Here is a 115,343-nt window from a genome sequence, read left to right on the forward strand (position 1 = left end):
AGACCGGGTTTCAGGGTCAAATGACAACAGTTCTCACCAATATGGATAGCCAAAATGCCGCCGAGCTAACTATTTGGCTGGGGCCTTTTAAGGCTAGCCAAACCGCCAGCAAGCTCCAAGCGTCAGGTCGTGCACTATTACAATAATAAGGAAACAAAAAATGAAACGTTGGTCAGTGCTTGTTGGATGCTTTCTCGGGATGACCATCGCGCCGCCCGCCATTCTCCTGATTCCGCTGGGCCTGTTCATGAAGTCGGTGGCGGGGGAGTTCGGCTGGTCCCGTACGGATTTCTCCATCATTCTTTCGACCGCTGCCATCTGCAATGCCCTGGTGATGCCGCTGGCCGGCTATCTGGTCGACCGCTTCGGCGCGGCCCGGGTCGCGCTGATTGGCACGGTGTTGGGGTGCGGCAGCTACATGTGTCTGTCGCTCACTCATTCCTTCGGCGCGTTTGTCGCAATTACGGCGCTGAGTGTTACCTTGGGCAACCTGGCGAGTTATCCAGCCTTTCTGTTCTTGACCCAGCGTTGGTTCGACAAACACCTGGGGCTTGCCTTTGCCATCACCTCGTCGGGCCTCGCGGTGGGCACCGGCGGATTTTCCTACCTTATTTCGCAGAACATCGAACTGCATGGCTGGCGTGAGGCATTTGTGATCGGAGGGGCGATTGCCCTGGTGATTGGCCTGGTCAATCTCGCCGTGTTTGTTCGTGACAACAAGGGGCCGATTCCAGAAGCGGAACGCAGCGGCGAAAAAAACCAACTCGGCCAGGACGGTCTGACCTTGCGAAGTGCTCTGGCAACGCGCGATTTCTGGTTGTATTCGCTGGCCTTTGTGCTGGTGCTGTTTGGCGCTGTGGGCGCCAGTTTTCACCTGCCTGCGATGTTGTCGGACTGGGGCGTATCTGCCGCTCAGATTGCCGGCATCGTTGCTGCTGGCTCTGTCGGGTCTTTATTCGGACGACTTTGCGGTGGCGCCTTGCTGGATCATCTGCACACACGCACCGTGGCCGGTATTTTTCTCGCGTGCCAGTTGGCCGGTTTCGTGATGCTCATGAATGGTCCAGGTTGGGCGCTGCTTGCCAGCTTTCTGATTGGAGCAACGCAAGGCGCGGAAATCGATATTTTGGGTTATCTCATTGCCCGTCGATTTGGGCGCCTGGCTTACGCGCGGATCTTCGGCAGCGCCTTTTCGGTCACGCTGCTGGGAGCCATCATCGGCCCCATCGTGCTGGGTATGGTTTTCGATAAAAGCGGCTCTTACAGCTTGGGCCTGATGCTGTTCCCGATACTGCCGGCCCTTGCGTTTGGCTTGCTGTGCCTGTCCGCCAAGTCGCCGCAACAGGCCTGGGTTTCCACCGCAGCCAAGGTGACATAACGCGTTTTCAATATCGTTAGCTTCTGAATACAACAAAAATAAAAAGGGAAAAGTATGCGGCCCAACTCAATCGGGATGAACCGAATCCGTAAGTGTGCGCCTGAGTTTATACGCCTTACGCTCGCGGCATCCCTGGCTTTATGGGTAGCTCATTCGCTGAATGCTCGCGCTGAAACAACGACCTCCAAACAGGATTTAGTCGGGCAGGTTGCCCCGGAACTGAAGCTGCCGGTTTCTTCTTTTGATCAGGCAGTAGCGAAGAAATCACTGCCTGACAGTCAACTGCTTGGCCACATTATCGAGCGAAAAAAGCAGTTCGCGAAAATCGACGCATTGGTAGAGCACGGCCAACTGACCGAGTTGCCGCCGCCGTCCGAAAGCATCCTCGGTGATGCGGGTGGACTGCGAAATGACCTTGCCGAGCATGGCATCGGCTTCAACATCCTCAACATGTCCAATTTCACCAATAACTACCTCGATCACGACCGGCATAATCCGCAAGCCTACAGCGGTGAGCGACCCACTTACTCGTCGAACCTGGTGGCAGGAATTACCTACGACCTGGGGCGAGTAGGCCTGGAAAATGGCCAGTTCATTTTGGGGATTGGCAGTTACTACTCCAGCTGGGATGAAGTAAATCCATCCTCCAAATTCAGCTACACGCGCATCGCGTACTACCAGAGCCTGTGGGATAAAACCGTTGAATTCAAAATCGGTGTGTTGCCTAACGACCTGGAGTTTATCGGGCCGTTCACTGGCGGCACGCTAGTAGGTGGCACCCAAGGCCTGCAGGCGCTTATTCCCTATCAGGTCGGCTTGAGCCACGCACCCATTTCGAGCCCTGCAGCCAATGTGACCCTGAACGTCGGGAACTTCTACAACAAGTTTGGCGTGCAACGCAGCATCAGTCCTGACGGTATGGGGGCGGAAATCGACCGCCATCTAGGTGAGCTCGACTTGCACGTTGATCATGCCGGCGCGCTGTACATCGATGAGCTCGGGTTCAAGCGCAACGCGACGCCAGGCACCCCGTATGCGTGGCTGCGTGCCGGTTATATCTACAACACGTCGGAGTACAGCCAGTTTTTAAGTAACGAGCGCAGTGACAATAACTATGCGGGCTACGTGCTGGGTGACTACCAGTTTTACCAGTTCGACAGCGCCATCGCCTCACGCGGTCTTTATGCCGGCTTTACCTGGATGTCGGCACCGGAAGATCGCAATTTGTTCGATCTGTATTACGGCTTCCGTGTGTTCGCAAAAGGGCCGATGGATTCGCGCCCGTTCGATATGGTGACGCTGGAATACGGTTTTACCAGTTACAGCGACGACGCCAACAAGAAGCTCGATAACTTCCATGTCTCGAACGCTGACGATTCGAGGTCCACCACGCTTGCCTATAACATGCGTCTGGCTGCAGGTGCGTATTTACGTACGGGGCTCAGCTATGTCGAGCATCCGTCATTCAGTCCGGATGTCAAAGATGCACTTAACCTGCAAGTCGGCCTGACGTTGTTTTTCTGATGTGTTCAACGGCTTGGCAGCCTAGTTGTTTTTCTTTCAGGAGATGAGTTCATTGATCCTCATAACATCGGCTAACGGCAACCAGGGCAAACGGCTGGTGCCCAAGCTTCTCGCGTCCGGCCACCACGTGCGGGCCTGCGTAAGAACCGCAGCGTCGGCCGAGCAACTGCGAGCGCTCGGTGCGCAGCAGGTGCTGATGGGCGACCTTGCCGATCCGGCGTTCATTGCCCAGGCCATGAAAGGCGTATCCAGCGTGTACCACATCGGGCCGACGCTCCATCAGGAAGAGCGCGCGATGGGTTTCGCCATGATCGACGCGGCCAAGGCGGAGGGCGTGGGGCATTTCGTGTTCAGTTCCGTGCTACACGCCATTGCCAGTGATCTGATCCAACATGAGATCAAGCGCGACATTGAAGAACATCTGCTGTCCTCCGGGCTCGAATACACCATTCTGCAGCCAGCCAACTACATGTTGCCTTCACGCATGAAGGCGGTTTTTGAGGAAGGCGTATTCCGTCTGGCGTGGGCCTTGGAAAAACGACAATCGATGGTGGACCTGGGCGACGTTACCGAGGTGGTTGCGCGGGTTCTTTCTGACCCCGAGCGTCACTGGGGTGCAACCTATGAGCTGGTGGGGCCCGGTCGCTTCAACGCGTACGAAATCGGTGCGGTCGCTTCAAACGTGGTTGGACGTGAAATCAAGGTCGAGCGATTCGATGTCGAAGTGTTCGTACGCGAGCGTTTCGGCAATCTTGAACCCGACGCGCTCCAGCATATGTTGCGCATGAACCTTGCCATTGCCGCGCATTACAGTAACCACGACTTTGTCGGTAACTCCAACGTGCTGTCCTTTCTCCTTGGCCGTCCCGCTACGACCTTCGACGAGTTTGTCCGAAAGGAGTACGCAAACTTCAGGAAAGCACTTTCTGATTGAGATGGATCGGTAGACGCCTACCTTTTCAGCGGGCCGCTCGTGCAATGCGGCGGCTCGGCGGGTAACTCCAGGGCTATTAGCGATTCAGCTAACCCACATCATTATTGGCCATTGGCCGAGCCGCACGCCTAGGAGATAGGCTCTAAACGCAAGCGACGCAGAACGTCGGAAATCGAAAAACAACAACAAGAAGATCTCATATGCGCAGTTCGCCTTGGTGCCATCAGCCATATCCATTTTCGCTCGGATTCGATTCGCCTTCGATGTGCAAAGGCGGATCCCGATGATCGCTCGTGTACTGGGCAACCTGTCAGTGGGCACCAAGCTGTCGCTGGGTTTTGGTTTGGTGTTGTTATCGACCTTAGGCGTTGCAGCGACCGCGTTTTATGCCTTCAACGTGCTCGAAGTCCGCGCCGAGAAGATGAACGACGTCGCATCCGTTGAGTCGTTGATGTTGCAAGCGCAGGTAGCGGTAAAGGCGTTCGGCCTGGAGTTGGCTGAGGATGAGGCCAACAAGGTTTCCACCCTGATCGGTGAGCTCGTCTCGCTACTTGAAATGTCCGAGGCGAAAGCCGGGCAGGGCGGCTCCATCGACGCCGCAAAAAGTTACCTCGCCCAGTTCGAGCGGTACGCTCAAGCCCAGCGCGATGCCCGCAAGGCTCGACTGCGCATGCAGCAACTGGCACAGGTGGTTGGCGAGCGATTTACCGTGGTAATGCTGGACCAGCTCGACGCGGTCAACCTTCTGGCTTCGAGGGCGCAGCCGGCTGATTCGGTACGCATGCTGCAACTTGAACAAGCCTCCACGTTACGTGACAAGTTGGCCAACCTGCGTGACAGCGAACTCTATTTCACGCTGCAAGGCAGTACGGAGGATCGCAACGCCTGGGAGGCGCGGGTTATTGAGCTGCGTTCGTACATGGAAAACCTGGAGCTGCGCCTCGAGGGTTCGGAGCGTGAGTCGCTGACCCAGGCGCGCACGGCACTGGATGAATACCGCACGGCGTTCAACGGTTACGCCACGAGCCGTGATCAAACCAGCGATAGCCAGGCCGCGATGAATGTCGCCGCCGAGAAGGTAAGCGCACTGCTTGGCGAAGCCCGCATCGCACAGGTGCAGGCCTCACAGTCGATGAGTCAGTGGGTATCGCGGCTGCTTCAGGGGATTGCGCTGTTGGCGCTCGGTTTCGGCGTCGGCGCGGGTCTGTTGATTCGCCACTTGATTTTGCAACCGCTGCGTCAGGCGGTTGAACTGACCCGGCGCGTGGCATCGGGCGATCTCAGCGCGCAGATCGATGCTGCGGGGCGCCGCGATGAACTGGGCCAGTTGCTCGGCAGCGTCGGGGTCATGCTGGAAAGTTTACGAGGGCTGATCGGTCGGATTGGTCAGGGTGTCGGGCAGTTGAACCAGGCCGCCGACAGTCTGGTGCAGGTCACCGAGCGTACTCGGCAGGGCGTCGACTCGCAGCGTGAGGAGACAGAACTGGCGGCCACCGCCATGCAGCAGATGGCCGCGACTGCCCAAGACGTCGCGCGCAATGCCAGTCAGACCCGCCACGCCGTCGAACAGGTCAATGGCCAGGCACGCAAAGGCGAAGCGTTAGTGCAGCAGGCGACCACCAAGATCGGTCACCTGGCACAGGAAATGAGCGGGTGTTCCGAGGCCATGGACTCGCTGCTTAACGAGAGCGCGGCGATTGGCAAGGTGCTCGACGTGATCAGTGCCTTGGCCGGGCAGACCAATCTGCTGGCCCTGAATGCTGCGATTGAAGCGGCACGTGCCGGCGAAAACGGTCGTGGTTTCGCCGTGGTGGCGGACGAGGTACGCAACCTGGCGCGACGCACCCAAACCTCTACTGATGACATCGCCGCCATCATCCAACAGCTGCGGATCGTCGCCGGGCAGGCGGCCACTCGCTTGCAGGACAGCCAGGCGCTGACCGGCGAAAGCGTTGTGCTGGCCGCGCAGGCCTCTCAGGCGCTACAGGAAATCGCCGCGGCGGTGTCGACCGTGGAGCAGATGAGTCAGCAGATCGCTGCGGCAGCCGAACAGCAAAGTGCGGTGGCTGGACAGGTTGGCGCAAGCATGGATCGAGTACAGGCAGTCGCGGAACAAAGCACCGCCGCCAGCGGATTACTAGAGGCGTCGGTGCGTGGGTTGGAGCAGGTGGGCGGCGCGCTCAACGCGGCGGTTGGAGATTTTCGCACGGCATCCTGAAGGGGTCATTCACGCCGGCATTTGATGCCGAAATTAAGCAGCTTAGTACGGCGGCACGTTCTGTCGGTTCATCTCTAAGCAAACAACAAGAAGGGGGAGGCAGACATGAGTTCGCTAAACGAAAATTCGATCACCGGGTCACTGGCATCGCTGGATATTGATCGGGATGAAACGCAGGAGTGGCTGGAGTCGCTGGAGGCTGTCGTGCGCGATGGCGGTTCCGCGCGCGGTCAGTTCCTGCTCAAACAGTTAGAGCAACACGCAAGAGCACTTGGCATCACCTCGCACGTGCACCCGTACTCGGCCTATCGCAACACAATTGCGATTGAACGGCAGGGTCCCTATCCAGGCGACCTTGCTGTCGAGGAACGGATCACTTCGATCATTCGTTGGAACGCATTGGCCATGGTGGTGCGCGCAAACCAGGCCTACGGAGACCTGGGCGGGCATATCGCAAGTTATGCCTCTGCCGCCGAGATCTTTGAAGTCGGGTTCAATCACTTTTTCCGCGCCCGTGATGAACATCACGGTGGCGACCTGGTGTTTTATCAGCCGCACTCGGCACCTGGCGTCTATGCCCGGGCTTTTCTTGAGGGAAGGCTGTCTGAAGAGCAACTGGCCAACTACCGCCAGGAAGTCGGTGGAAATGGCCTGAGTTCTTACCCGCACCCGTGGTTGATGCCCGAGTTCTGGCAGTTCCCGACCGGGTCGATGGGCATTGGCCCGATCAGTGCGGTCTACCAGGCGCGTTATATGCGCTACCTGGAGCACCGTAATCTTGCCGAAACAGCCGACCGCCATGTCTGGGGGGTATTTGGTGACGGTGAAATGGATGAGCCCGAATCGATTGCCGGGCTCACGCTCGCGGCGCGGGAAAAACTCGACAACCTCACCTTTATCGTCAATTGCAACTTGCAGCGCCTGGATGGTCCGGTGCGTGGCAACGGCCAGGTCATTCAAGAGCTCGAGGCGCTGTTTACCGGTGCCGGCTGGAATGTCATCAAGGTTATCTGGGGCTCCGACTGGGATCCGTTGTTTGCACGGGATACGAACAATGCCCTGTTGCAACGCTTCGCCCAGACCGTCGACGGCCAATACCAGACGCTGGGCTCCAAGGACGGTGCCTACAACTTGCTGCACTTCTTCCAGCAAGATCCAGAGATCAAGGATTTGGTCTCGCACATGTCCGATGCCGAGATTGATGCCCTGAAACGCGGTGGTCACGATTTCCGCAAACTGCATGCGGCGTTCGCTGCTGCCAAATCGCACTCGGGACGTCCGACGGTCATCCTGGCCAAAACCAAAAAAGGTTACGGCATGGGCGGTGCGGGTGAGTCGCGCATGACTTCGCACCAGGCCAAGAAGCTGGATATCGACGCACTCAAGGCCTTTCGTGATCGTTTTGCGTTGCCGCTGTCGGACGACGACGTAGCGCAATTGCGCTTCTATCGCCCGGCCGAGGACAGCCAGGAAATGCGTTATCTGCGAGAGCGCCGAACGGCATTGGGCGGCTATATGCCGGCAAGGCAGAAGGGTGACGAACATGTCGCTGTGCCTGCCTTGGCTGATTACGCACGCTTTGCATTCGAGGCCGACGGCAAAGAGATGTCCACTACCATGGCGGTGGTACGGATGCTCGGCGGTTTGCTCAAGGACAAGGAACTGGGGCCTCGGATCGTGCCAATCGTTGCGGACGAAGCGCGGACATTTGGCATGGCCAACCTGTTTCGCCAGATCGGTATCTACTCGCCGCTGGGTCAGCTTTATGAGCCGGAAGATGCAGGCTCCATGCTTTATTACCGTGAAGCCTGCGATGGTCAGCTGTTGGAAGAGGGCATTACGGAAGCGGGGGCACTGTCTTCTTGGGCGGCTGCCGCAACCTCCTACAGCGTTCATGGCAAACAGATGTTGCCGTTCTATATCTACTACTCAATGTTCGGTTTTCAGCGTGTCGCCGATTTGATCTGGGCAGCGGCGGACCAACGTGCTCGCGGCTTCTTGCTGGGGGCCACCGCAGGCCGAACCACATTGGGTGGGGAAGGGCTGCAGCACCAGGATGGCAGCAGCCATGTCGTAGCGGCCACTGTTCCCAACTGCCGCGCCTATGACCCGGCTTTCGCGGGCGAGCTGGCGGTGATTGTCGACCATGGCATGCGCCAGATGATGGAGCGCGATGTCGACGAGTTCTACTACATCACGGTGATGAACGAGAACTACGCTCAGCCTTCGCTGCCGTCCGGTGTCGAGGATCAAATCATTCGCGGTATGTATCGCTATGCGGTGACGGATGCCGACTCCTCACGTGGCACGGTACGGTTGTTGGGCAGCGGGACCATCCTGCGAGAAGTGATCGCGGCCTCCGAACTGCTGGCGGCTGACTGGCAGATATCGAGCGAAGTATGGAGCGTCACCAGTTTCAGCGAGCTGGCCCGTGAAGCGCGGGACGTTGAGCGCCACAACCGTCTGAACCCCTCTGAACCTGAGCAAGTCAGCCATCTGTGCGCCTCCCTCGCAGGCGATGCACCGGTGATTGTCGCCTCCGACTATGTTCGCGCCTGGCCACAACTGATCGCCAGCTACGTCGATGCTCGCTTCATTGCGTTGGGTACCGACGGTTTTGGCCGCAGTGATACCCGCACCGCCTTGCGCAGCTTTTTTGAAGTCGATCGTCATCAGGTGGTTCTGGCCGCATTGGACGGTCTGGTCCGCGACGGGCGTTTGCCACGTCAGGTGCTGGCTGAAGCCATCGAGCGCTACGACCTGAAAGGTGATCGCCCGGCGCCGTGGACGTGCTGACAGGTTTTCTTTTCGCATGCGCTCGATGAGCGCTCCCTCCGTTGCGTGAACCCGCAACGGATCCATTTCTGGGCGACGGTAAGTCATGAGTGAAATCAGAGAGATTCATGTCCCTGACATTGGGGACTTCAAAGACCTCCCGGTGATCGAGGTGTTGGTCAAGCCAGGCGATAAGGTGGCGTTCGATGATCCATTGCTGACTCTGGAATCGGATAAGGCCTCGATGGATGTTCCGAGCCCTGGCGCCGGCACCGTGGTGTCGGTGACGATCAAGGAAGGGGATCGGGTTTCCAAAGGCAGTTCGATCCTCACGTTGCAGATGGCCGTCGATGCGGCACCCGCCGATCATCGTGCAGCCACAAGCCCCGCAGCGCTTGATCTGCCAGTGAATGCGCCGTCTGCTCCTATAGCGGCGATCCCGGTTGCCTCTGTTGCAGCTACCGCACCAAAGGCAGTGAATACGTGTGGGCCGAAACCCCACGCCAGCCCTTCGGTGCGCAGCTTTGCGCGCAAATTGGGCGTTGACGTCTCTCGTGTGGTAGCCACTGGCAAAGGCGGGCGCATGCTTCGTGAAGACGTCGAGCGTTTCGTCAAGGACGCCCTGGTTCGCCTAGACAGCCCAGCGCCGCGTTCCGGACACGCAGGAGAACTCAACCTGCTGCCATGGCCGGACGTCAATTTCGCCCGGTTCGGCACGATCGAAAAGGTCGCTATGTCGCGCATCAAGAAAATCTCCGGCGCCAATCTCGCACGCAACTGGGTGATGATCCCCCACGTCACCAACAACGAAGAAGTCGATATCACCGAGCTTGAAGCGTTTCGGGTTCAGCTCAACCTGGAAGGCGGCAAGGACGCGATCAAGTACACGATGCTGGCGTTCCTGATCAAGGCAGCGGTGGCTACCTTGAAAGCCTTCCCTCAGTTCAACAGTTCGTTGGGCAACGAAGACGGCGAGCCGATCCTGATCCTCAAGCAGTACTACCACATCGGTTTTGCGGCTGACACGCCGAACGGGCTGGTGGTGCCGGTCATTCGCGATGCCGATCAAAAGGGCATTGGCCAGATCGCCAGCGAATGCGGTGAGTTGGCAAGAAAAGCACGGGACGGCAAGTTGGGCCCGGCGGACATGACTGGAGGCACCTTTACCGTTTCCAGCCTGGGTGGCATTGGCGGGACCGGTTTTTCGCCGATTATCAATGCGCCGGAAGTGGCGATCCTCGGTGTGACGCGTGCGCAAATCAGACCGGTTTGGGATGGCAACGCCTTTGCACCGCGCCTGATTCTGCCTCTGGCACTGTCATGGGATCACCGCGTCGTCGATGGCGCGGCTGCGGCACGTTTTCTTCAACATCTGGCTGATCTGTTGGCTGATTTCCGTCGAATCACACTGTGAGGGGAACGCCCATGAGTCAGATTATTGAAGTGAAGATGCCAGGTATCGGCGACGCGGGCGCCATGCCGGTGATTGAGATCCTGGTCAAACCAGGTGATGTCGTTGCGGTGGATGACGCCGTCTGCACGCTGGAATCCGATAAGGCGACGATGGATGTGCCTTCCTCTGCTGCTGGCGTGGTGAAGGAGGTGTTGGTCAAGGTCGGCGAGAAAGTCGAGGAAGGCGCGGTGCTGTTGACGCTGGAGTCGAATGACGTCGCAGCCCGGCCTTCGCCATCTGCCGCCGCTGCGGTTCCGGCGCCCATTTCGGCGCAATCCGCTGGCGCTGACCTGGAGTGCGACGTGCTCGTTCTGGGCGGTGGTCCCGGCGGTTATTCCGCGGCCTTTCGCTCGGCGGATCTGGGGCAGAAAACCATCGTGGTCGAGCGCTATGCCTCGCTGGGCGGCGTGTGCCTGAACGTCGGCTGCATCCCCTCCAAAGCGTTGCTGCATATCGCCTCGGTGATGGAGGAAGCACCGCATCTGGCTTCACTGGGGATCTATTTTGGTGCCGCCCAGGTTGATCTCGACAAGCTGCGCGCGCACAAGGAGTCGGTGGTTGGCAAGTTGACGGGCGGGCTCGCCGGGATGGCCAAGGGGCGCAACGTTGACGTCGTCCGTGGCGTCGGTCGCTTTCTCGATTCCCATCATGTCGAGGTTGCAGTGACCTCGGGAGCAGGCCAGCAACCGACCGGTAAAAAGCAGGTCATCCGCTTCAAACAGTGCGTGATTGCCGCGGGCAGCCAGGCGGTAAAACTGCCGTTCATGCCGCAGGATCCGCGCATCGTCGACTCCACGGGTGCCCTGGAACTCAGGGCTTTGCCGAAACGCATGCTGGTGGTGGGCGGCGGGATTATCGGGTTGGAGATGGCCACCGTCTACTTGGCCCTCGGCGCACGCATCGATGTCGTCGAGATGCTGGACGGCTTGATGCAGGGACCGGATCGCGATCTGGTCAAGGTCTGGGAAAAACACAACAGCCACCGTTTCGATCAGCTGATGTTGAACACTCGCACGGTGAACGCCGAGGCCAGCGAGCAGGGTATCTGGGTGACATTCGAGGGCGAAAAAGCCCCCACCGAGCCGCAATGCTATGACCTGGTGCTGGTGGCTGTCGGGCGAAAACCCAATGGCGACCAACTGGATGCCGACAAGGCCGGTATCAACGTCAGTGAGCGTGGATTCATTGCCGTGGATAAACAAATGCGTACCAACGTGCCGCATATCTTCGCGATTGGCGACATTGTCGGCCAGCCCATGCTTGCTCATAAGGCCGTCCATGAAGGGCATGTCGCCGCTGAAGTGGCGGCCGGTGAGGCCCAGGACAATCCCGAACTGGCGCGCAGCACGTTTGATGCGTTGCAAATTCCGGGCGTTGCCTACACCAATCCAGAGGTGGCCTGGGCCGGTCTGACCCAACAGGAAGCAAAGGACAAAGGCATCAATGTCGAGGCTGCGGTTTTCCCATGGGCCGCCTCGGGACGCGCGATTGCCAATGGTCGCGATGAAGGCTTCACCAAGCTGTTGTTCGATGCCGACACCCATCGTGTGGTTGGCGGCGGCATTGTGGGTACAGGTGCAGGCGATCTGATCAGTGAGGTGTGCCTGGCCATCGAAATGGGCGCCGACGCAGTGGATATCGGCAAGACCATCCACCCTCATCCGACGTTGGGTGAAACGGTAGGGATGGCGGCGGAAGTCGCCCATGGCAGTTGCACTGACCTGCCGGCTGTACGTCGGCGGAACGCGTGATGGAGGAGGTGAGCATGAACGACTGTAATACGCTAACCCCAGTTGACTTGACCCAGTGGGTGGGCCGTGAAGAACGGCGCACTGACCGCATCGATCAGCGCGTCGCCCAGGCGCTGGCTGCCACACTCGACCTTGATCCCGATGCCTTGCAGGAGGGCGCCGAGTTGCCGCTCTTGTGGCACTGGGTGTACTTCACGCCAAATGCCCGGGACAGCGAAATGGGCCACGATGGGCATCCGGAACGCGGCGGATTCCTGCCGCCAGTGGACTTGCCCAACCGCATGTGGGCAGGCGGGCGCCTGAGCTTCGAGCAGTCGCTGCGGGTTGGCGAGGCTGTTACCCGGGCTTCGCGCATCATTCGCTGCGAGCTCAAGGTCGGACGCAATGGGGATCTGGTGTTCGTGACCGTGGAACACACCATCTCGGGTGAGCGAGGAGTGTGCCTGGTTGAAGAACAGGACATCGTTTTCCGCCAGCCCACCGTAAAAGGTGCTCCGCCTGCGGGCGCTACAGTCGAAGGCCGCGCCGAATTTCGCAAACGTATCCATCCCGAGCCGGTCTTGCTGTTCCGTTACTCGGCACTGACGTTCAACGGCCATCGTATTCACTATGACCGGCCCTACGCCACCCGGGAGGAAGGCTATCCCGGTCTTGTCGTGCACGGGCCGTTGGCCGCCACGCTGCTGCTCGAAGCCTTTCGGGGCGAGCATCCGTCCAGGCGTATCCGACGCTTCGCGTTCCGCGCCGTCGGCCCGCTTTTCGACATGGCTGACTTTGACGTGTGCGGTCAGCTCACAGGCCCGGACAGTGCCGAATTGTGGATCGACTGCGACGGGCGACTGACGATGAGGGCTGAAGTCACCTTCGACTGACTCGACAGCTCAATCCAAACAGATTTTCAACACGGTGCTTCTGTAAAGAAGCATCAAGGGCACCGCTTTGCCGCGATTCCCCTAAACAGCACAGGAAACCCACATGACCATGCTCTATACCCCTGACGAACACCAGGAAATCCGCGACGCCGTGCGTGCCCTGTGCGGCGAGTTTTCGGACGACTACTTTCGCAAGATTGACGAACAGCGTGACTACCCTGAGGCGTTTGTCGACGCGTTGATCGGCGCCGGCTGGCTCTCCGCGATGATCCCCGAGGAGTACGGCGGCTCGGGCCTGGGACTTACCGAAGCGTCCGTGATCATGGAGGAGATCAACCGCTCGGGAGCCAACGCCGGCGCCGTGCATGGCCAGATGTACAACATGAGCACGCTGCTGCGTAACGGCAGCACGGCGCAGAAGGAGAAATACCTGCCGAAGATTGCGTCGGGCCAGTTGCGTATCCAGTCGATGGCGGTCACCGAACCTACGACCGGTACGGACACCACCAAGATCAAGACGAATGCGGTGAAGAAGGACGGTCGCTACGTGGTGAACGGCCAGAAAGTGTGGATCTCGCGGGTGCAGCACTCTGACCTGATGATCCTGCTCGCACGCACTACACCGCTTGCCGAAGTGAAGAAAAAGTCCGAAGGCATGTCGATCTTCATCGTCGACCTCAAGGATGCGATCGGCAGGGGCCTCACCGTGCATCCGATCCCCAACATGGTGAACCACGAGACCAACGAGCTGTTCTTCGACAGCCTCGAGATCCCCGAGGAGAACCTGATTGGCGAGGAGGGCAAGGGTTTCAAATACATCCTCGACGGTCTCAACGCCGAGCGCACCTTGATTGCCGCCGAGTGCATCGGCGACGGCTACTGGTTCATGGAACGAGCCGTCAAATACGCCAACGAGCGCGTGGTGTTCGACCGTCCGATCGGGCAAAACCAGGGCGTGCAGTTTCCGATCGCCGATGCGTTCATCGAGATCGAGGCGGCCAACCTGATGCGCTTCAAGGCCTGTCAGCTGTTCGACGCGCACCAGGCCTGTGGTGCCCAAGCCAACATGGCCAAGTACCTGGCGGCCAAAGCCTCGTGGGAGGCCGCCAATGTGTGCATGCAGACCCACGGCGGTTTCGGTTTCGCCAATGAATACGACATTGAGCGCAAGTTCCGGGAGACCCGCCTGTACCAGGTAGCGCCCATCTCCACCAACTTGATCTACGCCTACGTCGCTGAGCATCTGCTCGGGCTGCCGCGCTCTTTCTGAGGAATCCGCCATGGCTGACAACAAACCGGTCCTTGCGCTCGAAGGCATCACGGTGATCTCGCTTGAGCACGCGATCGCAGCTCCGTTGGCGACGCGTCATCTTGCCGACTTGGGTGCCCGCGTCATCAAGGTCGAGCGACCTGGCAGCGGCGACTTTGCCCGCGCCTATGACGAGCGCGTCGATGGCCTTGCTTCGCATTTCGTCTGGGTCAACCGCTCCAAGGAAAGCCTGACCCTTGACCTGAAGCAGCCCGAAGCACACGAGATCTTGATGCAGCTGCTGTCCGAGGCTGATGTACTGGTGCAGAACCTTGCCCCCGGCGCGGCGGCCCGACTGGGGCTGTCCTACGAGGCGCTCGCACCGATCAATCCGAAGCTGATCGTGTGCGACATCTCGGGCTATGGCGAAGGCGGTCCGTACACCGAGAAAAAGGCCTATGACCTGCTGATCCAAAGCGAGGCGGGCTTCCTGTCGATCACCGGCACGCCCGAAGAACAGGTCAAGGCTGGCATCTCCATCGCCGACATCGCGGCGGGCATGTACGCCTACACCAATATCCTCGCAGCGCTGATCGAGCGCGGCAAAACCGGCCGTGGTCGGCGCATCGAGATCGCGATGATCGACGCAATGGTCGAGTGGATGGGCTTCCCGATGTACTACGCCTACGAGGGGCAGGAGCCGCCACGTCGCACAGGTGCGTCCCACGCGACGATCTATCCCTACGGGCCGTTCCGCGCAGGCGATGGTCGCACCGTGATGCTCGGCCTGCAGAACGAACGTGAGTGGTCCGTGTTCTGCGAAAAACTCTTGGACGATGCCGCACTCGCGACAAATGAGCGGTTTGCCAGTAATGCGCGGCGTACCGCCAACCGCGATGCCCTGAGCGAACTGATCGAGCAGCGCTTCGCCAGTCTCACCGCCGATGAAGTCATGGCCCGTCTCGATGCTGCCGACATCGCCAACGCCAACGTCAGCACGATGAGCGACATCTGGAACCATCCGCAACTCGCGGCGCGCAAGCGCTGGACCCGCGTGGATACGCCCGCCGGGCCAGTGCCCGCGCTACAGCCGCCAGGCATGGGCGGTGCTCATCCCGCCCGAATGGGCCCCGTGCCGGCACTGGGTGAGCATACCGAGGCGATCCTTCGCGAGCTCGGCTACACAGACCGCGCCGCCGAACTGCGCGCAAGGAAGGTAGTGTGATGGCGATTCGACAATTGAACCTGGGTCGCGCGCGGACCTTTCTCTTCGTTCCCGCGAATCGTCCCGAACGCATTTCGAAAGCGCTGGCCAGCGGTACTGACGTTGTTGTCGTCGATCTTGAAGACGCGGTGGCACCTGTCGACAAGCCCGCTGCGCGACTGGCGCTGACCACTTGGCTGGATGCCAACCCTGATGAGCGGGTTGTCGTGCGGATCAATGCCGCAGACACGCTGTGGCACGAGCAGGACCTCGTGGCCTGTCGCCACATTGGCATCGCCGGCGTGATGCTGCCCAAGGCGGATAACGCTGCGCAGGTTCAGCACGCCTTTGGCGTCAGTGGCAAACCGGTGTTGTGCATTGTTGAAACCGTGCAGGGCGTTGACGGGCTGGCGCATATCGCCGCTGCGCCGGGTTGCGCGCGCTTGATGTTCGGCAAGCTGGACCTGGCCGTCGAACTCGATCTGATCCCCGACGAATCGGACCCAGAGGAATTGGTGTTCCTGCCCTGGCGCGCCCTGTTGGTACTTGCCAGTCGACGGGAAGGCCTGCCAGCCCCGGTCGACGGCGTGTTCACGGCAATAGGCGATCAGGCGGGCCTGGCCACGTACGCCGCCCGTGCGCGCCGGCACGGTTTCAGTGGCCAACTGCTGATCCATCCAAGCCAGGTGAGCGAGGCCGCTGCGGCATTCACGCCTTCGGCACAAGACATCGCATGGGCACAGTCCGTTTGCCGTTTGGCCGAGGCTGCCGGAGGCGGCGTTGTGGTGCTCGATGGTCGCATGATCGATGCGCCGGTCATGGCGCGGGCAAGGAATGTACTCGCGCTGGCTGCGGAGTTCGGCCTTTGAATCGCGTGGCCTTTTCCAATCTGGAAAAGCTCTTGGTCCAACTTACAAATTCTTAAAACCTGCCCGTCTCAATAGTATCGAGGCGTGCAAACAACAACTGAATTTCACTTGCGGCGGGCATAACCGCCTCAGGCCAAACGATTCAAATGCAGGAGCATTACCCATGGAAAACAACGCAAATAAAAAATCGCCTGCCATGAGTGGAGCCCGACCAGGAGTGCGCACCGGAGCCGACTACATCGACTCACTTCGCGATGGTCGTTCCGTGTGGATTGATGGGGAGCGCATCAAGGATGTGACGGTTGACCGCCGTTTCCGTGGCGCGATTCAATCCATCGCGGATCTGTATGACATCCAGTGCGATCCGGCCCAGCAGGACAAGATGACGTTTGTGTCGCCCACCTCCGGTGCGCGTGTCGGGCGGTCGTTCATGCTGCCTCGCTCTGCCGAGGATCTGCGACTGCGCCGGGATATGATGAAAACCTGGATGGATGCCGTGGGCGGCATGATGGGCCGCACGCCCGACTTCCTGAACGTCATGGTTAGCGCGCATGCCTCGGCCCATGAGCTGTTTGCCGCCGGTGGTGAGCAGTTTGGCCAGAACATCCTCAACTACCACGAGTTCATTCGCGAAAACGACCTCGCGCTGACCCACTCGCTGGTTTCGCCGGATATCGATAAACGCCTGCAAATGTTCGAACAGCCAGGCGACATGGTGATGCGCGTTGTTCGCGAATCCGATGCCGGCATCTACGTTTCCGGTGCGCGTTCGGTGGCCACTCTCGGTCCGTTGGCCAACGAAGTGTTGATCATGCCGGCCGCAGCGAAATTTCCTCTGGTGGCAGACGCCGAAGCCTATGCGGTGGGCTTCGCCGCGCCTATCGACACCCCCGGCATGAAGATGATCTGCCGTCCCTCATTCCCCACCAACGGCCGCTTTGCCAACGACCCGCTCACAGCGCGGATGGACGAGATGGACGCCGTGCTGTGGTTTGAAGAAGCGTTCATTCCGTGGGAACGCGTCTTCATGTATCGCAGTATCAAAGCCGTGGAGTCGGCGATGAAATCGCCTTCCGGTCCGCATGGTTCGCACCAGTCGGCCACGCGTTCCCTGGCCAAGATGGAGTTCCTGCTGGGCATTGCCTACAACCTGACGGAAGTGAACCACAGCCGTTTCCCGAACGTGATGGTGCAACTGTCCGAACTGGTGGCGTATGTCGAGACCCTACGCGCCCTGATTCGCGTGGCCGAGATTGATTGCATTCCAGGCCCTGGAGGCACCGTGGTGCCCTACGAACAACCGCTCAATGTAGTGCGTGCCCAGTACCCGGCGATGCATGCCCGAGCGCTGGAAATCCTGCAACTTCTGGGCGCCGGCAATGTGGTGGTGGCGCCGACGGTGGAGGATCTCCACAGCGAAAACGGTCCGGCCATCGAGCGTTACTGCGCCGGGGCCGACATCCCCGCTGAACGCAAGATGCAACTGCTGCGACTGGCCTGGGATGCGTCCTGCTCGTCCTTTGCCGGGCGGCAGAACTTGTACGAGAAGTTCTTCTCCGGCGATCCATGGCGCAACGCCCAGATGCGCGGCGAGCGATATCCGGGTGCCCGCGAGGCGCAAGACCGTGTGTGGGCGTTCCTGGACCGCAATGGCGAATGGGACAAGAAGATCAACGGCCAGTAAGCGAAAGCTGCCGCTGTATTAGCCACGCTGCGGCAGCCGACCAACAACAATAACGTGCGGAGTTTTGTATGCCTCGTATTCAACTGCCAACCCCCGACGAAGAGCCGCAAGCCTTTGCGCTGCTTCGGGCCAAGCGCGGTCACGCACCGAATGCACAAATCTTTCGGACCCTGGCCATCTGCCCGGAGATCCTCGAAGTCTTCATTCCCATGGCGGACGCGGTGCGCGAGGGCTACGGCATCGACCCGAAATTGCGTGAGATGGCCATCGTCATGTCATGCCAGACCATGGGCACACATTACGAACACGATCCGCATTGGAATCGGGCCATCAAGGAGGGCGTCTCCAAGGAGCAAATGCTCGCGCTCTGGGACTTTGAAAAGAGTGCTCTGTTCTCTGATCTGGAAAAGGCCGTACTTCGCCTGGCGCGGGACGCTACCCGGGCACCGGCGCAGGTCAGCGACAAAGTGTGGGAAGACGTGTACCACGGCCTCGGTCAAAAACAGAGCGTTGCGCTGCTGTTCAATATTGGTTGGTACAACATGACCGGTCGGTTGACTGGCCCCCTCGAGTTGAGCAACGAAGCCGATTTCACTCGGCTCTGACAAAGACATCAGGAGACACACCATGCCACTGCCAAAACCGGTCTACTACCCACCGTTCAATATCACCCGCTCCAGTCACGCCGTCATCACCTCGCGCGACCTGGAAGCCAGTCGCGATTTTTACGAGCAGGTAATTGGCCTGGTCCTGACCGAACGAGATGCCGACACCCTCTATTTCCGCGGCCTGGAAGAGGTATGCCACCACAGTCTGGTGATCAAGCGCCACAACGGTGAGCATTCAGCGGAAGCAATTGGCTTTCGGGTGTACACCGAAGAAGAACTGGACAAGGCGGAGCACTTCTACAAATCCAAAGGCCTGCCGGCACGCTGGATCGAAGTCCCGCATCAAGGCCGGACGCTGCTGGTCAATGACCCGGCCGGCACTCCTGTGCAACTCTGCGCCACCATGAGTACGACGCCCCGTGTGTACACGCAGTTTCAGGACTTCAAGGGTGGCGCGGCCATGCGCTTCGACCACTACCAGATCCAGGTTCCGAATGTGCAGGAGCAGACCGATTTCTACGCAGAAATGGGCTTTCGCATCTCGGAATACATGGCGCTGGACGAGAAGTTGATCGCGACATTCATGTTCCGCAAACCCGGCACCCAGGACATCGTTTTTCTGGAAAATCCGGGCCCGCGCCTGCATCACTTTGCCTACACCGTTTCCGACTCCCACAGCATCCTGCGTGCCTGCGACATCGCCGGCAACCTGGGCATGGGCGACATCGTGGAGCGGGGCCCCGGTCGGCATGGTCCGGCTGGCGTGTTGTTTGTCTATCTGCGCGATCCCGATGGCCATCGCGTGGAGTTGTTCTGTGATCACTATCTGCTGATCGATATCGAGGTCGAGCCTGTCGCCTGGGATGTGCGCAAACCCGGCCTGTCACTGCGCTGGGGCCTGCCACCTCAGGAATGCTGGTTCAACGAGACCACTGCGTTCAGTGGCATCCCGACGAAACAGTTGGACCACGAACGAGGCCCGCTGGTGACGCTTGAGACCTACCTGGCAGATAAGGCACGGGCCAGGGCCGCCAAGTAGTTTTGTCGGTGCCGCTTCGGCGGCCCTTGTGCAGCGCGGTGGTATCGATCGAGAGATTGGAGATATTCAGAATGACGACACAGACAGCAACCCAGACAGACCTTGCCGTATCAGGCCCACGTTTCGATGGCCGCGCTCTGCGAGACGCGTTCGGTTCGTTCGCCACTGGCGTGACGATTGTCACCACGGCGGGCCCGGGCGGCGTGGATATCGGTCTGACCGCGAACAGCTTTTCCTCGGTGTCGCTGGACCCGCCGATGGTGCTCTGGAGCCTGGCGCGGACATCCTTGAACATGGATGCATTCCGCAACAGCGGGCATTTCGCCGTGCATATCCTGTCTGCCGATCAGGAGGCGCTGTCGGGGCGCTTTGCGAGCAAGGGCATCGACCGGTTCGAGGGGCTTGCAGTGGATCGCGGTCCGGACGGCATCCCGATGTTGCCGAACTGCATGGCCCGTTTCGCCTGCAAGCTGGCTTATCAATACGAGGGCGGGGATCACGTGATCTTCGTCGGCGAGATTGTCGATTTCAGCCATTCGGCACAGAAACCACTCGTTTTCCACGGCGGGCGGTACGGCATGTTGCTGCCCAAGCAGTCCGTTGCGTCGGCCGATGAGTTCAGCAACCTCTCAGCCGATGATTTGCTGTACCAGGTTTCGAATGCCTACTTCCGCACCCGGAAGACCGTTATCGAGAAGCTCGAATCCCACCAATGGACGGCAGAGGAATATGCCGTGCTGAGCATCATTGGCCGTGAGGACGGGCTGTGCATGCCAGAGATCGTGGCGCGCAGCGAGAAGGTCCGCGGCCAGGGGATTTCCGCGACCATTGTTCAGAAGCTGATCGTGCAGGGGTTGCTTCACGAGGTCGATTCCGGCGATGGGCAAATTACTGTCAGGTTGACCCCTGAAGGTCGCCGCTCGGTCCTGGAACTGATCGCGATACGCAAGTCGAGCGAGGCCGATGTGCAAGGCCTTCTGGACCCGAGCGAAGTGCAATTGCTCAAACACCTGCTGGCCAGGCTTGACGCATGAAAATCGCACGCTACCAATCTGCCGCAGGGCCTGAGCGACTCGGAATCGTCACCTCCGTGTCGGGCCGTGAAATGCTCGTTGATGTTGCCAAGGCTGCTGCTGTTCGCGGCGGGTCAAGCACATCAACATCGGGTGCGCCAACGTCGGTGATGGGCCTGATCGAGGGCGGAGCACCGGCGATGGAGGCCGCGCGCGAGTTGCTCACGTGGGCAGCGGATCGCCAGGACCCCGTCTGGATGGATGACCCGAACTCCGTGGCGTGGCTGACGCCTGTGCCAGAGAAGTCCATGTTTTGTGCTGGCCGCAACTTCGGGCGGCACAAGCTGGAGTCGATGAAGGGCGATGCAGGTAACGCCAGCAAGCTGCACAGCGACTTTCCGACGGGCTTCGTCAAGCTGGGGCGCACGCTCGTTCCGCACAAGAGTCAGGTGAAGCGGCCCGACGACGTGCTTGATTTCGACTACGAAGTCGAGATCGCGCTGGTGCTGGGTAAGGCAATTGATGCGCGCAGCGACATCGACCCTGCGAGCGCCATCTTCGGCTACACCATTTTCAACGACCTGTCGGCCCGGGAATGGCAGCTTCGCGAAATGCAGAACGGCATGATCATGCTGGGCAAGAACTTCCCTGGCTTCGGCCCGCTCGGCCCCTACATCCTCACCGCAGACGACGTGCCGGATCCCACTGGCCTGGTGCTGTGGCTGAAGGTCAACGGCGAACTGCGCCAGCACTCCGATTGCCGCGACCTGATCTTTGGTTTTGCGGAAATGGTCGCGTTCTGGTCGCGTTTCGGCCTGGTTCCCGGCGACCTGATCAGCACGGGTACGCCTGAAGGTGTTGCCTTGCACCACAAGCCTGATCCGCAGCAGTGGTATCTCAAGCCTGGGGACCGGGTGGAGGCGGGCGTGGAAGGTATTGGCGTCCTGGAGACGTTCATCGTTTAACCCCCCCATTCCCTCACTTATGGAGCGTTTTATGAAGCTGTATTTTTTGCCGGGTGCCTGTCAGATCGGCATCCATGCCTTGCTTGCTGAAATTGGCCAGCCATTCGAGATCGAGAAGGCTGCTCGTCCGGGGACGCCGGAATTTGAGGCTTACACGCAGATCAATCCCAAGGGCAAAGTTCCCGCGCTGATTCGCGATGACGGATCGCTGCTCACAGAGTTCCCGGTGATCGCGCTCTATCTCGCCCGCAGCAATCCTGAAAGAGAGCTGATCCCGACCGATATCGAAGGCGAAATTCGCGTGCTGGAAATGACCGAATATTTGGTATCTACCGTTCACATGCAAGGCTACACTCGGGCTCGCCGACCCGAGAAGTTCGCGCCGAGCGAATCAGACCATGCGGCCGTAAAAGCACAGGGGCTGAAGATATTCCAGGCCGGGCTTGACCGGGCTGAACGACAGATCAATGGCAAAGACTGGCTGTTCGAGAAAATGTCCATCGCGGATTTTGCGCTCTTCTACCTTGAACACTGGTCTGTGCTCAATGGAATCGGCTCGCTGGGTCCGGGTTGTCAGGCACACCACGACCGCTTGTGGTCGAAGGTCGACATTCGCCGCGCCGTTGAGTCTGAACTCAACTCCTAATTTTGAGCGCTGCACCATGGACATGCTGTTGAAGCTGAAGGCCTTCGTCGTGACCGCCGACAGCGGTAACTTTTCGGCGGCTGCGCGCACGTTATACACGTCGCCCTCGGTGATCATGAAGCGGGTCGACGAACTCGAATGGGACTTCAAAACAACGCTGTTCGACCGCTCTACAAGGCGGTTGACGTTGACCGATACCGGGCATAGCTACGTGACCCACGCACGGCAACTGCTACGGTCTTACAACGACATGGCCAGCGGCGCGATTTTGAGCCCTGGCCGAATCGAAGGGCCGATTCGAATCAAGGCCCCAGCCGTGCTCATTCGGCAGGGCCTTGGTGATCTGTTCACCACCTACCGGGCTGAGAACCCGCTCGTTCAACTGGAAATCATTGCGTCCGACAGGGGTGGCAATCCGGCGGAGGAGGGGTTTGATATCTCGGTGGGGATGGATCAAATGACCTATTCGGACGTGGTCGAACAGGTTATCCGTCCCTTTCCGCGCCTTCTCTGTGCAGCCCCGGCCTATCTCTCCCAATATGATGCGTTGCTGCATCCACGCGACCTGGTCCATCACCCTTGTCTGACGTTTTCTATCGCCGGTTCCATCTGGGGGTTCAACTCGCCTGAGGGGCGCATAGAAGTAGACGTGCATCCTGTTCTCATCACCAACGACGAAGGCTATTTGTGCGCCGCCGCCCGCGGTGGTCACGGTATTGTTCAACTGGCATTGCCGATCGTTGCCGATGCTCTGCAAGCCGGGGAACTTGTTCCTGTGCTGGAGCAGTTTTCGCTGGTGGAACGCTGGGTGAAAATCATGGTGCCGACTGCGCGACTGGAACTGACGCGGGTAAAACTGCTGTTCGACAAGATGGCGATGCACCTGTCCTCCCACTGAATCACCAATCCCCTGTAGGAGCGAGCTTGCTCGCGATGGTCGCCAACGATAACGCGTTCTGTCTGGATACCCCTTTTGTCCGGACGATTTTCGCGAGCAAGCTTGCTTCTACAAAGACTCCACGTCCGGCCTCTTGGCCCTGAAATAGCCCTCCTGGTACGACGAATCAAATAGGTAAATGCCCGCCAATTCTGGCGCGGCAGAGGTGTGCTTTTTCTTAACCACCCCGATTACCCAAGCCCTGGCTTGACCATCAAAAATCTGACTGCGGTGTAGCGGGTTTTATCATTGTTCACGCCAAAAGGGGGCTGCATATACTCGGTCCAACACAGAAACACAGTCAGGGCTGAAGATAAGAAAACCATCTTTCAAACCACGACTCTGTGTTGCCTGCACGACGATCCGCTCGCGCATGAATAGACGCCAGATTCACAAACATCATGGGAAGTATTTCTTGTGGCGCGGGTGGCTGGCCGATGTTCACGCGACCTTGCAGATCAGCAACCGGAGTTCATAAGTCACACAATCTCTCTAGGTAGCAATGATGCAAATAATAAAAATAAAATTTGCAGTATCCCAAGATGATTTGTACCGCCAAAGCCTTAGATCCGTAGTAGTTGCCACAAGTCTGATGGCGGCTGGCTCTTCATTGGCTGCGCCAATCGATCTTGGTAATCCCGACTTCAAGCTACGCTGGGATAACACGGTCAAATACTCCTCCGCTATCCGTGTAAAAAACCCGGATGACACGCTCACCAAGTTCGCTCCCGCCACCCCAACCAGCGGAGCTGGCCCTGCGGCGCTTAACGGCGACGACGGCGACCGTAACTTCAAGAGCGGCAGGTTGATCTCCAATCGACTCGATTTGCTGTCCGAGATGGACCTGGTCTTTCGCGATGATTACGGCCTGCGCGTGAGCGGTGCGGCCTGGTATGACGACGTCTACAACCACAAGAATGACAACGACTCGCCGGCGACCAACAACTCGCTGTCGGTGCCGTACAACGAATTCACCGATGACACCCGCGATCTGCACGGCCGCAAGGCTGAGTTTCTGGACGCCTTCGTTTTTGGCGGCACGGATGTCGGCACAGCCCGTGTGAGCGGCCGCCTGGGTCAGCATACGGTGCTCTGGGGCGAGAGCCTGTTCTTTGGTTCCAATGCCATTGCCGGAACCCAGTCGCCGGTGGATGCGGTCAAGGCGTCCTCGGTGCCAGGGTCGACCACTAAAGAAATCATCAGGCCGGTCGGCCAGTTCTCGGGGCAGATCCAGTTTTCGCCGGCGCTGACCCTGATTGGTTACTACCAATACGACTGGGAAGCTACGCGCCTGCCCGCGGCCGGCAGCTACTTCTCGGTGAACGATTTCATCGGCGACGGTGGCGAGCGCATTCGATTTGCACCCGGCGTACCTGGCGTTGGCTTGTCGCGCGGTGAAGATATCAAGGCAAGCGATCACGGCCAGTACGGTCTTGGCGTTCGCTCTCAATTGGGCAACTGGGAATTTGGCGCCTATGCGATTCGCTACCACGCCAAGACGCCAGTGCTTTACTCACGAGCAGGGCGGACTCCCGTCGTAGGTGCCGGGTTCGGGATATACCAGTGGGTATATCCGGAGGACATCAAGGCGTTCGGTATCAGCGCTACCACGACCGTGGACACCGTCAACTTCGCCGGTGAACTCTCTGTGCGTCGCGACACGCCGCTGACCAGCCTGCCTGTGGAAGTTGGAAATAAAGTCGCCGACAACAACAACCACGCGTTCTACGCCATCGGCAATTCGGCCCATGCCAACGTGTCGATGATCTGGACGATGCCGCGCAACTTCATGTCCGACGAGCCTTCCTTCAGCATGGAAGTGGCCTACAACCAGCTGACCAGTTGCTCCAGCAACTGCAGCGCCATGGACCCAGGCCTGGATCGTCGCGCGGCAGCGGTGCGTGGCTTGTATGCGATACCGCAGCGCAACGTGCTGGACGGTCTGGACCTTACGCCTTCCTTCACCATTGGCTACAACCACGGCAAGTCACCCGTGGTGCTGATGGGGCCCAACGATGGCGGGGACATGACCTTCACCCTGGCGGGCAACTACCTGACCGTGTGGGACTTCTCGCTGGCGTACACGCACTACTACGGCGCGGAAAACACCGCCACGTATGCGTCTGTCGATCCCACCGTCAACGGCACGTACACCTTCGACCAGACCCTCAAAGATCGGGACTTCGTCTCCGTGTCGCTGCGTCGCACCTTCTAAGGGAAAACAATAATGACTACGTTCACTCGCATGACTTTGCTTGCCCTCGCGTGCGCCGCATTGGTGGCGCCGACTGTTCAGGCCGCTGTTTCGGCTGATGAAGCGGCCAAACTCAAGACCACACTGACCCCGCTGGGCGCAGAGCGTGCCGGCAACAAGGATGGAAGCATTCCAGCGTGGGAGGGCGGCTACCCGCTCGATGCGTCGTACAGCTCGGCGGCGATTCCGGATCTGTTTGCCAAGGACAAGCCCCTGCTCACCATCACGGGGCAGAACGCAGAGCAGTACAAAGACAAGCTGACCGAAGGCACGCTGGGCCTGTTGAAACGGTTCCCGGAGTTCAAGGTTCAGGTATTCCAGACCCGGCGCACCGCAGCGGCGCCGCAATACGTCTATGACAACACCCTGGCGAACGCCACCCGGGCGACGATGGACCCCAGTGGCGAACTCGGCCCTTTCCCCAAGGGCACGTTCGGTGGCATCCCGTTCCCGATCCCGAAGACTGGCGAAGAGGCCATCTGGAACCATCTGCTGAGATGGACGAGCCCTGGCTACCAAACGACGCCCAGCCTGGCGCGCGTTACCCCTGAAGGCAAGGTCATCCCGGTGTCGCAGAACGTGGCCAAGAGCTCGTTCCCGTACTACGACCCGAACAGCAACCTGGAAAAATGGCAAGCCGCCGGCTCCAACATTGTGGTGCGCCGTGTAGACACGTCCGGTCCACCGATCCGCGCCGGAGAGATTCTGCTGCAGCGCGTGAACATCAATGACATCGAGTCCAAAACCTGGGTGTACCTGACCGGCCAGCGACGTGTTCGCCGTCTGCCACTGACTTGCTGCGATGTGCCGAGCCCGGTGGCGGGCGGCATCCTCAACTTCGACGAAGTCGAGGTGTACTCATCGTCCATCGGTCGCTACGACTGGAAGCTGGTGGGCAAGAAAGAAATGTACGTGCCGTACAACACCAACAGTTACCACCAAGCGACATCGCTCGACCAGCTCATGACGGCAAAAACCGTCAACCCTGAGCTGGTGCGCTTCGAGCAGCATCGGGTATGGGTGGTGGAAGGAACACTCAAGCAAGGCCAGCGTCATGTGATTCCTCGCCTGCGTGTGTACCTCGATGAAGACACCTGGATCGCTGTTGCAGGCGAGCGTTGGGACGCCCAGGGGCAACTCTGGAAGGTGACCTACAACCTGCCGACCGTGTTCCCGGGGGCGCCGGGCACCATCGTCGCAGGCTACATGTCCTACGACCTGATCGGCGGTGGCTACTTCGCGTCTGCCTACTTCCCCCGTGACAAACAAGTCGACCTCAAGGCGTCGTTGCCGGACCGGATCTTCACCCCCGAATCCCTGGCCGGAGAGGGCGTGCGTTAGAACTGCATCTCGCTTTAACGATGAACCTGATGAGATAACCGGTATGAATAACAATAACAATGAAGGCTTCGACGGGTCGCGTCGGCGGCTGTTGCTGGTGGGGATGGGCCTGGGTCTGCAGGCGTTGCTGGCCCCCACCATGGCATCCACCGTAGCAGCGTTTGCCTCGGCAGCCATGCCCGGGCCGCTGCGTGAGCCTGCCACGATGACCCCTCGGGCAGCACGCGGCGTGCTGACCCGTGTGGTTCTGGCCGGTGACCGGCTGGTGGCGGTGGGAGAGCGCGGCCTGGTCGTGCTGTCTGACGACGGCGGGCGCCAATGGCGCCAGGCCCGTGTACCGGTCAGTGTGACCCTGACCTCGGTGAGCTTTGCCGACGCCCGTCAGGGTTGGATCGCTGGCCACAGTGGTGTTGTTTTGCATACCTCAGACGGCGGCGAAAGCTGGTCCATTCAGACCGATGGAGTGGCGCTCGCCAAGGCATCACTGGCCCAGGCGCTGGGCTTGCCTGACACCAACGCCGATCGTGATCGCAGCATCCAGGACGCCCAGCGCCTGGTGGATGACGGCGCTGACAAGCCCTTGTTATCAATCTGCTTTGCCGACGCTCGACGCGGAATGGTGGTGGGTGCGTTCGGCCTGGCGGCCCGCACTGACGACGGTGGCAAGACATGGACGCCTTGCCGCAACCGCCTGCCCAATCCCATGAGCCTGCATCTGTATGCGGTTGCCCACCATGACAAGACCTGGGTGGTCGCCGGAGAGCAGGGCGTGATGATGCTCAGCCGCGACGATGGCGCCAGCTTCGAATCACTGGCGGCTCCTTCGGAGCGAACCTTGTTCGCCGCTACTGCCACGCGCAAGGGTGGATTTGTGTTCGCCGGTCTTTTGGGTGCTGCTTGCCGCATTGATCCTGGCAGCACGACCGTTACTGCGATCGAGTTGTCGGCGCCCTTGACGATTCTGTCTTGTGCCGAATTGCGCGATGGCCGGGTAATGCTGCTGGCGCAGGGCGGGCGGGTCCTCGCAAGCCGTGACGACGGTGCCCACTTCGCTGAACAGCAACTCCCGCGACGCGAACCTTTGACCTCGCTGGTCGAAGCCGCAGACGGTGGTCTCGTTGCCACCAGCATGGGCGGGGTTGCCCGGCTTGGCTGATGACACCCATTCCCGCGATTGCGCGAAGCGCCAGACGATGAGTCCAACAATATGACCACTGTGACATCCACCGAGACCGCAGCTTGCCGGCTCGAAGACTTTGATCCGCGCTCGGGCTCCAGGCTCGAACGCGCCGTTTTCAACCACCGCATCCTGGTGCTGCTGCTGTGCGTGTTGGTCACGATCATGCTCGGCTACAGCGCGTTGAGCCTGAAGCTCAATGCCAGCTTCGAAAAGACGATTCCGACCGGCCATCCGTACATCACCAACTATCTGGAACACAAGAAAGAACTCACCGGCCTGGGCAACTCGGTGCGGATCGCGGTGCAAGCACGCAAGGGCGACATCTACAACGCGAGCTATCTGGAGACGCTGCGTCAGATCAACGACGCGGTGTTCATGCTGCCGGGTGTGGATCGGGCGTTCATGAAGTCGCTGTGGACGCCAAACGTGCGCTGGACTGCCGTGACCGAGGATGGCCTGGACGGTGGTCAGGTGATCCCTGCGCACTATGACGGCTCGCCCGCCAAGATCGAAGAGCTGCGCATGAACGTGCAACGCTCGGGCGAAATCGGCCAATTGGTAGCGGTCAACGGCGGCTCCACCGTCATCCAGGTGCCGTTGCTGGAGCATGATGCTTCCGGCAAGCCGCTGGACTATGCGGCCCTGTCCAAACAGTTGGAAGAGCTGCGCGCCAAGTACAGCAGTGATGACGTGGCCATTTACATCACCGGTTTTGCCAAGCTGTCCGGCGACCTCATGGATGGCATGCAAGAGGTGATCGGGTTCTTCTTCATTGCACTGATCATCTGTGCAGCGATGGTGTTCCTTTACAACCGAGACGTCATCAGCACCGCGCTGGTGGTGATAACTTCGGTGACCGGCGTGCTGTGGCAGCTAGGCCTACTGCCGCTGCTGGGGTACTCGCTCAACCCCTATTCCATGCTGGTGCCCTTCCTGATCTTCGCCATCGGTATCAGCCACGGCGCGCAGAAAATGAACGGCATCCTGCAGGACATCGGGCGCGGAACACACCGCTATGTCGCAGCCCGCTATACCTTCAGGCGCCTGTTCCTGGCCGGCCTGACCGCACTGCTGGCTGACGCCGTAGGCTTTGCGGTGCTGCTGATGATCGACATCCCGGTCATCCGCGAGCTGGCCACCGCCGCGAGCCTGGGCGTGCTGGTGCTGGTGATTTCCAACCTGATTCTGCTGCCCGTGCTCTTGAGTTATGTGGGTGTAAGCCGTAAAGCCGCCGAAAGGGCAGTGCGCCGGGAATCGTCCACCGCAGCGGGGGAGAGCGGCGCCTTCTTTATCTGGCTGGTGCGCTTCACCGAGGGGCGACGCGCACTGCTTGCAATCGTCACGGCGCTGGTTCTGGCGGTGGTGGGTGTTGCAGTAGGCACTCAACTGAAGGTCGGTGACCTCGATCCGGGGGCGCCGGAATTGCAAGCCGACTCGCGTTATAACCGCGACGTGGGCTACCTGACGAAGAACTACGGCGCCAGCAATGACCTGTTTGCAATCATGGTCAAGACGCCCGAGGGCAATTGCAGTAATTACGGTGTGCTGCGCCGCGTCGACCAACTCGAATGGGAACTGATGGATCTGCCTGGTGTTGAATCCACCCAGTCGATTGCACGGCTGCAACGGCGCCTGATGGTGGGGATGAACGAGGGCAGTCCGCTGTGGTACGACTTGTCGAGCAACCAGAACATGCTCAACACCATCACCGCCCGGGCGCCGCGTGAACTGTACAACGAAGAATGCAACTTGCTGACGGTCTACGCCTACCTGCGTGACCACCGCGCAGAAACGCTGCAGCAAGTGGTCGACCTGGTCGAGCGCTTCGCCGTTAAAAACAACGACAAGGACGCGACGTTCTTGCTCGCCGCCGGCTCGGCGGGGATCGATGCCACCACCAACATCGTGGTTCACAAGGCCTGGTACCAGATGCTGTTCATGGTCTACGGGGCGGTGGCGCTGCTGTGCTTCATCACCTTCCGTTCCTGGCGGGCAGTGCTGGTGGCCATGCTGCCGTTGATGCTCACGTCCATTTTGGCCGAGGCGCTGATGGTGATCCTGGGCATGGGCGTGAAGGTTGCGACCCTGCCGGTGATTGCGCTGGGTGTGGGCATAGGCGTGGATTACGCGCTGTACGTGTTGAGCGTGACCCTGGCGCAAATGCGTGCCGGCGCCACCTTGAAACAGGCTTACGCCACCGCGTTGCAGTTCACTGGCCGAGTGGTGCTGCTGACCGGGGTGACCCTGGCAGCAGCGGTCGCGACGTGGCATTTCTCCAGCATCAAGTTCCAGGCTGACATGGGTCTGCTTCTGGCTTTCATGTTCTTGTGGAACATGCTCGGTGCCTTGGTACTGATCCCGGCCCTGGCGCGCTTTCTGCTGCCCGGAGCGCGTGTCGGGGCAATCGTCGAAGTGATCGATGCCGCTCCCCAGCCCGCAACATCAGTGCCCATTCCCGCGGCTCAAACTGAAAAACTGACGTACGAGAGATGCCTGCCATGACTCTTTTAACCAGCGCGCCAATCACGGGCCGCACGCCAGTCAATGTCACGCAAGTTATCGAAGGTGGCAGATTCAATGCGTTCAGTCTGCAAGTTGCGGTGATCTGCTTTCTTGCGATTGTGTTCGACGGCATCGACAGCGCGCTCTTCGGTACGCTGCTACCGGCAATCATGGCCGATATGAAAATGGGCCCGGCCGAAGCGGGGATCCTGGCGAGCGTTGGGCACATCGGAGCGGTGGGCGGCGCCATTCTCTTTGGTGTGGCAGCTGATGCCCTCGGCCGCAAGCGTATGATGCTGATCGGTATGACGATCTTCATTACGTTCACGGCGGCCTGCGGATTGGCTCAGGGAGTCGTCGACTTCGCTATCTACCGCTTCATCGCCGGTTTCGGCCTGGCTGGCATCGTTCCGATTGCTGTGGCGCTGGTATTCGAATACACGCCCGGCAAGTGGAAAGCGATGGTATCCAGCGTGTCCTATACGGGCATCTCGGTGGGTGTTCTGTTATCGGCGTTGTTGTCGATGGCGGTTCTGTCCACCGTCGGATGGCGAGCGATTTTGCTTGGAACCTTCGCTTGCATCGTTCTGGTGCCCATCGCCTTGGTGTGGTTGCCTGAATCGATGTCAATTCTGGTGAAGAAGGGCAAAAGCGAAAGCATTCGCAGGATTCTGGTGAAGGCAGAACCGCAGTTTGTTCCCGCCAGCGATGACGAATACAGCCTGAATGAGCTGCCTGCTGCGAAGGTGCCTCTCAAGCGCCTGTTCCAGGGCGGCTATGGGCGCAACACGCTGTTTCTGGGGATCGGGATGCTTTGCATCATGATGACCGCCGTCACCCTGACAACCTGGATTGCACAATTAATGGTTCAGCGCGGGTATTCGCTGACAACCGGGATCTCTTTCATCCTTGTATTCACCTGCAGCAACTTCATCTCTACGCCGTTGGCGGGTTGGATGTCGGGCAGGATGGGCTACAAAAAAGTGTTCGCCATTTACATGCCCGTTCTGTTTGTTTCGATATCTCTGATTGGCGTTATTCAGGACCCGGTTGGCGCATTGATCTGCATGTTTTTCGCCGGATTCACGGCAATGGGCGCCACCTGCATTTTGTTGCCCTACGTCGGGTCGCTCTATCCATTGAGCTTTCGTTCATCGGCGATGGGCGTGATTTACGCCATTGGCCGGGTTGGGCCAATCATCGGGCCTGCAATAGCCGGTTTCATGCTGGCCGCAGGCGTCAGTGTTCCAATCATTTTGGTTTGCATGGCTGCACCAGGGCTGGTGGCTTTGGTGGCATTTCTACTGGTGAAAGAGCGTCCTGCGCAAAGTAGTTAACAGTTGGCTAAGCCCGTTTCACACAAATATCAATATAAGTTTTCACACAACCTAAAATAAGGAAAAACCATGGATCGCTATATCAATCGCTTGTTTCACGTATGCATTACCGTTGCAGATATTGACGCTGCACTTGAGTTTTATTGCGGGGTGCTTGGGCTTGAGTCGATTGGCAAACTGCGCCACGAAAGGGCGCCTGGAGAAATCCTCGGCTTCCCCAACCAGATTATCGAAATTCATGCCGATCACCTCGTCGGTAAGGACAAGGAGAACGCGACCGTTATCGACTTGATCGAGTTCGTCGAACCTAAAACAGTCGTGAATAAATCGGCTTCCGCGCCCCTGAACCATGCTGGCATCAACCGCATGGCGTTTGGTGTGGACGACACCGATGCCATTCATGAGAAGCTGAAGGCGCGTGGCGACATCGTGTTCCTATGCGAGCCGCAAGTGGTCATCGCCCCAACCGGCGGAAAATTCAAGATCCTGACGTTTAAGGACCCCTTCGACAACGTCCTGGAAGTGATTGAATACTGCAAGCAGTGAGAAGTTTGTGTAACGAATGCGGTTTTTTCGCTGACAAATCGGAGCGTTTCAAATGAGTGTGACTCAAGACAAATCTGAAATCATTGACGTCATCAACCTCTATGGTGTCGCGCTGGACGCACACGCCTGGGACTTGCTGGACGACGTGTTTACCGAGGACGCGCACGCTGACTTCGGGCCAGCAGGAGCTGTCTGGAAGTCAGTAGGTGCGCTGAAGTTCGCCTTCAAGGACTTCCACGAAACCCTGACCAATCACATGCACACCATGACCGGTTCCTGCGTTCACGTGGATGGCGACACGGCGTACGCACTGACGTATGGCGATTGGTTGCTGTCGCGTGACTCCGCAGTGGGCGGTCCTGACTGGGTTGGCCGCGGCTGGTATGACGATATCCTTGTCCGTACCGACAAGGGCTGGCGTATCAGTAATCGCGTCTGCCGACTGATTTCATGGACAGGCAACCCGAACGTTCCTGAGCCGGCTTATGAACAGCACCCGGTCATGACCACCCACACGCTGCGCAGTCATCGCGAAGAAGGCAAGGTCAGATACTTCGAAGCAATCGCCAAGAAGTAAAGAACCAAGAACAACATCTCGGCCACTTCCAGTTTTAGAACGGGAGTGGTCTGCGGATTCGCTTGCCTGAATTTCCATTGCTCTTGTTATTAATAAGAGCAACTTTCACATCGGAAACTTAACAATGAGCAATCAGACGGTTATCTGGACGGTTGGCATTAATTGCCCGGCCGAAGATGAAGACAAGTTCAATTCCTGGTACGACGACGTGCATGTACCGATGTTGTTGAAGGGTGACAATGTCAAGAAAGTGACCCGCTTCAAACTGGCAGAAGAAACCTATCACGTCGGCACGACCACTCAACCTTGCCCGACCTATCTGACTATTTATGAGTTTGAGAATCAGGCCAAATTTGAAGCCTGGATGAATGGCGCCTCGCGTGCTGAAGCCGGCGACGATAAAACCAAAACCTGGGGCGATAAGGTCTACGACGTTCAATGGGCAACGCGTTACAACCTCACCAACGCCTGGAATGTCTAATTAAAGGACGTATAGCAATGAGCGCATTAGTTAAGAAACTTCTCCATGTTTGCATCACCGTCCCTGACGTCGATCAGGCCCTAAAGTTTTATCGCGACGTGCTTGGCTTTGTTTCCACGTTTGAAACAAGGACCGACGAAGCGGACGGGCCGCTGCTGGGGTTTGCCGAAGACGAAATCAGTATTTATGCGCACCACATTTTGACCGCAGGCGCAGATCCCCAGCACGCCACTGAAATCAACCTGATTGAATACACCAAACCTTCCACCATCATCGGTGATGGCCCTTATGACTTGATGAACCAGGTGGGTATTACCCGTTTGGCACTTCTCGTCTTGAACACCCGGGAAGCCTTCGAAAAGATTCGGGCCTATGAAGGCGTTGAAGTCGTTTGCGAGCCCAAAGACATCATCATCCGCAAGCCCGGCGGCAACCTCACGATGACCTGGTTCAGCTTCAAGGACCCCTACGGCGTTTTCATCACCATTGCCGAACCGCCAAAAGCCTGAGCAAGGCTCGGTTAAAACTTGCGGTTCAGCGTCGGATCGCCCAAACCCAGTTCAATAGAATCCAGGAGATAACATGCAGATCGATGTTCTGATTGATGTAAAGACGACCATCGGTGAGGGTCCTGTATGGGACGTGCAGGAGCAGCGCTTGTACTGGATCGACGTGGTCGGCGGTCGCGTATTTCGCTGTACCGCCGACGGTCGCGAGGTTCGTACGTGGGAGATGCCGGACACCATCGGCTCCATGGCGTTGCGTCGTGATGGCGGGGCAATCGTGGCGCTCGGCTCGGGCTTTCACTTCCTCGACTTCGACACGGGTGAAACGCAGCTGATCGTCAACCCAGAGCCCGACAAACCCCACAACCGTTTGAACGACGGCAAGGTGGATGCGCGTGGGCGCTTCGTTGTTGGCAGCATGGATACCCGCGAGGGTTTCGCGGACGGCACATTGTTTCGTGTCGACCCTGATTTGTCGGTGCACACGCTCGACGCGGGGTTCGCGATCTCCAACGGGCCGTGCTGGAGCCCCGACGGGTCGACGTTCTATTTCTCGGACACCTTCTCCGGTGAAATCTGGGCGTATGACTACGACCTTGAAACCGGCGGCATCGCGAATCGGCGCACCTTTACCAAAGCAGGCTTCACCGACACTACAGCGACCGATGGCTCAACCGTCGATGCCGAAGGGTTCCTTTGGAACGCCCAGGTCTATGCCGGCAAGCTGTGCCGCTTCGCGCCTGACGGCAGCCTGGATCGCGTGATCGAAATGCCGGTCAAAAAAGTCACGAGCGTCAACTTCGGCGGCCCGGACCTGGACACGCTTTTTGTCACTTCCATGGCCAAACCTCCTTTGCCTCGCTATCCCGGTGACAACGTGATGCGCGGGAGTCTCTTTGCCATTCATGGTCTTGGTGTGAAAGGTCTGCCTGAGCCGCGATTTGGTGGCTGACCCCAGGTCATGGCCGCGCTTCCCGATGTCGGGACGCGCGGCGGGCGAGGTGCGCCATACGGTATTCGCTCGGTAAGTATCAGTGCGGGGCTGATTGCGAATGTCCGGCATCATCTGGAATCCAGGGGTAAATCTCCAGCAGAACGCTCTCTGAGAAAAATCTTCAACTCCATGGGTGAAGCATTGCAAACACATAAAAATCGCGTGGCAGTCGTTTCAGGTGCCGCCAAGGGCATTGGACAGGAACTGGCGATTCAGCTCGCCCAGCGTGGCGCGGCACTGGCGCTGCTGGACATTGCGGACCTGTCGCAAACGCGCGATCTGGTTGAGCAGGCCGGCGGCAAGGCCATCGCGATTCACTGCGACGTCAGCCGAGAAGAAGACTGGAACACTGCCGGTAAGCTTGTGAAGGAGGCATACGGTCGCTGCGATATTCTGGTCAATAACGCTGGCATCTACCCCAATGTGCATATCGACGAAATGGACTTCAAAACCTGGCGACGGACCTTTGAAATCAATCTGGATAGCCTGTTTTTGAGCTCGAAAGTGTTTGTGCCGATGATGCGTGAGCATCAGTGGGGGCGGATTGTAAACATCTCTTCCACATCGATCGTCACCAGCGCCGTCGGCGTCAGCCATTACATAGCCACGAAAATGGGCATCATTGGTTTCACGCGAGGGCTTGCCAATGACCTGGGCAAGGACTTCATCACCGTCAATGCCATCGCTCCCGCATTGACCGCAACCCCGGGAACCCGCGATCTACCCGATGCAGTGCGGGACGGGATAGTGAACCGGCAAGCGTTCAAAAGAATGGCAGTGCCGCACGATATCGTTGGACCGATCTTGTTTCTGACCAGTGATGACGCGCAGTTTGTTACCGGTCAGTTGTTGGCCGTCGACGGCGGCATGATGAAAGTCGGTTAAATAGTCGTCACTGTCCCCTTGTAGGAGCGAGCTTGCTCGCGAAAAACGTTCGGATAACGCGATCATTCAGGCAGCCCGCGTTATCGTTAACGCCCATTGCGAGCATGCTCGCTCCTACAGTGGCAAGCCATTCCCGATGTGGATAGAGTACGAGCCTCGTGCGATTTTTCTAATCCATGCAGCAAAAAGAATAAGAGACAAGCCAGCGCATGATCATCTACGAACTCTCTCGGCTGGAGCAATAATCACCCCATGCTCCCGAAGCTGATGCACATCCGCATGTTTGTCGCGGTGTACGAGGAAGGCTCCTTCACTATTGCCGCCAGCCGCGAAGGGCTGGGGCAGTCCGGCATCTCCGCGCACGTGCGACAGTTGGAAACTCAATTGGGCGTGCAGCTGTTTGCCCGTAACCGCGCAGTCATTCCTACACCGGCCGGGCATGCTTATTACCAGCAGTGCGTGCAACTGCTGCGCCTGCATGAGAGCGCATTCAACGCGGTGGGGCACAGAGCGGAACCGACCGGAGGCACGCTACGCATAGGCATGATTCCAACGATGACCCGCTCGGTATTTAGTCGAGCGCTCAGGGCCTTCGAGGCGGCGTATCCCAACGTTTCCGTGCACCTGACGGAAGGGGCCGGTAGTGTCTTGGCGACCGCGGTACGGCACGGCATGCTGGATTTCGCTGTCACGCAGCGTATGTCCTACGAAGCCGGCGGAGGCTGCGGACTGGTCACCTCTTTGTTTACAAGAACGCCGGCTTTCCTGGTGTCCTCGCCCGAATCGGACTTGCCCCATTGCGAACCGGTTCGCCTGAGCGACATCAAGGATTTGCATTTGGTACTGCCCATCGGTCGGCGGCCGCTGCTGGAGCAGTACCTGGTCGACCACAAGGTCCATGTCGAGCAACGGCTCAACTGGTTCGAATCCATGTTGGGCGCGATGGATCTGGTGCGTTCCAGCCATTGGACGGCCATCATTTCCGGGCTTTTCATCGCTGATGATTTGCGGCGTCGGCGCTTCACCCTAAACCCGTTAGCCGATCCCATTCTTTGGGACGACATGCTGTTGGTGGAGGCGGCGCGCAAGCCCTTGTCCATGGCCGCCCAAAACTTCATCGAGTTGTTGAGGGAGGCCACCGAAGAGATCAATGCGATCCCGATTCGCATCGCTCATGGCGAGCCGTTGTCGGGCCTCAGTCAGTCCTCCGCCTTTAACGAGCGCCCTACGCCATGAGTGATTCGCTGCCCGGTCTGCGGGAAATGCAAATGTTTGTGGCGGTGTATGAGACACGGTCCTTCACCGCCGCGGCGACACGTGAATTCGCCACTCAGTCGGGCATATCCCAACACGTTAAACAGATCGAAGAATTGCTGGGGGTGCAGCTGTTCGACCGGCAGAAAAGTGTCGAGCCAACAGAAGCGGGGACCTTGTTTTACCAGCATTGTCTGGAGGTGCTGGCGGCCAATTCAAAGTCTGTGACGGCACTGGATACATTCGAAAGCGGCCTCTGCGGCGAGGTCAGATTTGGGCTGACGCCGACACTGGCGACTTATCAGCTTGCACCGGCCTATTTGCGCCTGATGGCGCAGAATCCCAACGCTTCTGTCGCAGTGATCGATGCCCCCAGCAATATGCTGATCGACAGGGTGCGGGCCAATGAGCTCGATTTTGCAATCATCCCTTCGATTTCGCAGCCGCCACCGGATCTGGTGACGTCGGTGTTTGCCGCCACGCCTGCGTTCCTGGTGTCGTCAAAGAGTCATACCAGCGACTTCGCACATGGGGAGGTGATTGAGCTCGACAGACTGGCGGGGCTCAAGCTGCTGGCCCCTGACAGTCGCGAGTTTGCACAGTGGATTGGCTCGCCGCTGGGCGCGCCTTCGGGGTCGGGCCCCAGTTACCAGCTCGATGCGGTGCTGGCCACGCTCGACCTGATCCGGCAAAGCGAGTGGATGGCCATTCTTCCCGGCCTGCTGTTCGTTCACGACTTCAACGCAGATCCATCGGAACGGGATTACAAACTCAACCCGTTTGCCGGCTCCGGCCTGACGCTGGAACTGTTGCTGGTGCAGCCATCACGATCAATGCCAAGTCCGATGGCGCAGGCAACCATCCACGCCATCCAGCAGGTCACCCAGGAACACCTTCGGCTGCTGAGCACCTTTCAATCGGGGAACAGGCGGGTTGCAAGCTAGTTTGCAGGGAGGAGGGCATTGCGGCGTAAGGGCAGGTAGCAGAGCCAGAGGAGCGGTGCCCCTCTGGCGTTTGCGATCAAGCGTCCGCAAGTGATTTTTGTGCAATCGGGATGCCGGTGAAACCGGCCACTTTGCGCAACACCCGATCAGTCCCGTCGCGCGGGCTGCCCGAAGCGTCAGGATGATCGTCGAACCAGTTGCCCTGAGGGTAGCGGTACATCAAGTCGACCATCAGGCGGCGCTCGGCAATGAGCCAGACACCGTCGCGACGTTCAAACCGGTCGAAGTACCGAGCCCACAGCTTGACTGTATCGCCGTTCCAGTGATGTCGCTCCGACGCTGCATGATCAGCTTGCAGATAGGTTTCGACATACGCGATCTCCGGGCCGTCGAATTCAATCAGGCTGTTACCGAGGAAATGCTGAGTGCGATTGAATCGTGGCATTTCGGCGGTCAGGAACTGAAAGAATCCTTCGGCACCGCCGACATGAAGGCTTTCCGGAAAGTGGATATAGGCGTCTTTGTGGAAGGCACCCCGCACCAGTGACAAGTCAATGCGATCGAGACCACGGCAATAGCGCAGCAGCACGTCGTGAATTTCGGTACGCGCGACGAGTTCTTCTAGAGTCATGGCAATCTCCTGTATTCATTGTTTTTGGACAGCAGTTTTCGACTCGCGGCCTTTCGTGTGAGTGAGTCCGCGATGTGGCGATCGAATCAATATTCGGCGTTGTTCAAGTGCAGGATGTATTACGAGCCCTTCGCCGGAACAATGGGCAACTGGATAAAACCCGGTCGATCCGGACCCGTGTAGATCGTGTTGCGCGCACCGTCGTGGCAGGCCGCGTCATAGCCGTGCCGGGGGCCGTGATCGACGCCATCGAAAGGCTGAATGTCCACGCGCAGGCGGTATCCCTTGCGGATCAACGCCGTGTTGGGAATGATCTCGATCTCAACCGGCACCACTTCATCGCCCTTAAGCGGTGCATGGTCGGCTTTGAGGTGCGTGTGCTTGACCGTGTAATGGGTCGAACGCGCTGCATCGATTTTGCGATGCGACACCTTCAACCAGCCCTTGGCGAGGGGGTAGTTGGGCACGTTCATGCCCATTGTGGTCGGGCCGGCGTAGTCGACTTCGCGACCGGTCTCATCGAGTACTCGCAGGCTCAGGAAGATGTCCATGTCCTCGCTCGTGGACGACACCCATAGCCTGGCTTTGCCATAACCGGCAAACACCATGTCCTCTTTCACCGGGTCGCTGATGAACGAGATGCCCGTCCTCCAGATGTCCAGTACCGATGGCGGTTTGACGGGCAGAAAGCAGGGCGGCATGCCCGTGCGCAACGCCAACGGAATCTCTGCGGAATAATCCGCCTGGCCGTCGACGGCGGGTGGTGTCAGCGACAGACGCAGGAAGTCATCGCGAAATTCGTCGCCTGGCCAGTTCGATGGCGTGGCGTCGAAGTACCATTGGGGATAGTTCGTTCGTGCGATGGGCCATTCATGTTCCTCCTGGATATAGGAGGCGCCATTGCCGCTGCGAATCTCCAGGCGCACCGGCGGTTTGTCCATGATGCCGTTGTCGCGACCTTTCAACCAATGGTCGAAAAACGCCCGGTGCTCGGCGATGGCGGTTCGTGAGTAAGGTTTGGTGAACCAGTCCTCCCAGAAGTCGATCTTCTTCGACGCCGTGTTTGTAGCCAGGTACGCCTCACTGCTGCCGAGTTGATGAAAGTGCGCCATGTGGGTTGTGCAGGCGATGGCCCAGAGGGGTATCTTCACTTTGCTCATGTCCGGACTCATCAGAATCGTGGACCTGGGGCCGAACGCGACCGTAGTGTCGGAGTCCCTGAAAGTGGCTTCTTTGAGCATCCCAATAAAGTCGACGGCATTGGGTTCGCCGCACACGGCAGCCAGAACGCCTGCCCGATACCAATGGGTGAAGAACTCTTCGTTGAGGATGCCGCCGGTGTAAGCCACCTCGTCGTAAAGATCGACGTCGGTGCCGATGGCGATCATTGCTTTCAGATGCCGTGGTTCAAGACTGGCCGCAGCATGTTGGCTCATGGCGTAGTACGACATCCCCCACAGCCCGACATTGCCGTTGGACCAGGACTGCTCGCCCGCCCAATCAATCGCATCACGAAAGGCCTCGGCGGTCTCTATGCCAAAGGGCGCAAGTGTTCCCGGATTTTTGCCCGAGCCGGGGCCATCAACCCGCACCAGCACGTAGTCGTGCAGCACCCAATCCACGGTGTTGGCGGTTTCGTGGTTCTCGAACACCTGCCCATCAGGATTGCCATGGAAATAGCGTTCTTCCATCTCTTCATGAGCGGCAAACTGGGCATCGTCGGCGACCGAATGATGATAGAACGCCCGACCGTAGGGACCGCAGTTCATGATGACCGGGAACTTGCCTTCCCTGGCGGGACGGAAAACGTCCGCGTACACGTACAGACCGTTTAGCAGTGGAATCTTCACGTCTTTAAAACGCCGAATGCCCAGGATATTGCGGCGCACTTCGTTGCGTGCAGTCGCCGCATGGCATAGCTGACGTGGCGTGCGATCGGTGAAGGCGTCAGCCGCCGACAGTTCGGCGAGCAGGGCTTCGATCATGGGATCTTGCTCAAACTCGAGCACGGGGTTCAGCGCCAGGCCGGCAAAGGAAATGTCGTGGCGGAAATTGATGCGATGTTTGCCGATGATTTCGTGGACGGCGGGATCGATACTGAGGCCGCCGTCCAGGTTGCCATCCCGGTCGAGTGAGCACAGGAACCGTGCAATGTTCGTCAGCCCCGCATCGAGCAACTTGTTGATGTTGCCATCCACGCGGCTGACGATTTCTGCCAGGTTGATATGCGGTGCGCCGATGGCAGTTCCCACCGCAGTGTTTCCGACCAGGAACGCAATCCGTTCGCCCTCGCGGTAGTGGAATTCGCCTTTATCGTTTGTCAACCCGCTGAGGGTAGGGGTTTGATATTTGAGGCCGGCAATCGGCCCGGAAAAAACGCCAGTTTGCAGTTTGCCGAAATCCTTCCCGACGCTGTCAGCCGACAGCGGTTGGTCGGGAAGATACGCCTGTTGGGTATCGCTCATGGAGAGGTCCTCTGGTCGTGCATCTTGTTCTTGTTGTTCAGGGCAGCGAGGCGAGTGTAGGACCTTCAAATCATAAACTCAACACGTGTTGAGTTTTTTGTTATAGTCCGTAAATGGACACTCTGATCGAGTAAGCAGGCGCGATGACGACTAAAAAACAATCAACCATATCCGCAACCCGAGAAAGCAAACCTGGGCGCCGTCCGGGTTCAGGCAGCAGTCGGCAGGCAGTGCTTGATGCCGCACGAACCCGTTTCGCCAGCGATGGTTTTGCCGCGACCACGATGCGACGCGTTGCAGCCGATGCCGGTGTCGACGTATCCATGGTGATGCAGTTCTTTCGCTCCAAAGACGAACTCTTTGCGGCGGTAATCAACGTGCCTGAGTCGGCACTGGAGAAATTGAGTACGGTTTTCAGCGGCGTGGACGACCAGTTGGGAGAGCGCGTCGTTCGTGCCTTTCTTCAGGCTTGGGAGGGTGCTCCCGAGGAATCGGAGCCGCTCATGGCGATGCTCAGGAATGCGATGGTTAACGAACAGGCGCGTCATCATCTGCGCGACTACATTGAGTCCAGGTTAATGACGGGAGGCAGCGAATCGCTTGGACCGGAAGTTCGCCTGCGGGCGGGTTTGGCGTTGTCCATGCTCGTGGGGCTGGTGACCGGGCGACAAATCATCGGCGTACCGGTGCTTGCCTCGGCAAATCAGCAGACGCTGGTGGTGGTGCTCGCGCCGTGTATCCAGCACATGCTCTTGCCGGTCAGCGAAGGTACGACGGCCACTGACTGATCGACGCCGGTGGTGCCCACCTCAATTGCTGGGTGGACACCACTGTTGCCGCTTACGGGACGATCGGCAGTTGCAGGTAGCTCGGGTACTCCGGGCCGGTGTAGATACGGTTCACGGCGTCGACGTGATAGCTCTTGTCATAGGCACGAACGGGTACGCCCGCCGGCGCGTAAGGCTGAACATCAACCAGCAGGCGGCAACCCTTGCGGATCATCGCAGTGCTCGGGTTGAGCCCGACTTCGATCGGCACGATCTCCCCGCGCTGCAGTGGTGAGCAGTCTTTTTCCAGGTGGGTATGCACAGGCCAATACTCGGTCGAGCGTTCGTCATCGAGCTTGCGGCGCGAGACCTTCAACAGGCCATGCCCCACCGGATGAATGTGCACCGGGTCCACTGGAAGGACGACCGATTCGTAGCGAATCTCCCGGTCGTTTTCATCCAGAACGCGCAGAGACACAAACACGTCCATGTCTTCGCTGCTGGACTCTACCCACAGACCGACCTTCATGTACCCGGCGAGCAGCATGTCCTCGCTCATGGGCTCGCTAACAAACGAGATACCTGTCGACCAGCGTGGCGTGCCGTCACTGGAGCCTGCCGGCGCGAGCGTGGGCGTACCGAGATCAACGTGCGCGTCATACTCGGCGCTGCTATGCGCTTGGGGTACGTTTTCGCTGATGCGCAGGACGTTGACGCGTCGACCATCGTTTTGCCAGTCCGAAGGCCGGGCATCGAGGTACCAGCGGCGGTACTCGGTTCGCGCAATCGGCCAGTCGTTTTCATGCAGGACGAAGTGGGCACCATTGCCGGATCGCACCTGCACGCGCACCGGTGCTTCGTCCATCACACCGTTGTCGATGCCCTTGAGCCAGTAGTCGAAGTAGCGCATGTGTTCTGCAATCGACTTGTTGCTGTAGGAATCCGGGAACCAGGCGTCGGCGAAATCAAACTTTCGTGCCTTGGCTGCGGTGGAACGGATGTAGGTTTCGCTGCTGCCCAGTTGATGAATGATGGCGCCTACTTGAGGGCCAACGATCCAGACCGGGGCAGTGGCCTTGCTCATGTCAGGGCGCATGAAGATGCTCCCACGTGGGCCATAGGCATTGATGTCGTTGAATGGAGTGGCCAGAACGCGGGCCATCCAGTCGGTTTCCGGGCGGTCACCGCAGTGGTTGTTGCCGGACCAGATCTTCCACCACCAATTCCAGAAGCCGGAGCCAAAGATGCCGCCGCCATACAAGGCTTCGTTGTAGATGTCGGCATCGGTGCCTTGCGCAATCATGGCCTTGAGGTGCGATGGTTGCAGGCTGGCCACGCTGTGTTGGGCCATGGCCAGGTAGGACATGCCCCACAATCCGACGTTGCCATTGGACCACGGCTGAGTGCCTGCCCATTCGATGGCGTCGTAATAGTCCTCGGCCTCCTGGACACTGAAGGGCGCCTGCAGACCCGGGCTCTTGCAGACACCGCGTGCGTCCACACGGATGCAGACATAGCCCTCTGGCACCCAGACCGACGTGTCGACGGTCTCGTGGTTCTCGTACTGGGCGCCGTCCGGGTTGCCAGAGAAGTAACGATCCTCCATCTCCTCCTTGCGGATGACGTCGGCCTCGTTACAAATGCAGTCGTGATAAAAGCTCTTGCCGTAGAAGCCCTTGCTCATGACGATCGGGTGACGGCCCGGCGCTGCCGGGCGAAAAATGTCGGCACACACGTATGAGCCATCGCGTAACGGAATGCGCACATCTGTCATCTTGATGATGCCGCGAATGTTGCGTCGTAATTCGTTACGGCTAGTGGCGGCATCGCACAGTTTGCGTGGGGTTTTGGCAGTGAAAACACCGGGCGTGGCATTCAGTGTTTCAAGTATCGACTGCAAGGTAGGATCGTTGGCGAAGTCGACGACGCCACCCTGGCCCATGGGCATCACAGGCGGACTGAAATTGATCGGTGTCGCGCCAATCAGTTCATGCACCTGAGGGGCAATTTTGACACCCGACTCGATGCTGCCCTCCTGATCCAGCGTATGGACGAATCGGGCCATGTTCGTGACGGACGGGTCCAGCAGCTTGTCGATCTTGCCGTCCACACGATTGGCGAGCTGCGTCAGGTTCAAGCGAGGCGCCGCCTCTATGGCTCCTAAAACGATGCCGCCGACCAGAAAGGTAATGGCCTCGTCGGCGCGATACTGGAATTCGCCATTTTCAGTGGTGACACCGGAAAGGGTAGGCGTCTGGTACTTCAAGCCGGCAATCGGGCCAGCGAAAACGCCGGTCAAGACAGGACTCAGATCGGGTGCAGGAAACTTGTTCATGAGTATTTCCTAAATCATGGGCATGAGGGTGAAGAGGGCTCAATGGGCCAAGCCCCGTCAAACCGCCATAATTGGGAGCTGCAGATAGGAGGCATACTGTCCACCGGTATGAATCACGTGCTGTCCGCTGTTGGCGCCGATGTACTCGGCAATGCCCGGCATCAGCGTTCCTGAGAGATTTCGCGAACTGACGATGAAGCGCAGTTGTTCACCTGGGTGGAATGCCCAGCCGAGGGGGAGCAGGTCGATTTCAATCTTGACGATCTCGCCAGCCGACAGCTTCTCGATCCGGTCGAAACTGTGGGCGGGTACGTCATCGGTCGATAACGCTTCATCGAGGTGGCGGGTCGACACGCGAAGGCGACCGTCCGATCCCTTGTAGCGCAGCACGGTGGCACCGTGGTCGGTGAGATCGTGAATTCTTGCGCTCTGGTTAGGCGCGGTGAACTGCTGTAGCGGGGAGCCGTATTTATCGAGCTTCTGGATCAGTACGAACAGGTCCATGTCGTCGGCACCGCGTGCCTCGACCCAGAGATGCGCCTTGGGATAACCCACCATCACTGTTTCCTGGTCGAAGCGGGTGATAAAGGAAACGACATCCGGATTGACACCGACGTCATAAATCGCCGGAACCTCGTTGGTGGGGGCAGTGGCGCTCAGAATGCGAGCGGCGCCATCGAGGTACAGCTTGGTCGAGTTCACTTCTTTGGGCGGGAAAGCGTCTGCGGGCACATTGACCTGGTCGCCACCCTGGAAGTCATGGATCGCGTAACGCACGCGCGGGGTGGCTTCCCAATCATTGTTCTGGTCTTTCAGGTAGCGATCGAAGAAGCGGCGCAGATCTTCCACGTTCCCTTCATCGTAGTAGTCGGGCCATTCCTGACTGTTGTGGATGCGCAGCCATTTATCGTGCGATGCCAGGCGACGCCAGGCGCGGAACGTGCCCGCGGTATGCAGCGTATTGGAGTAACTGGCCACCACATAGGCTGGCACTGTAATTCGGTCGAATTCGGGGATCTTGTTGGCCCACAATTCGTTCATGAGTGGGTAGCGCTGCGCCTCGGACAGGACATCTTCTTTCTGGTTCTTGCCGAAAAAACTGCCGTTCTGGAGCAGGGCGGTGAAGCCCGTGTCAGGCATGCCACCGCGCATCACCAGGTCGCGGTAGACATCACTGACACCTTCCCACGGGTTGATCGCCGCCAGGTGCTTGGGTTGCTCGGCCGCGGTGAACCATTGCGAAACTGCAAGGTACGAGGTGCCGCTCATGCCTACCTTGCCAGTGCACCAGGACTGTTCGGCCAGCCACTCGATCAGGTCGTGGCAGTCGCGACCGTCCTGGCGATCCCACAGCACGCTGTCGCCTTCGGAATCCACCACACCACGAATGTCCGGGTTGCAGATGGCGTAGCCGTGGGCGCACCAGTACGCCGGGTCCGGTGCCTCGAATTTTGCCAGTCCCGAAACGACGGAATTGCTCAGACCCACTAACCCGAACACGCCCATCACGCTCATCGACGTACCCTGGCCTTTGCCGTAGGGGCTCCAGGCCACAATCACCGGCACTTTTTCAGTGCCTGCGGGGCGGAATACATCGACGTAAATGGTCACGCCGTCGCGCAATGTCACGGCCACGTCTTTCTCAAACACGATGTCGACAGGTAGTGGCCGGAAGGGTGGCGCTACCTGGAAGCCAGCCTTGAGCGTGCGGGTGCCCGGCTCAAATGCGGTGAAAAGCCCGGTTCTGCCTGCTGGTAGCGGGTGGGACGGCACGAAAATTTTCTGGCAGTCGCTCATGCTAACTCCTTATTGTTTTTGATTACGGGACCGATTGCAGTAAGGTACGGCGGTCGGCGAATTAATTCAACACGTGTTGATATGTGTAGTATGTCGAACTAAATAAGGAATGACGATGAGCAAAGAACCCACTTCCACGACTCGCCGTGGACGGCGACCAGGACCCAACAGCACGCGGCAGGCGGTGCTGGACGCAGCACGAGCGCGATTCGCCAGCGACGGGTTTGCCGGCACGACAATCCGGCAAGTGGCGGCTGATGCTGGGGTTGACGCGGCTCAGGTGATGCAGTTCTACCGCTCCAAGGACGAACTCTTTGCGGCGGTGATGGCTATCCCGGCGTCTGCGCTCGAACGGTTCGACGCACTCTATGAAGGTCCGGACGAGCACCTGGGTGAAAGGGTGGTTCGCGCTTTTCTCAATGCATGGGAGGGGATTGCCAAGGAGTCTGAACCCCTGATGGCGACGCTGCGCGGAGCCTTCGTCAACGAACAGGCGCGCGAACAGTTACGCGGCTTCATTCAATCCCGATTGATCACCGGCACCCACGAACATCCGGGTGCTGAAGCCACGCTGCGATCCGGCATTGCCGCCTCCTTGCTCGTCGGCATGGTCGTCGGACGGCGAATCATTGGCGTGCCCGTTCTGGTTGCCGCGGAGCCGGAAGAAATGGTCAGGATCATCGCGCCTGCCATTCAAAAGATTCTGGTGCCGTAGGGAAGACGCTGATCAAACAGTGTGGCGCGATATGGCATGACGATTTGACGACGCATCGAGAAGGGAAATGCATGGATTACTTTTCTGCCGACAGTTTCAAATCAGCCCACCTCGGGATATTGCTTGGGCGGACAGCCGCACTGAAAGACCGACTGCTGGATCGGCATCTAGCGCCGCTCGGCATCACTGCGTCACAACTCAAAGTGTTGAGGATTATTCGTCGTGGTGGCGACACGGCGGTCGCATTGTGCCGACAGTTGTCCATCCACAGCGCCTGTATGACTCGAATGCTGGATCGCCTTGAGCGCAAAGGCTTGATCGTTCGTACTCCGGACGATCAAGACCGGCGTCAGGTTCGCCTGGCGCTGACAAGCGAAGGGGAGGCCATGAGTACGGCGCTGCCGACGATGGAGGTGGCTGCCATGAACGAATTCACTGAGGTCCTCACGTCTGAGGAAGTAGCTCAGTTGGAGAGTCTTTTAGCAAAAATGCTGTCCGGTGAATCGTCGTGGATTTCCTGAATAAGTCATGGCGGCAGTCAAGGTATCGATCAATCGTGAATCAACGATCACCTCTGCGCGACTCGAAATCTGCCTCCGCTGCTCTCAGGAAGAGGTCGATCGCATCGTTGAATGCGTCGGACAATCCTGCTGCAGGAAATGGCAGGGGGCCGATACCACGACATGGCGACCACCCGTAAGCCGCGCCACCGCTCGGGCGGTAGCTTCTTGATCCGCGCTATAGCCACCACTAACGATCATGACCGGAATTCCCTTGCTTGCGACAGTATCAGCGGCTTTTCGCAGCTTCCAGAAGAGTGGCTGCTGATTAAGAATTGAGTTTCCCCTAGCTCTGTAAACGGAAATGACTGGCAGCAAAAAGCTGCAATTGGCGGCGTACTGCATTTCTTCAAACGCACCATGAGCATTTTCGCGCATGCCCATGCCACCGAATTCCGGATTGCCACTGAGCCCGACCCACCCGCCTTGTGCATAGGTGGCATAGGTCTCTTTGAATCCGCTGGGTGTTTGTGCCTGGCCTTCGCGCCATTGCGCGCCTGCTTCATCGCCACTGCGATTGAGTGAGCGTTTAGGACCGCGGTGATTTTTGCGGCTTCTTCAAGTATCGCACCGGCCAGGTTTCATCGATCTGCTGCACCAGGGCAGGCAAGCACGCCAATAGCGCGGGTGCAGCAAAATTCTCTTTGAGCAGAAAGCGCATATCAGTAAGCAGGGCATTGAACAGCGGCATTGCACAACTTCTTTTGTTATTGGCCACCCTCCCAAGCGAGGGCCTGACCTGTGGGGTACGGATGTTTCGGCTGAATAATTCATCTGAAACAGGACGGTAAAAATTCGCCTCAAGAAATATATTGAATAGAATATCAATTTTGTAGAGTATATCAATAACACGCCAGCGCTGAGCGTGGCGGGTCAGAAAAACAATACGAAAACAGGTGAAACCATGACGTCAATTTCGCGCACCGACCTATCGAGCGACGCAGCCAATCTCTCAGAAACCAATGCCGGCCCACTGGATTACGCCCGCTCTCTGGTCCCTGCACTCAAGGCACGCAGCGAAGAAACCGCAAGGCTGGGTCGTCTACCGGACGCCACGGTCGCCGACCTCGATGCCGGTGGCTTGTTTGGCATGACCACGCCTCGTCGCTATGGTGGCGGTCAGGTCTCGGTGCGGACTTTTCTCGATGTAGTCACCGAACTGGGGCGTGGCGATGCTTCAGTGGCCTGGGTCACGGCACTGACCAACGTCACCAACTGGTGTGCAGCTTCTTTCTTTGGGGAAGAGGCGGCAAAAGAGGTATTTTGTGCTGACAAACCGGCTCGTGTTGTCGGTGTGCTATCGCCGCGCAAAGCGGTGGTGAAGAAGGTTGAAGGCGGCTATTTGATCGAAGAGGGGATGTGGGGCTTCAACTCCGGTGTTTACCACGCCACGTGGGACATGTTGGGCATTCCCCTTGTTGATGAACACGGCAAGGTCCTGGACCAGGGCGCGGCGCTGATTCCAATCGAACAGGTGCAGATCCTCAACGACTGGAATGTCATCGGTATCAGCGGCAGTGGCAGCTCCAGCGTATCGGTTACCAACGTATTCGTCCCTGAGTCGCGTATTGCCTCGGTCAGCCAGGCCATTGAAGGAAATTACGCATCCACCCACCTGGACGGTGAGTCGCTGTACCGCGTGGCGTGCATGCCGATGCTGGCGATTATCCTGGCCTTTCCGGCACTGGGCCTGGGGGTGGCGGCACTCGAAACCTTCCTGGAAACCCTGCCACGGCGAGGCATTCAATACTCGTGGTACAGCAAGCAGGCTGACGCACCTGTTACCCATCTGGTGGTCGGGCAGACCTCGGCGAAAATCGATGCCGCACGCGCCATTCTTGAGCGTCATGCCGAAGCCATCGATGCCAGCGCAGCCTCCGGTGTCTACATGGATTACCTCGAGCGCGCCAAGGTCCGGCGCGATGTCGGCTATGCGGAAACGCTGATCTGGGAGGCCGTGGACATGCTCGCATCCGCCTCGGGCGGCTCATTGGCTTCAGCGACCAACCCGATGACCAAAATCTGGCAGGACGCGCGAGTCGCCTCGTTGCACGGCATCGTCAACCCCAGCCTCAACTTCGAAACCTATGGCCGACTGCTCTGCGGCAATACCGCGGGCACTCCGTTTATCTAAGCGGTGTAGCGCGACGTATCAATCGGGAGAGTGGGCATGCACGCAACAGACATAGACGCTCGGACTTTTCGCCGGGTGATGGGCAAGTTCGCCACCGGTGTCACGGTGGTGACCTTCGAACACGAAGGGCAACTGAGCGGGATGACGGCTAACGCCTTCATGTCGCTGTCGGTCGATCCGCCGATGGTCCTGATCGCGGTGCGCAAGCAGGCGCGCTTTGCCGCAAGCATCAAGCCGGGCGACGCGTTCGGGATCAATTTTCTGCGCGAAGAGCATCAAGCATTGAGCAGCCATTTCGGTGGTCGCCCGATCGTCGATCAGCAGGCGGCTTATCGCACGCTGGGTAACTCGCCCGTTCTGGCGACTGCCCTGGTGAATTTGGCGGTGCGCGCCAACGCCGTCCACGAAGGTGGCGATCATCTGATTTACACCGCCGACGTAGAAGCACTGGAAGAGTCGGACGGGCTGCCGCTGCTTTTCTACTCCGGCTCCTACAAACAGCTACACGCCCTGGACCCCGCCACCTGTTGGTTTGATCGGGGTTAACAGACAAACACCTCCGGTTAACAACTACAAAAGAGATCGCCATGATTGCTGTACGTGATATCGCCTATGTCCGCATCCAGGTCGAAGACCTCGATGCACAGGAAATGTTTTTGCAGGATTTCGGCCTGAGGCCGCACGCACGAACCGCCACCTCATTGCAGATGGCCGCCTATAACGGCGGGTATCCGGCCTACATTGCCCAGCAAGGTTCGAAAAAAGCGCTGGGTGTGGGTTTCCAGGTCGGCAGCTTCGAAGAGCTGCAGCTCATCGCTGCTCGCTTCAACAGCGAAGTCCGTGGCAACGCGGAATTGGGGGCGGGCTGGATCGTGACACTGCACGATCCCGATGGGTTGCAAGTGGATCTTTTGTACGGTGGCGACGTCGTCGCCCCTGAGTCGGTGCGGCCAGCATTGTTGATTAACAATGCTGAGCAGCGTCGCCGGCTCGGCACCACCAACCGCATGCAGATCCAGCCTTCGCGGGTCATGCGCCTCGGTCATGTGGTGCTCAAGACCGTGAACTTCCAGGCGATGTTCAATTTTTACCAGCACACATTGGGGTTCCGCGTTTCCGACAGTTACTTTGCCGAATCACGGGAAAACACCGTCGCGACGTTCATGCATTGCGGCCTGGGTGCCGAGTTCACCGATCACCACACCGTTGCGCTGATCAACATGGGCGCACAGGAACCGGCGTTCGATCATTGCGCATTCGAAGTGCTGGACTGGGACGATCTGGCCTGCGGCAGTCAGTTCCTTACTCAACAGCAGTATCAGCATTCCTGGGGCATCGGCCGGCATGTGCAGGGCAGCCAGGTATTCGACTACTGGCTGGACCCGGCCGGTAACAAGATCGAACACTGGACCGACGGCGATCTGGTCAACGACGCGAGCCCGGTGACGCACGAACCCCTGAGTCTCGACGGCCTGGCCCAATGGGCACCGCCTCTGTCGCCAGAATTCCTGGCTTGAACCTGATTTACACCCAGAACAAAAACCGTTGCCGGGCACCCTCTGCGATGTCCACGGCATACTCACCCGAGGAAGTCCCCATGGCTGCCAAAGCGAACAAAATCATTATCACTTGTGCGGTAACCGGCTCAGTCCACACACCGTCAATGTCACCGTACCTGCCCATCACCCCGGAAGAAATTGCGCGTTCCTCGATCGAGGCTGCCGAGGCAGGTGCTTCGGTCGTCCACCTGCATGCTCGCGATCCAGAGACCGGGATTCCGAGCCAGGACCCGAGGTATTTCGAGCAGTTCTTGCCACAGATCAAGCGTGAGTCCGATGTCGTCATCAACCTGACCACCGGTGGCTCGCCGGCGATGACCATTGAAGAGCGGCTGCAGCCGGCCATGCTGTTCAAGCCGGAAGTGGCGTCGCTGAACATGGGTTCGATGAATTTCGGTACCTATGAATTGCTCCAGCGTTTCAAAGAGTTCAAGCACGACTGGGAGCAGCCGTTCCTGGAGGCCAGCGACGAGCGAATTTTCCGTAACACGTTCAAGGACATCGCCCACATCCTCAACGCCTGCGCGCAAAACGGCACACGGTTCGAAATCGAGTGCTATGACATCGGCCACCTCTACACCGCTGCGCATTTCCGTGATCGTCAGTTGGTGAAGGACCCGCTGTTTATCCAGTCGGTTTTCGGTATTCGCGGCGGTATCGGCGCGCACCCGGAAGACGTCATGCACATGAAGCGCACAGCGGATCGCCTGTTTGGTGAAACCTACAACTGGTCTGTCCTCGGTGCGGGCGCTCAACAAGCACGCATTGCCACCCAGTCGCTGCTGCTCGGCGGGCATGTGCGAGTCGGTCTGGAAGACAACCTCTGGGCAGGCAAGGGGCAACTGGCGCAGAGCAATGCCCAGCAGGTCAAGGCGATCAAGGCGGTGATCGAATCTTTGGGCTTCAGCGTGGCAACCCCGGATGAGGCTCGCGAAATCATGTGCTTGAAAGGGCGTGACCGGGTCGCGTTTTAACCTGTAGCGACGGCTTGTAAGGAAGCCCGTCCGCAACGGCGGCGGGCTTCAATGGCCCGGTTCCTGTCGGGAGGCAGGTGAATCGGGTATGCTTGCCCCACTGTAAAACGTCACCTGTTGGTCAACTCAATGAATGAAGTCACAGCGCCTGCACCCCGGCCATCAAAGCGGTCGAAAGCCGCTGCTCCCTCGCCCCAGAAAGACGCTGACACTACGCCGGGGTCGGCTGATGGCCGAAAACCGCGCATCAATGAAAAGGCCCGGTTGCGTACCCGCAACAAACTTCTGCGAGCAGCGCGTGCGGTGATGGGCAGCAAGGGGATCGAAGCCACCACGATCAACGACATCACGGACGAAGCCGAGTTGTCGTTCGGTTCGTTCTACAACTATTTCCCCAGTAAGGAAGAAATCGCCCGCGCGGTCTTCATCGAAGACGCAGAACGGTTGGTCGAGTCCTTTGAGGCTGCCAAAACCCCGACCACCGGCATCGCCGAGATCGTGGGCACCAACTTTCGCCTCTGCGTGTATCGCGGTCTGTCCGATCCGATTTGGGGCTGGTTTCTGGTGTATTCGATCTACAGCATCAACGACATGCTGTCGATCATGGGTAAACCGTTGGCGCGGGACATCATGATAGGCAACGACTCCAGGGACTTTGACGTCGTCGATGTCGACTCCACCGTGGACTGCATCATCGGTGGCATGCTCTTTTTGCTGCGCCAGGTCCTGCAGGGAGCTCGCCCTGTTTCAGCCATTGAAAGCGCGGTGCAGTATATTCTTCGTGGCCTGGGTGTCAGCCATGAAGAGGCTGAGCGCATCGTTCAGCTGAACCTCGACACCGTCCTCTAAACGTCTCCCTTTCCAGCTTTTCTTTCCTCGTCGCGATGCCTTTCGGGGCACCCCGCGGCCGTGGGCGCGCGGGTTTTCAGTGTTGACGAGAGTCACAAGTGGAGCTGATGCCATCAACAAGTACATGTGATTTCCCAAACATTGAGCGAACCGCGAGTATTCAATCAGTACTCATTATCTGAGTGCGAAGCGCCATGAGTTTATTGAAAACAGTAAAGGGCTCCAGGCAATAAGCACACTGTCGAAAAAACTATGCCGGAGTCAAAAATTAGAGAGTTGTCTTTCAAGACATCCTTATCACAAAAATAATAGGGGAGTTGTATGAGGAATTTGGCGTATTGCTGCGCGGCCGGTGCAGCCTTGACGTGCTATGCGGGTCTTGGCCTGGCGGCAGATGGACAAACCAGCGATGCCGAGTGGGCGAAAATCAACTCTTTGACTTGGCAAGCCCAAGGCTTGACGACCCGATTCCCGCCTTTGCAGGACTCTATCCTCGCAGACACCGACGGTTGGCGCAGTGACCTGGCAAAACACAATATCGGTATAGAGCCGCGTATTGTGATCAATGGCATAACCGACTTTAACCAAAACAACAACAAACCCAAAGACAGTTACGTAGGGCAGGGCGGCGATTTAATGGCCGGCACCTACTTTATTGACTTTGTTTATGGTCTGGATGATTTGGGGCTGCCGAACTCCAAAATCATGGCCTGCGTAAACTCGACCAACTCCTCTGTTGCGGGTAACCCTCCGAACAATACGGCGGTCGCCTGCCTTAGTTACTTTCAAACTTTCCTCGACAAGAAAATTGAGTTGAAAGCGGGTTTTGAGCCGAACTTGTATACCTATGTCGGTTTGTTCACCGGTGGTGACGCCACATTGACCAACACCCTCGGTTCGGTAATCCCGGTGGAAGCGGGTTTGAGTGATCCGGTCACTACGCCGCCCATGGTCAACCTGGCGTACAAGGGCGAGGATGGCTTCTATGCACGTGGCGGCGTTCAGCGCAGCGTCTCGCCGAACGGGCGGGTGTATGAAGTCGAAAACAATGGCATCGGTCTGGATGCTTCGATGGAAGACGCTAAGGTTCTTTACGTCAGCGAAGTGGGGATAGATCGCAAGCCTACGCCAGGCGGTAACCGGTTGTGGATTCGTGCGGGGGGTGTCTCAAACCCGACCAAATATAAAGCCTTCGAAGGTGGCGAAGAGTCCAACAAAGCCTATTGGGCACTGGCGGATTATCAAGTGACGCAACCCAACAAGAGCATTCCGGTTCACGGTCTGTATGTCGGTGCATCGGCGATGTACGCGCCTTCCGATGTCAACCTCTACACCCAGAACTATGAAGCCCGCCTGTACTACTACGGTCCATTTCAGTCACGCCCTTTGGACAAGGTTTCCTTTGTAGTCGGCAAAAACGTGTTCAGCCAGGAGGCCCAGGATACGTTGGCCGCACGCAGAATCGACACCGCCTCTACGCAATTGAGCGCCACCGCGGCGTATTCGATGCACGTGACGCGCGGCGTCTATCTTTCTTCGGCCGTGGGGTACACCAAAGACCCTTCGTTTACCGCCGATATCAACCATGCGATGACATTCAAACTGGGGTTGTTGTTCAACTTCTAAACCGTATGCACAGTCGTAAAAAAAAGCCGTCGAAAGACGGCTTTTTTTATTCCGAACTTAGATATCCATGCCGGCTTTCTTGAACAGATCCCGAATGAAGACATGGCCGGGATCGGTGTCATTGCGGTCGAGCCACACCAGCGACTCTTCCAGTGCCCGGATAGTGATCGGGCATTCCATGATCTTCAGGTTCAGTGCGTGGGCCATCGATTGCGCCATTCTGCGGTGTATCGTTGCAACCAGGGGCGTCCCCGGCACCATCATGATCAGGCTGGAAAAGCTCGGTGCCTTGGTGACGATGCGCGGCTCGATACCGGCGCGCAGCCAGCCTCGGTCGATCAGGGTGCGCCAATCACTGCCAAATGACACCTGGCCATGCGGGGCGTTGATATATTGCTCCAGGGTGATGTCGCCCTCAAGCTTGAAATGCGCAGGGTCGACCACGCAGACGAAATCATCGCGGAACAGTCCTTCGATACGAATGTGTTCGCTGGGCTTGTAGATCTTGTGATTTTCCCAGTCGATCAATCCCACACAGAAATCGAGATCGCCGCGCTCGAGACGGTTGTAACTGTCCGCATCCAGTCGCTCGACGTGAATCACTGTGTAGGGTGCCGATTGCAATAGTAGACGCAGGACGCTGGGCATCAAGACCATGGCTGCGTAATCGGTCATTGCCACCTTGAAGTGGCGTTGCTCGGTTTTGGGATCGAACTTTGGCCGCACTTGCAGGGCTGTTTGAATGCTTGTCAGCGAGGTTTTTACCGGGTCTATCAACGCGGTTGCCAGCGGCGTCAGCTCAAAGTTGCGACCCACGCGTACCAACAGTTCATCATCAAAGTGCTCGCGCAAGCGTCGCAAGGAGGCGCTCATGGCTTGCTGGGTGACAAAGAGTCTTTCGGCGGCGCGGGTGACGTTGCGCTCGGTGAGAAAGGCATCGAGGGAGCGCAGGAGATTCAAATCAAAATTATGAAATTGCATGTAGGAACCCGTCATAACAAAGTGCAATTATTTTTATTTGAAAACGCTGAACAGCGAGGCTGATCGCGTCGGCTCAGGCTGGTTGCCCGCTCTGGGGGGAGCCTGTCGAAAAGCAAAACGCTGCCGTCAGGTGGCCTGCGGCAGCGTTCGGGGCTTAGTGTTGGGTCAGTTCCTGGTACGTCGTGTCGGTGAAGGTGGGGAACATTTTTGCCAAACCCTTTGGTGGCGGATCGTTGAGTGCTGCTTTTACCTCCTCCAGTGTTTTGTGCTGCGCCACCAGGCGTTCTATTTCAGTTCTGCGCTGGACAGCAACCTCTAGCCGGGCTTGCAGGTCCGCACGGCTTAGTGGTTCGCCATGACCTGAAACGTACACCTGCGCATCCAGGGCAATCAGCGCTTGCATGGTTCTGATCCAGCCGAGCGACGATCCATGCTTGTCCAGGTGGATGCCCGGGTAAGCGCTGAAATCGGGGGTGAGGATATCGCCCGCGAAGACAACACTTTGCTGGGGCAGATAGATGATCAGATCGCTGTCGGTATGGGCGGGGCCAAGATGCATCAACTGCAGCGTTACACCGTCTACGACCATGGTTTCGTCATTCTTGACGGTTTTTGTCGGCAGGTAGTTTTTCAGCTCCGGCGGTGTAGACGTGGTGTTCTTCAACGGATTGTCGAGCGCTTCCTGCATTTCCGGCCCGACGTTTTCCTGGGCAATGATGTCAAGGCCCCGCGGGTAAGCCGGCAGGGCGTTCACATGATCCGGGTCGCTGTGGGTCAGGATGATGGTGCGTACTGGCTTGGACGTGATTTTGGCAATCGCCTCCAGCACCTTTTTCGCTGACGGGGTAAACATCTGCGCGTCGATCAGGATGACACTCGAAACCGCCACGATAAAACCGCTGTTGGCCGTGCCCCCGCTCACATAGTAGATCCCCTCACGAACCGGGTTCACGGTGATTGGAGCGACAGCCGCGTAGACGGTCAATAACTTGGAAAGCACGGGCGGGGAGGGCCTGGGCATGAAAAAGGCCACGCCACCCAGCACAGCCGCTACGACGACTATGCCCACTACTGCTTTACGAAACATTGCATCCACTCCAGCACTGACAGTTGTGAATCCACGCCATTAATGGCTCTTGTAGATTTCCAGAGCCTCTTTGAACGCGGCCACCGGGTCGGTCTTGCTGACAGGGGCGCGGTTGATGCCCTGGCTAGCAATGATCGGGTTGCGCAAGACGCCAACACCGGACACTTCCACTTCGCAAACATCGCCTTCCTGCATCCACAGTTGTGGCTTGCGGAACAAACCGACACCCGCCGCAGAACCGGTCACGATGACATCACCCGGCTGCAGTTCGGTAAATTCGGAAATGTAGCTGATGATCTGCGGGAAGTTGTAGATCAGGTCCGCGTAGGGCATTTCCTGCACCACGTTGCCGTTCAGGCGGGTGGTCAGTGTCAACGCGGTCGGGTCATTGATTTCATCGGTGGTGACCATCCATGGGCCGAACGCGCCGGATTTCGGAAAGTTTTTACCAGCGGTGAACATTGGCGAGTGGCATTGATAATCACGCAGCGAACCGTCGTTGTAGCACGCATAACCGGCGATATGACTGAGGGCATCTGCCTCACCGATATGCCGACCGAGTTTGCCGATGATGATTGCGATTTCACCTTCAAAATCGTACAGCGGGCTGTTGTTGGGTTTTTCCATCGCCGTGGCGTGGCCCACGTGCGAGCGGGCGGTGCGGGTGAAGATGTAAGGCTTTGGTGGCAGGTGTTCATGGCCGCTGAACGCAGCCACTTCAGCGCAATGCGAATGGGTGTTCATGCCCATGCAAAAGATCGCGCCGGGGTTGGTGATCACCGGCAGCAGGCTGACCTGGTCCAGTGTGTAGTTGACCTCATCGGGCAGCGTGAGATTGTCGAGGAAGGCCAGGCCGCGCTCGAGCAAAGCCTTGAGGTTGGCCATATCCGGGAGCCGTGAGCTGAGGTCGACGATGCCATCCGCACGGACCAGACCAAAGCGTTCACGTCCATCTACAAGGTACGAAGCAAGTTTCATGGGTGTTCCTGAGTAGTATTCAGATTCGATAGGTCGCCGCGCGCTATTGCGGGCAGGTCTTCACGTACGTGGCAAAGCTTCGGAGAGCTGGGCGGCGTTGGTTTTTGCCTTGGGCATCGACAGCAGGATCAAACCGGCAAGAATCGGCGCTGCCGCAAAAAACAACGACACCTGGCCGCGAGAAAAGCCCGAGGCGAACATCCAGCCTGCGAGCGCAGGCCCGACAACACTGGAGACGCGCCCGACGCCGAGGATAAAGCCGATGCCGGTCACACGCGTGTGGGGAGGGAAGGCCGACGCCATGGTCGCGTAGAAAACCCCGGTAGCGCCGGAGATGCAGAAACCGGCGAGGGCGGCCACCAGGATCAACAGCGTCAGCACGGGCGGCGTGAAGCCAAACACACCGACAAACAGGCCGAACCCGATCATCCCGAAAGAAGCGACCCGGCCGGCGCCCAGGCGAGTGGCCAGTGCGCCCAGAACAACGGCGCCGATCATCCCGAGCCCATGGCTGACTGCTGATACGCGGCTGCCGGTGGCGGGAGGGAAACCAGCGTCGGCGATGAACTGAGGCAGCCAGTTGAGTAGGTAGTACATCGTGGTCGAGGCCAGCATGAAGATCAGCGTCAGGCGCAGGGTCACACCGATGATTTGCGGACCGAACAGCGCCTTGTAGGAAGGCCGTTGCGAATCTCGCTTCTCAGGCAGCTCGGTCAGGAGGGGATGTTTCAGATGCGCCAGAACCCGGTTGACGCGGGCCAGCGCATTGGCCGGACGACGGGTGAGCAGGAAGGCGGGGGACTCGGGCAACACCCAGATGACAATCGGCAGTACGATCGCGCCAGCGACAGCCCCGGAGATGTACACCGCGTGCCAGCCAAAATGCGTCAGCAGCGGTGCCGCGACCAAGCCACCGATGATCGAACCGAAGGTGAAACCCACGGTGGTGATCGCAACGGCAAAAGCACGTCGGCGGCTGTTGCAGAACTCTGCGGAAATCGACATGGTCAGGGGCACCATCACGCCAATCCCCATCCCTGTAATCACCCGACACGCCGCCAGGGTCTGGATGTTCTCGCAAAACGCCGAGAGCAGTGAACCACCGATCATCAGGGCCAAGCCGCCAAACACCAACGGTCGGCGCCCCCACACATCGGCCAGTGGCGAGAGCGCCAGCGCACCGATCGCCATGCCGACCAAGCCGCTAGAGAGCAGCATCCCCAGCGCCGCCTTATCGATGCCCCAGGCGAGGCTCAGGGCTGGCGCGGTAAAGGCGGTCGCCAGTACGTCGTAGCCATCGAGGGCCGCCAGCAGTACCGACAGGCACAACACCATGATCTGTGCGCGGCTCATGGGCAATTCGTCGATCGAGGGCAGCAAGCCTGCCCCTTTGGTTATTATTGTCATCACAGGTTTCCTGGTGAGCATTTCCCTTTTAGAGCCGATGACGCCGGTATCTGAAAGGAGCGGCTATTTATTGTTTTGGACCATCGACCTGCGACACCGCAGGGCGATGGGTGATGCCATGCGTTTTACTGATCAGGCAGGCATTACCGCTTGTGCCTCGGCGAGCCAGGCTTTCCCTTCGTCGTACAGGCGCTGGGTCGCCTCGGTGTTGTCGACGTATTGCCCTGGCTGAACGGCGAAACCGGATTTGCCCAGCATGAAGCCCAGGTACTTGTACGCCGGGTCGAACTGGCTGGTGTCCATCCATAGGCTCTTGAACCAGAACACCAGCGATGGCTCGATGCTGTCCAGGCGATCCTTCTGGTAGATGCAGTAGCGGCGCGAGATTTTCCAGCTGCCGTTGTCCTTGACGATAAAGTCATAGAACAGCGCCTCTGACGTCAGATCCAGACCCGGGCTAATCACTTCCGCGCGGGCCATGATCGATGCTGGGGTGATCGCCGTGGCGCGGTCACCGTTGACGCTTACGATGGACGGTTTCATCACATGCATGGTTTTGACCGGGCTCTTGGACATGGCCTTCGAGCCTTCGACAAAGCCCTGGATTGAGCCGACGTACCAGGTCAAATGGATGATGCCTTCTTCAACGAAAGTGTCTCGCAGGTCGTCCCACATCTTGTGATCGCGAAAGAAACCCCAGTTCAACAGCAGTTGACTGATCTCGGTGATATCCTGCGCGTTTGCCTTGTTTTTGTTGGTCATGGAAAGACGCTTTTGGTCAGATGGATTGAGTAGAGAAATGACTTTCTCAGGCTTATGGGCAGTGGCGCGGGCGTTGGTCAGTAAGGCTGTGAGATGGCTGTCAATGCTCCCATCATCACCGCGCCATTTTCCGAGGGGGGCGCTTTCCTTTGCTCGAGTTGTGAGAGCTTGACGCTGCTTTCCACAACGGTCTTCACCCGTTCGAAACGGCGCCGCATGAACGCTTCCAGGGCTTGAGGCAGCGACGCTTCGCTGGCGATGCACTGACTCAGAACAACGGCATCTTCAAGCGCCATGCCGGCCCCCATGCCCAGGTGAGCGGTGGTGGCGTGCGCGGCGTCGCCAATCAACAGGGTGCGGCCGCGATGCCATTGGCCGGGCACCAGAATCCAGTTGAAAGGGCGTCCGATCAGCTGCGAAACGGGCTTGAGGCGTTCCTGGAGCTGCTTGATCGGCTTGGCCGAAATCGAGTCCAGCAGGCGCGTGAAGAGGCCATAAACATCGGCAGAGCTCATCCACCTGCGCTCAGGAACCGTCAATACGGCGGGGACATAGGTCAATTGCTGATGCGGCAGATAGTAGAAACCGACTTTGCCAACGTCGCTGGTGTACCAGCCTTCACCCTCGATGGCCGGGCCCGGCACCATCCAGCGGATGCTGATCTGGCCGGAGTACTCAGGTTCGCCGATTTCGGGGAACACCAGTTTTCGGGTCAGCGAATGGATGCCGTCGGCCCCGATAACGAGGTCGAATGCACGGGTTTCGCCATCGGAAAAGGTCACTTGGGCCGAGTCGCCACTGTCATCGATAGCGGTGATGGTCACGCCTTTACGCAGCGTACAGAGTGAGCTTGCGGTGTCCTCGAGGATCTGCGCGAAGGCAGGCCGGAAAACCGCAACGCCGTCCTTGGAGCCCGGCCATTCGGGTCTTCTGGGGGAGGGACGGAGCAGTTGGCCATCGGCGGCATAGAGTGCGGCAGCCGTTGAATCGGCGGCAAATATTCTACCGGTGACGCAGCTTTGCTCGTACACCCCGAGCTCGAACAGGGCTTCCGCGGCACGGCCGGACAGGGCCATGGAGGCGCCGTCGGGTTTACCGTGGAGTTCGACCACTTCGCAGTGCACACCCTGGCGAGACAAGGCTATCGCTGCCGACAGACCCGCGACACCACCCCCTACAATTAGCGCTCTTGATATACAGGCCATTATTAAAGATTCTCATCGGGTTCAGACTGTTGTTGTAAAAAGCGCCTCCGTCTTGAGGCCGTGCCGTCACGCAATGAGGGTTTTAACCTCCGCGGATATCCGTTCTATGGAGAAACACACGAGATCCGGCACTACGGTGAAAACTGTAGAGCGGCGCCGACCTTGTCGAAAGATGGCAAAACACTTAGGGTGTTACCTAAAAGGTATATACCCACTGTGTTCCTTTTATCTTTTGCCTCAGGAGGACGATCACGCGATGAAAATGCATCACTTCCGTAACGTCGTCGCGGTCGTCGAACGCGGCAGCCTGCGCGCCGCGGCAAGGAGCCTGGGCCTGGCGCAACCGGTTGTTTCACGCAGTTTGAAAGAGCTGGAAGAAGAACTGGGTGTCACCTTGTTCGAACGGGGCAGGCTGGGGATGGTCCCCACCAAGGCGGGTGAACTGTTCGTGCGACGCGCCAAGGCGATCCAGGCCGAATACCAGCGTACGCTGGACGAACTGGACCAGCATCGCGGCGTAGACAAGGGGTCCATTGTGGTGGCCTGCTCGGGCGCGGCGTTGATGGGGTTGCTGCCGTTGACACTGGACCGTTTTCGCCGTCGTTTTCCCGGGATTCGCGTGAAGATCATTGAAGGCACCTATCCGATGCTGGAAGCCGATATCAGGGATGGCCTGATTGATCTTTATTTCGGCCCGGTGATCAAACCTTTGCAGCACACCAACATGAGCATCAAGCCGCTGATGGCCAATCCCCGGATCATCGTCGGCCGCCGCGGCCATCCCTTGCAGCATGCAACCACCCTGGAAGAATTGATTGACGCTGAATGGCTGACGACCCCGGTTGCGGAAAACATCGATGACGAGGTGCTCAGCGTGTTCAAGCTGGCCGGGCTGCCTGCGCCCAATATCGTGATGCAGGCCACGTCGAGCATGAGCGTGACCAGTATTGTGTCTTCGTCGGATCTGCTGGCGCCGCTGCCGGAGCAGTGGCTCGGGTTCATCAACGCGACCAATCTGCTCACGCGCATCATGGTCAAGGGCATTCCGGATGCTCCACCGATCTGTTCGGTGTACCACACCGAGTTGCCCCTGACCCCGGCGGCGCAGTTTCTAAATGACATGGCGGAGCAGGCCGCGCTGGATAAGACAGTTGATGCCTGAATAGCTGCGTTGGCTAGATCTCGGTATACCTTTTAGGTAACACCCTGCGGATTTGGTCGTCTTCCCGGCGTGTCCAGCCCATTCTAATGTTCGTTTTCACATCGCAGCCTAGCTTGGAAAAAGGCTGTGCATTGCCTTGGGGCATGAACATAGAGTGGGGTGAAATCTTGAGTGAAGCGCTTCCCGATCAAGCGATTGATCAGCTGTTTCTAAAGGCCCGTTCACATAACGGATGGCTGGAAAAGACTGTTGATGAGGCGTTGCTCAGACGCCTGTACGCAGTGCTCAGCCAAGGCCCGACCGCCAACAACTGTAACCCGGCGCGATTTGTCTTTGTGCAATCCGCCGAGGCCAAGCAACGTCTGTTGCCTGCGCTCAAGGGTGCCAATGCCGAGAAAGTGCTGGCGGCACCGGTAACGGCCATTATTGCTATCGACAGCCAGTTTCTTGAGCTTCTGCCTCAGCTGTTTACCGCGTACGACCTGGCCTCCATGTTGCGCGACGATCCAGTGACAGCCACTACCATTGCCTTCCGTAACGGCACTTTACAGGGCGCCTACCTGATCCTCGCCGCCCGCGCACTGGGGCTGGACTGCGGCCCGATGTCCGGTTTCGACAGTGGCAAAATCGACGAAGCGTTTTTCCCCGACGGCCACTGGAAAACCAACTTCCTGTGCAGCCTGGGGTATGGCGACGCTGCCAAGCTTCGCCCCAAGGGGCCTCGTTTAAGCTTTGAGCAGGGCAGCAGTATCGTTTAACGTTGAATCAGGCGCGACATCAAGGGTTGGAAGGTCGCGCGGAACCTTGTAGGAGTCAGCATGCTCGCGAAGGTCGCCAGGGCGCCGCGGGTACGCGGATTCATTCAATTTCGACTGCTGACGGGAACCAGCAAAAAACCGATCCTGAAGCCATGCTCCGGTCCGGCCTGGCCGCATCATTGCTTGTCTGCCTGGTCGTCGGCCGGCTAATCATCGGGGTGCCGACTTTGGGCGCCGCGGACCCCGAAGAGCTGGTTAGAATTATCGCGCCTGCTATTCAGAAGATTTTGTTGCCTTGGACAATTCGCCGAGGAAGTCGGCAAGGGAGCGGTGCGCGTGCCGCTCTGTCGGTAATCACACAAGCACTGATCCGATCGGCTGAAAAGCCGGCATTGATCATCTCATGGATGTCCGAGTCTGAAGCGTCGTTGGGGGCATTGAGAAATTCTGACAACCGTTTCCGGAAGGCACGATAAAAATCCTTGTTCAGCACTTCGGCAAGCTGGCGCACTCATGGTTTGATCTTTGCCACTTAGTATCTGGCACATCCGTATCGCATGAAAGCGCGTAAATCTTTATAGCCGTTGCCGCATGGGGGGCATTTCGAACCGGAGGAGGCAGGGAAACGCCCACTCACTAGGGCGTTCGGTCGGGAACAAAAGCTTGCCGGGATCTAATAAACGAATGTCCTGCGGTCGACAGCCTCCAATGTATCCATTGCTGGAGGCGAACCAAAAGCGATTCCCCACCCATCTTTTTTCGTTTTCAGCACGTCGAGCATTGCCTTTAGGTCAGGTACAGGCCCGAGCGCAATGCCGTCCTGGAAGGCATACGTTGGAAACAGTGAGCAGCCTACGTGTTCAATTGAAAAATGTGCCCTTCAGCTTTCTGAGGGAGAAAGTCACCGCTGTCGAGGATGGGTCAACACCGGTCCAGATTTACACTGATTTTTGCGTCCTGACAGGACGGTCTTATTGGTATTCTGTACGCCAAAATCTTTATATAAGTCCAAGATTTCTGTCGGTGCGGGAAAGTGGGCAAATAGTCCAAAATTTAAGTCGGTGCGGGCGGCGCGAGTTGGCATTCTCAATTCTAATGACATCGCTCTCATTTCTAATGAACACCGACGGCCAGGAACTCCAGCTGCTGGCACATCAGCAGGCGATTGGCCGCGTGGTTGTCGACCACCAGCACATTCAATGGGACCGTGGCGCAGTGGATGGGCGGCTCGGCTGTTTGCTCCCTGGATTCGCGAGGCAGTGTGGGTAACGGCAATGAAAGCCTTACCCGGGTACCGACGCCCTGCTGGATGCTCAACTGCAGGCTGCCGTTCATCATTTCGCACAGGATACGGCGGATCACCAGGCCAAGCCCGGCACCGCCTAGGCCAACTGTTCGGCCTTGCCAGCCTGGCGAAAGGTTCGAACAGGCGTTGCTGATCCTCATAGCTGATCCCCGGGCCACTGGCTTCGACCAGCAGGAGCATTTGAACCTGATCGGTTTCGCCGGTCAGATGCAGGGCGACAATGATCCTGACCTGGCCGTGCTCGGTGAACTTGATGGCATTGCTGACCAGGTTCGACAACACCTGCTTGAAGCGCAAGGGATCGAGCAACACTTCGATCGTCGGGTTGGCCGGGTTGAGTTCCAGTTGCAGTTCCAGCCCCTTCTGCCTGGCCACGCCGTCGAAGATACGCGCCACCGACGCCACGAATTCCTCTGGATTGACCCGTTCGGGTTCAGGCTCAGGTGCCCGGACTCGATGCGGGCAATATCGAGGATGTCCCCGATCAGTTCCAGAAGGTCCTTCGCCGAGTGGTAGGCCACATCGATGGCGGGACGAAGATCGTCAACTGGCGACCGCCAATGTGCAGCGCATGCTGCTGGACTGCGGCAAAAACAGTCGTATCGCGATCTGGCGTTTCTCAGCGTGATCATCCGCGAAGCGGCAGGTGCATTCTCAGGATCGCGAGTCACACTTGGGCATGGCCTCGCGTCCATTTTACGGATCAAGCTTCAGCTCTAGCTCTCCCAAACTGCTCTAAGCCGGAATTTTCAAGAATGCGCAAAATACGTTGTGGTGTTATATCGAGGATTTCAGTGTTACCTGCGTATAGGTAATTGCCGATATAAATTATGTTGTCAGCATTGATTGGAAGCTCGACCTTGTTCTTAATTATTCGGCTTAAGAAAATTTCCCGATTGATCCGAAAGATCTTTTTGCCTGTTTCAGGATAGAGCTTTAACTTATCTATCACCTCTTTGCTGAGGTCACTTTCAGACCTCAATCGAAACTTGGTTCGAACCATTTGACTCCATTCGCCAGCTTTATAATGACGATAGGCTAGGGTCTCAAATAGCTTCATCATTCCCCAGTCGGAGGTCTCAAGAGTTGCGAAGATACCGTTCAGTGCGCGACCTAAATCTGAATACCCAGACCAGTCGTCTTGACACTTGTACCTCAAATCATGCTCGACCTCGTGCCATCCTTCAGAAAGAACCGTTCGAATTTGAACTTCAAACGTATCGTCCAGTACGTCATAAGAATCCAAGAGCGTACTGTTCTCAGAAATCTCAGGGGGAAGCTTAAATATCAGATTGCAACGGTTCGCGGTAAAGACCGAACCATTAGGCGTATCGATGGTGGAGGAGTGCTCGTCGTAGTTAAACGAGTTCTTTAATACATCCATAGCTACGGCCTGATCGTCAGGGAAATACAGGGCTACTCTCACGCCGAAAGCGTCTTGGATCTTCTTGCCGGTAGGGGTGTATTTTCCAGTCGATTTTTTGATTTTCTTTTCTATGGATTCAACGCTCTTAGCTCTCGAAAATACTCGGCAAAGCAACCCGATCCTATCAAGCTCGGACTGGATTAAGTGCTGGAGATTGTTGAACAGCCCACCGACTAAAACTTTGCACTTGATTATTGATGAGGCACACAACATCCTTTCCGAGCAATCAACACGAGAGCATGAAATCTGGAAGGATTATCGACTGGAGTTGTTTGAGGAGATCATCAAGGAAGGAAGAAAATATGGCGTGTACCTGACGCTCTCCAGCCAGCGGCCTGCGGACATTTCTCCTACTATCGTCTCTCAAATACACAATTTCTTCATTCATCGGCTGGTGAACGAACGCGATTTGATGCTGCTGGATAATACAATCAGCACATTGGACGCTTCGTCCAAATCATTGATACCCACGCTGGCTAAAGGGTGCTGTGTACTTACTGGAACGGCCTTTGATTACCGATGATCCTCAAGATAGATCCTCTGCTTGAAGGGCACAGGCCTGCAAGCGATGACGTTAATCTTGAGGCGCTGTGGGCGAACCAATAGCTTTTTCACGCGATAACCCACGGATTGGCATGACCAAAACGCTGATGCGCGGCCGGCAGCCCTTCGTGATTTTTGTACGTAAATACACCTCGGGCCTGATGGCTCCGGAGGGATGAAGGACGTCTGCGCATGCTGTCTCTAATTAGATAGGCCATTCCTTCGCTTCAACTCGATTTTGGTCAAGCAAGATCGTTGTGTGCTTGAGCAGATGGATCGAGTGACGGAGCTCATCTCGATGAGACGCTGGCACGCGTGGAGAGGTGACCATTAGTCCTGAATAGGCACCCCTACCATGGTGCGGATTTGCTCAGTAAATCTGGTACGGCTTTGAATGCTTGTTTAACAACGTACGACGAAGCAAGTTCATGCCAAGGACTTTCATGGCTATCAGGTTCTAAGAGCCGGAGAGCTCACCCACTCAGGGAACGCGTTTGGTAGAGGAAATGTTCATCCAAGGGGTAGAGACATTTGCATTTTAATCCTGTAATGGCAGGCAGATTCTTCCATGCGAAAGGACGTGGATTCCCCGATCCTGGGTTGTAAAGAATTTCAGCTTTTTTCTCATGAAACTTTACGTAATGATGGATTTGAGTGATGAATTTCTCAGTATGTAGCTGATTTTATAGGTAATAATTTTACAATCTTTCTCTGTGGTAGTATTAAAACTTCTAATAACGTAGGAGCGAGCGTGCTCGCTCCTACAGTTCAAGGCAATGCATACACCCTGAACAGTTTTTTCATTGTCTCGTTGATCCCGCCCAGATACTTGTCGTACTCCTGCTCAATGGCGCCGGATCGATAAGCCTCGCTCAGGGCCATATCGACCAGCAGGCGGAAGTCTTCGTCACCGCGCTCGACGATCATGGCCACCGGGGAGAACTCGAAGATCCGGTCCAGGACCATCAGGTCATTGTTGGCGCCGCCTTTGGCCACCTGGTTTTTCAGCAGCATGCGCTCGGAGAAGAAGGCATCGGCCTTGCGCGTGGCGACCATCCCTGCACCTTCTTCGGTATTGGCCACGGTCACCAGCGAAGCGATCACGCCGAGCATGCGCATCTGTTCGCGAATCCAGTCTTCGATTACACCGCCCTCGATGGTGGCGTAGGTCTGGTTGGCCAGGCCGCGGTTGATCGTCGCCCGCCAGGTCGGGCCGGGGTTGGCCTCCTTGCCGTTGAGCGCGTTGAGCAGCGGTTCGGCGGCATCCTTGCGGACCAGTACCGAGAGGCCGGCGGTGTACACCGGTATCGAGTAGCTGATGGTCTTGCGCCGTTCGAGGGTAGGCGGGGTCGGCGTGCAGAGGATGTCGACCTTGCCCAGTTTCACCGCACTGGTCTCTTCGGCAGACGTGACGGGCTGATAGCGCACCTGCAGGTTGGGCAGGTCGAGTTCGGCCTTGAGCTTGTCGGCGATCTTCAGGCACAGGTCGATGGCATAACCGCTGGCTTTGTCGCCATCCTGAACGCTGAAGGGCGACAGGTCAGGCACGTAACCCAGGGTAAAGGCGTTGCTGGCGCGGATGCGTTCCAGGGTATTGGCACTGGCCACCATTGGCAGTGCGGTGAGCAGCAAAGCGAGCAGCAGGCGGGTGTTCTTTGCAAAGGGTATGTTCATGTCCGAGCTTCCCGTGTACGGATGTCTGAGCAGTCCTGTTTGCCATGCCTAAATATTGCTGGTCCTGGCCTGGACGGCGGATGGCACCTCGACGAAACGCTTGGCGAGGAAGCCATAGAGCAGGTAACCCAAGGCAAGCACCAGCGTGCCGCCAAATACCGCCTCCTTGCCGCAGGCATACAGGGCATACAACGAGTAGGCCACCGCCACCAGCAGCACCACCAGGTTGCGCGAGTACACCGCGGGCCCCACCTGGGCTTTGTGCATGATCACCAGCAAGCCGGTCAGCGCGGTGATGTAGGGGATCAGGTTGGTCACCGCCGCCAGGCTGACCAGTTTGCTGAACTGTGCCGCGGCATCGGGTGAGATGGTCGACACGGCCATGATCGTCTGCAGCACACCACAGACGATCATGCCGACCACGGGCGCATTGCTGGCGTTGACCTTGCTGAACAGCTTGAGGAACAGGTTCTGGTCGGCGGTCATCTTGGCGGTCTGGGCCAGCGTGAACTGCCAGCCCAACAGGGAGCCGACGCAGGCCATCACCGCCAGCGCCATGACGATGTTGCCCACCAGCGGGCTGAACATCTTCGCGTACACCAGCGCGAAAGGCGCCGAGGAGTTGGCCAGTTCGGCGTTGGGAATGATACCCTGGATGACGGTGGTCGACAGCACATAGACCAGGGCTGCACCGAGGGTGCCGAACAGGCAGGCCAGCGGCACATTGCGCTTGGGATCTTCCACCGCATCGGTGGCCTGGGCCGCCGATTCCATGCCGAGGAAGGCCCAAAGGGTCAGGGGGATGGCCTTGCCGATGGCTTCGGAGATTGCCAGGTTGTTGGGGTTCCAGGCGGCTTCCAGCACTTTGGCGTCGAACCAGAACCAACCGATGATGCTCAGGCCCGCCACCGGAATGATCACGCCCCACACGGTGAACGCGCCGATCTTGCCAGTGATGCTGGGGCCACCGAAGTTGGCGACGATGGTGATCCAGATCAGTCCGACCGTGCCGACGAACAGCGGGATGGCACCTGTGCTCAGCCAGGGCAGGAAGGCGCTCATGTAGCCCACCGCCGAGATGGCGACGGCAACGTTGGCGATCGCCAGGGACAGGAAGTACAGGTACGAGCAGAGGAAGAACCCCGACTTCGCATGGGCCTCTTCGGTGTAGGCGGACAAGCCGCCGGAACGTGAGCAGAACACCCCGCACTGGGCGAAGCAATACGCGATGGCCATCGAGCCGATCGCCGTGAAAATCCACGACAACAGCGAGACTGCCCCGAGTTGGGCCATGTTGGTGGGCAGCATGATGATGCCTGACCCCATCATGTTGACCGTTACCAGGGTAGTAAGCCCCACCAGGCCCATTTTCTTGCTTGCATCAGCCATCGCACACTCCTTGCCCTGTTCAAAGTGTTGACCCTCGGCCGGACGGCGTACTGCCAATTGCCAGGCAAGGGACGTTGAATGAGTGGGACAAACGCCCGCACAGGTGCCTGGGGCTGGGGTCAGTACTGATGGCCCATTTGGGTATAGTCCATTTTTTACGAGTTGAATGCCTGAAGTGGCCGTTGTAACGGGAACTTCAGTGGGGGTGGTCTGGTCAGTAGGGGCCCTGTGTCGGAGATTCCGAGCAGCGCTGGTGGCCTGCTTTCATGGCAGCGCCGTCCGAGATCAGCCGAGCCTACCCCTGATGCCAACCAAGCGTTTCCTGCCGCGTCTCATCCTGGCGTACTGCGCCATCGCGTCGCTTTGCTCGGTGGCTGCTGAGCGAAGCGCGACCGCGCAAAGTAACAGTGCCTCCACCACCCTGATCGAAACTGCCTCGCGCCAGTATGAAAATGGCCAGTTGGACCAGGCCGCTGCCACGCTGGAGCGCGCCCTGCATATCCAGCCGAACAATCCCGCGACCCTGCATTACCTCGGTGTGTTGCGTCTTCAGCAGGGGCAGTACCAGCAGGCGCAAACCCTGGCGGCGCGTTCGAACATGCGGGTTGGGCGCAACGTCGAGCTGCGCAATCGCAACTTCCAGTTGATCCAGGCGGCGCAGCAGGCCGAGGCATCGGGTACTCCACCCAAGGCCCAGGAGAACCTGGTCGCCCTGCAGAAGGCGCGCGAAGAGCAAGCCCAAAGACGCCTGGAAGCAGAGCAGGCCGCAGCTGGGCAATCCACTGTTGAGCCATCCACTGCGGACACTGGGCCCCTCGCTGGCGACTTCGCTCGCGTAGCGAATTCCGCGGCGACTGCCAGGCCACGGCCCGAAGGACAATTTCAGGTCGCTGCCATCGAGCCAGAGCTGGCGTCCGACGGGATTTCGATTCCCCGCGGCCATTGGCCGCCGCCGGGTCAATGCCGCATCTGGTTTCCAGACCGCCCGCCGGGGCAGCAGCCCCCATCCGGCAGTTGCAAGAAGCTGCGAAAGCGGGTTCCGTCAGGCGCCTTCCTGATGCAGGGTTGAGTGGCTGATTGTCCTTCTGGCCGACCCCCGGTGCCAAAAATTGCGCTCCCGCGCTCGATACGTTTAGCATATGTTCCATATACATTTCATATCGGGCAAGTAGATGGGTATCGTAAAAATTTCAGAAGACATGCATGAGAACCTGCGCGTCGCCAGCGATGCGCTGAGTCGCTCGATCAATGCTCAAGCCGAGCACTGGATGCGTATCGGAATGCTCGCGGAGCTTCATCCAGAGCTCAATCACAGCGACATCTGCCGGATGCTGATTCGTGCCGAAATGGCCGGTGGCCTCGATGTAAAACAGCTCTGCGCGCTGGCGGATATTTCGCAAGGCTCCCCGGTTCATACAACATCCGGAGCCAAGCAATGAGGGCGAATGTCAGGCTCAATACCCCGGCAGAAATAGCCAATTCACGCGCGGCGGCCACACTGGCTGCCGAGGTGCTGGCCATGATCACTCCCCATGTGCAAGCGGGGGTCACCACCGACGAACTCGATCGGCTCTGTCACGACTACATCGTCAAGGTGCAGAAAGCCATTCCAGGCAATGTCGGCTATCACGGCTTTCCGAAGACGGTGTGCGCATCCGTCAACGAAGTGGTGTGTCATGGCATCCCTTCGAACAGGCCATTGAAGGATGGCGACATCCTGAATATCGACATTGCCGTGATCAAGGATGGTTGGTACGGCGACACCAGCCGCATGTACTTCGTTGGCGAACCCGGCCCGCAAGCGCGACGCCTGGTCAAGACGACCTATGAAGCCATGTGCGCCGGCATACGAATGGTCCGCCCCGGCGCTACGCTGGGCGACATTGGTCATGCCATTCAGAAGGTGGCGGAAGATGACGGGTTCAGTGTCGTGCGCGAATACTGCGGTCACGGTATCGGCAAGGTCTATCACGATGAGCCGCAAATCCTTCACTACGGCTATCCAGGCCAGGGAATGAAGTTGAAAGCCGGCATGATTTTCACCATCGAGCCCATGTTGAACCTGGGCAAGCGTCACGTGAAAACCCTGGCTGACGGCTGGACCGTGGTCACCAAGGATCAATCCCTTTCGGCCCAGTGGGAGCATATGGTGGCGGTCACCGAAGACGGCTTTGAAGTGTTGACGTCATGGCCTGACAGCAGCGATGAATATCCCGCTGTGGTGCAATAGCCAACCGGTAGATGTCATTCGCGGGTGAAGATCTCCAGTAGATGCCCGTCCGGGTCATCGAAATACACCCGCCTTGCGCCGCCATGCTCATTGATTTCCCTTGGCCGCTGCTTGCCCGGATCGGCCCACCACGGCTGCCCGTTTGCCTGCAGGCGGGCGAAGGCCTGGTCGAAATCGTCGTCGCCGACCAGGAACGCATAGTGCTGCGAGGCAATCGGCGGATCGTTGTCGTAGAAGTCCAGCGATACCTGGTTGTCGAGCCTGACGATCAGCATCGGTCCGAAGGGTTCCGGCGGCGGCAAACCGAGGAGTTCGACCAGAAAATGTGCCGACCGGTTTTTGTCGCGGCACCAGACGATGGTGTGGTTCAACTGAGCGCTCATGCACGGCCTCGCGACGCGTCAGGATATGCTTTCAGATTAGCCCAGCCTGTTGCGCAATGACCGCCCTGACCTAAGCTTGGAGCAAGGCGAAACACATTTGCCAAGCGTCACCGGAACGAACGCCGCGATGCGCAATCATTAGAGCGTGGATATCAAAAGGAGATGCGCATGCTCATCAGGTCACTGACCCTGGCTACCTTGCTGGCGATTGCCGGCCCCTTGTTCGCCGCCGATGGCGATTCACCTCTGGATATCGACAAGGGCAGGGCCCGGCCGCTGATCGTGATTGCCCCGAGCACCGTCGACCCCGTCTGGGTCAACCTGAAAAAGTCCCTGGAAGATCCCGCCAACAAGCAGGGTGTCGCCGAGCGCAACATCCGGGTGTACAGCGTGCTGAACATGTCCGGCCAACTGGACGGCAAAGATCTCGGCCAACAGGACACCATGGCGTTGATCCGTGCGCTGAAACTGGGTGCTGGCGCGCTGCCCAAGGTGATCCTGGTGGGCAAGGACGGCGAGAAGAAACTCGAAAGCTCAGGGGAAGACTCAAGGTCGGTCGACCTGAAGAAAATCTTCGCCACCGTCGATGCCTTGCCGGCGACCGAGAAGGAAGCCGCAGCGCCAACGCCACCTCCGGTGGCCGAAACCCCACCGCCAAAAGGCGCCGCCAAGGCTGCAAAAAACGGCAAACCGGCAAAACCGGCCAAGCCGCCGGAAATGCCGGATGATTGAGCCTGGGTGGTGCTGGAAACAGGTTTACCAGTGGTTCCACAACAGCGATTTTAAGTTTGTGTCAGAAAGTGATGGATTACGTTGATGAGGACGGGTGAAAAAGGCTGAAGACACTGTTCTGCATTTGGCACTTTCAAGTCCTCCATCAGCAGATTCAAAAGTTCCTCGTCTTCAAACTGCAAATCGTCGGGAGAAACGCTCTCGCTATAAATCAGCGCATCGACCATTGCTTTGCGCCTACTGACAAGCGTCCTATTGCTTGTCTCGGTATGACCCAGATTCAATATCTCGATAGACATCCTGGCCCGCTCGGTTTTTCCCGCGACAATGCCCGACAGGTAGAACTTCAATTCGGTCTCACATTCGGCCATCAACGGTGTGAGTGGCAAGTGCCGTGTTTTTCGACCGTGACCGCATTGCTGAGGGTGCTGGCAACTGGCGACGATGTTGGAAAACTCCAGCGTTCGATTCGGTGCACTGTCCTGGGCTTCAAGATGCTCGTTATGGGCGTTATCAACCGTGATTGACTGACAGCAATACGCGCATAAGCCGTACTGCTCCGAGATACAGGAAGATCGAATCGACAGACGCTCTTGCGGAGGTAAATCCCGATAAACCAACGTCCTGCTTGAGCGCTTAAAGCTAGTCAGCGAAGCCGGTTCCATGCCTTTATTGATCTTACGCACGACGCAGCTCCAACTTGCGGATCAACAATGCAGCCTTCGCCAGCTCCAGATGCCCCTCTGGCAGCTCGTTGGCAAGTGCGGAGAAGAGCCCTTTGGCGCTTTCCAAATCACCATCTTGCAGATGCTTGAGCAGCTGATTCAGGCGCTTTTGCACCTCGCTGTTGCGCACATCGGTGTCCATGACTTCCAGAAGCACCTGGTTGGCATCCAGTCCGTACAAACCGTTGTGCTCCCGTAGCTCCCCGTCATCGAGCACGTAGCACAACACATCTTTCGCGTCGCTGATGACCAGTGGCGAGTGGGTCGTCAGGACAAACTGGCAGTTGGGGAAAGTCTCGCTCAATTGCCGGATCAGGCTGCGCTGCCATTTAGGGTGCAGGTGTAAATCGACTTCGTCGATCAGGACGATGCCGTCACCCTCTAACGGATTGTCCAGAGACTGATTCATCATTGCCAATCGGCGAGCGATGTCGCCGACTAACGCCATCATCGACTTTTCACCCTGCGAGAGCTGGGAGACATTGAGGGTTACGCCGTCTTTGTCGATCGCCATGTGCAGGCGTGGTTTGCGTTGAACTCTCAGGTTGCTGAAGCCGGGCATGAAGGCGGCGATGGCGGAGCGTACAGCGGTCAACTGGCGATCTCGGGATGAAGCCTTTAGTTGGGAAAGGGTTTTCCAGATATCGCTGTTCTTCCCGAACTTGGCGGAAATCTCGGCCAATGCTGTGTCGGATACGCCGGTTTCGTTTTCGCTGTCTTCACGCTCGCGGAACCATTCGAAGAAGCGTCGGAAATCGACGCCGCGGTTTAAGGCGTTGTCATAGCCGTCGAGTTGATCGAAGGAGTGTTTGGTGCGGATTTTTAGCGGGATTTCCAGAACTGAACGTTCGACTGGGTAGTAGGCGATCAGTGGGAGCGAGGCTTTATCATCTACTGTTAGCTGGTTGCGGTAGTGATCCGCAAGGCGACTGACGCCTCCCAGCGAGCTATGGATATCAGCCTTCCGTCCTTGTCTGCCTCGGGCAATACCCCACGTAAATACAACATCTTCAGACTCAGTTTCGGATTGGTTCGAGCGTGCTAGCGATTCGTCCACTACACCAATCAAAATCAATGCTGCGATAGCGCCGTTTCGAACGTCGTCTTCAGTAAGGTGATTGCCACTGCCCTTTTCCGTACGAATTCTTGCTACGAGCCAGCTTAGTGAGATGGCCAGTGATTTCAGAAGGGTGGTTTTCCCGGCACCGTTGTTTCCTACCAGAACCGTTACGTTTGAGGGGTGGCTTGGAGTCGGCGCTAACGGGACTTCCAGATCGGTGAACCGACCGACATCCGTGAGTTTGAATCTGGTGATTTCCATTACAACGCCCTTTGGCGGTCAGTCGGTTTGGATTCTTGAGCGCGCATTATGTCATTCCCGGCCACGGATTGATCCGATGTCATTGCAGTCTTGGGATGCCCACTAGATACAACGCTTTCACCTGCATCACAACGGTCATGAGCATGTGTTTGTAACTAGATGCTCAGAAAATGGAGCTTAGGCAAGGGCCTTCAATTGCGTCGGAGATTTCCTGCAAGACGTGGCGCATCCCATGAACTGGTGCCCATTGGGCCGTATCGATAACCTTCTTCAGCCGCTGCGAAATCAGTGGTCGGATGTGGAAGTCCGTTGGTTCAAGTCATCTACCAATGCCCCTAGAGCGCATGTCGACATTTTTTATGTCAACATTGCCGCGTTTTGGCGGCTGTGCGCGGGAGCACTTTCGAGTGCGCCGGGTATTGGTGGATTGGCCTGGTCTTCCACACCTGCGTACAGCTGCCACCCTCATGTGGAAGTGAGATGGGTAGTTATTTCAACAATCCCCAAAGGTAGTGCTTCCATGAAAAAAACAAGTCCCAATCCCCCCGAAACCTCATCCGATCCCCTCGACTCCGTCCCACTCTCCGACATCACCGAACCCGCCGTCAGCGCTCGTCTGCGCAACCCCAGGCAATCCGATCCGGTCAGCCATATCTTCACCATCGTCCCCGGCGTCGACACCGCAACCTTGCTATGCCACGCCTGCGAAACCCTGGCATCCCTGAACGTCCTCATCACCGATCTGGCCTGCGATCTACAAAGCTCCAAACGCAATGTGGCGCTGTCGATTCAGCAACTGGCAGTGGTGGGGGAGTTACTGGTAAATCGCGCACTGGACAACATCGACCCTCAGCAATAGCGCTAATCCCCCTGTAGGAGCTGTCGAGTGCAACGAGGCTGCGATCTTTTGATCTTGAAAAATCAACGTCAAAGATCGCAGCCTGCGGCAGCTCTTACAGGGTATCCGACACAGACCTCTCATAAGGCTCGGGCCTGGACGGTTGGTCGCCATCAAACGCCAGGTCGCGAATCGTCCTATAGTTCTGACGCGCCTGTATCGCGAGGACAGTGGTCCGTAAAAGGTTCAGTTCAGACGTAGTTCTGCTGTTCTTCACTGGGCGTGAACAGCTTGGCGTTGGCGGCAGCCTTCTCGTGCTCAGGGTGCTTCAGCCACTCGTCGATCAACTTGAAAATGGCGTCGTTTTCGGGAAGGTCGCCGAACACGTCTTGCCAGGTCAGCAGGCGTTCGTCTTGGGCCTTCAAGCGTTTGTGCGCACGGCTCAGACGATTAGCCTGATCATGGCGCAGTGACTCGAGTCGTTCCTGACTTGTGCGAAACAATCCACGCAATTCCACTTCGGAGGTCTGAGAGAGGCGTGGGTGGGGACGAGTGCGCAGATTGTGCCTGAAGCGTTCGTAGCTGAGGTGGATGGGTTGCTCCATCTCTGCTCGAAGCGGCTTGATCTGCTTTGCGAGTTGTTCGCGTTCGTCGTCGGTGAACAGTTTTCCCTGACGGTGGAGCACGCTGGCATGCCAGCGCAGCAGGGTGGTCAGCGCGTTGCGGCTGTAGCCGTCGTCGCTTGAATGCTCCGCGGCCGCCAGGGCTTGGCGCAGAAACGCCGCCCGGCGTGGCATGTCACCCTTGAGCTCGATATCGGCAGCGAATTCGGCACAGATCTTCTGTTCGATGGCCGCGCAGCCTGGCTGCCAGAGCACGGAATTTTTACCCGGCTTGCGTGGCATGAAGTGCCACTGTTCGCCGTGATGCTCGTAGTTGTCATCCTTGAAGTTGAGCAGGCCGCCTAGCGTCATCGCCAGGCCGATCCACGGCGAGCCAATGGAGGCGACCAGCAGGGTGGTGCCGGGGAGTACCGCCTTCCATTCGGCGTCCATCCAGGTGGAGGGGACACCGGGCACCGGGTCATTGTGGTTGACGATGCGATGGTGGGTAAGATCGGCGGCGGCATTGACGAAGGATTGGTTGCCAGCCCTTGGGGCGCCGATGGTGTAGAGCTGAATGTCGTCAGAGTATTGTTTGCGCAGCCACTCGGCCAGCAGCAAGGCGATGGCGCCACCCAGGCTGTGCCCACAGACCATGATGGTCTGGTTGCCGGTGTAGAAGGCGTCCATGTAGCGTCCGACAAATTTGCGGGCAGCTTCGAAGGAATTGTAGAAACCTCGATGGGCGTTGCCTTTGCCGCCCTCGTCGGCAAGGTAGGGGACCTGCTTGGCATCCAGGTCGCGCAGGGTATCCCAGAGGCCAGCTGTGCCCCGAACTGAAATCATCACCACTTTGTCACTGTGGGTAATGAAAGCCTGGTTATCAGATTTGTCGTGAAGAAAATGCACCTTCTCGGGGTGCTCCCAGCCATCCTTGGCTTCCTTGGCATAACGTACCGGATCGTAGGGCACCACTTCCAGGCGCTTGGAGTAGGGCACTTCTTCGGTGAGCAGGTGATAGGGGCCGCCGTCGCTGAAGCGAGTCGGTTGCTCACAACGCGCCAATTGGCTTTGCAGAACAGCGCCGATGCAGCCCGTTTCCTTATAGGGCGGTGGTGTGGGGGCTTCGTCAGAGGCACGGTCTTTGTGAAACGGGGCGTAGCTCAGTAGCGCCATGATCGACAGGTGGTAGGCGTTCAGTGCGCAGAACCCTTTGTCATGGGAAAGCAATGGGTTGTAGGCGCGCAGGGCTTTGACTTCGAGCACATTGTGCTTGTTGACCAACAAGGCAATGCCGGGTTGTGTGTTGGAGTGGGTGCAGGCCTCCTTGAGGTATGGCGAGGGCCGGGACTCAAGGGTGGTATCGGGTTCCGGCAGGTGGGCGGCCTCACCCGGCTTGGTAAAGTCACGGACTTCAGCCTGGAAAAAGGCGGCCTGCTCCCGTTCGGCGAGTTCGCGTGCCAGGTAGGTGCGGCCATTCATGCGTGGGCCGGTGGGGGATTGTTCGGCGGCGACCTGGAGAGCGGTCAGAGGGAGTGGAAAATATTCACGTTCAATCAAATCCTCGTACCACTTTTCCCCGATCTGGTAAGGCATCGACATGTCGAGTATCAGTGGCCCGCAGTAGAAATTTTCCAGATAACCATAACCGTCTTCATCGAGTGTGCCGGAGTAGGGCATCCCCATGCGGTCATGCAGGATGTAATCGAGGCCGGCATAAGGCTTTGCATTACCATGTTCGTCAACCAGGCGAAAACTGCACCAGTATCCGCGTTTCGGGCAGGTTTCCTTGAGCTCAAATGTCATCCGTAGTTACTCCGTGCAGCCGGGATAGACCGTGCAGGTCTGGCCGTTCATTTGAAATGTTTTGAAGAGTGGGGGTTGTTGGCAGCGATCAGACTTATCTGTCCCCAGACAGGGCCTCCACCCCGCCTCAGAGCTTATCCACCGGTTTCGCATGTAAGGTCGCTCCTGCGGATTGACCTCGATGGCCAACCTCACCGTCTTGCTGGCCAGTTGGTCGTATTGCAGGTTGGCGCCGGCACCTCTGCAGGTCAGCAGCTTGCTGATTTCACCTAACCTCGATTTGGCCTTGCTTTGCTGGAACAACCAGGTGCACTGGGCATCTACTTGGCGAGTGCCGTTTTTGTCGAAGCCTTGTTCATCTTCGGGAGCACGCTTGTGGATATAAAAAATTGCGTCGGCATAGGTTTTTTGCCAGCGTTGTTCGCCGTAACGCCCGTCAATCTCCATTTCAACCTTGCCCAACCGAAGCTCGCAGACACCGACGTAATAGGTGAGCGGAATTTTGCGTGAGGTCGACGCCGCCGTTGTGTTGATCGGTATGTCGAAACCCTTGCCCAGCACGCGGGCTTGCGGTTTGTTGTTATGAAGATTGGTGACTTGGCAATTGAGCCCGCTTTCATCGACCGGGCCGTACCAGGCCGTGACACTGAGGCCAAATTGGGCGGGAAGCTCGCTGGTCAGGGTAAAACTCTGCAGGCCACGACGCTCGGTCAGTAAAAGCGGACCCTCTTTGGCAAGTACTCCGACCCAGCTGCAACTACTCAGGCTCAATACAAGAAGGCCCAAGCATCCCGCACAAGTCAGGGCCTTCATGTCCGTACTCCATTGCTCGCAGGCGCAACTTCGTTCAAGTCGAGAAGCTTTACATGAGCGTCCCAACCCCGGTGCTGTTCTGGTGCTTGTAGTAGCAAGGATAGGCTTGGTACTACGCTGGGATTGATACGAAGCAACCAAATTCCCAGGGATGCGCGAATGTCGAATCCGACGCCCAGATATAATTCGACGTAGTCATGTTCGGGCACAGTGGCAAACAGCGCTCGGAATGGATTGTGTTTTGCGATCGGGTTGGCAATGAATGTCGCCTGCTGCTGTTGACCCCATTGTGGTAGTGCACCGCGCATACGCTGTCCTTGGCTCAAGTGGAGGCGCAGTAGTTTGCGCGCCTTTTAAGGGATGGGGGACAGGTCGGTCGAAAAGAAGACGTTTCCTACAGATTGGTTGTCTTTGTTAAAGGGGAGGTTTAAGGGTGGATGGTCGGAGCGCGCACAAAAGATCTGCTCGGACACTAAGAAATGCCCTGCCAGATTCATATTGAATGACTGCAGAAATGTCCGATGCTCAATATTTTCAGCTTATACAAGCACATCGACCCGCATCGGACGCGATAACCCGGTATTCCAATACGGAAACGCCCTGCGCCATTCTCAGAAATATCCAGTTTGCAACTTCTTCAACTTCGCCAAGGCTGTCGGGTGCTTGAACGAGAGTTTGATTTTAAAATAGCGACAAATTTGGATGCTATTAAAGAAACGTATGGGTTTGTTATTCCTCTGGCTGTTGTCGACTTACCATTTTAATTTGTTTTTGATACTTTTACGTTCAGTCAGGCAGATGGCGGTGAGAGATGCCCTCGGAAGTTCGAATAATGAACGAAGCACTTAAGGCAAGGGTGAAAAAGTGCCGCTCTAATTCCGGAGGGCAGGAGTCGGTTTGTTGGGGGCGCGATTGGGGTGGTGTGTCAGGCTACTAGTGTTATTTAACGACCATCGCGAGCAAGCTTGCTCCTACAGGGTTATGCGTGTGCCCATCAATTGTTTGGGTGCAATTTTCTGCTCCCGAGGTCTTGCTGGCGATAGCGGTTTGTCAGGCGACAACTGTGTCGCCTGTACATCGCAACCGCCAGCAAGCCGGCTCCTACTGGGCCATAGCGCTCAGAATCTGATGAGCAATCTTCACCCGCTCCGCATTCGGATAGTTTTTATTGGCCAGAATCACAACACCAATATCCTTCGATGGCACATACGCCACATAAGCCCCGAACCCACCGGTTGAACCAGTCTTGTTCATCAACACATTCCCAGCCTGCGGTTGTGGCGGATTCAACCACTGAACTTCATGCGCCTGCATGGCCATCGCCGTCGAGTTACCCGCCAGCAGTCGCTCCAGTGTGACCGGGTAGCGATACATCTCCCAACCAAGCCCCTGAGTCATATCACCGACGCTGTAGTAACCGGTATGAGTCAAGGCGATGGCCTGTTGCAGGGTTTTTTCCAGGCCTGCCGGTTTCATGTTGGCCTCAACAAAACCAATCAGGTCCGCAGCACTGGTTTTCACGCCGTAGGCTTCGGCATCCAGCGCCCCCGGCCCGACCCGCACCGGTTTGTCGGCCTTGTCGTAGCCCTGGGCATACAGCGCCATCTGCTCCTGCGGCACCTTGAGCCAGGTGTGTTTCAGGCCGAGTTTGGGCAGTAGGTTGTTTTCCATTGCTTCATCAAACGGCTGGCCCATGCTGTGGGCGGCGAGGTAGCCGGACAACCCGATGCTGGGGTTCGAATACAGGCGGTGGCTGCCAGCGGTGTATACCGGCTTCCATTGCTGGTAGTAGCCGAGCATTTTATCGGCCGAGTCTGCCTCGGTAGGGAATTGCAGGGGCAAGCCGCCGGCGGTGTAGGTGGCCAGCTGCAACACGCTGATGTGGTCGAACGCGCTGCCGCGCAAGGCCGGCAGCACTTCGCTGGCCTTGTCGGCCAATGCCAGTTTGCCGGTGGCCTGGGCATAGCCAATGAGGGTGGCGGTGTAGGTTTTGCTGACCGAGCCAATCTCGAACAGGGTGTCTTGCGTCACCGGTTTGCCGGTCTCTTTTGACGCCACGCCATAGTTGAAGTATTGCTGTTTGCCGTTGAAGGTGACGGCCACGGCCATGCCGGAAATGCCTTGCGCGTGCATGACGGGGCGCACGACGTCGCTGACAACCGATTCGAGGTGATCCTGCGCGAGACTCTGGCCTGCCGCCAGCATCGCCGCACAGGCGGCTAAAAGCTTCAATCTGCCGAGTTTGATGGTGTCCGTCATGGAGGTCGTTCCCTTCGATTGTATGATGTTCAGCGCTATGCTCGCCGCAGATCGCCGCTTGGCCTGGCGCTGGGCGCGCTAAATCTAGGCAGTATGCCGAGGAACGACAAACGACGATATCTCGGACGAGCCATTAGAAAAACTATGGAGTAGGCATGATTCGACCCCACCTGCCGCTGAATGCGTTGCGCGCTTTCGAAGCGTCGGCGCGTCACTTGAGTTTCACTCGGGCGGCGATAGAACTGTGCGTCACGCAGGCGGCGGTCAGCCATCAGGTCAAAAGCCTCGAGTCTCAGCTAGCCGTCACTCTGTTCAAGCGCTTGCCTCGGGGGTTGATGCTCACCCGCGAGGGCGAAAACCTGTTGCCGGTGCTGTGCGAATGTTTCGACCGTATCGCCGACACCCTTGAACGCCTGCAGGGCGGGCATCAGCGTGAAGTGCTGACGGTGGGGGCGGTCGGCACCTTTGCGGTGGGTTGGTTGCTGCCGCGATTGACGGATTTTCAGGCGCGTTACCCCTATATCGATCTGCGTTTGTCGACCAACAATAACCGCGTGGACGTGGCGGCCGAAGGGTTGGACTACGCCATTCGCTTTGGCGCGGGGGCATGGCACGGGATCGAGGCGTTGCGCCTGATCGATGCGCCGTTGTCGGTGCTCTGCGTGCCGGAAATTGCCCGGCAGTTACACGCGCCCAGCGACCTTTTGCAGCAGACACTGTTGCGCTCGTATCGCACGGATGAGTGGTCGCAGTGGTTCCAGGCAGCAGGGCTTTCGGCCCCGGTGGCGCCACCGCGCAGCATCGTGTTCGATTCGTCGCTGGCGATGATGGAGGCGGCGCTTCAGGGCGCCGGCGTAGCGTTGGCGCCGCCGATGATGTTCACCCGGCAACTGACGGAACAGAAGATCCATCAGCCGTTTGCCATTGGCATTTCCACCGGCAGTTACTGGCTGACCCGCTTGCAATCGCGCCCGGAAACCGCCGCGATGACAGCGTTCCGCAGCTGGTTGGTAGACGCCGCGCAAAGCCAGGCCCTGCGCGACGCTTGATGTCAGCCACGAAGCGGGACATCAGGCACGCCGCGATGAAAAGTAGGGCAGCAAGCGTTCGGTTTCTTTTTTGACCACGGCGTAGCATTCGCAACTCAGCACCTCGAGACGAGCCCTGTCCAGAACCTTGATGTGTCCCCGCGTGTATTCGATGACCCCCAGGCGCTGTAGCTTGCCGGCGGCGTCGGTCACACCTTCGCGGCGTACACCCAGCATGTTGGCGATCAATTCCTGGGTCATGGTCAGTTCATTGCCCGGCAGGCGGTCGAGCGACAGCAGCAGCCAGCGGCACAGCTGCTGATCGATGGAGTGATGGCGGTTGCACACCGCGGTCTGGGCCATTTGTGTGATCAGTGCCTGGGTGTAGCGCAGCATCAGCAGCAGCATCTCTTCGTGGCGGTTGAACTCGTCCTTGAGTTGCTGACCGGGTAAGCGGTAAGCGTGCCCGGCACTTTGCACCACGGCCCGGCTCGGCGTGCTCTCGCCGCCCATGAACACTGCAACACCGATCAGGCCTTCGTTGCCGACCACCGAAATCTCGGCCGAGGCGCCGTTCTCCATCACGTACAACAGCGACACGATGGAGTCGGTGGGGAAGTAGACGTGCCGCAGGGCGCCGCCGGACTCATAGAGCACTTCGCCCAGTGGCAGCTCGACCAGTTCGAGGTGGGGGAGCAGGCGCTCCAGCGCTGGCACCGGAAGCGCTGCCAGGAGGTAGTTCTGTTGTGGCTTGGGTACAGCAAACATATCAGCCACCCTTCGAGGGAGAATTCCCTGAGGGGGACAGGTTACTCCAAAGCGCGCGCGACCGGACCCAGGCGTTGATGCCTGAACCCGGGTTGGTCAAGCGCGCTGTGCCTCAGCGCTCAAGATCGGTTTCGACGGATCTGTCGTACCCGGGCATGTGCGGCTGATGCGCCTTGACCGGGCACGTCACCAGCACCTGATGTTCCCCACCGTCATCTGACAATTGCAGCGCGTCCTGGCCCAGCAGCTCACCATCCAGCAGGATCGCGAGCGTGGTGGTCGTGCCCGGGCGCACGTCGATATGGTAGGTCGTCGCGCCATAGCGGTAGTGCATCGTATACCCGGGCCAGCCCGGCGCCAGCAGCGGTTCGATATGCAACGAAGTCCCAACCCGCTGCAAGCCGAGCAATGATTCGACGATGAAGCGGTACGTCCAGCCGGCCGACCCGGTGTACCAGGTCCAACCCCCACGGCCGGCATGGGGCGGCGTGCCATAGACGTCGGCAGCCATGACGTAGGGCTCGACCTTGTAGGTATCGAGCCGCTTGGCTACTTCAGCGCCCGCGGGGTTGATCATGTTGAGCAACCGCCAGGCCCTGGCGTTGTCGCCAAGCTCGGCGAACGCCATGCCGGCCCAGACCGCGGCATGGGTGTATTGGCCGCCATTTTCCCGCACGCCCGGCACATAGCCCTTGATATAACCGGGCTCGAGCACGCCTGCGTCGAAGGGCGGATCGAGCAGCAGGACCGCACCTGTGTCAGGCCGTACCAGATGCTTCTCGACTGAATCCATGGCCGTGCGGCGCCGGGTTTGCGAAGCGGCACCCGAGAGTACCGACCAGCTTTGCGAGATCGAGTCGATGCGGCATTCGTCGTTGTTGGCCGAGCCCAGGACCTTGCCGTCGTCAAACCAGGCGCGCCGGTACCATGCACCGTCCCAGGCGTGCTCCTCCAGGCTGGCCTGCAGCAAGGCGGCCTGCTGGGAGCAACGTTGTGCGAAAACCGGGTCGCCATGCAATTGGGCCGTGATCGCAAACTGCTGCAGGACATCAAAGCCGAAGAAGCCCAGCCACACGCTTTCCCCAAGGCCGAGATGGCCGACCCGGTTCATGCCGTCGTTCCAGTCGCCCGTGCCGATCAAGGGCAGGCCGTGGCTGCCGCGCTGCAGGCTGTGTTCGATGGCGCGTACACAGTGTTGATAGAGGCTTTCTTCGAGGTGCGATTTGCCCGGCAGGTCGTAATAGGACTCTTCCCCGGCATTGAGCGGGCGGCCTTCAAGGTAACCCACGGGTTCGGCCAGCACGCTGAGGTCGGCAGTGACATTGACATAGTGGCTGGTCGCCAGGGCCAGCCACAGATAATCGTCCGAACAGCCACTGCGCACGCCCCGATCCAGCGGCGGGTGCCACCAGTGTTGCACGTCGCCTTCGGCATATTGATGGGCGGCACACAGCAACAGATGACCACGCACCCTGGCAGGGTCGGCATGGATCATTGCCATGCTGTCTTGCAGTTGATCGCGAAAACCGATGGCCCCGCCCGACTGATAGTAGCCACTGCGGGCCTGGAAGCGACAGGCGATCACCTGGTACATCAGCCAGCCATTGACCATGACATCGATGCTCGGGTCGGGGGTCTGGATCCGGATCACGCCCAGCTGCGAACGCCAATGCTCGCGTACTGCTTTGAGTTCTGCGGTTGCCGCTCCCAGGCCCCGGTATTGTTGAACCAGGCGCAAGGCTGACGCCGTATCCCTGGCTGCACCGAGGCGGAACACCACGTCCTGGTCATCGCCGCTGTCGAGGTCGAGGGCTACCTGTATCGCCGCGCAAGGATCGAAGCCACCACCGGTACGGCCCGACAGGCGTGCCTGTTGTAATCCGGCAGGTGCCTTGAGGCTGCCATTGCGGCCGATGAACTCGGAGCGATCGCCGCTGATGCTGGTGTCGGTCGAGTCGGTATCGAGGAACGCCACCCGATCGCAAAACTCGATCGAATAGGCGTTCCTGGCGAAGACGGCGCCGCTGGCGGGGTCGGCTTCCGTCACCACATGCATCGCCGATTTGCTGCGCAAGTCGCCCAGCACCCACTCGACATAGCAGGTCGTCGACAGGCGCCTTGCGCGGCCTGAGCGATTGCGAATCTGCAAGTGCGAGAACTTGATCGAAGCGTCCAGCGCCACGTACACCCACAACTCGGTGTGGATACCGTCTTCATCGTGCTCGAAGACGCTGTAGCCGAAGCCGTGCCGGGTACGGTACGCGCCAGTACCGGGACAAGGCTGTGGCGTCACCGACCAGAAGTGCCCGGTTTCTTCATCACGTACATAGATCGCCTCGCCGCTGGTGTCGGTGATCGGGTCGTTATGCCAGGGGCTCAGGCGAAATTCGTGGGCGTTTTCCATCCAGGTGTAGGCGCCGCCACTTTCGGAAATCACCGTGCCGAAGTGCGGGTTGGCTAACACATTGGCCCATGGCGCCGGCGTCGGCCTGCCCGGCTGCAAGGTCATGACGTACTCGCTGCCATCGGCACTGAAGCCGCCATAGGCGTTGCCCAGGAGCAAACCTTCGACAGCGGGCAGGGTAGTGGCCGCCTTTGCCTGGCGCTTGAGGGTGGGGACCAACGCCGGGTATACCGGGCTGGCGTGACGCCGATGAACCTGCTCGGCAATACCGCCGTTGCCTTCGCTCAGCACCAGGCGCGCCACCGACAGGATCAGCGTGCGATCCTCGTTCGACAACTGCTGTGCCGGACGCACGAAAATGCCTCCGGGATGGTCGATCAGCGAGGCTTCGCTGCCGGACGTCACCACACCCATGATCAAGTCCTGGAGTTGCTGGCGGTAGCCGGCCTGGTCTTCGTTCCAGATGACCAGGTCCACCATCAGCCCCTTTTGCCGCCAGTAGGCATGGGCCTTGACCATCTGGTGGACGAGCTCGATGTTCTCGACAGTGGCGATCTGTAGCAGGACGATGGGCAGGTCGCCGGAGATCGCCTGGCCCCAGAGGCTCGATTGATTGCGCCGATTGGCCATCAATATGCTGTTCTCCGCACGCAACGAAGCATTGGCGTAGAGGATCGAGGCGGCCATCTGTTCAAACAGGCGGGCATCTTCCTGCGATGCATTGAGTTGGCGCAGCAACACCTGGCTGTGGGTCCATGCCAGGTCGAAGACGCGATCGGCGAGGTGCCGGTCGCGGTATTTATTGATCAGGTACAGGCAGCCCTCACGGCTGTCCGCGATGCCGGTCACCAGGTCGATGGTCGCCGTTTGTCCGGGCTCCAGGGCGATACGGCAGCGGATGGCCACGATCGGGTCAAGCACCGAGCCTGCGGTGCCGGACAACTGCTCGACATTGCCATCGAGCGCTGCCGGTGCGGCAACGTTGCGTCCGCGGCCGATGAATCGCGCTCGATCGGTCTCGTAGGAAATGGCGTCGATGTCCGCGCCATGGACGGCCAGCAGGTGGCACATCCAGGGCACGGCTTCCTCACTGGAGCGCCGTCTGCGGGTGCAGACGATGGCCTGCAGCGCCGGCAGCAGTTCGGTCTGTACGAACAGGTTGCTGAAGGCCGGGTGAAGGGCATCACTGATTGCTGGCGCCAGTACCACCTCGGCGTAGGTGGTGATCTCCACGCTACGTCGTACGCGGCCGCGGTTGGTGATGTGCAGCCTGCGCAGTTCGATATCGTCTTCGGGGGACACGACGATCTCGGTGTGCGTATCGAAGTCGAGCTCGCGAACACGAAACTCGGCCCGGGCATCGCTGAAAATCGCCTCATGGCTTTCTGGCCGGTGCAGGGTCGGCTGGTGGGCCGAGGACCAGAATGTGCCGCTGCTGACATCGCGCAGGTAGCAGAACATGCCCCAATTGTCGCGGGTCGCGTCTTCATGCCAGCGGGTCACGGCGATGTCGTTGCAGCGGCTGTAACCGCCGCCGGCACTGCTGAGCATGACGTGGTAATGGCCGTTGGAGAGAAGCTGGACGGCGGGGCGCTTGCGCCCGGGATCGGCGAACACGCGCAGCCTGGTTTCCTGCGTTTGTGCGTCTTGCGCAGTGGCCAGCGCCTGGGCTGCATGCAGATAGGGCGCGGCGGTTTTCGGTACGCGTTCCTGCAGCAGCAAGACCGTCGCCTGGAATGCCGGGATCGATTCGAAACGACGCTGCATGGGCCGGTTCAGCAGCAGGCTGGTCAAGGCCAGCAGGCTCATGCCCTGATGGTGCGCCATGAACGAGCGCACCAACGCATAGCGTTGGCCGCGTGGCAGGCGCGCCTCGGTATAGTCGACCGCTTCGTACAGGCCATAGCGGCCGGCCGCCCCCTGGGCAGCCAGGCGTTGCAGGTTGTGGCAGGCCGCTTGCGGCTCGACCATCAGCGCCAGGGCGCTGGCGTACGGCGCAATCACGGTATCCTCGGCCAACCCGCGCTTGAGGCCAAGGCCAGGAACACCGAATGCCCGATACTGATAATTGAAGTGAGCGTCGAGGGTGTTGTAACCCGACTCGGACACGCCCCAGGGGATGCCCAACTGGTTGCCGTGCTCGATCTGCAAGGCGACGGCCGCGCGGCAGGTCTGCTCCAGCAGCGTACCTTCATAGCTGGGCATGATCAGGTTTGGCATCAGGTACTCAAACATTGAGCCGGACCAGGAAAGCAGTACCGGCACCCCACGATTGTTGCTGAGCAAGCGTCCAAGGGTGAACCAGGCCTGTTGCGGCAGCTGGCCCTGGGCGATGACCACGAAATTGGTCAGGCGCACCTCTGACGCGAGCAGGTCGTAATAGCCGTTGTCCAGCCGGCGTTCGTCGGCGTTGTAGCCTATCGAGAAGAGGTCGCGTTGAGCATCGTAGAGGAACGTGAAGTCCATGCTGGCCAATGACGCCGACAACTCGGCCATATGCTCAAGGTGGCTGATTCGTGCCCGAGCCAGGCGTTGTACCGTCTGCACTTGCGCCTGATCGGCGGGCAGCCACAGCGTGCAATCGAGCTCGGCCATTTGCCGCAGGCTGATTGTCGGTGTCGGCGCCTTGGCCTGGGCAGGTGCCGGCGGCAGCTCGAAGCGCAGTCGTTCTGCCCGCAGATCCGCGCACTGCGCCTGTAATGCCTGCAGCCAGTAGTGGGCTTCTTCAGCAGAGGTGGCTGCAGTGTCGATTGCCAGGGCATCCGCCAGATCGAGCAATTGCAGAAGGTTGTCCGGGATCGCCGACTCCACCTTCGCGCGCAGTTCAATCACGGCACGGTCATCGAGGTCCGCGTCCTGTAGCGCCTGCTGCAGCACATCCAGGGTGTCGCCCAGACCACCAAGAGTGCGTTGATCGAACAGAGGCGTGTCGACCAAGCCCAGCAGCCCCGGCCGCAGGGTGAGCAGCATGCCCGCCAGGTTGCCGCTGTCCACGGTGGATATATACCGAGGCGCCATCGGCTGCAGTGTCCCGGTGTCGTACCAGTTGTAGAAGTGCCCATGCTGACGCTCCAGGCCGGCCATGCACTCAAGCGTTGCATTGATGCGTTCCAGCAAGCGGCCGGTGCTCAAATAGCCGAAATCGTGGGCCGCCAGGTGCGAGAGCAAGGCCATGCCCATGTTGGTCGGTGAGGTCCGGTGGGCAATGGTTGGCGTGGGTATCTCCTGGACGTTGTCCGGCGGCAACCAGTTGTCCTCAGGGCCCATGTAGCGATCGAAGAACGCCCAGGTCTGGCGTGACAGCATGCGCAGGAAACGCAGGTCTTGAATTGACGGATCGAACCCCGCCGGTGTTGTCGGCAGGCTGATCCACCAGGCAATCGCCGGGCTCGCCAGCCACACCAGCAGCAAAGGTGCCGCCAGTGCGAGTACGGCGAGGGAGGGGAGCAGGGCAACGAATAGAAGCAGCGCAAGCGCAGGGGCAATCCACATGCCTTTATACATGCCGGACAACGTGTTGCTGCTGGAGCGCTCCACCTCACGAGAAGGTTGCCATTGCAGCAGGCGGCGTTTGCTGATGAGCATGCGCCACAGTGAGCGGCCAATCGCATCGAAGCTCAACAACGCATCGGAGGGCAACCAGACAATCGACAACAGCGCACGCATGAAATGCTGGCCCGAGGTCCGTAATGCCGCGCTCAGGTGTTGCCCCCATGGAATATCGGCAGCTTTCTGTACCAACGCCAGTACCGACTGCAGTAAGGGCTGGAGAAATACCAGGATGACCACCGCCAATGTCCAGGAGACGGCCTCGTTCGACCCCAGCCAGCCCCACGCCAGCATGGCCAGAAAGGCGCCCGGCTCCAGGCTGCGGCGCAGATTGTCAAAAATCTTCCAGCGGGCCAGATTGCTGAGGCGATTGGGCGCAAATCCTCCCTGGGGTTTCGGTGCCCATGGCAAGGCCCAGTACAGCACCTGCCAGTCTCCGCGAATCCAGCGGTGTCGGCGTTTGGCATCGGCGCTGTAGCGCGATGGGTATTCTTCATACAGTTGTACATCGCTGAGCAGCCCGCAACGGGCGTAGCAGCCTTCGATCAAGTCATGGCTGAGGATACGGTTGTCGGGCAGGCAGCCTTCGAGTGCCTGTTCGAAGGCGTCGACGGCATAGATGCCCTTGCCGATGAAGGAACCATTCTGGAACAGATCTTGATAAACATCGGAGACGGCGCGGGTATAGGGGTCGATCCCCGCATCGCTGCCAAACAGGCGGGCGTAGGTCGAGCGTGCCGTGCTCGGCAGGCTGATGCCCACGCGTGGCTGGAGGATGGCGTAACCGCTGACGATCTTGCCGCTCTGTTCATCGAATACCGGATGGTTGAGCGGGTGCATCATGGTACCGATGCACTGACGCGCGACGTCCCGTGGCAGCAAGGTATCGGTGTCCAGGGTGATGACGAAGCGCACCGATCTCAGTGGCGCGACATCACCGACGATCAATGCAAAGCGCTCTTGCCCCTTGCCACGCAGCAACGCGTTGAGCTCGGCGAGCTTGCCACGCTTGCGCTCATGCCCCATCCATACCCGCTCGGTAGAGCTCCAGTGCCTGGGCCTGTGCAGCAGGAAGAACCGGTCGTCCTGGCCATCGGCATATTTGTGGTTGAGCGCCTCGATCAGTTGACGCGCCAGTGCGAGCAGTTCGGCGTCCTCGGGCATCACCTCGGCAGGGGCGTCCATGAAGTCACTGAGCAGCGCAAAATGCAGGTTGGCATCGCGGTTGGCCAGGAATCGCACTTCCAGGCCTTCGGCCAGGGCCTCGATGTCGGGGGCGTTGGCAAACAGCGTAGGCACCGCCACCAGTGTCCGCGCCTCGGCCGGTATGCCCTCGCTGTAATCCAGGCGGGGCAGTAGCGACGGGGCTACCGTGAGGGTCACCAGCCAGTTGACCAGCCCTATCGCCAGGCGGCTGGTCATCAATAGTGCGGGCACGGCGAGCAGCACCAGGCACCAGGCTGGCGTGCCGCTGTGATAGGCGCTGCTGAGAAATGGCCAGGCCAGCAGCAGTGTCAGCAGCAATCCAGGGCACAGGTAGAACTTCAACGGGGCGCTCTGCAGCAGCCGCTTCCAGCGTTGGAGCAGCGGCACGCTGGCGTGCAGTGCCTGCTCCAGGCTGAGCAACCCGTCAGCCACCAGGTAATAGCCCACGTGCCCGCTCAAATGGCCCGCGGTCTGTGGGGTGCTGGCCTTTTCGATGGCAGCTTCTGCCACCTTGGTTTCAGACTGCACGCAATGCCGGGAGAGGCGTTCGACCACATGACGGTAACGATCGCGGGTGGCAAAGTCCATGTTGGCGTAGATGCCTGCCGGGTCCGTGCACAATACCTGTTCGACATGACTGAGCAGCTCGACGAACTCGCGCCAGTCGGTCGCCGCCAGCAAGCGCAAGCTGGCGATGCTGTTGCTGATGGACACCTGGTCACCGGATTGCTGCTGGGCATCCATTTGCACCAGGCGTTCGACGGTAAGGCCGGACTCACCGAGCGTCTGTTCTATCCACGCCAGGGGCAATATCAGCGCGGCGCTTTGCCCATGCAGGCGGCGGGCCAGTTCTGCAACGAATGAAGGGGTCATCGGCGGTGCCGATCGCGCCATGTCGGCCACGGTCAAGACCACGCTCTTGGCGTCGCGCTCGGCCATTTCGATCAATCGATCGGCCCAGTCATCGGCAAGGTTACGGTCGTCCCGGTTGGCCATGACCCGGGATGCTACGCGACGCAGGTTCTCGATCAGCGCCAGGCGCAGCATGATCGGGATGGCCCATAGTTCGCCCAGGGCCAACGGCGTGATGGTCTGATAAGAGGCGATGAAACAATCCAGGCTTGGCGCGTCGACCCGGCCATCGCCGTGAGCGATGGTTTCCAGGGCGATGTCATAGACCCGCGGCAGGCCTGCCGAAGGGCCTTCGGCCAGGCGTGGCAGCTCGCGGCTATAGCCGTCGGGCAGGTGGGTCCTGGCGGTGCGGATGTTTTCTTCGATGAGGTAGAAGTTGTCCAGCAACCATTCCGCCGCCGGGGTAGGGCGGCGGCTGGACAGTTGCACGGTCTTGAGCGCTGCGCAGCTACGTTCCAGCAGCAGCTGGTTGTCCGTCAGGCGGCCGAGCAAGGCGTCCTTTCTGGAGAGACGCCCGAGCACATGTTGGTGAGCCAGTACGATACCGTGGTCGGCCATCTGCTGCGCATTGAACAGGTCAGAGCGCAGGATGGGCTCGTACTCGAATTTGTGCCGCGCGGCACTCCACCTGGCCCAGATGGCCGGTGAGCGCCAAAGGCTGGACAGTGTGCGAGTCAGGATATTTTCCATGAAATCCTTCGTACGATCCGCGCAGGGCAGGTCGCATGTGGAATGAAGGCGGTTCTACGCCAGGCTAGGTGTGCGGGCATTGCGCCGCCGGGCGCAGCATTCCACTGACGAGTCTGGGTTATTCAGGAGGATGAAGTCTGTTCGGTAGCGAACATAGGCAGCGCTGGAGGCAGGTATCTTCAATTGCGATACCTCATAACGAGGCACGCGATTGGCGTGTGCCGTACAGGGATCATTAATGTTGCCATTTGCCCAATCCATCGATTTGGAACGGAAGTCATATGCGGTATCGACGTCTTGACCTGAACCTGCTGGTGGCCCTGGACGCCTTGCTGAGCGAATGCAGCGTCAGCAGGGCCGCTGAACGATTGTGCCTGGGCCAGTCAGCGACCAGTTCGGCACTTGGCCGCTTGCGCGAGCATTTCAATGATCCGTTGCTGGTTCAGGTCGGGCGGCGGCTGGAGCCCACTGCCTTGGGGCTTGAGTTGTTGCCCAAGGTGCATGAAGCCCTGGCCCTGACGCGGGAGATCATCGATGCGCCGGTGAGTTTCGACCCGGGCACCTGTACTCGGCAATTTACCCTGGTGGCCTCCGACTACGTGGCCGGGGTGCTGTTGCCAGCGGTCAGTCTTGAGTTGGCGCGCGTCGCGCCGGGTGTGCGTTTGACCTTGCGGGACTTGCCCGTGCCGCGCGATGGTGACGTGGTCAGCGAAGCGCTCGACTATCGTCGCAGTGATTGTGTGATTGTGCCGCAGCGCCGCTTGAATCCTGCTTACCCCCATGTGCCGTTGATGAGTGACCAGCTGTGTTGCATCGTCTGCGCGCAGCATCCGCAATTCGCCGAGGGTTTGAGCCTGACCCACTATTGCGCCGCCGAACATGTGGTCCGTGAGTTTGCCGATGGCAGAAACCTGGCGATGGATGCCATGCACCTTCATGAGTTGGGCGTTCATCGGCGAGTGGCAGTGGCCCTTGAAAGCTTTGCGTTGATGCCGGAGTTCATCGTCGGTACCGCGCGAATCGCCACTGTGTTTCGCCGGCAAGCGCAGCGTTTTGCCCAGCGTTACCCGCTGCGCATTCACCCCGCACCGCTGGCCTTTCCCGAGGCCATGCAGGTTCTGCAATGGCACCCGTATCAGGAGCGAGATCCGGCGCTGATGTGGTTTCGCGGCCTGTTGTTGGAGCAGGCCGCATCGCTTGATCACCCCGCCGGCTGATCGCCGGTATCGGCCACCAGACCGGCCTCGTCGATTGCCTGCACGGCGCAGCGTTCGTCATTGTCCGAGGTGTCGCCGCTGATGCCGATCGCACCCAGAATCACCCCCTCGGTATTGCGAATCAGCACACCGCCCGCCACCGGAATGACTTCGCCACCGGTCAAGCTGTTGATCGCATCGAAGAACGCCGGCATGGCCTGCGCACGTCGTGCCAGTTCGCGACCGCCAAAGCCCATACCCAGGCAGCCGCGGGCTTTGCCGGTAGCGATTTGCGGGCGAAGGAAACTGGCCTGTTCATCGCGCAGGACCGCCAGTGGATGACCCGCCGCATCCAGAACGACGGCGGCCAGGGGTTTGATCCCGGTTTCTTGAGCGATCCGGATCGCGCTGCTCGCGATGTGGTTGGCCGTGAGCAGATCGAGCTTGTGCATGGTATCGATCCTCATACGGCCCACTTGCCCAATTGGGCAACACGGTCGCGGGTATAGAGATCCGTCCACTTCAACGAGTTGAAATCGGACACTTGCTTGGAGTTGTAGGGGCTGCGTTCCGTGCGCACCGGCTGACCGGCCTTGTACACGGCCTTGAGGCGCGAGCGGTCCTGGAGGATGCGGATGTCGTGCAACGGCGAGCCGTCGACCAACAGGAAGTCCGCCTGCTTGCCCACTTCCAGGGAGCCGATGGTCTCACCGCGCGGCATGCAGCGCGCACCGACGGCCGTGGCGGCATACAAGGCTTCGGCGGGCGTGAAGCCCAGGCGCGTGACCAGCAGTTCCAGCTCGCGAGCGTGCCACTCGCCGTAAGGCGTCACGGCAAAACCGCTGTCGCTGCCACAGGCGAAAGGCACGCCAGCGGCCTTGGCGCGCTTGAGCACCGCCGAACCGACTTCCAGCGTACGCGCGCAGTAACCGGCGTAGCCGGTGCTGATGGCCGGGTCGTGGGGCTGACAAAAGTCCACGGTGTTCTGCGGGAAGGTCATGGTTGGTGCGAGGATACTGCCGGCTTCGAGCAAGGCCTCGATACAGGCGTCGTCCATGTAAAAGGCGTGGAACACTAGATCGACCCCGGCGCGTGCGGCGTACATCACCGCCTCACGACCATAGGCATGGGTCGCCACTTTGCAGCCCAGTCGATGGGCTTCTTCGACCATCTCATAAGTTTCTTCGGCGGTGAACGCCGCGATGATTTCGCCGTTCGGGCGGCGGTGGGTACCGTCCATGGCGATCTTGATCAGGTCGACGCCATCCTTCGCCTGCTTGCGGATTTCGGCCAATGCTTCGCTGCGGCTGGTGACCAGGCGCGCGGTGAAATATTCCGGCGCACCGACGCGGCTGGGAAACCAGTCGTTGAGGCTCTGCCGATTGGTGATGACCCGGCTGCTGGCGGCGATGCGCGGGCCCTCGAACAGCCCCGCAGTGATCGCATTGCGCACCGCGATGCTGAGCTGGCCGCTATCGCCCGGGCAAACCATGCTGGTCACGCCAGCAGCCAGCACATGCTGGGCGAAGAACATGCCGCGCAGCGCGCGGAATTCGTCACTGGTCCAGATATCGATGTCTTCTTCGCTCTGCGCGTTGCCGAAGGCCAGATGGGTATGCACGTCCACCAGACCCGGCATGACAAAGTTATCGCCGGCGTCCAGAACGCTGTCACCCGGTTGTGGCTGCGGTGCCAGGGCCGTCGGGCCGACATACGTCAGCAGGCCGTTTTCCACGATCAGCGTCTGCTGTTGACGGGTTTGCAGGCCAGTACCGTCGAACAGGGTCTGGCATTTGAGGTGCAGGGCATTCATGGCGTTTTTCACTTTGCTGATTGTTATGCAAAGCGAGGCTAGGGCGCCGCCATGGATGCCACCAGCAACTTGCATCAATGCCCGCGTATTGATGGCGTCGATAGGTGCTCAATCCGCGGCGGCCTGACAGCCGACCTGGCTTTGGCAGATGTCCCCAATCCCCTATGGGAGCGGGCTTGCCCGCGATGGTCGTTAACGATAACGCGGGTTGTCTGAAAGAACGCGTCGCCCAGGCGTTTTTCGCGAGCAGGCTCGCTCGCACAATTGACCGCGTTCCCCTTTAGGAGCTGTCGAGTGCAACGAGGCTGCGATCTTTTGATTGTTCAAAGCAAGATCGCAGCCTGCGGCAGCCCCTACAGGCCGCCTTGTTTTTGCCAACAGCAGCGGTGGCCGGTCAAGCCGTATGGCCACCCAGGGTTTCGGCGATCCAGTCGGCGATGTAGTGCCCTGCGTTGATGCTGTTATCGAAGCTGGAATGCTGCACGCCACCTTCGCGTTCGGTGAAGATCTTCAGTTCCCGCTTGGGGCTGTTGACCAGTTGCTCGTAAGTACGCTGTGCCCACTTCAGCGGAATCTGTGAGTCCTTTTCACCATGAGTCACCAGGAAAGGCACCTTGATGCGATCCAACACACCGTCCAGATGTACGTTCTCGGCGATCGCCATGAACTCATCCATGTCTTTTGCACCCCACACCCACTGCACGTGCGCCCAGTAGTGCGGTACCGGGAAGCTGCCTTCTTTTTCCAGGCGACGCTTTTGTACATCGCGCCAGTCATGGTTCGCGCCCCACACCACACCGCAGGCAAACCGCGGCTCGAAGGCCACTGCGCGCGGGCAGTAATAACCGCCGAGTGAGACGCCCTCCAGGCCGATGCGCTGGGCATCCACATCGCTTCGGGTTTCCAGCCAGTCGACCACGCGGCTGGCCCAGTGCTCGCTGTCGAAACGGGCAATCAGGTGATGCAGGCGCAGTGCTTCACCCGTTCCAGGCTGGTCAATGATCAGTGAAGAGATGCCGCGTTTTGCCAGCCAGGCCGGCAGGCCGACGCGGTATTTCATTTCCTTGGTCGAATCCAGTCCGTTGACCTGCACCAGGATCGGCGCCGGGCCGGTCACGCCTTCGGCACGCACCAGCAAACCGGAAATATGCTTGCCCTCGTAGGGGATTTCAACGCGTTCGCAGTTCTCCCGCGACAGTTCGATACCGCGTTTGAAGGTCTGCAAAAAGCGCTGGTACAGCTCGCTGCGACCCGGCGCGCCATGGGCCTGCAAGCGCTCGCAGGTGAGGTAATAGGTGGCGGCGCGGTTGTACTTTTCGCCGGCGGACAGCAGCCGGCCATTGCCTTCGTCTTCCTCGGCCAGGCCACAGAGTTTGTCGGCCATCTTCGCCCAGGTTTCGCGGAACGCCTTGGTGCCAGCGGCGTCAGGCTGCTGGGCGGCTTCCTGCAGTGGCGCGCACATCTCTTCGATTTCGCCCATGCGGGCGCCCATTTCGATGGCCAGGTCGACAGAGAGATTCCACACGTAGTTGGTCGGGAAATAACGGAACATGATTGTTGTTGTCCTTGTGGTTGCCTTGAGCGTTCCCAAGGCACGTTAAGGACGCCCCGGTTAATTGACCAATCGCGACTCGGGATGAGAGGTATCGCGAGCGGCGATATGATCGCGGTCCAGATGCTGGATGAATTCGCTGATGCGCTCGCGCAGCCAGCGGTGCATCGAATCGCCGTCCACGCTGCGGTGCCAGAGCATGACCTCGCGCATGACCGGAATCTTCACCGGTGGATTGAGGATGCGCAGCGGCAGGTGCTCGGCATACAACCGCGCCAGGCGCTGGTGCATGGTGGCGATGCGTTGGGTGCCAACTACCAGCTGCGGCAGGGTATTGAAGTCGTTGGTGATGACTTCGATACGGCGGTTGAAACCGTACTGGTTCATGAACCACTCTTCGATGCTCAAGTGCCGCGTGCGACCAAAACCGACGGAGACATGGCCCATGTCCATGTACTGCTCGAGGGTCAGGCTGTCGCCGACCCGGGTGTTGCCGTCCCACACCACGCAAACGTGTTCTTCCTCGAACAGCAGCTTGTGGGGGTGGCCGTCGATGATGTAGCGCTCAGGCACGATCATCAGGTCGACCTCGCCGCGAATCAGCAACTCACCGGAATTGTCGCCGGGGCCAAGCATCTCGAAGGTGATGTTCGGGGCTTCCTGATGGATCTTTTGAATCACCTGGGCAAACAGCACGCTGATCAGGTAATCCGAAGTCACCAGGCGGAAGTGGCGTTTGCTGGTGGTAGGGTCGAACACCGGCTTGGCGGTGATCGAGGATTGAATCGTCAGCAGTACTTCACGGATCGGTTTGGCGAGCTCCTGGGCATAGGGCGTGGGTTGCATCTTGCGCCCGACCTGCACCAGCAGTTCGTCTTCGAAATAACTGCGCAGACGCCCGAGCACGCCACTGGTTGCAGACTGCGTCATGTGCAGGCGTTCGGCGGCACGAGTGATGTTCTGCTCTTCGAGCAACACATCGAGTGCCACCAGCAGATTGAGATCCAGGTGGTTGAAACGCATCGGGCAAGTCCGCTGTTGTATTTATTTTCACGATACATTCCGGTGAATTCATCGTCCCGTCAACCCCGTCTTGACGTCGTCATCCCGCGCACTCAGGTATCGCGTTTGCCGATAGGTCGCATCCCCACTCGCGATTAGTCAGCTGCCACACCGCACGTCAATCTTCGCCGCAGTCGGACCTCTGGCCGACACCACCACCGGATTCCATGTATCGCCGATCGGCCTTGTCGAGCGCTCGGCAGCAGTCTCCGGATCATAATTTCAACGGAGTGGTAGCCATGAACATCATTGGCCTTGATGCCCTGATCTTTGGCGTCGATGACATCCAAGCCTGTACCGATTGCCTGCGTGACTACGGCCTTGCGCCGATTGACGTCGACAGCCATGGCGGGCGCTTCGAAGCACTGGACGGCACGGCCGTGATCATTCGCCGTGCGGACGATCCGACCTTGCCGGCTGCCATCGGCCCGGCACCGTCGATTCGCGAAACCGTCTACGGGGTTGCCAGCGCGGCTGACCTGGACGCCATCGAAGACGAATTGGCCCGAGACCGTCAGGTCTCCCGGGAAAACGGCGTGCTGCACAGCGTCGACGACATGGGCTTCGCGATCGCTTTCCAGGTGACCGTGCGCAAGGCGTACAACGCCCCGGAGGACCTCACCAACGCCGCCGGCCATGCGCCGCAACGCCCGCTGAATCAGCCTGGCATTACTTTGGACATGAGCGCCGTGCCGCGCACCTTGTCCCACGTGGTGTATTTCGTCCCCGATGCGGCCAGGGCCGAAGCGTTCTATGCCGAACGCCTGGGCTTTCGGACCACGGACACCTTTATCGGCGCCGGGCCGTTCATGCGCCCGGCCGGTTCCGATGATCACCATTGCCTGTTCATGATCCAGACCCCGCCGCACATGAAGGGCTGCGAGCACTTCACGTTTCACATGGGCAGTGGCACCGAAGTGCTGTTGGCCGGCACGCGTTTCGAGCAAAAGGGCTGGACCAGTTTCTGGGGACCTGGCCGTCACCTCTTTGGCTCCAACTGGTTCTGGTACTTCAACAGTCCGCTGGGTTGCCACATCGAATACGACGCCGACATGGACAAACACGATGACGCCTGGGAGGCCCGTCGCGCGCCGTTGGCGGCGGATAACTCGCAGCTGTTCCTGTTCAACTCGAAAGCAAAATGGGCACCCGGCGGCCCGCCACCCAAGCAGGGTTGAGTGCGGATCTCAGCCATGAGCCACAGCGATTTTCCCCTGTGCCGGATGGATGAACTGGTGGAAGGGCAGGCGCGCGGGTTCGATCCATTCCAGCGCGGCAGGGACAGTGTTTTTGCCCTGGTGCACGAGGGACAGCTGCGGATCTATCGCAACAGTTGCCCGCATCTGAACGTACGCCTGGAGTACCGCAAGGACCGTTTTTTATCCGCCGACGGCCAGTTGATCGTCTGTTACGCCCACGGTGCGCAGTTCCTGCCGAGCACGGGTGAATGCGTCTACGGCCCCTGTCTGGGCCAGAAGCTGGAGGCGTTGCCGTGGCGTGTGGAAGAGGGCTGGCTGGTGCTGCAAATGCCCGGCATTCGGGTAGCGCCGCCCGCCGTCGAGGTATCGCGTTTGGAGATACATCGCATCCCTACTCGCGATTAGTCAAATTCCTGCTTTGTCGGGAAGCTGGACCCAACGACGCAGTGCCCGGCGCTGCATCGAATCACAAGAATAAAAGTGAGAAAGCCATGAGTGCAGTGAACAAAGTTCTGATCGTGGGCGGTGGCATTGGTGGCTTGTGTGCGGCCATCGCACTGCGGCGCAAGGGCATTGAAGTCGATCTGGTCGAGCTCAAGTCAGAGTGGACGGTGTACGGCGTCGGGATCATCCAGCAAAGCAACGTGGTCCGCGAGATGGCCAAGCTGGGTGTGCTGGACGGTTATCTCGATGCGGCGTATGCCTTTGAAGACGTCGCCATTTATGGCCCGGCCGGTCAGCAACTGGCGCGCATCCCGGGTCAACGCCTGGCTGGGCCTGCGTACCCGGCCAACGTCGGCATCTCGCGCCTGGCGCTGCACAAGGTCCTCAGCGAAACGGCCCTGGAACTGGGCGCCCAGGTACGCCTGGGCCTCAGCGTGGAATCCCTGGACGACAACGGCGACAACGTCGATGTGCTGTTCACCGATGGCAGCAGCGCTGTCTATGACCTGGTGATCGGCGCCGACGGATTGTTCTCCAAGGTTCGCGATTTGCTCTTCGGCGACATCTACACGCCTCGGTTCACCGGGCAGTCGGTGTGGCGCTATAACTTTCCGCGCGCGCCGCAAATCGACCACCTCGCCAACTACCAGAGTGCCGAAGGCAATGCCGGCCTGGTGCCGCTGGCCGGTGACCTGATGTACCTGTTCCTCACGTCCCACGAGCCGTCCAACCCGTGGATGGACCCCGCGACCCTAGCTGAGCAGATGCGTCAGCGCTTGCAGGGTTTTACCGGCCTCATCGGTGAGCTGCGCGAACAAATCACCGACAGCAGCCAGGTGGTCTACAAGCCGATGGAAGTGGTCTTCGTCGACGAACCCTGGTATCGCGGCCGCGTGCTGCTGATCGGCGACGCCGCCCACGCGACCACGCCGCACCTCGGCCAGGGGGCCGGCATGGCCATTGAAGATGCCATCGTGCTCAGTGAAGAACTGACCCGCGACGGCAGCGTCGAGCAACAGCTGCAACGCTTCATGGCTCGCCGTTTCGAGCGCTGCAAATACATCAGCGAAAGCTCGGTGCTGGCCGGCGACAAGGAAATGCAGCACGACCGCGAGTTCGACCGCATTGGCCTGGTCAAACAGATGCTCGCGCTGACGGCCGAGCCCATCTGATTCACCCACAGCAGTTACCACTATAAAAACAAGAGGTTAACGCGATGGTTAGTTCCACGACTGCGACGCTTGCGCGCCGCCCGGTCAGCACGTCTGCACCCTTTGCTTTCAGTCTGGCCGCGGCGTTGGTGCTGTGCAGCCAAGTGGCCCAGGCCTTTTCGGTGGATACCGGCAATCCGGATTTCAACCTGCGTTGGGACAACACGGTCAAATACAGCGCCGCCTGGCGCACTCAGAATCCCAGCAGCAAACTGACCGAGGGCCAGGTGGCACTCAACCAGGACGACGGCGACCGGGCCTTCAAGAAGGGCTTGATCTCCAACCGCACGGACATCCTTTCCGAGCTGGACATGTCGTTCAAAAACGTCGGCGCGCGCCTCAGTGGCGCCGCCTGGTACGACACCGAATACCAGCAGGACAACGATAACGACGACCCGGCACGGGCCAACGCCCGTTCCGTGGCCTACGACGAATTCACCGACGACACGCGCCATCTGCATGGCGGTAAAGGCGAATTGCTCGACGCGTTCGTGTACTGGAATGGCGAGCTGGCCGATCACGCCACGTCCGTGCGCGCCGGGCGCCACGGCTTGATCTGGGGTGAGAGCCTGTTCTTCGGAGCTAACGGCATTGCTGGAGGCATGGCGCCGGTCGACGTGGTGAAGGCGCAGTCCGTACCCAACACCCAGTTCAAGGAAATCACCCGTCCGGTCAACCAGCTGTCGGGGACCTTTCAACTGACCGACGACGTGTCGCTCGGCGCCTTCTACCAGCTGGAATGGGAAGAGACCCGCCTGCCGGCTGCCGGCAGTTACTTCTCCACCAGCGACACCATTGGTGAAGGCAATGAGCGCTTAATCGTGGGGGCACCGTTTCCCGCGTTCCTCGGTGGCAACGCCAACAGCCCGGCGGCGTTCTTCCATGGCAATGACAAGGAAGCGAAAAGTTCGGGGCAGGGGGGCCTGCAGTTGAAGTACAGCGCAGAAACGGTCGAGTACGGCCTGTATGCGATCCAGTACCACGACAAAACCCCCAAGCTGTACCTCAAGCCCTCCACCGGCACACCGAACTTCAGCACTGGCCAGATCGGCGAATACTACTGGGTGTACCCGGAAGACATTCGCGCCTTTGGTACCAGTTTTTCCACCACGGTCGATGAATACAGCTTCGCCGGTGAAGCTTCGATGCGCTGGAACATGCCGCTGGTTTCCAACGGCCAGACTGTCCTGCCTGGCGTGGTTGCCGACAACGATGACGACGCCCTGTACGCGGTCGGCCGTACTGCCCACGTCAACCTCAACGTCCTGGCCTCGTTCGGGCCGAACTTCCTTGCCAGGGAATCGGGACTGGTCGGTGAGATCGCCTGGAACCGACTGCTGAGCGTCACCAAGAACCGCGCCGCCCTTGACCCCAATGCCACCGACGACGGCCTCGGCTTCAAGGTGGTCTACACCCCGACCTACCGCCAGTTTTTTTCCGGCATCGATATCAGCTTCCCTGTCGGCCTGAGCTATTTCCCGTTGGGCAAATCGGCCGTTGTCAGCTCCTTCGGCCCGGACAACGGCGGCGATATGAACATCGGTATCACCGCGACCTACCTGGATCGCGTCACCGCCGGCCTGACCTACACACATTACTACGGCGCCGAGGACACCAACCTCAACGCCGCCAGCCAGTTCAATTACAAGCAATCGCTGAAAGACCGGGACTACCTGGCTTTCTCCGTCAAGACCACGTTTTAAGAGGACTTGCGCATGACTCATAACAAAAAAACCGCAGCCTTCACCCTCAAGGCTCTGGGCTTTGCACTGCTCGGCAGCCTGGCGATCTGCAGCCAGATGACGCTGGCGGCGACGGCGGAAGACGCCGCCAAGCTGTCGAAGAACCTCACGCCGTTCGGTGCCGAGCGTGCCGGCAATGCCGACGGCTCCATTCCTGCCTGGGATGGTGGTTACACCAAGGTCGATCCTTCATTCAAGGAAGGCGGCAAGCGTTCCGATCCGTTCGCCGCTGACAAGCCGCTGTTCAGCATTACCTCGAAAAACCTTGCGCAATACGCCGGCAAACTCAGTGACGGCACCAAGGAAATGTTCAAGCGTTTCCCGGACACCTATCGCATCGATGTGTACCCGACCCGCCGCACAGCCGCCGCGCCGCAGTGGGTGTATGACAACACGCTGAAAAACGCCACCCGCGCCAAACTGGTCGACAGCAGCGCCGGCCCCGTCCCCGAAGGCGCCTTTGGCGGCATCCCGTTCCCGATCCCGCAGAACGGCGCCGAAGCCATGTGGAACCACGTGCTGAATTGGCGCGGTACCTCGGTGTCGATGCATTTTCGTCACTACCTGATGACCGCCGATGGCAAGCAGGTCATGACCACAGACGGCCAGGCCATCCAGGAGATGCCGTATTACTACCAGGACGGTTCGCCGGAGTCTTTTGCCGGTGACTACTGGCTGTTCCGTCTGCTCAACGTCGGGCCACCGTTGCGCGCCGGCGAGCAGATCATGGGTCGCACCAACATCAACGGCGACCTATCCCAGGCGCACGTTTACCTGACCGGGCAGCGCCGGGTGCGCAAGCTGCCGAATGCCTGCTGCGATACGCCGACACCGGCGACTGCCGGGGTGATGTCGTTCGACGAATTGAGCGTGTTCCAGGGCCGCATGGACCGCTTCAACTGGAAGCTGGTGGGCAAGCAGGAGATGTACATCCCCTACAACACCAACAAGGTGCAAACCGCCGCCAAACCTGAAGACCTGTTCCTCGCTCACCACATGAACCCGGACTACGTGCGCTGGGAATTGCACCGGGTGTGGGTGGTCGAGGCCGATCTGGCACCGGGCAAGCGTCACCAGTTGCCGAAGGGCCGCTACTACCTCGATGAAGACACCTGGCAAGCCATGCTGGGCGATCGCTGGGACGCCAACGGCCAACTGGCCAAGACCCTGTGGTCGTTGCCAGCGGTACTCCCGGACCTGCCCGCGCAAGCGCAATTGTCCTCGGGCTTCTACGACCTGACCTCCGGTGCCTGGTTTATCCAGAACGTCTACACCGGCCAGCCAGAGCAGTACGGCGTGGTGGATCGCTACCGGGCCTCCGAGTTTTCGCCGGCTGCGATGGCGGGTGCCGGGGTTCGTTGAGATAGACGGTGAGACAGGCGTTGATACAGACCGGATCGCGGCTCGCGCAGCGTGATCCGGTTTCAAACGGTTTTTCGAGGTCGGTATGAACAGATTCTGTCAGGTGGTTGGTCGACTGATGTGGCTTATGGCAGTGCCTGTGGCGTTGCCGTTGAGCCTGGCGCATGCCGAGGCGGTAGGCGACGCACTGAACACCCCGGCGATGCAGGCACCGCAAGCGAAATCCGCGGTACTGCTGGACCTGGCCCGTGCGGGTGCGCGGCTGGTGGCGGTGGGGGAGCGGGGCATCGTGCTGCTTTCCGATGACAACGGGGCAAGCTGGCGTCAGGCGCAGGTGCCGGTGTCGGTCAGCCTGTCGGCCGTGCAGTTTGTCGATGCCAACACCGGCTGGGCGGTCGGGCACGCCGGTGTCGTGCTGGTTTCCCGCGACGGTGGTGAACACTGGAGCGTGCAACTGGACGGCTTGCGTGCTGCGCAACTTGAGTTGGCCGCCGCCAAAAAGCAACTGCCTTCTGCCAACGACCAGGATGCCGCCGCCGCGCGTGTGCAGATGGCGGAACGGCTTGCCGGGGAGGGCGCAGACAAGCCGTTTCTCGCCCTGCAATTCGTCGATGGCCAACACGGCCTGATCGTGGGGGCGTACGGCCTGGCTTTTCGCACCGAAGATGGCGGCGCTACCTGGCAATCCATCATGGGGCAAATCGACAACCCGATGGGCGCGCACCTGTCCGCCATCGCTCAACAGGGAGAGCACTGGTTCCTGGCCGGCGAGCAGGGCTACCTCGCTCGCTCGAACGATGGCGGCAAGTCATTCATGCAGCTGGAAAGCCCTTACACGGGGAGCTTTTTCACCCTGCAAGTGCGCGATGACGGTGTCTTGCTGGTGGCCGGCTTGAAGGGCAATGCGTTTGCCTCCAGCGACCTGGGCGAGCGCTTCCAGCCTGCGCGGGTGTCGATGCCGGTGTCTTTCAGCGATGCGATCCGCACCGATGACGGCCAGTTGCTGCTGGTCAATCAGAGCGGTGCCTTGTTTCGCACCAACAACCAGCCCGGCGCATTGCTCCAGCCCTACGGCAAACCGCTTGGCAAGCCCGTTGCCAGTGTTATCCAGGCCGCCGATGGCAGCCTGACGCTGGCTGGTTTCACTGGGTTGACGCGCGTATCGCCGTCAATCGCTACCGCTTCGGAGTGAGGTTATGAAGTCTTTCGACAACGCCACGGCAAGCCTGGCGAGTTTCGATCCACGCTCCGGTTCAGTGGTGGAACGCACACTGTTCAACCACCGCCTGTGGGTGCTGTTGGTGTGTGTGCTGACCACCCTGGTGCTCGGGTATCAAGCCACCCGCATCGAGCTCAATGCCAGCTTCGAAAAGATGATCCCCACACAGCAGCCCTACATTGCCAACTACCTTGAGCACCAGAAACAGCTCACGGGTCTGGGCAACGCCCTGCGCATTGTGGTGGCCAACCGGCACGGCGATATCTACGACGCCGAGTACCTCAAGACCCTGCAGGCCATGAACGACAGACTCTATCTGCTGCCGGGTGTCGACCGGGCCTACATGAAGTCGCTCTGGACACCCGCCACGCGCTGGGTCGCCGTAACCGAAGACGGCCTCGACGGCGGCCCGGTGATCCCGGATGACTACAGCGGCACTGCCGCCAACCTCGATGCACTGCGGCGCAATGTGCAGCGCTCCAATGAACTCGGGCAGTTGGTGGCGTTCGACCAGACCTCGAGCATCATCTACGTGCCGTTGCTGGCCACCACCGCTGACGGCAAACCGCTGGATTACGCGGTGTTGTCCGAGCAACTGGAGACGCTGCGTAGCACCTATCAAAGCGCCAACATCGACATCCACATCACCGGTTTCGCGAAAAAGGTCGGCGACCTGATTGCCGGTCTGAAGCAGATCCTGCTGTTCTTCGCCGTCGCGATCCTGATCACCACCGCCGTGCTTTTCTGGTACACACGCTGCCTGCGCAGTACCGTGCTGGTGGTGCTGTGCTCGCTGGTGGCGGTGGTCTGGCAGCTCGGTTTGCTGCCATTGCTGGACTATCAACTGGATCCGTATTCGGTGCTGGTGCCGTTCCTGGTGTTTGCCATTGGCATGAGCCACGGCGCGCAGAAAATGAATGGCATCATGCAGGACATCGGTCGTGGCATGCACCGGGTGGTGGCTGCGCGCTTTACCTTTCGCCGATTGTTTCTCGCCGGGCTGACGGCGCTACTGTGCGATGCCGTGGGTTTTGCGGTGCTGATGCTGATCAAGATCCAGGTCATTCAAGACCTCGCGGTGATCGCCAGCATTGGCGTGGCGGTGTTGATCTTCACCAACCTGATCCTGTTGCCGGTGTTGCTCTCGTATGTCGGCGTCACGCCACGGGCGGCGCAACTGAGCCTCAAGAGCGAACAGGCCGAGCAAACGGGGCAGACGCGCCATGCCTTCTGGCGTTTTCTCGACCTGTTCACCCATCGGCGCTGGGCCAGCCTGTGCATCGCCATCAGCCTTGCGTTGGCCGCTGTGGGTTTTCTGGTCAGCCTGCAATTGAAAATCGGCGACCTCGACGCCGGCGCGCCGGAGTTGCGTGCGGACTCGCGCTACAACCAGGACGATGCCTTTCTGACCCGTCACTACGGCGCCAGCAGCGACCTGTTCGCGGTCATGGTGAAAACCCCTGCCAGCAGTTGCGCACGCTACGACATTCTCGCCAAGGTCGACGCCCTGGACTGGCAACTGCGTGCCTTGCCGGGCGTGGATTCGACCAACTCGCTGGCGTTGCTGAACCGACGCATGCTGGTCGGCCTCAGTGAAGGCAACCCGAAGTGGTATGAGCTGCAGAACAACCAGGCGATGCTCAACATGATCACCGCCAGCGCGCCACGCGGGTTGTACAACGAGGACTGCAGCCTGTTGACCCTGTACGCCTACCTCACCGACCACAAGGCCGAGACGCTCACCCGCCTGGTCGAGCACGTGGAAAAATTTGCCGCGGCGAACAACACAGGCGAAGTGCAATTCCTGCTGGCCGCCGGTAACGCCGGTATCGAGGCGGCGACCAATATCGTGGTCAAGCAAGCCAACCGCGAGATGCTCGTCTGGGTCTACGCCGCGGTAATTGTGTTGTGCCTGATCACCTTCCGCTCCTGGCGCGCGACGCTGTGCGCGGTGATTCCGCTGATGCTGACTTCGATCCTCTGCGAAGCCTTGATGGTCTGGCTGAACATCGGAGTGAAAGTCGCCACGCTGCCGGTGATCGCCTTGGGCGTGGGCATCGGTGTCGACTATGCGCTGTACGTGATGAGCATCCTCCTGGGGCATCTGCGCCAAGGTGCAAGCCTGTCCGATGCCTATTACCGCGCGCTGGTTTCCACCGGCAAGGTGGTGATGCTGACCGGCATCACCCTGGCCATCGGCGTCGCGACCTGGACGTTTTCACCGATCAAGTTCCAGGCCGACATGGGCGTGCTGCTGGCCTTCATGTTCGTCTGGAACATGGTCGGTGCATTGGTGTTGCTGCCGGCGCTGGCGTACTTCCTGTTACCCGCACGCAGCGAGGCGCAGGGTGCCGTCGTGCCGATGACGTCAGCCAACGTGGCGGGGTCTGAGTCAGTGGTTATTGCCGACGTTCATCAGCTGCGCATCAAGGAGCTTTGCCATGGTCGCTAATTCCCCCGTAGAAAAGGTCGCCCGACAAGCGGGCTTGGCGCAATCGCTGTTGTTGCTGCTGGGCAGCTGTTTGCCGGTGCTGGGCGCGGTGTTGCTGGCCCCGGTATTGCCACGGATGCAGGCACATTTTGCCGATGTGCCCGGCAGCGCCGTGCTGGTGCCTGTCGTGTTGACCTTGCCGGCATTGGTGATCGCCTTGCTGGCGCCGTTCGCCGGGCTGATCGCCGATCGCCTGGGGCGCAAGCCGTTGCTGCTGGCCAGCATGTTGCTGTACGTACTCTGCGGCGTGCTGCCGCTCTGGCTCGACTCGCTACCGGCGATCGTGCTGAGCCGTGCGGGCATCGGATTGGCCGAGGCGGGCATCATGACCTGCTGCACCACGCTGATGGGCGACTACTACAGCGGCGCCAAGCGTGAACGTCTGTTTGCCTTGCAGATGGTCGCCACGTCGTTGTCGGCGGCGGTGTTTATCGCGCTGGGTGGTTTCCTTGGGCAAAACGACTGGCGTACGCCGTTTGCGTTGTACGCCGTAGGCCTGGTTTTTCTGCCACTGATGGCCTGGAAGCTTTGGGAGCCGCAGGCTCGCCCGCAGCCTGAGCAACCAACGCAGCTTCTACCGGCAGGAAAGTTTCCCTGGCGCGCGCTCACGCCGATGTATGTGCTGTCGCTGTTGGCGGGCTTGAGCCTGTTCATCGTGCCGGTACAGGCCGGTTACCTGCTCAACCTGCTGCACGTGGATGCCCCGCAACAAATCGGCATGACCATGGGCGCCAATCAACTGGGCGTGCTCATCGGTGCGTTGAGTTTTCGTTTGTTCAGCGGGATGCGTGGGCAACACATGCTGCTGATCGCCTACGCGCTGGCGGGCATCGGCGGTTTGTTGATGGCGGGCGCCTTGAGCCATGTGCAGGTCGTGGTCGCAGTGATGATCAACGGCCTGGGCATCGGCCTGATGCTGCCGACGCTGATCACCTGGATCATGGCGCAAGTCAATTTCCATCAACGCGGGCGGGCGGCGGGGTGTTTTACCGCGGCCATCTTCGCCGGCGAATTTATCAGCCCCCTGGTGGTTCTCGGCGTGACCGGTGGCGTCGTCACCGCGCTACCCCATGCCTTGACCATTGTGGGTTCGCTGCAACTGTTGGTGGCAGTGTTTTGTCTGGCCGTGCCCCGCCTCGGTGGCCTGCTGCCCCACGCGAATGTTGTTGTCGGTAGCACCACCATCGGCGACGGAAACTGAACGAGGATTTTCCATGCAAGCGCTTCCTGAATTCAAACGAGTGGTCACCGGTCACGATCAACAGGGCCAGGCGATCGTCGCCAGCAACGGGCCAACGCCGAACGTGTTCCCGCTGGCGTCGGTGCCGGGCACTGTGTTTCATGAGCTGTGGAACAGCAGCACCAGCCCGGCGTTACTCGACAACGCCAGCGATCCCAGCAGCAAACCCTTGCAACTGAGCCCCGGGCCACAGGGCAGCGTGATTCGGGTGGTGGATATCCCACCGGACAGCGTGCAGAACCAGGTCAGCGCTGAAGAGGCCGCGGCAGCGTTCGCCGAAATTGGCCAGTCCCACGCCGGCACCGGCCAGGCCAACTCCAGGCACAAATTGATGCACCGCACCGAGACCCTCGACTACGGCATCGTCACCGAGGGGGAAGTGTGGCTGGTGCTGGATGAGCAGGAGGTGCACCTCAAGCGCGGCGACGTCGTGGTGCAACGCGGCACCAACCACGCCTGGAGCAACCGCACCGAAGCGATGGCGCGCATGGTCTTCATTCTGCTCGACGGGCGCTTCGCCGCTGAGTTGAGCCCTGAGCAAGGAGCATCGGCATGAAACTCGCCACCCTGAAAAACGCCAGTCGTGATGGTCAGCTCGTCGTGGTCTCGCGGGACCTCGCCTGGGCACTGGATGCCAGTTCCGTGGCGCCCACCTTGCAGCAGGCCATAGAAAACTGGAGCAGCAGCGAACCGCGCTTGCAGGCGCTGTCGCAGCAGTTGAATGCGGGCGCGGCGACGGATGCCTTTGCCTTCGACCCAGGCCAGGCCATGGCACCCTTGCCGCGCGCCTATCAGTGGTGTGACGGCTCGGCATTCCTCAGTCACGGTGCGCTGATGCAGAAAGCCTTCAACCTTGATCCCATCGACGGCGTCGAACACACGCCGCTGATGTACCAGGGTGCCGGTGACGATTTCATTGGCCCGCGCGACGACATTGCGCTGCCGAGCGAGAGCCAGGGCATCGACTTTGAAGGTGAGTTCGTGGTGCTGGTGGATGACGTACCGATGGGTTGCGACCCACAACAGGCGCTGCAGCACATCAAGCTGGTTCTGCAAATCAACGACGTCAGTTTGCGCGCCCTGGCCCCGCGGGAAATGCGCACGGGCTTCGGCTTCTTGCAGGCCAAGCCCTCATCCAGCTTCGCTCCGCTGGCCATTACCCCGGACGAGCTGGGCGATGCCTGGCATGACGGGCGGGTGCATCTGCCGTTGCAGGTGCACTGGAATGGCCAATGGTTCGGTCAGCCCCACGGCGGGCAGATGAACTTCGATTTTGGCCAGTTGATCGCCCATGCTGCACTGACTCGCAGGCTGCGCGCGGGCACGCTGATCGGCTCCGGTACGGTCTCGAATGCCGAGCGCAGTGCGGGCTCGGCCTGCATTGCCGAGCGTCGCGCGATCGAGATGATTGAACACGGTGCCGCACACACCGGCTTCATGCGCTTTGGTGACCGCGTGCACATGGATGTTCTGGACAGCGATGGCCAATCGTTGTTCGGCGCGATCGATCAATGTGTCGTTCAGGCCCGGGGCTGAGGAGCGGCTATGCGTGTGTTGATTACCGGTGCCAATGGTTTTGTCGGCCGTGAGCTGGTGCGTTGCCTGCTGGCGCGGGGCAGCTTGCGCGGGCAGGCCATTGGCTCGTTGCTGGTACTGGACAGAGACTTGCAGGGCTTGCCGGATGACGCCCGTCTGCGCCGCCATTTCGGCAGTGTGACCGATCCGGCCTTGATGCGCCGGGTGTTGGCCGACGGCATCGACGTGGTGTTCCATCTGGTCAGCATTCCCGGTGGCGCAGCAGAAGAACAGTACGAACTCGGTTACCAGGTCAACCTGCTGGCCAGCTTGGAATTGCTCAACCAGCTGCGCAACAGAACCCAGCCGCCGGTCCTGGTGTATGCCAGCAGCGTCGCGGTGTATGGGGGGCATCTGCCGGAACGAATGAACGAGGCTGCCGAGCTGCGCCCCGAACTGTCCTATGGCACGCACAAGGCCATGGTGGAAAGCGCCGTGAGCGACCTTGCCCGGCGGGGCGATTTGGACGGTCGTGTGTTGCGCCTGCCGGGCATCGTCGCCCGGCCCCGCGAGCCCAATGGCTTGCGGTCAGCATTCATGAGCGACCTGATGCGAGCCTTTGCTGAAGATGAATCCTATCGCTGCCCGGTCTCGCCGGAGGCGACGGCCTGGTGGATGTCGGCCCGCTGCTGTGTGAACAACCTGATCCACGCTGCAGAGCTGGATGACGCCGCGTTGGGCGCGCAACGAGTTTGGCAGTTGCCGGTGCTGCATTTGTCTATCGCCCAGGTGATCGACGCATTGGCCGAGCGCTACGGGCAGGAGCGCCGCAACCTGATCAGCTATGCGCCCGACGCCCGACTGGAAGCGTTGTTCGGGCGCATGCCGCCCCTGAAAACACCGCAAGCGCGCGCCGCCGGTTTCAGCCATGACCGCAATGCTGCCGCGCTGGTCCGCAATGCCCTGAGCCCCGCCGCCCCCCGACACTTGCCCCTGACCGGAGAGACCCTTCATGTCACAGCCAAACAAGCCTAAACGTCGTCTCGTCGACCTCTCGGTCACCCTCGACAACAACCCCTACACCGATCCGCCGCCGTTGCTGCCGAAGATCGACTACATGGATCACCAGCAAGGCTGGCCGGAAATGGCCGCGATGTTCCCCGGCCTGCAACTCGAACAGATGCCGGGCAACGAGTCCTGGGCCGCCGAACGACTGCAGATCACCACCCACAGCGGCACGCACATGGATGCGCCCTGGCATTACGCCTCGACCACCGACGGCGGTCAGCCGGCGTTTGGCATCGATGAGCTACCGCTGGACTGGTGCTTGCAACCGGGGGTGAAGCTGGACTTTCGGCACATGGCGGATGGTCATGTGGTGACGGCCGACGAGATCGAATCCGAGCTGGCGCGAATTGGCCATCCATTGCAGCCGCTGGACATCGTGCTGATCAACACCCGTGCCGGCGCATTGTTCGGCCAGCCGGGGTATCTGGATGCCGGCGTCGGCATCGGCCGTGAAGCCACGATGTACCTGCTCGAGCGCGGGGTGCGGGTGGTCGGCACCGATGCCTGGAGCTGGGACGCGCCCTTCAAGTACACCCGCGAACGTTTTGCCGCCGACGGCGATGCCTCGATCATTTGGGAAGGGCACAAGGCCGGACGCGATATAGGTTATGGGCAAATGGAAAAACTCGCCAACCTGGAAACCTTGCCGGCCAGTGGATTTTTGGTGTCGTGTTTCCCCTACAAGATCAAGCATGCTTCGGCCGGGTTTGTTCGTGCGGTGGCGATCTTCGAAGAGTAAGCCGCGCTGGAAACCCTCCTCGATCACACAATAAGAGAGAACACATGCCTCTATTGCGTCTGCCTCAAACCTTACTGGCGACCGCGTTGGCACTGGGCAGCAGCCTGGCCATGGCGGCCAGCGCTGACTCGGCAAAGCCCAATATCCTGCTGATCGTGGCCGATGACCTGGGGTATTCCGACCTGGGCAGCTACGGCGGCGATATCAATACGCCCACCCTCGATCAATTGGCCAGGGACGGTTTGCAATTCACCAACCTATACGCCGCGCCGACCTGTTCGATCACCCGCTCGATGCTGATGTCCGGCACCGACAACCACCTCGCCGGCCTCGGCACCATGGCGGAAGCCCTGCAACCCTTTCAACGGGGCAAACCGGGGTACGAGGGCTATCTGAACCAACGCGCCTACTCGATTGCCGAACTGCTGAAACAGGGCGGCTACAGCACCCTCATGGTCGGCAAATGGCACCTAGGCCTGGAGGCGGACCAGGGACCGGATCAACGGGGTTTCGAGCAGTCGTTTACCTTGCTCGAGGGCGGTGCGTCGCACTTCAAACCCGCCACTGTCGACCCGGCCAAGATCGAGCAGGTGCACTACCGCGAAAACGGCAAGGCCGTGGAGTTGCCGGAGAATTTCTATTCCTCGGACTTCTACACCAACAAGTTGATCAGCTACCTGCAAAACAGCCAGAAGGACGGCAAGCCGTTTTTCGCCTACGCGGCGTTCACCTCTCCGCACTGGCCGCTGCAAGCACCCAAGGAGTACCTGGACAAATACAAGGGGCGCTTCGATCAGGGTTATGACAGCGTACGGCTGGCGCGGATCGAGCGGATGAAAAAGCTCGGCCTGATGGCGAGCGATGCCCAGCCGGCAAAACCCTTGCCGGTGAATCCCAAGCTGCCGGGCTGGGAGCAACTGAGCCCCGAGCAGCAACAGGTCGAGGCGCGGAAGATGGAAATCTATGCCGCCATGGTCGACAACCTCGACCATAACATTGGCCGCCTGGTCGATTACCTGCGGCAAAGTGGACGGTACGACAACACCCTGATCGTGTTCATGTCGGACAACGGCGCGGCGGGGGAGAATCACGCGCAGTTCTATCCACCGGGCGCGCACACCGACAACAGCTACGCCAACCTCGGGCAGAAAGGTTCCCAGATCGACTATGGGCCGCGTTGGGCCGAGGTCAGCGCCGCACCGTTCCACCTGTTCAAAGGCACCACCGCGGAAGGCGGCATCAGGGTGCCGGCGATCGTTCAGTTGCCCAAGTCACTGCGTCGCCAGGGTGTGGAACGTGGCGTTGCGCGGGTGGATGACCTGGCGCCGACCTTCCTGGAGCTGGCGGGTATCGAAGCGCCAACGGACGTGGGTAAACACCCGATTACCGGCAAATCCATGCTGCCGATGCTCGCCGGTAAAGGCAGCCCGCACAGCAACGACAGCCTGGCCGGCGAGCTGTTCGGCAATGCCTATTATCGCGAGGGAAACCTGAAACTGCTGGGCATGCGCCCGCAAGCAGGCTTTGGCGATAACGCCCAGCCGCCGCAATGGCAATTGTTCGATCTGGCCCAGGACCGCGGCGAAACCACCGACCTGGCGGCCGCCCAACCCGAGACGGTGCAGCGGCTCAAGGCTGCCTGGTTGAAGTATGCCGAGCGGGTCGGTGTGGTGTTTCCAGCGCATTGACCGGGTTGCCCTCATGCACCCGTACGGATGCATGAGGGCAGACGCTTTTCCTGACGGTCAGCCAAGCTGTTGCAAAACGGCACGCTGAAAGCCTACTCGGGCTACCCCCCACGGTATGCCGACCACCAACGCCGACTTGCTCGCTTTCGTCAGGAGTCAAGTAGCTGCAGGGGCAGGTGCACACATCTGTAGGAGCCGGCTTGCCGGCGAAGGCGGTGTGTCAGATGAAGGAGATGTTAGCTGTGCCGGCCTCTTCGCTGGCAAGCCAGCTCCTACAGTTTTGTCGGGTGTTGCCGGGATTTGCGTCTGGCGGTGATCCCTTGTAGGAGCCGGCTTGCCGGCGAAGGCGGTGTGTCAGATGAAGGAGATGTTAGCTGTGCCGGCCTCTTCGCTGGCAAGCCAGCGCCTACAGTTTTGTCGGGTGTTGCCAGGAATTGCGCCTGGCGGTGATCCCCTGTAGGAGCCGGCTTGCCGGCGAAGGCGGTGTGTCAGATGAAGGAGATGTTAGCTGTGCCGGCCTCATCGCTGGCAAGCCAGCGCCTACAGGTTTGTCGGGTGTTGCCGGGAATTGCGTCTGGCGGTGATCCCTTGTAGGAGCCGGCTTGCCGGTGAAGGCGGTGTGTCAGATGAAGGAGATGTTAGCTGTGCCGGCCTCTTCGCTGGCAAGCCAGCTCACAGGTTTGTTGGCCCACTCACGGGCGGCCGAATACGCACTGGTACTTTTGAAATCCCGATCCAGGTAGAAATTGCGAGCAGCCAGGAGGCGCAGGCGGCCGCCATGCCCAGGCCGTAAAGCCAGGGGCATTCGATTCGGTTATGCATGTGAGGTGTCCTGTTCTTGTTCTTGTGGTTAGACGGGTCAGGCGTTGGTGGCGGTGCTCAGGTGCAGTAGCCGCTGCGGTTTCAACAGCCACACGGCGAGGGCGGCGAGGACGAAGGACAGGGCAAACAGCAGGTAAAGTTCGGCGGGCTCCCACTGGGCATCGATCAACCGGCCCGCCACCAGCGGCGAGAGGATCGCGCCGGCGCGGCCGATGCCGATGCCCCAACCCAGGCCGGTGACGCGCTGGATGGCGCTGTAGATGCTCGGGGTCAGGGCATAGAGCCCGGCGACGCAGCCGTTGACGAAGATGCCGATCAGCAGGACGAGGGCGAAGGCCAGGTTCAGGTGGATGGTGAACTGCACGAAGATGGCCAGCAGTACTGCGTTGATCACCAGGTAAGCCATCAGTACCCGGGACAGACGAAAGCGTGCCGCCAGCAGGACGATCAGCGAAGTGCCGAGAATGCCGCCGACGTTGAGTAGTACGCCACCGGTGATGCCCTGCGTATTCGACAAACCGGCCGCAACCAGCAGCCTCGGCGTCCAGCTCATGACGAAATAGAAGCCGAACATCACCAGGAAGAAGGCGCACCAGACCAGCAGGGTCGAACGCAGCAGGGCCGGCGAGAACAGCTCTGCAAAGGTCGCTCGCAGCGGCTGCCTGGCATCCTGCCGCACCTCGGGCAACCGCTCTAGCGAGATGATCGACACGCGTTTGAGCAGCACATTGATGCGTTCCAGTGCACGTCGGGGTTGGCGAGACAGCAGGAACGCCAGGGACTCGGGCAACCACAGTGCGAGGATCGGCAAGGTCAGCAGCGTCGTTACACCGCCGTAGAAGAACACTGAGCGCCAACCCAGGGACGGGATGATCTGTGCCGCGATGAGGCCGCCGATCGTGGCGCCCAGTGCATAGGCCGTGGATTGCAGACTGATGGCCAGGCTGCGCCACTTCTTGCTGGCGTACTCTCCGGCTATCACGTAGCTGCTGGCCAGGATGCCACCGATGCCAAGCCCGGTGATCAGGCGCAGTGCGGCGAGCATTTGCGGGGAGGTCGCCCTGGATGAGACCAGCATGCCCAGCCCGGCAATGCCGACACACAGCAGGATCAGCGGCCGTCGCCCGATGCGGTCGGCCCAGGGGGCGATAAACAGCGAGCCGATCGCCATGCCGACCAGCCCGGCGCTGAGCAGGTAGCCGAGGTGAATGCCGGTCAGGCCCCAGTCGGCGGAAATGGAAGCCGCGGTGAATGCCATCACCAATACATCGAAGCCATCGAGCATGTTGATCAGAAAGCAGAGCGCAATCACACCCCACTGGAAGCTGACCATGGGTTTTTCGTCCAGCTGTTGCCCAATCGACTGGCTCATGGCATCAGTGGAGCATGCAAGGGCCCGGGAAATGCGCACGCACACTCAATCGGTACGCGTGCGCCGGCGACTTCAGGAAGTGGACTGGCGCAGTTGCTCGATGATGCGGCGGGCGCGATTGGCACCGACATCGACATGTATGTCGATCATCGGGCGTACGCCGAACCGGCACATGTTCCGGTACTGGGCTTCGATAACCTCCTTGTCTTCATCGAAGGTCAATATCGTCTGCTCAACCACCTTGGCCTTGATGGCTTCGGGATCGCTTTCGGGGTTGGTGGCGATGGTCCAGAAGTAATGACTGGTGGTGGCAGTCTCGGGTGTGACCCCGT

91 protein-coding genes and 5 pseudogenes (1 of these 96 only partly in view) are annotated in these 115,343 nt (G+C 59.3%); 66 read left to right on the plus strand and 30 right to left on the minus strand.

Annotated elements, in window-relative coordinates:
* Positions 1-199 precede the first annotated feature (199 nt).
* The 32 genes and pseudogenes from ACIO0C_RS08040 (at position 200) to ACIO0C_RS08195 (ending at position 37,920) form a co-directional block, all read left to right on the plus strand.
* Positions 200-1,378: an MFS transporter gene (locus ACIO0C_RS08040; protein ID WP_401310031.1), complete on the plus strand. Its 1,179-nt coding sequence runs from the start codon at positions 200-202 to the stop codon at positions 1,376-1,378.
* Between the two features lie 54 nt (positions 1,379-1,432).
* Entirely contained in the window at positions 1,433-2,902 is a 1,470-nt protein-coding gene (locus ACIO0C_RS08045) for a carbohydrate porin (RefSeq protein WP_401310034.1), read from the plus strand.
* Between the two features lie 43 nt (positions 2,903-2,945).
* On the plus strand, positions 2,946-3,836 hold the full coding sequence (locus tag ACIO0C_RS08050) for an SDR family oxidoreductase (RefSeq protein ID WP_401310037.1): 891 nt from the start codon (positions 2,946-2,948) through the stop codon (positions 3,834-3,836).
* A gap of 283 nt (positions 3,837-4,119) precedes the next feature.
* Positions 4,120-5,190: pseudogene (locus ACIO0C_RS08055) on the plus strand (HAMP domain-containing protein); the annotation flags it as partial.
* Entirely contained in the window at positions 5,185-6,054 is an 870-nt protein-coding gene (locus tag ACIO0C_RS08060; RefSeq protein WP_401310317.1) for a methyl-accepting chemotaxis protein, read from the plus strand. The pseudogene ACIO0C_RS08055 and the gene ACIO0C_RS08060, both read left to right, overlap by 6 nt.
* 105 nt (positions 6,055-6,159) lie before the next feature.
* The gene (mdeB, locus tag ACIO0C_RS08065) at positions 6,160-8,850 is read left to right on the plus strand and encodes an alpha-ketoglutarate dehydrogenase (RefSeq protein WP_401310040.1); all 2,691 of its coding nucleotides are present in this window, start codon (positions 6,160-6,162) and stop codon (positions 8,848-8,850) included.
* 85 nt (positions 8,851-8,935) lie between these two features.
* The gene (gene aceF / locus ACIO0C_RS08070; RefSeq protein ID WP_401310043.1) at positions 8,936-10,243 is read left to right on the plus strand and encodes a dihydrolipoyllysine-residue acetyltransferase; all 1,308 of its coding nucleotides are present in this window, start codon (positions 8,936-8,938) and stop codon (positions 10,241-10,243) included.
* 11 nt (positions 10,244-10,254) lie between these two features.
* Entirely contained in the window at positions 10,255-12,033 is a 1,779-nt protein-coding gene (lpdA, locus tag ACIO0C_RS08075; protein WP_401310045.1) for a dihydrolipoyl dehydrogenase, read from the plus strand.
* A gap of 14 nt (positions 12,034-12,047) precedes the next feature.
* Positions 12,048-12,905, plus strand: a complete 858-nt coding sequence (locus tag ACIO0C_RS08080) for a MaoC family dehydratase N-terminal domain-containing protein (protein ID WP_401310048.1) — start codon at positions 12,048-12,050, stop codon at positions 12,903-12,905.
* Positions 12,906-13,014: 109 nt separating this feature from the next.
* Positions 13,015-14,175 (plus strand): acyl-CoA dehydrogenase family protein, encoded by a 1,161-nt coding sequence (locus tag ACIO0C_RS08085; protein ID WP_339554584.1) that lies wholly within the window; start codon positions 13,015-13,017, stop codon positions 14,173-14,175.
* Positions 14,176-14,185: 10 nt separating this feature from the next.
* A complete protein-coding gene (locus tag ACIO0C_RS08090) occupies positions 14,186-15,379 on the plus strand; it encodes a CaiB/BaiF CoA transferase family protein (RefSeq protein WP_401310051.1) in 1,194 nt (397 codons plus the stop codon).
* Positions 15,379-16,227, plus strand: a complete 849-nt coding sequence (locus ACIO0C_RS08095; protein WP_401310054.1) for an HpcH/HpaI aldolase/citrate lyase family protein — start codon at positions 15,379-15,381, stop codon at positions 16,225-16,227. Before ACIO0C_RS08090 ends, ACIO0C_RS08095 begins: the two co-directional genes overlap by 1 nt.
* Positions 16,228-16,390: 163 nt before the next feature.
* A complete protein-coding gene (locus ACIO0C_RS08100) occupies positions 16,391-17,911 on the plus strand; it encodes a 4-hydroxyphenylacetate 3-hydroxylase family protein (protein WP_401310056.1) in 1,521 nt (506 codons plus the stop codon).
* A 68-nt stretch (positions 17,912-17,979) separates the two neighbouring features.
* The gene (locus tag ACIO0C_RS08105) at positions 17,980-18,516 is read left to right on the plus strand and encodes a carboxymuconolactone decarboxylase family protein (protein WP_401310059.1); all 537 of its coding nucleotides are present in this window, start codon (positions 17,980-17,982) and stop codon (positions 18,514-18,516) included.
* Positions 18,517-18,538: 22 nt separating this feature from the next.
* On the plus strand, positions 18,539-19,558 hold the full coding sequence (locus ACIO0C_RS08110) for a VOC family protein (RefSeq protein ID WP_401310060.1): 1,020 nt from the start codon (positions 18,539-18,541) through the stop codon (positions 19,556-19,558).
* Between the two features lie 71 nt (positions 19,559-19,629).
* Positions 19,630-20,592 (plus strand): flavin reductase, encoded by a 963-nt coding sequence (locus tag ACIO0C_RS08115; RefSeq protein ID WP_401310063.1) that lies wholly within the window; start codon positions 19,630-19,632, stop codon positions 20,590-20,592.
* Positions 20,589-21,536, plus strand: a complete 948-nt coding sequence (locus ACIO0C_RS08120; protein ID WP_401310065.1) for a fumarylacetoacetate hydrolase family protein — start codon at positions 20,589-20,591, stop codon at positions 21,534-21,536. The genes ACIO0C_RS08115 and ACIO0C_RS08120 overlap by 4 nt, the downstream gene beginning before the upstream one ends.
* Before the next feature lie 31 nt (positions 21,537-21,567).
* Positions 21,568-22,182 (plus strand): glutathione S-transferase family protein, encoded by a 615-nt coding sequence (locus ACIO0C_RS08125; protein ID WP_401310068.1) that lies wholly within the window; start codon positions 21,568-21,570, stop codon positions 22,180-22,182.
* Positions 22,183-22,198: 16 nt separating this feature from the next.
* Positions 22,199-23,080, plus strand: coding sequence for a LysR family transcriptional regulator (locus ACIO0C_RS08130; RefSeq protein ID WP_401310071.1), 882 nt, complete (start codon positions 22,199-22,201; stop codon positions 23,078-23,080).
* Positions 23,081-23,624: 544 nt separating this feature from the next.
* Positions 23,625-25,334 (plus strand): DUF1302 domain-containing protein, encoded by a 1,710-nt coding sequence (locus ACIO0C_RS08135; protein ID WP_401310074.1) that lies wholly within the window; start codon positions 23,625-23,627, stop codon positions 25,332-25,334.
* Positions 25,335-25,346: 12 nt separating this feature from the next.
* Positions 25,347-26,714 carry a DUF1329 domain-containing protein gene (locus ACIO0C_RS08140; RefSeq protein ID WP_401310077.1) on the plus strand — a complete coding sequence of 456 codons (1,368 nt, stop codon included), beginning with the start codon at positions 25,347-25,349 and terminating at the stop codon, positions 26,712-26,714.
* A 43-nt stretch (positions 26,715-26,757) separates the two neighbouring features.
* The gene (locus ACIO0C_RS08145; RefSeq protein WP_401310080.1) at positions 26,758-27,870 is read left to right on the plus strand and encodes a WD40/YVTN/BNR-like repeat-containing protein; all 1,113 of its coding nucleotides are present in this window, start codon (positions 26,758-26,760) and stop codon (positions 27,868-27,870) included.
* A 51-nt stretch (positions 27,871-27,921) separates the two neighbouring features.
* Positions 27,922-30,396: an RND family transporter gene (locus ACIO0C_RS08150; RefSeq protein ID WP_401310083.1), complete on the plus strand. Its 2,475-nt coding sequence runs from the start codon at positions 27,922-27,924 to the stop codon at positions 30,394-30,396.
* Positions 30,393-31,733 (plus strand): MFS transporter, encoded by a 1,341-nt coding sequence (locus ACIO0C_RS08155; protein ID WP_401310086.1) that lies wholly within the window; start codon positions 30,393-30,395, stop codon positions 31,731-31,733. Before ACIO0C_RS08150 ends, ACIO0C_RS08155 begins: the two co-directional genes overlap by 4 nt.
* A gap of 69 nt (positions 31,734-31,802) precedes the next feature.
* Positions 31,803-32,279: a VOC family protein gene (locus tag ACIO0C_RS08160; RefSeq protein ID WP_339554504.1), complete on the plus strand. Its 477-nt coding sequence runs from the start codon at positions 31,803-31,805 to the stop codon at positions 32,277-32,279.
* Between the two features lie 52 nt (positions 32,280-32,331).
* Complete coding sequence (locus ACIO0C_RS08165) at positions 32,332-32,856, plus strand: nuclear transport factor 2 family protein (RefSeq protein ID WP_401310090.1); 525 nt, start codon at positions 32,332-32,334, stop codon at positions 32,854-32,856.
* Between the two features lie 124 nt (positions 32,857-32,980).
* Positions 32,981-33,337: a DUF4286 family protein gene (locus tag ACIO0C_RS08170; RefSeq protein WP_401310093.1), complete on the plus strand. Its 357-nt coding sequence runs from the start codon at positions 32,981-32,983 to the stop codon at positions 33,335-33,337.
* Positions 33,338-33,354: 17 nt separating this feature from the next.
* Entirely contained in the window at positions 33,355-33,846 is a 492-nt protein-coding gene (locus tag ACIO0C_RS08175; protein ID WP_339554507.1) for a VOC family protein, read from the plus strand.
* A gap of 73 nt (positions 33,847-33,919) precedes the next feature.
* Positions 33,920-34,795 carry an SMP-30/gluconolactonase/LRE family protein gene (locus ACIO0C_RS08180; protein ID WP_401310096.1) on the plus strand — a complete coding sequence of 292 codons (876 nt, stop codon included), beginning with the start codon at positions 33,920-33,922 and terminating at the stop codon, positions 34,793-34,795.
* A 9-nt stretch (positions 34,796-34,804) separates the two neighbouring features.
* A complete protein-coding gene (locus ACIO0C_RS08185) occupies positions 34,805-35,722 on the plus strand; it encodes an SDR family NAD(P)-dependent oxidoreductase (protein ID WP_401310099.1) in 918 nt (305 codons plus the stop codon).
* 252 nt (positions 35,723-35,974) lie between these two features.
* Positions 35,975-36,958: a LysR family transcriptional regulator gene (locus ACIO0C_RS08190; RefSeq protein WP_401310102.1), complete on the plus strand. Its 984-nt coding sequence runs from the start codon at positions 35,975-35,977 to the stop codon at positions 36,956-36,958.
* A complete protein-coding gene (locus ACIO0C_RS08195) occupies positions 36,955-37,920 on the plus strand; it encodes a LysR family transcriptional regulator (RefSeq protein WP_401310105.1) in 966 nt (321 codons plus the stop codon). Before ACIO0C_RS08190 ends, ACIO0C_RS08195 begins: the two co-directional genes overlap by 4 nt.
* A gap of 76 nt (positions 37,921-37,996) precedes the next feature.
* Here ACIO0C_RS08195 and ACIO0C_RS08200 read toward each other — a convergent pair whose 3' ends face one another.
* On the minus strand, positions 37,997-38,551 hold the full coding sequence (locus ACIO0C_RS08200; protein ID WP_401310108.1) for a nuclear transport factor 2 family protein: 555 nt from the start codon (positions 38,549-38,551) through the stop codon (positions 37,997-37,999).
* 119 nt (positions 38,552-38,670) lie between these two features.
* Positions 38,671-41,016: a CocE/NonD family hydrolase gene (locus ACIO0C_RS08205; RefSeq protein WP_401310111.1), complete on the minus strand. Its 2,346-nt coding sequence runs from the start codon at positions 41,014-41,016 to the stop codon at positions 38,671-38,673.
* 143 nt (positions 41,017-41,159) lie between these two features.
* Here ACIO0C_RS08205 and ACIO0C_RS08210 point away from each other — a divergent pair, with 143 nt between their 5' ends.
* Complete coding sequence (locus ACIO0C_RS08210; protein ID WP_401310114.1) at positions 41,160-41,804, plus strand: TetR family transcriptional regulator; 645 nt, start codon at positions 41,160-41,162, stop codon at positions 41,802-41,804.
* 52 nt (positions 41,805-41,856) lie between these two features.
* Here ACIO0C_RS08210 and ACIO0C_RS08215 read toward each other — a convergent pair whose 3' ends face one another.
* Together ACIO0C_RS08215 and ACIO0C_RS08220 are read right to left on the minus strand one after the other, a co-directional pair.
* Positions 41,857-44,118, minus strand: coding sequence for a CocE/NonD family hydrolase (locus ACIO0C_RS08215; RefSeq protein WP_401310117.1), 2,262 nt, complete (start codon positions 44,116-44,118; stop codon positions 41,857-41,859).
* 57 nt (positions 44,119-44,175) lie between these two features.
* Positions 44,176-45,915: a CocE/NonD family hydrolase gene (locus ACIO0C_RS08220; RefSeq protein WP_401310120.1), complete on the minus strand. Its 1,740-nt coding sequence runs from the start codon at positions 45,913-45,915 to the stop codon at positions 44,176-44,178.
* A 115-nt stretch (positions 45,916-46,030) separates the two neighbouring features.
* Here ACIO0C_RS08220 and ACIO0C_RS08225 point away from each other — a divergent pair, with 115 nt between their 5' ends.
* On the plus strand, positions 46,031-46,630 hold the full coding sequence (locus ACIO0C_RS08225; protein WP_401310123.1) for a TetR family transcriptional regulator: 600 nt from the start codon (positions 46,031-46,033) through the stop codon (positions 46,628-46,630).
* Between the two features lie 71 nt (positions 46,631-46,701).
* Positions 46,702-47,151: a MarR family winged helix-turn-helix transcriptional regulator gene (locus ACIO0C_RS08230; protein ID WP_401310126.1), complete on the plus strand. Its 450-nt coding sequence runs from the start codon at positions 46,702-46,704 to the stop codon at positions 47,149-47,151.
* Positions 47,152-47,502: 351 nt separating this feature from the next.
* Here the strand turns inward: ACIO0C_RS08230 and ACIO0C_RS08235 are convergent.
* Positions 47,503-47,881, minus strand: a pseudogene (locus ACIO0C_RS08235) (acyl-CoA dehydrogenase); the annotation flags it as partial.
* Between the two features lie 213 nt (positions 47,882-48,094).
* On the opposite strand from ACIO0C_RS08235, the gene ACIO0C_RS08240 reads away from it, so the two are divergent.
* The 6 genes from ACIO0C_RS08240 to ACIO0C_RS08265 all read left to right on the plus strand — a co-directional run bounded on the left by ACIO0C_RS08240 (position 48,095) and on the right by ACIO0C_RS08265 (position 54,332).
* Positions 48,095-49,324 (plus strand): acyl-CoA dehydrogenase family protein, encoded by a 1,230-nt coding sequence (locus ACIO0C_RS08240; RefSeq protein WP_401310129.1) that lies wholly within the window; start codon positions 48,095-48,097, stop codon positions 49,322-49,324.
* A 36-nt stretch (positions 49,325-49,360) separates the two neighbouring features.
* Positions 49,361-49,870 (plus strand): flavin reductase family protein, encoded by a 510-nt coding sequence (locus ACIO0C_RS08245; protein ID WP_401310132.1) that lies wholly within the window; start codon positions 49,361-49,363, stop codon positions 49,868-49,870.
* A gap of 41 nt (positions 49,871-49,911) precedes the next feature.
* Positions 49,912-50,841 carry a VOC family protein gene (locus tag ACIO0C_RS08250; RefSeq protein WP_401310135.1) on the plus strand — a complete coding sequence of 310 codons (930 nt, stop codon included), beginning with the start codon at positions 49,912-49,914 and terminating at the stop codon, positions 50,839-50,841.
* Between the two features lie 80 nt (positions 50,842-50,921).
* Positions 50,922-51,857: a 3-keto-5-aminohexanoate cleavage protein gene (locus tag ACIO0C_RS08255; RefSeq protein ID WP_401310137.1), complete on the plus strand. Its 936-nt coding sequence runs from the start codon at positions 50,922-50,924 to the stop codon at positions 51,855-51,857.
* A 264-nt stretch (positions 51,858-52,121) separates the two neighbouring features.
* Positions 52,122-52,706, plus strand: a complete 585-nt coding sequence (locus tag ACIO0C_RS08260) for a TetR/AcrR family transcriptional regulator (RefSeq protein ID WP_401310140.1) — start codon at positions 52,122-52,124, stop codon at positions 52,704-52,706.
* 321 nt (positions 52,707-53,027) lie between these two features.
* Complete coding sequence (locus tag ACIO0C_RS08265; RefSeq protein WP_401310141.1) at positions 53,028-54,332, plus strand: carbohydrate porin; 1,305 nt, start codon at positions 53,028-53,030, stop codon at positions 54,330-54,332.
* 57 nt (positions 54,333-54,389) lie between these two features.
* Here the strand turns inward: ACIO0C_RS08265 and ACIO0C_RS08270 are convergent, their stop codons facing one another.
* The 6 genes from ACIO0C_RS08270 to ACIO0C_RS08295 all read right to left on the minus strand — a co-directional run bounded on the left by ACIO0C_RS08270 (position 54,390) and on the right by ACIO0C_RS08295 (position 60,752).
* Positions 54,390-55,313: a LysR substrate-binding domain-containing protein gene (locus ACIO0C_RS08270; protein WP_401310143.1), complete on the minus strand. Its 924-nt coding sequence runs from the start codon at positions 55,311-55,313 to the stop codon at positions 54,390-54,392.
* Positions 55,314-55,467: 154 nt separating this feature from the next.
* On the minus strand, positions 55,468-56,400 hold the full coding sequence (locus tag ACIO0C_RS08275; protein ID WP_401310146.1) for an MBL fold metallo-hydrolase: 933 nt from the start codon (positions 56,398-56,400) through the stop codon (positions 55,468-55,470).
* A gap of 39 nt (positions 56,401-56,439) precedes the next feature.
* Entirely contained in the window at positions 56,440-57,378 is a 939-nt protein-coding gene (locus ACIO0C_RS08280) for a fumarylacetoacetate hydrolase family protein (RefSeq protein ID WP_401310148.1), read from the minus strand.
* A 60-nt stretch (positions 57,379-57,438) separates the two neighbouring features.
* A complete protein-coding gene (locus tag ACIO0C_RS08285) occupies positions 57,439-58,785 on the minus strand; it encodes an MFS transporter (RefSeq protein ID WP_401310151.1) in 1,347 nt (448 codons plus the stop codon).
* A 132-nt stretch (positions 58,786-58,917) separates the two neighbouring features.
* Positions 58,918-59,547 carry a nuclear transport factor 2 family protein gene (locus ACIO0C_RS08290; protein WP_401310152.1) on the minus strand — a complete coding sequence of 210 codons (630 nt, stop codon included), beginning with the start codon at positions 59,545-59,547 and terminating at the stop codon, positions 58,918-58,920.
* 77 nt (positions 59,548-59,624) lie between these two features.
* Positions 59,625-60,752 carry an FAD-dependent monooxygenase gene (locus ACIO0C_RS08295; RefSeq protein ID WP_401310154.1) on the minus strand — a complete coding sequence of 376 codons (1,128 nt, stop codon included), beginning with the start codon at positions 60,750-60,752 and terminating at the stop codon, positions 59,625-59,627.
* Positions 60,753-61,008: 256 nt separating this feature from the next.
* Here ACIO0C_RS08295 and ACIO0C_RS08300 point away from each other — a divergent pair, with 256 nt between their 5' ends.
* The 3 genes and pseudogenes from ACIO0C_RS08300 to ACIO0C_RS08310 all read left to right on the plus strand — a co-directional run.
* On the plus strand, positions 61,009-61,914 hold the full coding sequence (locus tag ACIO0C_RS08300) for a LysR family transcriptional regulator (RefSeq protein WP_401310157.1): 906 nt from the start codon (positions 61,009-61,011) through the stop codon (positions 61,912-61,914).
* A gap of 167 nt (positions 61,915-62,081) precedes the next feature.
* Positions 62,082-62,672, plus strand: coding sequence for a malonic semialdehyde reductase (locus ACIO0C_RS08305; protein ID WP_401310160.1), 591 nt, complete (start codon positions 62,082-62,084; stop codon positions 62,670-62,672).
* Positions 62,673-62,698: 26 nt separating this feature from the next.
* Positions 62,699-62,902, plus strand: a pseudogene (locus tag ACIO0C_RS08310) (hypothetical protein); the annotation flags it as partial.
* Between the two features lie 47 nt (positions 62,903-62,949).
* Here ACIO0C_RS08310 and ACIO0C_RS08315 read toward each other — a convergent pair.
* The 3 genes and pseudogenes from ACIO0C_RS08315 to ACIO0C_RS08325 all read right to left on the minus strand — a co-directional run bounded on the left by ACIO0C_RS08315 (position 62,950) and on the right by ACIO0C_RS08325 (position 65,518).
* Complete coding sequence (locus ACIO0C_RS08315) at positions 62,950-63,183, minus strand: hypothetical protein (protein WP_401310327.1); 234 nt, start codon at positions 63,181-63,183, stop codon at positions 62,950-62,952.
* Between the two features lie 620 nt (positions 63,184-63,803).
* Positions 63,804-64,514: pseudogene (locus tag ACIO0C_RS08320) on the minus strand (sensor histidine kinase); the annotation flags it as partial.
* Positions 64,515-64,681: 167 nt separating this feature from the next.
* A complete protein-coding gene (locus ACIO0C_RS08325) occupies positions 64,682-65,518 on the minus strand; it encodes a hypothetical protein (protein WP_401310163.1) in 837 nt (278 codons plus the stop codon).
* A 43-nt stretch (positions 65,519-65,561) separates the two neighbouring features.
* Here ACIO0C_RS08325 and ACIO0C_RS08330 point away from each other — a divergent pair, with 43 nt between their 5' ends.
* On the plus strand, positions 65,562-65,927 hold the full coding sequence (locus tag ACIO0C_RS08330; protein ID WP_401310165.1) for an ATP-binding protein: 366 nt from the start codon (positions 65,562-65,564) through the stop codon (positions 65,925-65,927).
* A 788-nt stretch (positions 65,928-66,715) separates the two neighbouring features.
* Here ACIO0C_RS08330 and ACIO0C_RS08335 read toward each other — a convergent pair.
* Positions 66,716-67,621 (minus strand): amino acid ABC transporter substrate-binding protein, encoded by a 906-nt coding sequence (locus tag ACIO0C_RS08335; protein WP_401310168.1) that lies wholly within the window; start codon positions 67,619-67,621, stop codon positions 66,716-66,718.
* Positions 67,622-67,669: 48 nt separating this feature from the next.
* Positions 67,670-69,010, minus strand: coding sequence for a putrescine-ornithine antiporter (gene potE / locus ACIO0C_RS08340; RefSeq protein ID WP_401310171.1), 1,341 nt, complete (start codon positions 69,008-69,010; stop codon positions 67,670-67,672).
* A 304-nt stretch (positions 69,011-69,314) separates the two neighbouring features.
* Between potE and ACIO0C_RS08345 the strand changes: the two genes are divergently transcribed.
* From ACIO0C_RS08345 to map, 3 genes are all read left to right on the plus strand, one after another.
* Complete coding sequence (locus ACIO0C_RS08345; RefSeq protein ID WP_401310173.1) at positions 69,315-70,079, plus strand: tetratricopeptide repeat protein; 765 nt, start codon at positions 69,315-69,317, stop codon at positions 70,077-70,079.
* A gap of 103 nt (positions 70,080-70,182) precedes the next feature.
* The gene (locus ACIO0C_RS08350) at positions 70,183-70,449 is read left to right on the plus strand and encodes a ParD-like family protein (RefSeq protein WP_401310176.1); all 267 of its coding nucleotides are present in this window, start codon (positions 70,183-70,185) and stop codon (positions 70,447-70,449) included.
* The gene (gene map / locus ACIO0C_RS08355; protein WP_401310178.1) at positions 70,446-71,240 is read left to right on the plus strand and encodes a type I methionyl aminopeptidase; all 795 of its coding nucleotides are present in this window, start codon (positions 70,446-70,448) and stop codon (positions 71,238-71,240) included. Before ACIO0C_RS08350 ends, map begins: the two co-directional genes overlap by 4 nt.
* Positions 71,241-71,254: 14 nt before the next feature.
* Here the strand turns inward: map and ACIO0C_RS08360 are convergent, their stop codons facing one another.
* Positions 71,255-71,623 (minus strand): VOC family protein, encoded by a 369-nt coding sequence (locus ACIO0C_RS08360; RefSeq protein ID WP_401310181.1) that lies wholly within the window; start codon positions 71,621-71,623, stop codon positions 71,255-71,257.
* 168 nt (positions 71,624-71,791) lie between these two features.
* Between ACIO0C_RS08360 and ACIO0C_RS08365 the strand changes: the two genes are divergently transcribed.
* Positions 71,792-72,355, plus strand: a complete 564-nt coding sequence (locus ACIO0C_RS08365) for a DUF4174 domain-containing protein (protein WP_401310183.1) — start codon at positions 71,792-71,794, stop codon at positions 72,353-72,355.
* A gap of 50 nt (positions 72,356-72,405) precedes the next feature.
* Here the strand turns inward: ACIO0C_RS08365 and ACIO0C_RS08370 are convergent, their stop codons facing one another.
* Both ACIO0C_RS08370 and ACIO0C_RS08375 read right to left on the minus strand, forming a co-directional pair.
* Positions 72,406-73,041 carry a TIGR02646 family protein gene (locus tag ACIO0C_RS08370; RefSeq protein ID WP_401310185.1) on the minus strand — a complete coding sequence of 212 codons (636 nt, stop codon included), beginning with the start codon at positions 73,039-73,041 and terminating at the stop codon, positions 72,406-72,408.
* Positions 73,034-74,401, minus strand: a complete 1,368-nt coding sequence (locus ACIO0C_RS08375) for an AAA family ATPase (protein ID WP_401310187.1) — start codon at positions 74,399-74,401, stop codon at positions 73,034-73,036. The genes ACIO0C_RS08370 and ACIO0C_RS08375 overlap by 8 nt, the downstream gene beginning before the upstream one ends.
* 520 nt (positions 74,402-74,921) lie before the next feature.
* Between ACIO0C_RS08375 and ACIO0C_RS08380 the strand changes: the two genes are divergently transcribed.
* Entirely contained in the window at positions 74,922-75,260 is a 339-nt protein-coding gene (locus ACIO0C_RS08380; RefSeq protein WP_401310190.1) for a DUF6124 family protein, read from the plus strand.
* A gap of 230 nt (positions 75,261-75,490) precedes the next feature.
* Here ACIO0C_RS08380 and ACIO0C_RS08385 read toward each other — a convergent pair whose 3' ends face one another.
* The 3 genes from ACIO0C_RS08385 to ampC all read right to left on the minus strand — a co-directional run bounded on the left by ACIO0C_RS08385 (position 75,491) and on the right by ampC (position 80,665).
* Positions 75,491-77,647 (minus strand): lipase family protein, encoded by a 2,157-nt coding sequence (locus ACIO0C_RS08385; RefSeq protein WP_401310193.1) that lies wholly within the window; start codon positions 77,645-77,647, stop codon positions 75,491-75,493.
* A gap of 6 nt (positions 77,648-77,653) precedes the next feature.
* Positions 77,654-78,460: a hypothetical protein gene (locus ACIO0C_RS08390; protein ID WP_401310195.1), complete on the minus strand. Its 807-nt coding sequence runs from the start codon at positions 78,458-78,460 to the stop codon at positions 77,654-77,656.
* A 1,101-nt stretch (positions 78,461-79,561) separates the two neighbouring features.
* Positions 79,562-80,665: a class C beta-lactamase gene (ampC, locus tag ACIO0C_RS08395; RefSeq protein ID WP_401310320.1), complete on the minus strand. Its 1,104-nt coding sequence runs from the start codon at positions 80,663-80,665 to the stop codon at positions 79,562-79,564.
* 209 nt (positions 80,666-80,874) lie between these two features.
* On the opposite strand from ampC, the gene ACIO0C_RS08400 reads away from it, so the two are divergent.
* The gene (locus ACIO0C_RS08400) at positions 80,875-81,768 is read left to right on the plus strand and encodes a LysR family transcriptional regulator (protein WP_401310198.1); all 894 of its coding nucleotides are present in this window, start codon (positions 80,875-80,877) and stop codon (positions 81,766-81,768) included.
* A gap of 21 nt (positions 81,769-81,789) precedes the next feature.
* Here ACIO0C_RS08400 and ACIO0C_RS08405 read toward each other — a convergent pair whose 3' ends face one another.
* Complete coding sequence (locus ACIO0C_RS08405; RefSeq protein WP_401310201.1) at positions 81,790-82,515, minus strand: Crp/Fnr family transcriptional regulator; 726 nt, start codon at positions 82,513-82,515, stop codon at positions 81,790-81,792.
* A 112-nt stretch (positions 82,516-82,627) separates the two neighbouring features.
* Entirely contained in the window at positions 82,628-91,276 is an 8,649-nt protein-coding gene (locus tag ACIO0C_RS08410; protein ID WP_401310203.1) for a GH36-type glycosyl hydrolase domain-containing protein, read from the minus strand.
* 281 nt (positions 91,277-91,557) lie between these two features.
* Here ACIO0C_RS08410 and ACIO0C_RS08415 point away from each other — a divergent pair, with 281 nt between their 5' ends.
* Positions 91,558-92,493 (plus strand): LysR family transcriptional regulator, encoded by a 936-nt coding sequence (locus ACIO0C_RS08415; protein WP_401310206.1) that lies wholly within the window; start codon positions 91,558-91,560, stop codon positions 92,491-92,493.
* On the opposite strand, the gene ACIO0C_RS08420 is transcribed toward ACIO0C_RS08415, so the two are convergent.
* The 4 genes from ACIO0C_RS08420 to ACIO0C_RS08435 all read right to left on the minus strand — a co-directional run bounded on the left by ACIO0C_RS08420 (position 92,478) and on the right by ACIO0C_RS08435 (position 96,860).
* Positions 92,478-92,924, minus strand: a complete 447-nt coding sequence (locus tag ACIO0C_RS08420; protein WP_401310209.1) for a heme-binding protein — start codon at positions 92,922-92,924, stop codon at positions 92,478-92,480. The genes ACIO0C_RS08415 and ACIO0C_RS08420 overlap by 16 nt on opposite strands.
* 11 nt (positions 92,925-92,935) lie before the next feature.
* The gene (locus ACIO0C_RS08425) at positions 92,936-94,285 is read right to left on the minus strand and encodes an amidohydrolase family protein (RefSeq protein WP_401310212.1); all 1,350 of its coding nucleotides are present in this window, start codon (positions 94,283-94,285) and stop codon (positions 92,936-92,938) included.
* Between the two features lie 394 nt (positions 94,286-94,679).
* Entirely contained in the window at positions 94,680-95,837 is a 1,158-nt protein-coding gene (locus ACIO0C_RS08430) for an alpha/beta hydrolase family protein (protein WP_401310214.1), read from the minus strand.
* A 60-nt stretch (positions 95,838-95,897) separates the two neighbouring features.
* A complete protein-coding gene (locus ACIO0C_RS08435) occupies positions 95,898-96,860 on the minus strand; it encodes a LysR substrate-binding domain-containing protein (RefSeq protein WP_401310217.1) in 963 nt (320 codons plus the stop codon).
* Between the two features lie 278 nt (positions 96,861-97,138).
* On the opposite strand from ACIO0C_RS08435, the gene ACIO0C_RS08440 reads away from it, so the two are divergent.
* From ACIO0C_RS08440 to ACIO0C_RS08505, 14 genes and pseudogenes are all read left to right on the plus strand, one after another.
* The gene (locus ACIO0C_RS08440) at positions 97,139-98,077 is read left to right on the plus strand and encodes a VOC family protein (protein WP_401310220.1); all 939 of its coding nucleotides are present in this window, start codon (positions 97,139-97,141) and stop codon (positions 98,075-98,077) included.
* 15 nt (positions 98,078-98,092) lie between these two features.
* Entirely contained in the window at positions 98,093-98,503 is a 411-nt protein-coding gene (locus ACIO0C_RS08445) for a Rieske (2Fe-2S) protein (protein ID WP_401310223.1), read from the plus strand.
* Positions 98,504-98,589: 86 nt separating this feature from the next.
* Positions 98,590-99,714, plus strand: a complete 1,125-nt coding sequence (locus tag ACIO0C_RS08450) for an FAD-dependent oxidoreductase (protein ID WP_401310226.1) — start codon at positions 98,590-98,592, stop codon at positions 99,712-99,714.
* A 44-nt stretch (positions 99,715-99,758) separates the two neighbouring features.
* Positions 99,759-101,456: a DUF1302 domain-containing protein gene (locus tag ACIO0C_RS08455; RefSeq protein WP_401310228.1), complete on the plus strand. Its 1,698-nt coding sequence runs from the start codon at positions 99,759-99,761 to the stop codon at positions 101,454-101,456.
* A gap of 12 nt (positions 101,457-101,468) precedes the next feature.
* Positions 101,469-102,857: a DUF1329 domain-containing protein gene (locus ACIO0C_RS08460; protein WP_401310230.1), complete on the plus strand. Its 1,389-nt coding sequence runs from the start codon at positions 101,469-101,471 to the stop codon at positions 102,855-102,857.
* Between the two features lie 85 nt (positions 102,858-102,942).
* The gene (locus tag ACIO0C_RS08465; RefSeq protein ID WP_401310232.1) at positions 102,943-104,049 is read left to right on the plus strand and encodes a WD40/YVTN/BNR-like repeat-containing protein; all 1,107 of its coding nucleotides are present in this window, start codon (positions 102,943-102,945) and stop codon (positions 104,047-104,049) included.
* 4 nt (positions 104,050-104,053) lie between these two features.
* Positions 104,054-106,528, plus strand: a complete 2,475-nt coding sequence (locus tag ACIO0C_RS08470) for an RND family transporter (RefSeq protein ID WP_401310235.1) — start codon at positions 104,054-104,056, stop codon at positions 106,526-106,528.
* Positions 106,518-107,768, plus strand: a complete 1,251-nt coding sequence (locus ACIO0C_RS08475; RefSeq protein WP_401310236.1) for an MFS transporter — start codon at positions 106,518-106,520, stop codon at positions 107,766-107,768. Before ACIO0C_RS08470 ends, ACIO0C_RS08475 begins: the two co-directional genes overlap by 11 nt.
* Before the next feature lie 13 nt (positions 107,769-107,781).
* Positions 107,782-108,363 (plus strand): cupin domain-containing protein, encoded by a 582-nt coding sequence (locus ACIO0C_RS08480; RefSeq protein WP_401310239.1) that lies wholly within the window; start codon positions 107,782-107,784, stop codon positions 108,361-108,363.
* Positions 108,360-109,343, plus strand: coding sequence for a fumarylacetoacetate hydrolase family protein (locus ACIO0C_RS08485; RefSeq protein WP_401310242.1), 984 nt, complete (start codon positions 108,360-108,362; stop codon positions 109,341-109,343). Before ACIO0C_RS08480 ends, ACIO0C_RS08485 begins: the two co-directional genes overlap by 4 nt.
* Positions 109,344-109,352: 9 nt before the next feature.
* Entirely contained in the window at positions 109,353-110,357 is a 1,005-nt protein-coding gene (locus ACIO0C_RS08490) for an NAD-dependent epimerase/dehydratase family protein (RefSeq protein ID WP_401310245.1), read from the plus strand.
* Positions 110,335-111,129 (plus strand): cyclase family protein, encoded by a 795-nt coding sequence (locus ACIO0C_RS08495; RefSeq protein WP_401310247.1) that lies wholly within the window; start codon positions 110,335-110,337, stop codon positions 111,127-111,129. Before ACIO0C_RS08490 ends, ACIO0C_RS08495 begins: the two co-directional genes overlap by 23 nt.
* Positions 111,130-111,173: 44 nt before the next feature.
* A complete protein-coding gene (locus tag ACIO0C_RS08500; RefSeq protein ID WP_401310250.1) occupies positions 111,174-112,817 on the plus strand; it encodes an arylsulfatase in 1,644 nt (547 codons plus the stop codon).
* A gap of 57 nt (positions 112,818-112,874) precedes the next feature.
* Positions 112,875-112,971: pseudogene (locus ACIO0C_RS08505) on the plus strand (alpha/beta hydrolase); the annotation flags it as partial.
* A gap of 705 nt (positions 112,972-113,676) precedes the next feature.
* Here ACIO0C_RS08505 and ACIO0C_RS08510 read toward each other — a convergent pair.
* On the minus strand, positions 113,677-115,011 hold the full coding sequence (locus ACIO0C_RS08510; protein ID WP_401310253.1) for an MFS transporter: 1,335 nt from the start codon (positions 115,009-115,011) through the stop codon (positions 113,677-113,679).
* 72 nt (positions 115,012-115,083) lie between these two features.
* Positions 115,084-115,343 carry the end of a Rieske 2Fe-2S domain-containing protein gene (locus tag ACIO0C_RS08515; protein ID WP_401310256.1) on the minus strand. Its footprint extends 808 nt past the window's final position, so only the last 260 of its 1,068 coding nucleotides appear in the window; its start codon lies off the right edge, out of view; the stop codon is at positions 115,084-115,086.

It is taken from the genome of Pseudomonas sp. NPDC087336 (genome assembly GCF_044744285.1).
Lineage (GTDB): Bacteria > Pseudomonadota > Gammaproteobacteria > Pseudomonadales > Pseudomonadaceae > Aquipseudomonas.

Excerpts from the sequence above, each read along its gene's own strand:
- ACIO0C_RS08050 (WP_401310037.1), top strand. The coding sequence starts at position 2,946 with ATGAGTTCATTGATCCTCATAACATCGGCTAACGGCAACCAGGGCAAA.
- ACIO0C_RS08175 (WP_339554507.1), top strand. The coding sequence starts at position 33,355 with ATGAGCGCATTAGTTAAGAAACTTCTCCATGTTTGCATCACCGTCCCT.
- ACIO0C_RS08045 (WP_401310034.1), top strand. The coding sequence starts at position 1,433 with ATGCGGCCCAACTCAATCGGGATGAACCGAATCCGTAAGTGTGCGCCT.
- ACIO0C_RS08360 (WP_401310181.1), bottom strand. The coding sequence starts at position 71,623 with ATGAGCGCTCAGTTGAACCACACCATCGTCTGGTGCCGCGACAAAAAC.
- ACIO0C_RS08465 (WP_401310232.1), top strand. The coding sequence starts at position 102,943 with ATGAACAGATTCTGTCAGGTGGTTGGTCGACTGATGTGGCTTATGGCA.
- ACIO0C_RS08280 (WP_401310148.1), bottom strand. The coding sequence starts at position 57,378 with ATGAAACTTGCTTCGTACCTTGTAGATGGACGTGAACGCTTTGGTCTG.
- ACIO0C_RS08225 (WP_401310123.1), top strand. The coding sequence starts at position 46,031 with ATGAGCAAAGAACCCACTTCCACGACTCGCCGTGGACGGCGACCAGGA.
- ACIO0C_RS08450 (WP_401310226.1), top strand. The coding sequence starts at position 98,590 with ATGAGTGCAGTGAACAAAGTTCTGATCGTGGGCGGTGGCATTGGTGGC.
- ACIO0C_RS08080 (WP_401310048.1), top strand. The coding sequence starts at position 12,048 with ATGAACGACTGTAATACGCTAACCCCAGTTGACTTGACCCAGTGGGTG.
- ACIO0C_RS08380 (WP_401310190.1), top strand. The coding sequence starts at position 74,922 with ATGAAAAAAACAAGTCCCAATCCCCCCGAAACCTCATCCGATCCCCTC.
- ACIO0C_RS08475 (WP_401310236.1), top strand. The coding sequence starts at position 106,518 with ATGGTCGCTAATTCCCCCGTAGAAAAGGTCGCCCGACAAGCGGGCTTG.
- ACIO0C_RS08155 (WP_401310086.1), top strand. The coding sequence starts at position 30,393 with ATGACTCTTTTAACCAGCGCGCCAATCACGGGCCGCACGCCAGTCAAT.
- ACIO0C_RS08490 (WP_401310245.1), top strand. The coding sequence starts at position 109,353 with ATGCGTGTGTTGATTACCGGTGCCAATGGTTTTGTCGGCCGTGAGCTG.
- ACIO0C_RS08090 (WP_401310051.1), top strand. The coding sequence starts at position 14,186 with ATGGCTGACAACAAACCGGTCCTTGCGCTCGAAGGCATCACGGTGATC.
- ACIO0C_RS08135 (WP_401310074.1), top strand. The coding sequence starts at position 23,625 with ATGCAAATAATAAAAATAAAATTTGCAGTATCCCAAGATGATTTGTAC.
- ACIO0C_RS08245 (WP_401310132.1), top strand. The coding sequence starts at position 49,361 with ATGCACGCAACAGACATAGACGCTCGGACTTTTCGCCGGGTGATGGGC.
- ACIO0C_RS08485 (WP_401310242.1), top strand. The coding sequence starts at position 108,360 with ATGAAACTCGCCACCCTGAAAAACGCCAGTCGTGATGGTCAGCTCGTC.
- ACIO0C_RS08125 (WP_401310068.1), top strand. The coding sequence starts at position 21,568 with ATGAAGCTGTATTTTTTGCCGGGTGCCTGTCAGATCGGCATCCATGCC.
- ACIO0C_RS08440 (WP_401310220.1), top strand. The coding sequence starts at position 97,139 with ATGAACATCATTGGCCTTGATGCCCTGATCTTTGGCGTCGATGACATC.
- ACIO0C_RS08100 (WP_401310056.1), top strand. The coding sequence starts at position 16,391 with ATGGAAAACAACGCAAATAAAAAATCGCCTGCCATGAGTGGAGCCCGA.
- ACIO0C_RS08115 (WP_401310063.1), top strand. The coding sequence starts at position 19,630 with ATGACGACACAGACAGCAACCCAGACAGACCTTGCCGTATCAGGCCCA.
- ACIO0C_RS08185 (WP_401310099.1), top strand. The coding sequence starts at position 34,805 with ATGGCCGCGCTTCCCGATGTCGGGACGCGCGGCGGGCGAGGTGCGCCA.
- ACIO0C_RS08240 (WP_401310129.1), top strand. The coding sequence starts at position 48,095 with ATGACGTCAATTTCGCGCACCGACCTATCGAGCGACGCAGCCAATCTC.
- ACIO0C_RS08300 (WP_401310157.1), top strand. The coding sequence starts at position 61,009 with ATGAAAATGCATCACTTCCGTAACGTCGTCGCGGTCGTCGAACGCGGC.
- ACIO0C_RS08120 (WP_401310065.1), top strand. The coding sequence starts at position 20,589 with ATGAAAATCGCACGCTACCAATCTGCCGCAGGGCCTGAGCGACTCGGA.
- ACIO0C_RS08290 (WP_401310152.1), bottom strand. The coding sequence starts at position 59,547 with ATGACCAACAAAAACAAGGCAAACGCGCAGGATATCACCGAGATCAGT.
- potE (WP_401310171.1), bottom strand. The coding sequence starts at position 69,010 with ATGGCTGATGCAAGCAAGAAAATGGGCCTGGTGGGGCTTACTACCCTG.
- ACIO0C_RS08195 (WP_401310105.1), top strand. The coding sequence starts at position 36,955 with ATGAGTGATTCGCTGCCCGGTCTGCGGGAAATGCAAATGTTTGTGGCG.
- ACIO0C_RS08480 (WP_401310239.1), top strand. The coding sequence starts at position 107,782 with ATGCAAGCGCTTCCTGAATTCAAACGAGTGGTCACCGGTCACGATCAA.
- ACIO0C_RS08275 (WP_401310146.1), bottom strand. The coding sequence starts at position 56,400 with ATGTTTCGTAAAGCAGTAGTGGGCATAGTCGTCGTAGCGGCTGTGCTG.
- ACIO0C_RS08180 (WP_401310096.1), top strand. The coding sequence starts at position 33,920 with ATGCAGATCGATGTTCTGATTGATGTAAAGACGACCATCGGTGAGGGT.
- ACIO0C_RS08335 (WP_401310168.1), bottom strand. The coding sequence starts at position 67,621 with ATGAACATACCCTTTGCAAAGAACACCCGCCTGCTGCTCGCTTTGCTG.
- ACIO0C_RS08040 (WP_401310031.1), top strand. The coding sequence starts at position 200 with ATGACCATCGCGCCGCCCGCCATTCTCCTGATTCCGCTGGGCCTGTTC.
- ACIO0C_RS08425 (WP_401310212.1), bottom strand. The coding sequence starts at position 94,285 with ATGAATGCCCTGCACCTCAAATGCCAGACCCTGTTCGACGGTACTGGC.
- ACIO0C_RS08270 (WP_401310143.1), bottom strand. The coding sequence starts at position 55,313 with ATGCAATTTCATAATTTTGATTTGAATCTCCTGCGCTCCCTCGATGCC.
- ACIO0C_RS08250 (WP_401310135.1), top strand. The coding sequence starts at position 49,912 with ATGATTGCTGTACGTGATATCGCCTATGTCCGCATCCAGGTCGAAGAC.
- ACIO0C_RS08165 (WP_401310090.1), top strand. The coding sequence starts at position 32,332 with ATGAGTGTGACTCAAGACAAATCTGAAATCATTGACGTCATCAACCTC.
- ACIO0C_RS08150 (WP_401310083.1), top strand. The coding sequence starts at position 27,922 with ATGACCACTGTGACATCCACCGAGACCGCAGCTTGCCGGCTCGAAGAC.
- ACIO0C_RS08410 (WP_401310203.1), bottom strand. The coding sequence starts at position 91,276 with ATGGAAAATATCCTGACTCGCACACTGTCCAGCCTTTGGCGCTCACCG.
- ACIO0C_RS08350 (WP_401310176.1), top strand. The coding sequence starts at position 70,183 with ATGGGTATCGTAAAAATTTCAGAAGACATGCATGAGAACCTGCGCGTC.
- ACIO0C_RS08190 (WP_401310102.1), top strand. The coding sequence starts at position 35,975 with ATGCTCCCGAAGCTGATGCACATCCGCATGTTTGTCGCGGTGTACGAG.
- map (WP_401310178.1), top strand. The coding sequence starts at position 70,446 with ATGAGGGCGAATGTCAGGCTCAATACCCCGGCAGAAATAGCCAATTCA.
- ACIO0C_RS08510 (WP_401310253.1), bottom strand. The coding sequence starts at position 115,011 with ATGAGCCAGTCGATTGGGCAACAGCTGGACGAAAAACCCATGGTCAGC.
- ACIO0C_RS08385 (WP_401310193.1), bottom strand. The coding sequence starts at position 77,647 with ATGACATTTGAGCTCAAGGAAACCTGCCCGAAACGCGGATACTGGTGC.
- ACIO0C_RS08445 (WP_401310223.1), top strand. The coding sequence starts at position 98,093 with ATGAGCCACAGCGATTTTCCCCTGTGCCGGATGGATGAACTGGTGGAA.
- mdeB (WP_401310040.1), top strand. The coding sequence starts at position 6,160 with ATGAGTTCGCTAAACGAAAATTCGATCACCGGGTCACTGGCATCGCTG.
- ACIO0C_RS08220 (WP_401310120.1), bottom strand. The coding sequence starts at position 45,915 with ATGAGCGACTGCCAGAAAATTTTCGTGCCGTCCCACCCGCTACCAGCA.
- ACIO0C_RS08210 (WP_401310114.1), top strand. The coding sequence starts at position 41,160 with ATGACGACTAAAAAACAATCAACCATATCCGCAACCCGAGAAAGCAAA.
- ACIO0C_RS08215 (WP_401310117.1), bottom strand. The coding sequence starts at position 44,118 with ATGAACAAGTTTCCTGCACCCGATCTGAGTCCTGTCTTGACCGGCGTT.
- lpdA (WP_401310045.1), top strand. The coding sequence starts at position 10,255 with ATGAGTCAGATTATTGAAGTGAAGATGCCAGGTATCGGCGACGCGGGC.
- ACIO0C_RS08140 (WP_401310077.1), top strand. The coding sequence starts at position 25,347 with ATGACTACGTTCACTCGCATGACTTTGCTTGCCCTCGCGTGCGCCGCA.
- ACIO0C_RS08145 (WP_401310080.1), top strand. The coding sequence starts at position 26,758 with ATGAATAACAATAACAATGAAGGCTTCGACGGGTCGCGTCGGCGGCTG.
- ACIO0C_RS08365 (WP_401310183.1), top strand. The coding sequence starts at position 71,792 with ATGCTCATCAGGTCACTGACCCTGGCTACCTTGCTGGCGATTGCCGGC.
- ACIO0C_RS08435 (WP_401310217.1), bottom strand. The coding sequence starts at position 96,860 with ATGCGTTTCAACCACCTGGATCTCAATCTGCTGGTGGCACTCGATGTG.
- ACIO0C_RS08265 (WP_401310141.1), top strand. The coding sequence starts at position 53,028 with ATGAGGAATTTGGCGTATTGCTGCGCGGCCGGTGCAGCCTTGACGTGC.
- aceF (WP_401310043.1), top strand. The coding sequence starts at position 8,936 with ATGAGTGAAATCAGAGAGATTCATGTCCCTGACATTGGGGACTTCAAA.
- ACIO0C_RS08110 (WP_401310060.1), top strand. The coding sequence starts at position 18,539 with ATGCCACTGCCAAAACCGGTCTACTACCCACCGTTCAATATCACCCGC.
- ACIO0C_RS08455 (WP_401310228.1), top strand. The coding sequence starts at position 99,759 with ATGGTTAGTTCCACGACTGCGACGCTTGCGCGCCGCCCGGTCAGCACG.
- ACIO0C_RS08230 (WP_401310126.1), top strand. The coding sequence starts at position 46,702 with ATGGATTACTTTTCTGCCGACAGTTTCAAATCAGCCCACCTCGGGATA.
- ACIO0C_RS08415 (WP_401310206.1), top strand. The coding sequence starts at position 91,558 with ATGCGGTATCGACGTCTTGACCTGAACCTGCTGGTGGCCCTGGACGCC.
- ACIO0C_RS08500 (WP_401310250.1), top strand. The coding sequence starts at position 111,174 with ATGCCTCTATTGCGTCTGCCTCAAACCTTACTGGCGACCGCGTTGGCA.
- ampC (WP_401310320.1), bottom strand. The coding sequence starts at position 80,665 with ATGCTGGCGGCAGGCCAGAGTCTCGCGCAGGATCACCTCGAATCGGTT.
- ACIO0C_RS08405 (WP_401310201.1), bottom strand. The coding sequence starts at position 82,515 with ATGTTTGCTGTACCCAAGCCACAACAGAACTACCTCCTGGCAGCGCTT.
- ACIO0C_RS08470 (WP_401310235.1), top strand. The coding sequence starts at position 104,054 with ATGAAGTCTTTCGACAACGCCACGGCAAGCCTGGCGAGTTTCGATCCA.
- ACIO0C_RS08420 (WP_401310209.1), bottom strand. The coding sequence starts at position 92,924 with ATGCACAAGCTCGATCTGCTCACGGCCAACCACATCGCGAGCAGCGCG.
- ACIO0C_RS08060 (WP_401310317.1), top strand. The coding sequence starts at position 5,185 with ATGCTGGAAAGTTTACGAGGGCTGATCGGTCGGATTGGTCAGGGTGTC.
- ACIO0C_RS08375 (WP_401310187.1), bottom strand. The coding sequence starts at position 74,401 with ATGGAAATCACCAGATTCAAACTCACGGATGTCGGTCGGTTCACCGAT.
- ACIO0C_RS08170 (WP_401310093.1), top strand. The coding sequence starts at position 32,981 with ATGAGCAATCAGACGGTTATCTGGACGGTTGGCATTAATTGCCCGGCC.
- ACIO0C_RS08285 (WP_401310151.1), bottom strand. The coding sequence starts at position 58,785 with ATGACAATAATAACCAAAGGGGCAGGCTTGCTGCCCTCGATCGACGAA.
- ACIO0C_RS08460 (WP_401310230.1), top strand. The coding sequence starts at position 101,469 with ATGACTCATAACAAAAAAACCGCAGCCTTCACCCTCAAGGCTCTGGGC.
- ACIO0C_RS08295 (WP_401310154.1), bottom strand. The coding sequence starts at position 60,752 with ATGGCCTGTATATCAAGAGCGCTAATTGTAGGGGGTGGTGTCGCGGGT.
- ACIO0C_RS08200 (WP_401310108.1), bottom strand. The coding sequence starts at position 38,551 with ATGACTCTAGAAGAACTCGTCGCGCGTACCGAAATTCACGACGTGCTG.
- ACIO0C_RS08400 (WP_401310198.1), top strand. The coding sequence starts at position 80,875 with ATGATTCGACCCCACCTGCCGCTGAATGCGTTGCGCGCTTTCGAAGCG.
- ACIO0C_RS08130 (WP_401310071.1), top strand. The coding sequence starts at position 22,199 with ATGGACATGCTGTTGAAGCTGAAGGCCTTCGTCGTGACCGCCGACAGC.
- ACIO0C_RS08105 (WP_401310059.1), top strand. The coding sequence starts at position 17,980 with ATGCCTCGTATTCAACTGCCAACCCCCGACGAAGAGCCGCAAGCCTTT.
- ACIO0C_RS08095 (WP_401310054.1), top strand. The coding sequence starts at position 15,379 with ATGGCGATTCGACAATTGAACCTGGGTCGCGCGCGGACCTTTCTCTTC.
- ACIO0C_RS08085 (WP_339554584.1), top strand. The coding sequence starts at position 13,015 with ATGCTCTATACCCCTGACGAACACCAGGAAATCCGCGACGCCGTGCGT.
- ACIO0C_RS08495 (WP_401310247.1), top strand. The coding sequence starts at position 110,335 with ATGTCACAGCCAAACAAGCCTAAACGTCGTCTCGTCGACCTCTCGGTC.
- ACIO0C_RS08255 (WP_401310137.1), top strand. The coding sequence starts at position 50,922 with ATGGCTGCCAAAGCGAACAAAATCATTATCACTTGTGCGGTAACCGGC.
- ACIO0C_RS08160 (WP_339554504.1), top strand. The coding sequence starts at position 31,803 with ATGGATCGCTATATCAATCGCTTGTTTCACGTATGCATTACCGTTGCA.
- ACIO0C_RS08430 (WP_401310214.1), bottom strand. The coding sequence starts at position 95,837 with ATGTTCCGTTATTTCCCGACCAACTACGTGTGGAATCTCTCTGTCGAC.
- ACIO0C_RS08390 (WP_401310195.1), bottom strand. The coding sequence starts at position 78,460 with ATGAAGGCCCTGACTTGTGCGGGATGCTTGGGCCTTCTTGTATTGAGC.
- ACIO0C_RS08205 (WP_401310111.1), bottom strand. The coding sequence starts at position 41,016 with ATGAGCGATACCCAACAGGCGTATCTTCCCGACCAACCGCTGTCGGCT.
- ACIO0C_RS08345 (WP_401310173.1), top strand. The coding sequence starts at position 69,315 with ATGCCAACCAAGCGTTTCCTGCCGCGTCTCATCCTGGCGTACTGCGCC.